Annotated in this window: 95 protein-coding genes, 1 rRNA gene and 1 other RNA gene (1 of these 97 running past the window's edge); 31 read left to right on the top strand and 66 right to left on the bottom strand. The window is 41.7% G+C overall.

The window, feature by feature from the left end; genetic code table 11:
• Window positions 1-13: 13 nt before the first annotated feature.
• Window positions 14-121: ribosomal RNA gene (gene rrf / locus GWK08_RS12190) — 5S ribosomal RNA — on the top strand.
• 57 nt (window positions 122-178) lie between these two features.
• On the opposite strand, the gene GWK08_RS12185 is transcribed toward rrf, so the two are convergent.
• The 3 genes from GWK08_RS12185 to GWK08_RS12175 are packed head-to-tail and all read right to left on the bottom strand — an operon-like array spanning window position 179 to window position 2568.
• Window positions 179-871, bottom strand: coding sequence for a LytR/AlgR family response regulator transcription factor (locus GWK08_RS12185; RefSeq protein WP_163607460.1), 693 nt, complete (start codon window positions 869-871; stop codon window positions 179-181).
• Between the two features lie 4 nt (window positions 872-875).
• Window positions 876-1922, bottom strand: coding sequence for a sensor histidine kinase (locus tag GWK08_RS12180; protein ID WP_163607459.1), 1047 nt, complete (start codon window positions 1920-1922; stop codon window positions 876-878).
• Window positions 1912-2568, bottom strand: coding sequence for a hypothetical protein (locus tag GWK08_RS12175; protein WP_163607458.1), 657 nt, complete (start codon window positions 2566-2568; stop codon window positions 1912-1914). The genes GWK08_RS12180 and GWK08_RS12175 overlap by 11 nt, the downstream gene beginning before the upstream one ends.
• Before the next feature lie 166 nt (window positions 2569-2734).
• Between GWK08_RS12175 and GWK08_RS12170 the strand changes: the two genes are divergently transcribed.
• The 3 genes from GWK08_RS12170 to trhA all read left to right on the top strand — a co-directional run bounded on the left by GWK08_RS12170 (window position 2735) and on the right by trhA (window position 6240).
• Window positions 2735-4048: a hypothetical protein gene (locus tag GWK08_RS12170; RefSeq protein WP_163607457.1), complete on the top strand. Its 1314-nt coding sequence runs from the start codon at window positions 2735-2737 to the stop codon at window positions 4046-4048.
• 116 nt (window positions 4049-4164) lie between these two features.
• Window positions 4165-5505, top strand: coding sequence for an amidohydrolase family protein (locus tag GWK08_RS12165; protein ID WP_163607456.1), 1341 nt, complete (start codon window positions 4165-4167; stop codon window positions 5503-5505).
• A 105-nt stretch (window positions 5506-5610) separates the two neighbouring features.
• The gene (gene trhA / locus GWK08_RS12160; protein ID WP_163607455.1) at window positions 5611-6240 is read left to right on the top strand and encodes a PAQR family membrane homeostasis protein TrhA; all 630 of its coding nucleotides are present in this window, start codon (window positions 5611-5613) and stop codon (window positions 6238-6240) included.
• On the opposite strand, the gene GWK08_RS12155 is transcribed toward trhA, so the two are convergent.
• Both GWK08_RS12155 and GWK08_RS12150 read right to left on the bottom strand, forming a co-directional pair.
• Window positions 6237-6662, bottom strand: coding sequence for a DUF4268 domain-containing protein (locus GWK08_RS12155; RefSeq protein ID WP_163607454.1), 426 nt, complete (start codon window positions 6660-6662; stop codon window positions 6237-6239). The genes trhA and GWK08_RS12155 overlap by 4 nt on opposite strands.
• 2 nt (window positions 6663-6664) lie before the next feature.
• A complete protein-coding gene (locus GWK08_RS12150; RefSeq protein WP_163607453.1) occupies window positions 6665-7339 on the bottom strand; it encodes a ZIP family metal transporter in 675 nt (224 codons plus the stop codon).
• A 181-nt stretch (window positions 7340-7520) separates the two neighbouring features.
• Between GWK08_RS12150 and GWK08_RS12145 the strand changes: the two genes are divergently transcribed.
• Both GWK08_RS12145 and GWK08_RS12140 read left to right on the top strand, forming a co-directional pair.
• Window positions 7521-8678, top strand: coding sequence for a THUMP domain-containing class I SAM-dependent RNA methyltransferase (locus tag GWK08_RS12145; protein ID WP_163607452.1), 1158 nt, complete (start codon window positions 7521-7523; stop codon window positions 8676-8678).
• Between the two features lie 14 nt (window positions 8679-8692).
• The gene (locus GWK08_RS12140) at window positions 8693-8926 is read left to right on the top strand and encodes a hypothetical protein (protein ID WP_163607451.1); all 234 of its coding nucleotides are present in this window, start codon (window positions 8693-8695) and stop codon (window positions 8924-8926) included.
• A 7-nt stretch (window positions 8927-8933) separates the two neighbouring features.
• Here the strand turns inward: GWK08_RS12140 and GWK08_RS12135 are convergent, their stop codons facing one another.
• From GWK08_RS12135 to rlmD, 3 genes are read right to left on the bottom strand one after another with little or no spacing between them, the layout of a single operon-like run.
• On the bottom strand, window positions 8934-9644 hold the full coding sequence (locus GWK08_RS12135) for a DUF6048 family protein (RefSeq protein ID WP_163607450.1): 711 nt from the start codon (window positions 9642-9644) through the stop codon (window positions 8934-8936).
• Entirely contained in the window at window positions 9625-10131 is a 507-nt protein-coding gene (locus tag GWK08_RS12130) for a DUF6452 family protein (RefSeq protein ID WP_317168152.1), read from the bottom strand. Before GWK08_RS12130 ends, GWK08_RS12135 begins: the two co-directional genes overlap by 20 nt.
• 21 nt (window positions 10132-10152) lie before the next feature.
• Complete coding sequence (gene rlmD / locus GWK08_RS12125) at window positions 10153-11562, bottom strand: 23S rRNA (uracil(1939)-C(5))-methyltransferase RlmD (RefSeq protein WP_163607449.1); 1410 nt, start codon at window positions 11560-11562, stop codon at window positions 10153-10155.
• A gap of 125 nt (window positions 11563-11687) precedes the next feature.
• On the opposite strand from rlmD, the gene GWK08_RS12120 reads away from it, so the two are divergent.
• The 3 genes from GWK08_RS12120 to rocD all read left to right on the top strand — a co-directional run bounded on the left by GWK08_RS12120 (window position 11688) and on the right by rocD (window position 13986).
• Window positions 11688-12239, top strand: a complete 552-nt coding sequence (locus GWK08_RS12120; RefSeq protein ID WP_163607448.1) for an RNA polymerase sigma factor — start codon at window positions 11688-11690, stop codon at window positions 12237-12239.
• Window positions 12236-12622 carry a DUF6768 family protein gene (locus GWK08_RS12115; protein WP_163607447.1) on the top strand — a complete coding sequence of 129 codons (387 nt, stop codon included), beginning with the start codon at window positions 12236-12238 and terminating at the stop codon, window positions 12620-12622. The genes GWK08_RS12120 and GWK08_RS12115 overlap by 4 nt, the downstream gene beginning before the upstream one ends.
• 116 nt (window positions 12623-12738) lie before the next feature.
• The gene (gene rocD / locus GWK08_RS12110) at window positions 12739-13986 is read left to right on the top strand and encodes an ornithine--oxo-acid transaminase (RefSeq protein WP_163607446.1); all 1248 of its coding nucleotides are present in this window, start codon (window positions 12739-12741) and stop codon (window positions 13984-13986) included.
• Window positions 13987-14170: 184 nt separating this feature from the next.
• Here the strand turns inward: rocD and GWK08_RS12105 are convergent, their stop codons facing one another.
• The 5 genes from GWK08_RS12105 to GWK08_RS12085 are packed head-to-tail and all read right to left on the bottom strand — an operon-like array spanning window position 14171 to window position 17503.
• A complete protein-coding gene (locus GWK08_RS12105) occupies window positions 14171-14527 on the bottom strand; it encodes a DUF2752 domain-containing protein (protein ID WP_163607445.1) in 357 nt (118 codons plus the stop codon).
• 40 nt (window positions 14528-14567) lie between these two features.
• Window positions 14568-14840 (bottom strand): CD225/dispanin family protein, encoded by a 273-nt coding sequence (locus GWK08_RS12100; protein WP_163607444.1) that lies wholly within the window; start codon window positions 14838-14840, stop codon window positions 14568-14570.
• A 33-nt stretch (window positions 14841-14873) separates the two neighbouring features.
• Complete coding sequence (locus GWK08_RS12095) at window positions 14874-15191, bottom strand: CCC motif membrane protein (RefSeq protein ID WP_163607443.1); 318 nt, start codon at window positions 15189-15191, stop codon at window positions 14874-14876.
• A 9-nt stretch (window positions 15192-15200) separates the two neighbouring features.
• Complete coding sequence (locus GWK08_RS12090) at window positions 15201-15473, bottom strand: DUF2752 domain-containing protein (RefSeq protein ID WP_163607497.1); 273 nt, start codon at window positions 15471-15473, stop codon at window positions 15201-15203.
• Window positions 15474-15502: 29 nt separating this feature from the next.
• Window positions 15503-17503: a T9SS type A sorting domain-containing protein gene (locus tag GWK08_RS12085; protein WP_163607442.1), complete on the bottom strand. Its 2001-nt coding sequence runs from the start codon at window positions 17501-17503 to the stop codon at window positions 15503-15505.
• A gap of 68 nt (window positions 17504-17571) precedes the next feature.
• Between GWK08_RS12085 and GWK08_RS12080 the strand changes: the two genes are divergently transcribed.
• Together GWK08_RS12080 and GWK08_RS12075 are read left to right on the top strand one after the other, a co-directional pair.
• Window positions 17572-17784: a hypothetical protein gene (locus GWK08_RS12080; protein WP_163607441.1), complete on the top strand. Its 213-nt coding sequence runs from the start codon at window positions 17572-17574 to the stop codon at window positions 17782-17784.
• Window positions 17785-17804: 20 nt separating this feature from the next.
• Window positions 17805-18347: a Smr/MutS family protein gene (locus tag GWK08_RS12075; protein ID WP_163607440.1), complete on the top strand. Its 543-nt coding sequence runs from the start codon at window positions 17805-17807 to the stop codon at window positions 18345-18347.
• Here GWK08_RS12075 and GWK08_RS12070 read toward each other — a convergent pair.
• The gene (locus tag GWK08_RS12070) at window positions 18344-18838 is read right to left on the bottom strand and encodes a hypothetical protein (protein ID WP_163607439.1); all 495 of its coding nucleotides are present in this window, start codon (window positions 18836-18838) and stop codon (window positions 18344-18346) included. The two genes, GWK08_RS12075 and GWK08_RS12070, sit on opposite strands and share 4 nt — an antisense overlap.
• Before the next feature lie 93 nt (window positions 18839-18931).
• Here GWK08_RS12070 and GWK08_RS12065 point away from each other — a divergent pair, with 93 nt between their 5' ends.
• A complete protein-coding gene (locus tag GWK08_RS12065; protein ID WP_163607438.1) occupies window positions 18932-20080 on the top strand; it encodes a cysteine desulfurase family protein in 1149 nt (382 codons plus the stop codon).
• Here the strand turns inward: GWK08_RS12065 and GWK08_RS12060 are convergent.
• Genes GWK08_RS12060 through GWK08_RS12050 form a run of 3 tightly spaced genes read right to left on the bottom strand, consistent with a single transcriptional unit; the run spans window position 20077 to window position 24907 of the window.
• Window positions 20077-20733: a hypothetical protein gene (locus GWK08_RS12060; protein ID WP_163607437.1), complete on the bottom strand. Its 657-nt coding sequence runs from the start codon at window positions 20731-20733 to the stop codon at window positions 20077-20079. The two genes, GWK08_RS12065 and GWK08_RS12060, sit on opposite strands and share 4 nt — an antisense overlap.
• Before the next feature lies 1 nt (window position 20734).
• Window positions 20735-23194, bottom strand: coding sequence for a carboxypeptidase-like regulatory domain-containing protein (locus tag GWK08_RS12055; RefSeq protein WP_163607496.1), 2460 nt, complete (start codon window positions 23192-23194; stop codon window positions 20735-20737).
• Between the two features lie 18 nt (window positions 23195-23212).
• The gene (locus GWK08_RS12050) at window positions 23213-24907 is read right to left on the bottom strand and encodes a M23 family metallopeptidase (RefSeq protein ID WP_163607436.1); all 1695 of its coding nucleotides are present in this window, start codon (window positions 24905-24907) and stop codon (window positions 23213-23215) included.
• A gap of 189 nt (window positions 24908-25096) precedes the next feature.
• On the opposite strand from GWK08_RS12050, the gene GWK08_RS12045 reads away from it, so the two are divergent.
• The 4 genes from GWK08_RS12045 (at window position 25097) to rny (ending at window position 27477) form a co-directional block, all read left to right on the top strand.
• Window positions 25097-25387, top strand: coding sequence for a hypothetical protein (locus GWK08_RS12045; protein WP_163607435.1), 291 nt, complete (start codon window positions 25097-25099; stop codon window positions 25385-25387).
• Window positions 25388-25402: 15 nt separating this feature from the next.
• The gene (locus tag GWK08_RS12040) at window positions 25403-25693 is read left to right on the top strand and encodes a cell division protein ZapA (protein ID WP_163607434.1); all 291 of its coding nucleotides are present in this window, start codon (window positions 25403-25405) and stop codon (window positions 25691-25693) included.
• A gap of 62 nt (window positions 25694-25755) precedes the next feature.
• Window positions 25756-25863: non-coding RNA, 6S RNA (gene ssrS, locus GWK08_RS12035), on the top strand.
• Between the two features lie 48 nt (window positions 25864-25911).
• Window positions 25912-27477 carry a ribonuclease Y gene (gene rny, locus GWK08_RS12030; protein ID WP_163607433.1) on the top strand — a complete coding sequence of 522 codons (1566 nt, stop codon included), beginning with the start codon at window positions 25912-25914 and terminating at the stop codon, window positions 27475-27477.
• A gap of 616 nt (window positions 27478-28093) precedes the next feature.
• Here rny and GWK08_RS12025 read toward each other — a convergent pair.
• Window positions 28094-29425 carry an alpha-L-fucosidase gene (locus tag GWK08_RS12025; RefSeq protein ID WP_163607432.1) on the bottom strand — a complete coding sequence of 444 codons (1332 nt, stop codon included), beginning with the start codon at window positions 29423-29425 and terminating at the stop codon, window positions 28094-28096.
• A gap of 119 nt (window positions 29426-29544) precedes the next feature.
• On the opposite strand from GWK08_RS12025, the gene GWK08_RS12020 reads away from it, so the two are divergent.
• Entirely contained in the window at window positions 29545-32040 is a 2496-nt protein-coding gene (locus GWK08_RS12020; RefSeq protein WP_163607431.1) for a beta-mannosidase, read from the top strand.
• A 44-nt stretch (window positions 32041-32084) separates the two neighbouring features.
• Here GWK08_RS12020 and GWK08_RS12015 read toward each other — a convergent pair whose 3' ends face one another.
• The 12 genes from GWK08_RS12015 to GWK08_RS11960 form a co-directional block, all read right to left on the bottom strand.
• A complete protein-coding gene (locus tag GWK08_RS12015) occupies window positions 32085-34256 on the bottom strand; it encodes a DUF349 domain-containing protein (protein WP_163607430.1) in 2172 nt (723 codons plus the stop codon).
• 113 nt (window positions 34257-34369) lie between these two features.
• Entirely contained in the window at window positions 34370-35125 is a 756-nt protein-coding gene (locus GWK08_RS12010; RefSeq protein WP_163607429.1) for a shikimate dehydrogenase family protein, read from the bottom strand.
• The gene (locus GWK08_RS12005; RefSeq protein ID WP_163607428.1) at window positions 35097-36116 is read right to left on the bottom strand and encodes a DUF368 domain-containing protein; all 1020 of its coding nucleotides are present in this window, start codon (window positions 36114-36116) and stop codon (window positions 35097-35099) included. Before GWK08_RS12005 ends, GWK08_RS12010 begins: the two co-directional genes overlap by 29 nt.
• A gap of 3 nt (window positions 36117-36119) precedes the next feature.
• Window positions 36120-37085, bottom strand: a complete 966-nt coding sequence (locus GWK08_RS12000) for a DUF368 domain-containing protein (protein ID WP_163607427.1) — start codon at window positions 37083-37085, stop codon at window positions 36120-36122.
• A gap of 34 nt (window positions 37086-37119) precedes the next feature.
• Entirely contained in the window at window positions 37120-38520 is a 1401-nt protein-coding gene (locus tag GWK08_RS11995; RefSeq protein WP_163607426.1) for a tetratricopeptide repeat protein, read from the bottom strand.
• An 86-nt stretch (window positions 38521-38606) separates the two neighbouring features.
• Window positions 38607-39800: an aspartate aminotransferase family protein gene (locus tag GWK08_RS11990; protein ID WP_163607495.1), complete on the bottom strand. Its 1194-nt coding sequence runs from the start codon at window positions 39798-39800 to the stop codon at window positions 38607-38609.
• A gap of 57 nt (window positions 39801-39857) precedes the next feature.
• Window positions 39858-41624, bottom strand: a complete 1767-nt coding sequence (locus GWK08_RS11985) for an OstA-like protein (protein ID WP_394352003.1) — start codon at window positions 41622-41624, stop codon at window positions 39858-39860.
• Between the two features lie 84 nt (window positions 41625-41708).
• Window positions 41709-42980: an adenylosuccinate synthase gene (locus tag GWK08_RS11980; RefSeq protein WP_163607424.1), complete on the bottom strand. Its 1272-nt coding sequence runs from the start codon at window positions 42978-42980 to the stop codon at window positions 41709-41711.
• A 31-nt stretch (window positions 42981-43011) separates the two neighbouring features.
• Window positions 43012-43452: a Fur family transcriptional regulator gene (locus GWK08_RS11975; protein ID WP_163607423.1), complete on the bottom strand. Its 441-nt coding sequence runs from the start codon at window positions 43450-43452 to the stop codon at window positions 43012-43014.
• A gap of 43 nt (window positions 43453-43495) precedes the next feature.
• Window positions 43496-45700 (bottom strand): RelA/SpoT family protein, encoded by a 2205-nt coding sequence (locus GWK08_RS11970; RefSeq protein WP_163607422.1) that lies wholly within the window; start codon window positions 45698-45700, stop codon window positions 43496-43498.
• Between the two features lie 41 nt (window positions 45701-45741).
• Entirely contained in the window at window positions 45742-46974 is a 1233-nt protein-coding gene (locus GWK08_RS11965) for a M48 family metallopeptidase (RefSeq protein ID WP_163607421.1), read from the bottom strand.
• A gap of 10 nt (window positions 46975-46984) precedes the next feature.
• Complete coding sequence (locus GWK08_RS11960) at window positions 46985-47788, bottom strand: TrmH family RNA methyltransferase (RefSeq protein WP_317168151.1); 804 nt, start codon at window positions 47786-47788, stop codon at window positions 46985-46987.
• Between the two features lie 93 nt (window positions 47789-47881).
• On the opposite strand from GWK08_RS11960, the gene GWK08_RS11955 reads away from it, so the two are divergent.
• Window positions 47882-48673 (top strand): DUF6503 family protein, encoded by a 792-nt coding sequence (locus GWK08_RS11955; RefSeq protein ID WP_163607419.1) that lies wholly within the window; start codon window positions 47882-47884, stop codon window positions 48671-48673.
• Between the two features lie 81 nt (window positions 48674-48754).
• Here GWK08_RS11955 and GWK08_RS11950 read toward each other — a convergent pair whose 3' ends face one another.
• The 13 genes from GWK08_RS11950 to GWK08_RS11890 form a co-directional block, all read right to left on the bottom strand.
• Window positions 48755-50101, bottom strand: a complete 1347-nt coding sequence (locus GWK08_RS11950) for a cytochrome-c peroxidase (protein WP_163607418.1) — start codon at window positions 50099-50101, stop codon at window positions 48755-48757.
• A gap of 185 nt (window positions 50102-50286) precedes the next feature.
• Entirely contained in the window at window positions 50287-50937 is a 651-nt protein-coding gene (locus tag GWK08_RS11945; RefSeq protein WP_163607417.1) for an SCO family protein, read from the bottom strand.
• Between the two features lie 4 nt (window positions 50938-50941).
• A complete protein-coding gene (locus tag GWK08_RS11940) occupies window positions 50942-51517 on the bottom strand; it encodes a toxin-antitoxin system YwqK family antitoxin (protein ID WP_239524902.1) in 576 nt (191 codons plus the stop codon).
• A complete protein-coding gene (locus GWK08_RS11935) occupies window positions 51518-52285 on the bottom strand; it encodes a YHYH protein (RefSeq protein ID WP_204336047.1) in 768 nt (255 codons plus the stop codon).
• A gap of 139 nt (window positions 52286-52424) precedes the next feature.
• Window positions 52425-52886 carry a Spy/CpxP family protein refolding chaperone gene (locus tag GWK08_RS11930; protein ID WP_163607416.1) on the bottom strand — a complete coding sequence of 154 codons (462 nt, stop codon included), beginning with the start codon at window positions 52884-52886 and terminating at the stop codon, window positions 52425-52427.
• Between the two features lie 11 nt (window positions 52887-52897).
• On the bottom strand, window positions 52898-53209 hold the full coding sequence (locus GWK08_RS11925) for a hypothetical protein (protein WP_163607415.1): 312 nt from the start codon (window positions 53207-53209) through the stop codon (window positions 52898-52900).
• A 54-nt stretch (window positions 53210-53263) separates the two neighbouring features.
• Complete coding sequence (locus tag GWK08_RS11920) at window positions 53264-53845, bottom strand: RNA polymerase sigma factor (protein ID WP_163607414.1); 582 nt, start codon at window positions 53843-53845, stop codon at window positions 53264-53266.
• Between the two features lie 109 nt (window positions 53846-53954).
• Window positions 53955-55259, bottom strand: a complete 1305-nt coding sequence (locus GWK08_RS11915) for an amidohydrolase family protein (RefSeq protein ID WP_163607413.1) — start codon at window positions 55257-55259, stop codon at window positions 53955-53957.
• Between the two features lie 18 nt (window positions 55260-55277).
• Window positions 55278-58268 (bottom strand): amidohydrolase family protein, encoded by a 2991-nt coding sequence (locus GWK08_RS11910; RefSeq protein ID WP_163607412.1) that lies wholly within the window; start codon window positions 58266-58268, stop codon window positions 55278-55280.
• Window positions 58269-58718: 450 nt separating this feature from the next.
• Window positions 58719-60146, bottom strand: a complete 1428-nt coding sequence (locus tag GWK08_RS11905) for a sodium:solute symporter family protein (protein ID WP_163607411.1) — start codon at window positions 60144-60146, stop codon at window positions 58719-58721.
• Between the two features lie 6 nt (window positions 60147-60152).
• On the bottom strand, window positions 60153-60353 hold the full coding sequence (locus tag GWK08_RS11900; RefSeq protein ID WP_163607410.1) for a hypothetical protein: 201 nt from the start codon (window positions 60351-60353) through the stop codon (window positions 60153-60155).
• A gap of 350 nt (window positions 60354-60703) precedes the next feature.
• Window positions 60704-72847: a BspA family leucine-rich repeat surface protein gene (locus GWK08_RS11895; protein ID WP_163607409.1), complete on the bottom strand. Its 12144-nt coding sequence runs from the start codon at window positions 72845-72847 to the stop codon at window positions 60704-60706.
• Between the two features lie 732 nt (window positions 72848-73579).
• Entirely contained in the window at window positions 73580-74647 is a 1068-nt protein-coding gene (locus GWK08_RS11890) for a DUF3810 domain-containing protein (protein ID WP_163607408.1), read from the bottom strand.
• A gap of 80 nt (window positions 74648-74727) precedes the next feature.
• Here GWK08_RS11890 and GWK08_RS11885 point away from each other — a divergent pair, with 80 nt between their 5' ends.
• Window positions 74728-76182 (top strand): aminoacyl-histidine dipeptidase, encoded by a 1455-nt coding sequence (locus GWK08_RS11885; protein ID WP_163607407.1) that lies wholly within the window; start codon window positions 74728-74730, stop codon window positions 76180-76182.
• A gap of 57 nt (window positions 76183-76239) precedes the next feature.
• Here the strand turns inward: GWK08_RS11885 and GWK08_RS11880 are convergent, their stop codons facing one another.
• Entirely contained in the window at window positions 76240-76674 is a 435-nt protein-coding gene (locus tag GWK08_RS11880; protein WP_163607406.1) for a GNAT family N-acetyltransferase, read from the bottom strand.
• 158 nt (window positions 76675-76832) lie between these two features.
• On the opposite strand from GWK08_RS11880, the gene GWK08_RS11875 reads away from it, so the two are divergent.
• Both GWK08_RS11875 and GWK08_RS11870 read left to right on the top strand, forming a co-directional pair.
• Window positions 76833-78986, top strand: coding sequence for a TonB-dependent receptor (locus tag GWK08_RS11875; RefSeq protein ID WP_163607405.1), 2154 nt, complete (start codon window positions 76833-76835; stop codon window positions 78984-78986).
• A gap of 328 nt (window positions 78987-79314) precedes the next feature.
• Window positions 79315-79647, top strand: a complete 333-nt coding sequence (locus GWK08_RS11870; RefSeq protein ID WP_163607404.1) for a hypothetical protein — start codon at window positions 79315-79317, stop codon at window positions 79645-79647.
• 39 nt (window positions 79648-79686) lie between these two features.
• On the opposite strand, the gene GWK08_RS11865 is transcribed toward GWK08_RS11870, so the two are convergent.
• The gene (locus GWK08_RS11865; RefSeq protein WP_163607403.1) at window positions 79687-80202 is read right to left on the bottom strand and encodes a GNAT family N-acetyltransferase; all 516 of its coding nucleotides are present in this window, start codon (window positions 80200-80202) and stop codon (window positions 79687-79689) included.
• A gap of 175 nt (window positions 80203-80377) precedes the next feature.
• On the opposite strand from GWK08_RS11865, the gene GWK08_RS11860 reads away from it, so the two are divergent.
• The 9 genes from GWK08_RS11860 (at window position 80378) to GWK08_RS11820 (ending at window position 85810) form a co-directional block, all read left to right on the top strand.
• Window positions 80378-80905 (top strand): RDD family protein, encoded by a 528-nt coding sequence (locus tag GWK08_RS11860; RefSeq protein ID WP_163607402.1) that lies wholly within the window; start codon window positions 80378-80380, stop codon window positions 80903-80905.
• 139 nt (window positions 80906-81044) lie between these two features.
• On the top strand, window positions 81045-81521 hold the full coding sequence (locus GWK08_RS11855) for a DUF2306 domain-containing protein (RefSeq protein ID WP_163607401.1): 477 nt from the start codon (window positions 81045-81047) through the stop codon (window positions 81519-81521).
• 4 nt (window positions 81522-81525) lie between these two features.
• Window positions 81526-82161 (top strand): tetratricopeptide repeat protein, encoded by a 636-nt coding sequence (locus tag GWK08_RS11850; RefSeq protein WP_163607400.1) that lies wholly within the window; start codon window positions 81526-81528, stop codon window positions 82159-82161.
• Window positions 82162-82175: 14 nt separating this feature from the next.
• Window positions 82176-83522, top strand: a complete 1347-nt coding sequence (locus GWK08_RS11845; RefSeq protein ID WP_163607399.1) for a 2TM domain-containing protein — start codon at window positions 82176-82178, stop codon at window positions 83520-83522.
• A 25-nt stretch (window positions 83523-83547) separates the two neighbouring features.
• Window positions 83548-83844 carry a 2TM domain-containing protein gene (locus GWK08_RS11840; protein ID WP_163607398.1) on the top strand — a complete coding sequence of 99 codons (297 nt, stop codon included), beginning with the start codon at window positions 83548-83550 and terminating at the stop codon, window positions 83842-83844.
• Window positions 83845-83867: 23 nt separating this feature from the next.
• Window positions 83868-84185 (top strand): 2TM domain-containing protein, encoded by a 318-nt coding sequence (locus GWK08_RS11835; RefSeq protein WP_163607397.1) that lies wholly within the window; start codon window positions 83868-83870, stop codon window positions 84183-84185.
• A gap of 12 nt (window positions 84186-84197) precedes the next feature.
• A complete protein-coding gene (locus GWK08_RS11830; protein WP_163607396.1) occupies window positions 84198-84515 on the top strand; it encodes a 2TM domain-containing protein in 318 nt (105 codons plus the stop codon).
• A 12-nt stretch (window positions 84516-84527) separates the two neighbouring features.
• Window positions 84528-84851: a 2TM domain-containing protein gene (locus GWK08_RS11825; RefSeq protein ID WP_163607395.1), complete on the top strand. Its 324-nt coding sequence runs from the start codon at window positions 84528-84530 to the stop codon at window positions 84849-84851.
• 203 nt (window positions 84852-85054) lie between these two features.
• Entirely contained in the window at window positions 85055-85810 is a 756-nt protein-coding gene (locus tag GWK08_RS11820; RefSeq protein ID WP_163607394.1) for a LytR/AlgR family response regulator transcription factor, read from the top strand.
• Here the strand turns inward: GWK08_RS11820 and GWK08_RS11815 are convergent.
• From GWK08_RS11815 to GWK08_RS11715, 21 genes are all read right to left on the bottom strand, one after another.
• Entirely contained in the window at window positions 85791-87176 is a 1386-nt protein-coding gene (locus GWK08_RS11815; RefSeq protein WP_163607393.1) for a glycoside hydrolase family 113, read from the bottom strand. The genes GWK08_RS11820 and GWK08_RS11815 overlap by 20 nt on opposite strands.
• A gap of 46 nt (window positions 87177-87222) precedes the next feature.
• Window positions 87223-88419, bottom strand: coding sequence for an LETM1-related biofilm-associated protein (locus GWK08_RS11810; protein WP_163607392.1), 1197 nt, complete (start codon window positions 88417-88419; stop codon window positions 87223-87225).
• Between the two features lie 401 nt (window positions 88420-88820).
• Complete coding sequence (locus GWK08_RS11805) at window positions 88821-89396, bottom strand: superoxide dismutase family protein (RefSeq protein WP_163607391.1); 576 nt, start codon at window positions 89394-89396, stop codon at window positions 88821-88823.
• A 72-nt stretch (window positions 89397-89468) separates the two neighbouring features.
• Window positions 89469-90041: a cysteine hydrolase family protein gene (locus GWK08_RS11800; protein ID WP_163607390.1), complete on the bottom strand. Its 573-nt coding sequence runs from the start codon at window positions 90039-90041 to the stop codon at window positions 89469-89471.
• 33 nt (window positions 90042-90074) lie between these two features.
• On the bottom strand, window positions 90075-90575 hold the full coding sequence (locus GWK08_RS19395) for a YdeI/OmpD-associated family protein (RefSeq protein ID WP_163607389.1): 501 nt from the start codon (window positions 90573-90575) through the stop codon (window positions 90075-90077).
• Between the two features lie 33 nt (window positions 90576-90608).
• The gene (locus GWK08_RS11790; protein WP_163607388.1) at window positions 90609-91823 is read right to left on the bottom strand and encodes a bifunctional alpha/beta hydrolase/OsmC family protein; all 1215 of its coding nucleotides are present in this window, start codon (window positions 91821-91823) and stop codon (window positions 90609-90611) included.
• A 2-nt stretch (window positions 91824-91825) separates the two neighbouring features.
• The gene (locus tag GWK08_RS11785; protein WP_163607387.1) at window positions 91826-92536 is read right to left on the bottom strand and encodes a DUF2490 domain-containing protein; all 711 of its coding nucleotides are present in this window, start codon (window positions 92534-92536) and stop codon (window positions 91826-91828) included.
• A 90-nt stretch (window positions 92537-92626) separates the two neighbouring features.
• A complete protein-coding gene (locus GWK08_RS11780) occupies window positions 92627-94570 on the bottom strand; it encodes a S9 family peptidase (protein ID WP_163607386.1) in 1944 nt (647 codons plus the stop codon).
• Between the two features lie 81 nt (window positions 94571-94651).
• Window positions 94652-97858 carry a VPS10 domain-containing protein gene (locus tag GWK08_RS11775; protein WP_163607385.1) on the bottom strand — a complete coding sequence of 1069 codons (3207 nt, stop codon included), beginning with the start codon at window positions 97856-97858 and terminating at the stop codon, window positions 94652-94654.
• A 19-nt stretch (window positions 97859-97877) separates the two neighbouring features.
• Window positions 97878-98657 (bottom strand): MBL fold metallo-hydrolase, encoded by a 780-nt coding sequence (locus tag GWK08_RS11770; RefSeq protein ID WP_163607384.1) that lies wholly within the window; start codon window positions 98655-98657, stop codon window positions 97878-97880.
• A 90-nt stretch (window positions 98658-98747) separates the two neighbouring features.
• Window positions 98748-99272, bottom strand: coding sequence for a DinB family protein (locus tag GWK08_RS11765; protein WP_163607383.1), 525 nt, complete (start codon window positions 99270-99272; stop codon window positions 98748-98750).
• Window positions 99272-99847 carry a YdeI/OmpD-associated family protein gene (locus tag GWK08_RS11760; RefSeq protein ID WP_163607382.1) on the bottom strand — a complete coding sequence of 192 codons (576 nt, stop codon included), beginning with the start codon at window positions 99845-99847 and terminating at the stop codon, window positions 99272-99274. The genes GWK08_RS11765 and GWK08_RS11760 overlap by 1 nt, the downstream gene beginning before the upstream one ends.
• Before the next feature lie 12 nt (window positions 99848-99859).
• On the bottom strand, window positions 99860-102217 hold the full coding sequence (locus tag GWK08_RS11755; RefSeq protein WP_163607381.1) for a hypothetical protein: 2358 nt from the start codon (window positions 102215-102217) through the stop codon (window positions 99860-99862).
• A 36-nt stretch (window positions 102218-102253) separates the two neighbouring features.
• Window positions 102254-104629, bottom strand: coding sequence for a hypothetical protein (locus GWK08_RS11750; protein WP_163607380.1), 2376 nt, complete (start codon window positions 104627-104629; stop codon window positions 102254-102256).
• A gap of 129 nt (window positions 104630-104758) precedes the next feature.
• Window positions 104759-107113, bottom strand: a complete 2355-nt coding sequence (locus GWK08_RS11745) for a hypothetical protein (protein ID WP_163607379.1) — start codon at window positions 107111-107113, stop codon at window positions 104759-104761.
• 76 nt (window positions 107114-107189) lie between these two features.
• Complete coding sequence (locus GWK08_RS11740) at window positions 107190-107990, bottom strand: arginase family protein (protein ID WP_163607378.1); 801 nt, start codon at window positions 107988-107990, stop codon at window positions 107190-107192.
• A gap of 62 nt (window positions 107991-108052) precedes the next feature.
• Window positions 108053-108835, bottom strand: coding sequence for a hypothetical protein (locus GWK08_RS11735; RefSeq protein WP_163607377.1), 783 nt, complete (start codon window positions 108833-108835; stop codon window positions 108053-108055).
• 10 nt (window positions 108836-108845) lie between these two features.
• Window positions 108846-110186, bottom strand: coding sequence for a M28 family peptidase (locus GWK08_RS11730; protein WP_163607376.1), 1341 nt, complete (start codon window positions 110184-110186; stop codon window positions 108846-108848).
• 15 nt (window positions 110187-110201) lie between these two features.
• Complete coding sequence (locus tag GWK08_RS11725) at window positions 110202-111167, bottom strand: carbon-nitrogen hydrolase family protein (protein ID WP_317168150.1); 966 nt, start codon at window positions 111165-111167, stop codon at window positions 110202-110204.
• A 59-nt stretch (window positions 111168-111226) separates the two neighbouring features.
• Complete coding sequence (locus GWK08_RS19225; protein WP_204336046.1) at window positions 111227-112528, bottom strand: VOC family protein; 1302 nt, start codon at window positions 112526-112528, stop codon at window positions 111227-111229.
• 83 nt (window positions 112529-112611) lie between these two features.
• Window positions 112612-113046, bottom strand: coding sequence for a hypothetical protein (locus tag GWK08_RS11715; RefSeq protein ID WP_163607375.1), 435 nt, complete (start codon window positions 113044-113046; stop codon window positions 112612-112614).
• A gap of 266 nt (window positions 113047-113312) precedes the next feature.
• Here GWK08_RS11715 and trxB point away from each other — a divergent pair, with 266 nt between their 5' ends.
• Window positions 113313-113388, top strand: the 5' end (the start) of a protein-coding gene (trxB, locus tag GWK08_RS11710) for a thioredoxin-disulfide reductase (RefSeq protein ID WP_163607374.1). It continues 899 nt past the right edge of the window; the window shows 76 of its 975 coding nt (coding positions 1-76); the start codon lies at window positions 113313-113315; its stop codon lies beyond the right edge, outside the window.

The raw sequence follows: 113388 nt of genomic DNA, 5'->3' as shown, positions 1-113388 counted from the left end.
GCAACAGACGATTTAAGGTGGTTATAGCGATGGGGCTCACCTCTTACCATTCCGAACAGAGTAGTTAAGCCCATCAGCGCAGATGGTACTGGGCAACCGGGAGAGTATGTCGCCGCCTTCTTTGAAACCCTGACAGTAATGTCGGGGTTTTTTTATGCTTAAAATTTAGCTTTCCGACCTATCCCGAAATGATCTTGATAAAATCGGCTTTGTATTTTTGACCTATAGGTACCGTATACGGGCCAATGATGGCCTGATTCCCCGATACGCTGTTAAGCTTGCCCGGATTTATCGCAAAAGATTTATGTGTCCTGATAAACTGAGCGTTCTTCAAAGCTTCCAGGATATTGGTAAAAGTACTGTTGGTAACAATATTAGAGTCCTTTAAATGTACTTTGACATAATCGCCAAGGGCTTCAACATAAAAAATATCACTTATCAAGACCTTATGGAGTACTTTGTTGGATTTGATCATTAAATATGGAGCCTCTCTATCCTTAGCCTGTTCTTCCTTTCTTTTATCGAGTACCTTGTTGACAGCTGTAAAAAAACGGTCAAATGAAAAGGGCTTTAATAAATAATCTACGGCATTTACCTCAAAACCTTCTACGGCATATTGCGGATAAGCAGTTGTAAAGATCACATCGGGCGGATTCTGCAGGGACCTGTAAAAACTCAAACCGGATATTTTGGGCATATTAATGTCTAAAAACAGCAACTCTACAGAAGTATCTGCCTTCAGATATTCTATAGCGTCAATAGCATTGTTACACACATGAGAGAGTTCCAGAAAGCTAAGGTCTTCTATAAAGTTCTTAAGAACGTTTTGAGAAGAGGGTTCGTCATCTATGATCAGGCATTTTATTTTCATATCCTTAGTGTAGTTTGAGATTAACGGTAAACTTATCTTCAGTGTCTTCAATATCAAATTGATGCTTTCCCGGATAGATAATTCTGAGGTTTTTCCGGATGTTTTCCAGGCCTACTCCCGAATATTCATTGTCAACATCATAGACCTGTTCTGTATTGTTATTCTCTATTTTAAAGCTGAAAGCTTCATTTTTCTGAGTGATCTCTATATTGATAAAGGTATCTTCCGGATCTCCCTTAACCCCGTGCTTATAACTGTTCTCTACTAATGGAAGCAGCAGCATCGGGTACAATTTATATTGATCGTCTTCAATATCCAGCTTCAGTTTTATGTTCTGAAAACCGTGCACCCTGAATTTCTGAAACTCTATATAATTCTTCAAAAGAAGGAGTTCGTCCTCTATGGTAACACGTTCCGCATCTGCATCATAGATCACATACCTCAGAATGTCTGAAAGTTGTACAATGGCGTCCTTGGTTTCATTTTTTCCATCTATGGCCAAAGAGTAGATCACATTAAGCGAATTAAACAGGAAATGAGGATTGATCTGCGAACGCAGGGAGGATAACTGAGCCTCTATATGCAGGTTTTTTTTCTTTAACTCCAGGTTTTCATTGCGGTTAAAGTGAAACCAGTCTTCAGATAGTTTGATCAGACTGGTAGTGACCAGAAAAATACTGAAAATCGTTATGAGCCTGGTATCTGAATGATAGGAGATAAAAAAGTAATCCGGAAAAAGCGTATCAATAAGCGGTTCGAAAAACAGGACCTGTAACTGCGAAAACACAATCAGATTTACTGCAAAAGCAAATATAAACCACCAGTATTTTTCTTTTTTGAGTAGCCTGGGGATCAGAATGTACAGATTAATAAGTACCGGTATCACCAGGGAAGAAAGAAAAGAAAGAGTGTAGATATAATCAATCTTTAAAGGTGTTCTTCCCTTAGAGAATATGAACAGAAGAATAACAAAAGAAACAGACCACAACACTCCGTTAAATAACAGAGCGTTGTGATTATTTAGCTTTTTCAGGTACGGGTTAAGGCTCAACACTAATTCTTTTAAAGGTTAGTTTTTCAGACGACTCCCATTTGTTTTTTATAGAAGAGGAACAGTATTTCTTCATAAAGCGGTAAAGCTCTTCCGAGGAAGCCGTTAAGATAAAATCTTTATCCAGGCCTACTACTTCATGTTTTATCTGAATAGCATCTTTTTTAAACAACTCTTCCAGCCTGTCTTCATCCAGCCAGGTAATTTTGATATCTCCGTTATCCTGCTTATCGAATTTAGCAACCGAGTGGGTTTTGACCAGGTGCTGCCCTACAAGATCGTTTCCTCCTTCGTCTTCATATTGATAGGGAATAAAATCGATAAGGACCTGATCGTCTACCTTAAAAGGTACTGCAATAAAATATGACTCATTTTCTTTTTTGAGATAAGAAATAAGATATCCGTCCTTATACTTTTCGTAGATCTCCTTATCCTCTTCAGATAATCTATCTTTTCCGGTTTCCCTTTCCATTTCGGCTTTAAAGGAAAGCACTTCCCATTTTCCGTCTTTATTGTCTTCCCACTTACCTAAAAATGCTTCCTGAAATTCTACAGCCTCCTCTATATAAAAGGGATTCAGGGATTTTACAATACAGGAATTAAGCAGTACAATGCAAAATACGAGAATAATACTTCTGGTTTTCATAAGTTTTGATTTTTAGTATTCAGGGTCAAAACAAGGATAAGCATTTAAACATAACAATAAATTTCGTTAAACACGATACAACTCATGCCAAACATTGATAAGCAGACTTTGGAAGGCTTGTTAAATTAGAATTTTCATTTATATTTATGAAGCATAAAACCAACCTATGAGCAACAATCCTCAGGATCAGAAGTTTAAAAAATGGCTTGATATTCTGCAGCAGGAAAGCTGGCAACTCGAATTAATTATTTCAGGTTTCGCGATTTACGGACTTTTTATGGTCTATGATCCTATTCAGCTGGCTAATTTTAATGCCGAAGAAAAGGATAATATCTATGGAGCTTTCATGATGAGGGGCTTGCTTATTTCCTGGTATATTATCACTGTTAACCTGATCATTCACGTTGTTTTAAGAGGGCTATGGATAGGAGCTATCGGCCTGAGATACGTATCCGGCGATATAGATTATGACGCTCTGAGATACAGCCCGAAATTTACCCGGCATCTAAAGAAAAGGGTAGGCTCTTTCGATAATTATGTGGCTACACTGGAAAAATATTGCAGTGTTATTTTTGCTATAACCTTTCTGCTTGTTTTTTACTTACTGGGACTGCTTTTCACGGTTTTTATATTGGTTGTTATCGGAACCTGGCTGGATCAGGATAATATAGACGATTGGCTTAAGATCTGGCTCGGAGTACCGCTGATTATATTTGTTTCCCTGGGACTGATCTTTACTTTTATCGATTTTATGACCCTGGGAGGCTTAAAACGAAAAAAATGGACCACCTTTTTCTACTATCCTTTCTATTGGGTATTTAAGTACACAACTTTATCATTTCTGTACAGGCCTATGGTCTACAATTTTCTGGATACCAAATTCGGACGACGCCTTAGTTTTGTTCTGGTGCCTTTGTATATCGGGGTTACTATTCTGGCAGGAACGGGCTTTAGTGTATCCAACTATATCAGTGAAAATCAAAGCTCATCATCAATTACTGCCAAGTCAACCAACTATGAAGATGCGATGGGAGATCAGATTCAGCTTATAGAAGATGCCTCTATACCCTCCAAAGTGATTACGGAGAATCATCTGGGCGTTTTTATTGTCTATGACGATGACCTGGAAGACGATGTTTTTCACATTAACGATAGCCTGAAACCAAAAGAGGATAAAAGAGGATTGCACTGGGTGTTTACCAGCGGGACCGTTGATTTCAGGACCAGAGGGAGGCTATTAAAAGAATACCTGACTACCATAGAGGATATGTATTCCCTTAAAATAGATACCACAGATTATAAAAAAGAATTTGTGATCACGACCAATCAGAAAGATCAAAAAGGTTTTGAAACTTACCTGGACCTTAAAGACCTGGACAGGGGGAAACACTTACTGGTCATAAACAGGAAAAGCCGGTGGAGAGATACCATCCGTTATGAGAGGGTTGCCCGTATTCCTTTCTGGTATTATCCCGATTAATAGATTAACTTCCTTTGTGCAGTAATTTACTCCTAAGATGCTGATTTTGTGTTAAAAGTTAAGATAGAAACGTAGTTTCTCATACTTTTTTTAACTTTAAACAAATACTAATCATCATGAAACTAAAATTATTTCTTTTATTCTGCACAGCCCTTATTACCATTCCCTTAATATCTCAGGAAAGCCATGTAAAAGCTCTGGTGGGAGGAACACTTATCGATGGGTTCGGGAGCGACCCGATAAAGAACAGCGTAATCATTATTGAAGGAGAGTTTATAAAAGAGGTGGGAGTAATGGGACAGGTAAAAATACCCGATAATGCCGAAGTTATCTCCACAGAAGGAAAAACAGTACTTCCCGGATTGTGGGATATGCACGTTCACACTATGATTAACGGGCATGCCGACTATTCTTATTGGGATAAAACCTATCCGCCTTTGCTGAAGGATGTTATAATGCCGGCATCGGCACACCAGTTATTAATGGCAGGCGTAACCAGTGCCAGGGATCTTGGAGCTCCGTTAAAGGAAAGTATTGAGGTAAGAGATGCTATTAACCGGGGAGATATTCCGGGAGCTACCTTATACGTCTCGGGCCCGTTTATTCAGCATAAACCCTATCCGGGTACCGAAGCGTTCAGATGGAGTGTGGATAGTCCGGAAGACGGAAAGAAAAAAATAAGAAAACTGGCCAATGCCGGTGTAGATTGTATTAAACTCATCGATCAGGACCAGATGACAATGGAGGAACTGAGAGCCGTTGTTGATGAGGCGCATAAATTCGGATTAAAAGTTGTGGCACACGGGCACAGACCGGAGGAAATACGAAGAGGCCTGCAGGTTGGAGTGGATTGCTTTGAGCACACTGGCCTGTCTTCAGCTCCTGAGTATCCTGCAGATGTAATGGAGATGATAAAAGAGCGTACTGCTCAGATGAATAAAGGACCATTGTTCTGGTGTCCTACGGTAGAAGGATTGTATAATTACGAATATACCAGGGATAATCCTGAGAAACTGGATAATGATTCCTGGCATCGCGGATTACCCGACAGCGTTGTTGCAGACATCAAGGGGAGCATTCAGCATCCGGACAGACTTCCTTATTTTCAGTTAACTCCGGTAAGAAAACCAACCCTCGAACGAAAAATAAAACAACTTATAGAAGCAGGGGTGGTTCTGATGATCGGTACCGATAGCGGTATTCCGATGAAGTTTCACAGTCAGTCTACCTGGAATGAGTTGGATGTATGGGTCAATGAATTTGGGCTGGATCCTATGTATGCGATCAGGGCTGCAACCTATTGGCCGGCACTATGGATGGGAGTAGCCGATAAGGTAGGAACGGTAACCGAAGGGAAATACGCAGATATTATTGCGGTAGATGGCGATGTGCTGAGATATATCAGCCTTCTTCAGGACGTAGATATGGTTATTAAACACGGAAAGAGATATAAATAAATTCCGGCAAACCTAAGAATATAGAGCCCTTTGTTTAAAGGGCTTTTTTAATAAAAAACCATAGGGGAGGGGTAAGCATTTTGTACCGGAAAAGACTAACCTTATATGAGTACTTTACAAAGCAGAACAGAAGAGATCTGGAATACGGCAAGCCATGGCGTTGGAGCACTGCTGAGTGTAGCTGCTTTGGTTATTCTGTTGGCTTTTGACTCCGGTAAAACTGCTTTTAGCACCATGAGCATCCTGTTTTATGGGATCTCCCTGATCGTACTTTATACATCTTCCAGTATTTATCACGCGGTTAAAAGTGTAAAAAGAAAAAATATATGGCGTAAACTCGATCATATAGGCATATATCTGCTTATTGCCGGAACATATACCCCGGTAACCCTTATCAGCCTGGAGAGTGGCTCCGGCTGGCTTATTTTCTCTGTTATCTGGGCATTAGCCCTTAGCGGGATCGTTCTAAAAGTATTCTTTACCGGTAAGTACGAGGTTCTTTCTTTATTGATGTATCTGTTTATGGGCTGGCTTATTGTTTTTGATATGAACGGCCTTATTGAAAACACCACTTCTTCGGGCCTTAAGCTGTTAATGCTGGGAGGCGCGTTCTATACCGTTGGAATTGTTTTTTATGCCCTTCGGAAGATCCCCTATAATCACGTTATCTGGCATTTTTTTGTTTTAGGGGGAAGTATTTCGCATTTCCTCTTTATCCTTACGGATGTTATCTAGGACTTTATTATATCCTGGTATTCCACAAAGAAATCTTCAAACTTGATCATCTGCTCATTCAGGAATTCCATGGCGTCTCTCCAGGTATTCTTATTGTGTATACACAGATTATCTTTCTGAACATAAACTCGGCTTATTTCCTTCCCATTGTCTAAAATGAAAATATCCTCAAAGATCAGATCGGGAAAGTATTCATTCTGCAAAATAGATCTAAGAGAGGTGATCTTTTCAAAATATTTGATACGATTTTCCAGGCTACCTTCTATATCCAGGGTTACAATGGCCTTCTTGGTATCGAAATAGAACTTAAAGGAAAAATCCTTGATCTTGGTATTGTACAGGATCCATTTCCTGGGGAAAGACTTCCCGAATGAGGTCCAGAATTCCTGACGTATTAATTTCGATTCTTCCCTGCTGAACATGTTTAAAGAAAATAAGCGGTTATAACTCCCAGCAATATAACGATCATTTTGGTGATGTTAAATTTATGTCCTTCCGAACTTTCAAACAGGATAGTTGTGGAAATATGAAGAAAGATACCGATCACCAAAGCCGATATCTCGGTATAATAGGTCTTTACCAGTTCTACATGATCGGAGATCACGCTTCCCAGGGGAGTCATTAAAGCGAACAATATCAGAAATACGGCAATTTTCCCTCTGGAAACAGAAGATTCCAGGAAAAATGAACTCAGAATAATGGCTATTGAGATCTTATGTATGACAATGGCATAGATAAGGGTGTCGTGCTGATTGATCGGAAAACCTTCCAGAACGGCATGAATGCTCAGACTGATAAACAACAACCAGGGGAAGGGATTTTGTTTTTCATGAATATGTACATGACCGTGCTCTGCGCCCTTAGAAAAGAACTCCAGAAATATCTGAAGCAATATTCCCAGCATTATAAATACACTGGTATTCTTTGTATTCCCTTCTACAAATACATCAGGTAAAAGTTCAAAAATAGTGAGTGAAAGCAAAAAAGCTCCGCTGTATGCCAGGAATAACTTTATATTGTTCTTATTCCTGAATTTTAATAGCAGAACCAGCAAAAAACCGATTAAAACGGCCAGTATGGGTAAAAAATAGTTGATCATTTATTTGGTAGCACTAATCTTTCGGTTTGTTATCGGGTTATTAATATCGCCGGTTATTCCCGGATAGAGCTGAAAATCAAAAAGAAAAACGGTTAAGCCCCTTATTTTTCCTTTCTTTTCCCCGGCTTTTTTATTAAAGGTGCTAAATTAACGTATTTTTGCCTCTCAATAAATGATATCAATGGGAAATAATTTCAGCATGCTTGCAAAGACCTTCTATGGCTTTGAAGATGTTTTAGCAGAAGAGTTGAACAAACTGGGGGCGATAGGAGTACAAAAAGGGATCCGTAGTGTATCGTTTGAAGGAGATACCGGATTTATGTATAAGGCGAACCTATGCCTGCGCACCGCCATTAAAATATTAAAGCCGATCAGGAGTTTTACCATAAGAAATGAGCATGACCTGTATGAGCAGGTGTATAAAATGCACTGGGATAAATATATGTCCACTCATCATACTTTTGCCATTGATGCCACCGTTTATTCAGAGAAATTCAGGCATTCCAAGTACATAGCTTTAAAGGTAAAAGATGCCATTGCAGATAAATTCAGGAATACGGAGGGAAGAAGACCTAATGTTGATGTAAAATTCCCTGACCTTAGGTTACATGTTCACATCCAGAAGGATCAGTGCACCTTATCTCTCGATAGTTCCGGGAGGTCATTGCACCAGCGCGGATACAGAACGGCAACGAATATAGCGCCTATTAATGAAGTATTGGCAGCAGGAATGTTGTTGATGAGCGGATGGGACGGACAAAGCGATTTTTTAGACCCCATGTGCGGAAGTGGGACGATCCCGATAGAAGCGGCTATGATAGCCTGTAATATTCCTGCTAACATCAATAGAAAAGAGTTTGGTTTTGAAAAATGGCCGGATTTTGATGAAGATCTCTTCGAAAAGATCATGGAAAGCAGTCTGAAAAAGACCAGGGAATTTCATCACAAGATCTACGGATACGACAAAGCACCTTCGGCTATCCGTAAGGCAAAAGACAATGTGAGAAACGCCAATTTAAGCGATTATATAAGTATAGAGGATCAGAATTTCTTTTCTACCGAAAAACCTTCCGAAGAAAAACTGCATATGGTTTTTAACCCTCCGTATGGAGAGCGCCTTAACCTGGATATGGAGAGTTTTTACAAGGAGATAGGGGATACCTTAAAACAGAAATACCCTAATACTGATGCCTGGTTCATCACTTCCAATATCGAAGCACTTAAATTCGTAGGCCTGCGCCCTTCACGAAAAATAAAGCTCTTTAACGGGCCGTTGGAGTCCAAACTGGTAAAATACGAGATGTATGCCGGGAGTAAAAAAGCAAAATTTAACCGATAATACAAGAATCAAAGATGAGTTTGAAAACAAAAGCCCTTCTCTATAATTTTCTGTGCTTTGCCGTCATTTTTTTGACTGCCCGCTTTACACTGGGATATGTAATTCCCCTGAGTAATATTGCCCTGGCAGTCATATCCGCTGTTTTGGCAACGGTACTGGCACCTAAATTTGGTGTTGTCCAGACAAATTCAGGCTATAAGCTTATGATGAAATGGATATTTCTTAAAAAAGTAAGAGAAATAAAATAGCTAAAGCTTACTTCTTGGTTTTGTATAAAGGGATCAGGTAGGTAATGCTGTAATTGTACCCGATACCAAATTTACTGTCCTGAGTGATTCTGTTAAAACCCGGAGACCACAGGTTAGGGAAAATATCTTCTTCCTTCCCTCCGAGTAAATAATTAAGGCGTATACTGGCCCCCAGATATAGATTGTTAAACAACTCTGCTTTAATGGCAAATACAGCTTCGATCCATTGCGAGCTTAAACCGTCAAACTCTCTGAGAATTTCATCTGTTGTTCCTGGTGTATTTCCCTCTCCGAAAAACTGATTTCGATTATTTATAGTAAAGCTATTGACCGTTTGGGAAAAACTGCTGAGTCCGTAGCGCAAACCTGCGGAGATAGAGTTTTGCATCCCGTACCAGTTTTCATAGGTGTTATAATCGAACCCGACTTTTATATAGCTACCCTTTGAAGTGAAATTAAAAAAGTCCTCATCTACTGTATTCTCTTCATTTCCGAGTTCTACAGCTGCAAAAAAACGCTTGCTTACACGATAATCACCTACCAATTCGAATCCGCTGTAATTCTCATCAAAACCGGTCCTGATTAATTTGCTGATATCTACACCTATTCTCAGTCCGTATTTCTCTTTATAAACCACGCTGTCTGTTGCCGTCTGATTCTGAGCAAACAAAAAGCAACAACTAAAGAAGAGGATTGAATTAATGAAATATTTGGACATGAGCTTGATTTTCATTTTCAACAACAGAATTTATTATGGTAATGGTATCTATCCAGTTATCGGCATCATCAGCCCTGGAACCTGTTAACTCTTCGTAATTAATTATAAAACCGCATCCCCTGGAAATAAATACCTCATTTGGTGTATAACTAAAAGTAACAATATCGGAGTTTCCGGTTTCCATGCCCTGATCATCATCCTGAGAATCGATGATCATCGTAAATGCAGTGGAAGTGGCGAAAGAACGTAGTGGAATAGCTATAGAATCTGTATTCTGCCTGTTTATAATAGGAGTTTCAATTCCATCGGTCAGGACGCGTAATGAAGTTACTTCCTTGAAGGCTGTAGGATCATCTGTATCGTAAAAGCGAATAATAAGCTGAGGAGTAGTAGGATCGACTTCCCCGCATATATCGTCGCGCTGGCAACTATAAAGTGCGCTTAGCAAGCCTAAAATACACAGGGGCCATTTAATGATTTTTCTCACTTCGTTTATTTGTCTTTTTATTTATCTCTTTTCCAAAAGTACAACATTTTCTACATGATGGGTCTGCGGGAACATATCTACGGCCTGCACCCGGCTCACCTTGTAAAAATCGTCCATTAAAGCCAGGTCTCTTGCCTGGGTTGCACTATTACAACTTACGTAAACCACTTTGGAAGGGAGAATATTTAAAATTTGTTGTACAACATCTTTATGCATACCATCTCTTGGAGGGTCGGTGATAATAAGATCGGGGGTTCCGTGAGTTTGTATGAAATCCTTATTAAACACATTTTTCATATCTCCCACATAAAACTCAACGTTATCTATCTGGTTTAATTGTGCATTTACCCTGGCATCTTCAATAGCTTCCGGAACGGCTTCCACTCCCACAACCTTTTTTGCTTTTGATGCAACAAACTGGGCAATCGTACCTGTTCCCGTATAAAGGTCGTACACCAGTTCTTCCCCGGTTAAACCGGCAAAATCCCTGGCAACTTTATAGAGCTCGTAAGCCTGATCTGAATTGGTCTGGTAAAAGGACTTCGCATTGATCTTAAATTTAAGACCTTCCATTTCTTCGAAGATATGGTCTCTACCAGCATAACAGATAACCTCCTGATCGTAAATAGTATCGTTTTGTTTCTGGTTGATCACAAACTGAAGAGATGTGATCTCCGGAAAACACTCTTTTAAATGCTCTAAAAGCGCTTCTCTTTTTTCCTTGTGATCTTCAAAGAATTGTATCACTACCATGATCTCTCCTGTAGAGCTGGTACGGATCATTACCGTTCTAAGAAGTCCGTTTTGATTTCTCGGATCAAAGAAGGAAAGATCGTTGTTAAGAGCAAAGGACCGGATCTCCAGCCTGATACTGTTAGAAGGATCTTCCTGAAGATGACACTTTTTAATATCGAGGATCTTGTCCCACATTCCGGGAATATGAAAACCCAGTGCATTCCTGTCGCCCAGATCCTCATCACTTGCAATTTCTTCAGGCGTGAGCCAGCGGCTGTTGGAAAATGAAAATTCCATTTTATTCCGGTAGAAATACTTTTTTTCCGAACCCAGGATCGGGGTCATTTCCGGAAGTTCCAATCCGCCTATCCTTAAAAGGTTATTTTGTACTTCATTCTGCTTATAAAACAATTGATGCTCATAGGCCATATGCTGCCATTTGCATCCGCCGCAAACACCAAAATGTTCACAAACCGGAGCAGTCCTTTTATCGGAATATTCGTGAAAGTGTACGGCCTTGGCCTCAAAATACGCTCTCCTTTTCTTGGTTGTCTGCACATCTACCACATCGCCGGGCACTGCATTGGAAATAAAAATGACTCTCCCGTCAGGGGCCTTCGCTATACTCTTTCCCTTAGCTCCCGCATCTGTTACGGTTACTTTTTCAAAAACCTGTCTTCTGTTTTTCCTTGGCATAGCGCAAAAATAGGAATCGCAATCATATAAATAATGGGAAATCAAATTATCTTTAGAAAAAGAGAAAAAATTAAGAATAAAATGAACCTTTTTATAACTATGGCGTCCTTAGAGTAGACAAACGAATGAATAAAGCAGAACATATATTTGACGCTTTACTGGTTTTGCAATACCAGGCAGGAAACAAAAATGCCATGAACTTACTTGTAAAGCGATGGCATCACCGCTTATGCAGGCAGGCCTTCTGGTATACCAAAGATATGGATACCGCTAAAGATATTGTTCAGGACAGTTGGGGAACAGCTATGAACAAACTGTATCTCCTTCGTGACCCTAACAGTTTTGGAAGCTGGATACGGACAGTAGTTAACCGGAAATCATTAGACTGGATCAAAAAGAATTCCAGAGAAAACACCCGTAAAAAGGAGCATATTTATTTACAGGAGGAAAATTCGTCGGATAAGGAGGATCCTGAAGAAGACGTCACTCTGTTAATCTTAAAGGCTATAAAAGAATTACCGGCCCATCAGCAGCTGATCCTCAATTTGTTTTATGTAGAATCGCATAGCATGAAGGAGATAAGCAAGATCCTGAATGTATCTGTCGGGACGGTAAAATCGCGTTTATTTCACGCGAGGGAAAAATTAAAACTAATACTTAAAAAACATAAGAGATGAAAAAAGACATGGAGAAAATCGATGAGATAATAAAGGAGGCATTAACCAGGGAAGAGGCTGAGTTTTATGAAGAACTGGAAGAACTGAACCTTTTTGAAAAATTGGGCGATGTCTTTAAAGGAAAAATGGGATGGCTGGTAATTATCATGAATATCGTTAGCCTTACCGCTGTTGGATTTGCTGTTTACTGTGCCATACAATTGTTTAATACAGAGAATACCAATGAGCTTATCAGATGGTCATTGGGAGTACTTTTCTCCGCACTGATGGTAAGTATGCTAAAGCTTTATGTTTGGATGCAAATGGATAAGAACGATATCCTGAGAGAGATTAAAAGAGTAGAGTTCCAGCTTTCGGTAATAGCTAAGAAGTCCGATCAATAAATATTAATTTCTATACTGTTAAATAGGCCAATATTTAGTAATTTGCGCTCTCTTCGATGGATGATTTCTCTCCGACAAGAAGGAATTGCTAATGTTTATTCTAAAAATAATTAAAAATGGCAGTTTTAGATCAATTAACATCACAGGATGCCATCGCATTGGAAAATCAGTATGGAGCTCATAACTATCATCCGCTACCGGTTGTATTAAGCAAAGGAGAAGGTGTATACGTATGGGATGTGGAAGGAAAAAAATATTACGATTTCCTTTCGGCCTATTCGGCAGTTAACCAGGGGCATTGCCACCCTAAGATCGTAGGAGCAATGGTAGAGCAGGCACAAAAGCTTACCCTAACCTCCAGAGCATTTTATAATGATATGTTGGGGAGATATGAGAAATACGCAAGTGAGTATTTCGGCTTCGATAAGTTATTACCTATGAATACAGGAGCTGAGGCGGTGGAAACAGCGATCAAGCTATGTAGAAAATGGGCGTATGAGAAGAAAGGGATCCATGAAAATGAAGCACAGATAGTTGTTTGTGAGAATAACTTCCACGGAAGAACAACTACTATTATTTCTTTTTCTAACGATCCGATAGCAAGAAAGAATTTCGGACCTTATACCGACGGATTTATCAAGATAGAATACGATAATCTGGAAGCTCTTGAAAACGCTCTGGAAAACAATAAAAATGTAGCCGGATTCCTGGTGGAACCTATTCAGGGAGAAGCAGGGGTTTATGTACCTTCTGAAGGATTTTTAACGAAAGCTAAAGCCCTTTGTGAAGCGCATGATGTCCTGTTTATTGCTGATGAAGTTCAGACCGGAATAGCGAGAACCGGAAAACTGCTGGCAGTAGACCACGAAGAAGTTACGCCTGATGTACTGATCCTTGGGAAAGCGATCTCAGGAGGAGTGTACCCGGTATCTGCAGTATTGGCAAACGACAATATTATGAATGTGATCAAGCCAGGAAATCACGGATCTACTTTTGGAGGGAATCCGGTAGCTGCTGCGGTAGCTATGGCAGCTCTGGATGTAATTAAAGATGAGCAACTAGCCGATAATGCCGAGCAACTGGGAATTCTTTTCAGAGAGGAACTCAACAAATATATTGAAGGAAGTGATATTGTACGACTGGTAAGAGGTAAAGGTTTGCTGAATGCTATAGTGATCAATGATACGGAAGAAAGTGAGACCGCATGGAATATCTGTGTGGCTTTAAAGGAAAATGGCTTACTGGCCAAACCAACTCACGGAAATATCATTCGCTTTGCACCACCACTGGTGATGAACAGAGAGCAATTGCTGGATTGCGTATCTATTATTGTTAAGACTTTAAAAGAGTTCGAACCTAAATAGAGAGGTTTATAAATAATAAGAAACAGAAAAACTAATCCGATCAGGGTTAGTTTTTTTATTTGGACAGGTTTTGATTCACGAAATATCCGGCACATAGATATGAGTATTACGTATTGAGATGAAACAATTATAACTCACATCTCTATACTCGTATCTCAATCCCGATAGCTATCGGGACTAAATCTTAATTAGGTGCCAGGAGATTGAAAGGGTAAATGTCAACATTCCTCAGGATCCAGAATCCGCCAATAACAGCGAGTACTACCCAAGGTGCCCTGGGGTGATAGAGGAGGTTTTTATAGGTATTTCCTGTCCTCTTTTCCATAAATACGATACTGTAGTGATACACAAAAACTAAAACTGCAGGAATAAAGAGCAGGTTTTGCTTTATAACATCCAGGAATCTGAGGTGAAGCAGGTCGTGTAAGGCTCTTTGACTACCACAACCGGCACAGTAATAGCCTGTAATATGATAAAAAGGACATTTGGGAAAGAATGACTCCTCCTGAGAGGGGTCGTGAGAATAATAAAGGGATAACAAATAAACAATTGCTATCCCTCCTATTATATATAAGATATTTTTAAGAGTTCGCAAGACCTCCTAAAATTGCAAAACCGAAAATTGCTACATAAATAATCCAACCCAGAGCAGCAGCAGCAATTGCAACTATTCCCCAGGTCTTTGCATTTTTGGAAGCAGTTACTGCTCCTTCGTAATTTCCGTTGTCATATTCGGTATTTACTTTAGTGGAGTAGACGATACTTACGATCCCCGGAATTAAACAACAAAGAATGGTACTGATTATAGCCAGTGCCAAATAGTTATTGGGTCTTGGTGGTTTATTAGTTTCCATATATAAAATAGTTTATTTGATTATTCAGATTAATTATTGATTTTGTTCTATAAATTCCTCCATCATTTCCCTGAACTCATCTGCTCCGATCACTACTCTTATATAAATAACCGTTGCTATATAAATAACAAAAAACACGATCCCTATTATGGCCAGTATCTTTCCGGTCTTTACATTTTTGTAATCGGAATACATATCCGGGTTTTCTTTGTAAAGCTTTGTGGCTTTGGCAGCCAGGATCAGGGCAATAGCAGATGCGAGCCCTCCAATTCCCCAACAACAACACAATATAATAGAGCTTATTCCGAGTACTAAAATGAGCGTTGAATTGGGTAACTTTTGTTGTTCCATATAGAGATATTAGTTAGTTATACGGTGTAGTTTAATAAAATAGCTTACCAAAATAATCAAAATATTTAATGATATCAGGCTTATCTTGATAATATTTTGATACCTGAATTTAATAAACAGGTTAAGAAATAGAAAGCCCGCTAAAAGAATAAGTGTATAAATAGCGGGGTATACATAAAAAGCGGCGGCAAAATCTCCTTTAAAGAGATATGCCACCGATCTTTGTAATCCGCAACCCGGGCACTCTACGCCGAACCACCTTTTATTAAGGCATGGAAGCATATAGTCCTCGAGTTTATACGATAATATCATTAATTGTTTATAGCTATTTTCTTGGTGATTATCGAGTTATCAGCAAATGTAACATTAACAATATAAACACCTGTAGTGTACTGAGAAGTACCATAAGTAATTAAACGATCAGTACTGTTCCTTGTATCGTTGAATAATATTTTTCCGGCAACATCATACAGGGTTACAGAATTAATTGTCAATCCAGGGTTTTCAAGAGTTAAAAGCTTGTTTACATTATCCTGGAAAGCATTAAACTCAACGGGTCCGTTATCTTCCAGATCCTCGCTTATTACATCGTCATCGGTAGGATCTCCATCTTCATCTCCTGTAGTGTCATCGTTACCTGCTGTATCGTCTTCACTTACCGGATCACCAGTAGTATCATTATCGTCGTCTGCAACAGGGTTCTTCAGGAACCTGATGGTAAAACGATTATCGTATTGCCCTGCTTCCAGTGTAATCTGATAAGAGTTATCAGTAATGTCATAAGCAGCTCCACTTTCCTTATCGTAAAAGTAAATGGAAACATTTTCATTAAAATTGTCTTTTTGACTAACAGCAATCTCAAAAGTAGATTGATTGCTTACATAGAAACCTATCGGGATCTGCTTGTCAGCAGCAAAAGTAGTTGCCTGGATAACATAGTTCTTACCTTCAATAGGCCAGTAGGCATTATTCCTTAAACCGGAAATATCTATACCGTCTGCACCTCGGTCCACACCATCTGTGGTTCCTTGTACAAAAGAAAGAGCCATTGGCTTTATAAGGTTATCTTCAGCAATTTTTACATTGAATCTCAATAATGAGTTATCCGCATGAGGATTAATACCGGTTTCATCTTCGGTAGTTCCGTAAGTCATCGGAGTATCTATAGATGAACCTTTTTTGGTATTGTTTGCTGTACTATTTGTATTGGAAGCAGTTCCTGAAATAAATTTACTGTCATCAATGATACGCTGAAACTCACTGTTCCCTGAACTTTCCTGTACAAATACTCTATGACTGTTCTTAAAGGTAACCTGCCCTGTAGAAGTAGCAAATACAAAGAACCCCTGAGATACAGGAATAATTTGCCTTGGAACATTGCTTCCTGTCCCTACACCAGGTCCGTCAGCCGTACCATCCTCATTTATATCTGTAAAGGTTGCAGGTGTAAATACACCTTCTCCTCCTGAACCTCCAATCGGTACATAAGTTCCGTACCCTCCCACATAATCTGTAATTTCATGAGAATTGGTAGTTCTGTCTTGTTGCCAGAAATAGGCTTCTCCGTTTATTTCACTATTGTCTGCATCCTGTAAAAAGGCCTGCAGATCCATAGCAGACGGATAAGGATTTCCTACCAGGGTATAATCGTTGGCTACAACAGCCACATTAATATCACCTGTATTAGGTCTTCCTCTGAAATCGTATTGCTGATTGGATCCGGATCCGTTGGTTCCCTTCATAGTAAAACCGGTTCCGGGTGCCAGTGTTATACCGGAAACATCAGAACTTCCCACAAAGGTAAAACCTGCAGTTGAGGTTCCCTGAGCGTATTGATATATCCATTTAGATGCGATCTGGAGAGGAGAGTTATTCCCGTTCTGAGCACCAGGAGCTAAAAGTGTGGCCACCGTAGGACTAAGATCGTTACCACTGTTAGGGTCATAAAACCCTATAGTAGTGTTGAAATTAGTGCCTTGCGGATCGTGCACCGGGCTACTCCAGTAATTGTAATCGTATTCATCGGCAGTTCCTTCCTGATGCAGGGATATTTTACCTGCTCCAATGTTGGCGGTGCTGTTTGCAGAGGTTGTCTGAAAAAGCATCCCTTCATTTCTTAGAAAGATAAAACCGTTATTGGCCTGGGTATAATCGCTGGCCGTTCCTTGAAGTTCAATATCTGCAGCGGCATTGCCGAAGTCACCAACGAAAATCTGTTGGTTGTTCACATACACATAAGAACCATTACTAACGTATAGTTGTCCATAACTATAACTAGTAACTAATAGGGCTATAAGTACTAATTTTTTCATGGTATTGAAGGTTAAGTTCAATTCATTTACATTTGTAAAAGTACAAACTTTAATCTAAAAACGGCTAAATGAATCGATTATCGAAAGAAAATACGGGTAAAATACTGTATTTTTTATGTATTGTTGTTGGAGCGGGACTACTTTTTACTGTAAAATGGGCGGAAGAAACCAGAGGGATTTATGTTAAAATTGTGGGTTTTGTACTCATTATGTACGGTTTGTACGGTGTTAGCTCGAAGCTTGTAAAAGGAAATCAGGAGCCCCCGGAAGATGAAGTTTAGAGAATTTAACAGCCAGGAAATTGTATAAAGCAGGAGATATAGTAGAAACGATAGATGATTCTTTAAGAGGAAAAATAGTTTCCTTAAAAGATAAGACGGCCATCATTCTGCTGGAGGATGGTTTTGAGATGGAGGTACTTCAGAACGAACTGATCAGAATAGATGATCCTTCCATTTTAAATATATCGAACTTCGAAGCTGCTCAGGCAGCTAATGAAAAAGAATCAACAAAGAAGAAAAAGCAACCCAAGGTAAAGCCTAAAGAAAGGAGTGCAGCTAAAATGGAGGTAGATCTTCATATCCATCAGCTAACGCCATCCAGCAAAAACATGTCCAATTTTGATATGCTGAACCTTCAACTGGAAACGGCTAAAAGACAATTGGATTTTGCCATCAGAAACCGTATCCAAAAAGTGGTTTTTATCCACGGAGTAGGAGAGGGAGTATTACGGACTGAGTTGGAATACCTGTTTAAAAAGTATGAGAGAATAGATTATTACGACGCCGATTTTAAAAAATACGGATTCGGAGCAACAGAGGTCTATATCTATCAGAAAGCCTAGTTGGTAGTAAGTGTCCCGAATTCGAAATTCGTATCCACCAATCGCTCACCATTGGTATTAAGTAAAACCAATCCTTCTATATTAATAGTGTGCTGATAGGTAGTAGTACCATTATCCATAACTTCTACTGTATTCACTCTTATGGTACCGGCACTGGCCTCCAGTTCACTGGTAACCGTAGGATCTGCAGGAGGTAATTCACTACAAAAATAAGTATTGCTTACATTGGCAGAGAAAGCCCGATAAAAGAATTGTGATTGCCCGGGAATGGTGCTTGTTCTTCCTTCGGCTTCCGTAACTGTATTTTGTATCAGGTCATCGGGCACCTGGAGAATAAGGCTTTCCGAACCGTTTATCTTAAATAAAAGCGTAGTACTTCCCGTGCAGGTCTGGATAGAAACATTGTCAAAATCCAGGGTTTCAACCTGCAGATTTCCATCATCACAGGCTATAAAAAAAAGTACACTTAAAGCTATCAGAATCTTTTTCATCATATGGTCTTTCATCGAAACAAATGTAAAGTAAAACTGGGTTTATAACGAATATTATGAATAATAATTTTATTTGATTTATTTTTGCGCACTATGAGGAAAGTATATTTTGACAGCGCGGCTACAACACAGCTAAGAGGAGAGGTCATTGAGCAAATGCAAGCCTCTCTGAGCGAGGCATATGGGAACCCTTCTTCCACTCATAGTTTTGGAAGATCTTCCAAAACTTTAATAGAAAAAGCAAGGAAAACCATTGCTAAATATCTGAATGCTCATCCTTCGGAGATCATTTTTACTTCGGGTGGAACGGAGGCAGATAATATGATCCTGAAATCGGCGGTGAGAGATTTGGGTGTCAAAACTATTATTACCTCAAAAATTGAACATCATGCGGTTCTTCATACGGTAGAGCATCTTCAAACCGAATACGGAATTGAAGTAAAGTATGTGGTGCTGGATCCTGACGGAACTCCTAATCTTGAGCATTTGGAGTGGTTACTGCAATCCGATCCTTCCAAAAAACTGGTAAGTCTGATGCATGTTAACAACGAGATTGGAAATATGATCGATATTCAGGCGGTAAGTGATGTATGCAAAGCAAATGATGCACTCCTGCATTCAGATGCCGTTCAGTCTATCGGGCACTGGGAATGGGATGTTCAGAAAACCAAGGTAGATTTCCTGGCTGCTGCGGCACATAAGTTTCACGGACCTAAAGGTATTGGGTTTGCCTATATCAGAAAAGATTCCGGCTTAAAATCGCTGATTTACGGAGGTGAGCAGGAGAGAGGTTACCGTGCGGGAACCGAATCTACTCATAATATTATAGGGCTGGAAACTTCCTTTACCCTGGCGTATGACAATCTTGATGAAGAGCGAGACTACGTAAGAGGTATTAAAAGATACTTTATCGATAAAATTAAAGAGGCTTTTCCTGATGCCGGTTTTAACGGGAGTTGTGAGGATTGCGAAAAAAGCACCTATACCCTTGTTAATGTAAGGCTACCGCTAAGCCCGGAAAAATCGCAGATATTGCTTTTCCATCTCGATATTAACGGAATTGCTTGTTCCAAGGGAAGTGCATGTCAGTCAGGGAGTAGTATGGGGTCTCATGTATTGAGCTCAATTCTCAATACCGAAGAGCTCGAAAAACCTTCTATTCGATTCTCCTTCTCCAAATTCAATGATAAAGAGGATGTAGATTATGTGGTAAAGGTGTTGGAAGATTTCGCTAAAAGCTAATCTTTTCTGCGTTTTTTCTCTTTTTCCCGGTCGTAAGGAAATTTCCTTGCGGCATTTTTCATCATCCCTTCAATGATGGCATTAGTATTCTTTCCGGATTTACGATTGATGACTTTTTCGTACTTCCATAGCAGTTTCCCTGTTTTTCCATCACTTATTTTGATAGCAATACGGCCGAAATCCGATTTTCCCATAATAATAGAGAGGAAATCCACTTTAGGGACACTCTTGGAGATCAATGCACTAAGGGTCAGGTTTCCACTGATGAGTCCGTCCACATTCAGGATCTTACATAACTCCTGAGTGGTATAGATATCGATATTATCGATAGAGATCCCATTCTGTGCAAGGATAGCATTGGTGTTCTTAATATCCTGGAACTCTACCGAAAACTTCTTTTTTTCCTTTCTCTTTAAAAAGTAGTTTTCCAGGGCATTTTGTACCGCTTCCCCTTCCTGATCTTCCAGCTCGTCAAGCTGTTCTTTAGAAAGTTCCTGTTCTTCGTCCAGTTCCAGGGTAGCCAGAAAAGGAACAATAGCCAGGATCTTATGATCTTTGCTAAACTCCTTAAAGTTATTGTGTTCGTATATCGTTTTTTGCCCGTAAGTGAATAATGAGATGGATAAAAAAAGAAAAACTAATTTTTGTTTCATTTTAAAAACGCATTCCTAATTTAATATTAAATACTCTGCCCGTTAAAAAGTTGGGGACGCTGAATTGACGTCTTGTATTGACATCGCGTACAAAGGTACTGGTTATTGCGTTTCTATTGTCAAAAAGATTATAAATTTCGAATCCGAGGTTCAATTCTTTGAATTTATTCAGCCAATGACCTTTCCCGAATTGCTTCTGACGATCGGCCAGAACATAGGAAATACCCAGATCTGCCCTCCTGAAATCCCTTAGCCTGTTCTGAAATTCTGCAGGATCTTCAAAACCGGGAGATCCGGTAGGAAGCCCGGTATTGTATACCAGGTTGAGGTACATTTTAAGATCGGGGATCTTGGGCACATAATCCTGGAACAGCACAGCAACTTTTAAACGCTGATCTGTAGGGCGGGCAATATATCCGGTATTATTTGAATTTTCTTCTGTTTTCAGGTAGCCAATACTCAACCAGGACTCCGTTCCCGGTACAAATTCTCCGTTCAGACGCAGGTCGAGCCCATATGCAAAAGCCCGGGCGTCATTATTGGCCCTGTATCGTATCCGGACATTTTCGAGCGTATAGATATTTACATCCGAAAGCGATTTGTAATAGGCCTCCGTAGTTAGCTTAAAAGGCCGGTCCCACAATCGGAAGCTATAGTCATTTCCGAGTACCACATGAATAGATTGCTGTGCTTTTACCCCTGGTTGCACTACGCCATCAGGATCCCGTAATTCCCGGTAAAAAGGAGGTTGATGGTAAAAACCACCTGCCAGCCTGAAAAGCATATCCTTATTCCAGTTGGGTTTAAGGGCAAATTGAACCCTCGGACTTACTACCGTTTGAGAGGTCCTGTCTATGTTTTCTCCGCTTACTGTCCAGTTTTGCGCTCTTACCCCGGCGTTCATCCATATTTCATTTTCTCCCCAGTAGGTACGCCGGCTCCACTGAAGATATGCAGAAACGCGATCTATTTTGGTGAAATTGGTGGCTCTTCTGCTCTGAAAAGCCTCCAGGGGTGCATCAAAAGGTTCGAAGGGTTGGTCATTGTCAAAATCCGGAAAGGGAGGCCTGATAGAAAAACCGGCAGAATCGATGACCTCGAATTCGCGAAGGCGATCCCTGATATCTTCATGTGTGTATTTTACTCCCCAGTCTATCTGATTCCCGTTCTTAACCAAATTGGCTTTGTGTTCCAGGTTAAAGATCAGAGCATCCAGATCGTTACGGGCATGGGTAAACTGACTTCCCACACCTTCTGAAAATTCTACTTCTCCCAGGTCCTGATCTCCGATATTCGAGTTTACTTCTCCCAGACGGTACTGAGCCAGAATATCAAAATGTTCCTCTTCCAGCGTGTGATAAGCAGAACCTATAAGTTTAAGGGTGAGATCCTCATTAACAAAATAATTGGCTTTAAAGGCCCCGAAGGTGGTAATATACTGGTCTTGTTCCTGTCCTTCATAAACCACCAATAAGGCAATAGGTTCATCTATGGTCCCGAAATTGGTTTGCCTGCTTATGGGCTGAAAATCGTAATCGTTTATGGAGAAATTACCCAGCAGGCTCAGGTGGAACTTACTGGAAAACTTGTATTTAATTAAACTCTGGATATCGCCAAAAGCGGGTGTAAAGTTGGTTTCTGTCTGCCTGCTGTTTACAAGTAAGCTGTTATCTCTGTAGCGTATTCCTGTAATGGTAGATAATTTCCCGTCGCCGGAAACCGTCTCTACGGATGCGCTTCCTCCCAGCAAACTCAGATTTAGACTTGCCCCGAAAGATACCGGGGTTTTATAGGTAATATCCAAAACCGACGATAGTTTGTCTCCGTATTTTGCCTGGAAACCCCCTGCAGAAAAATCGACGTTCTGTACCAGGTCACTGTTTACAAAACTAAAACCTTCCTGTTGCCCCGATCTGATCAGGAACGGACGGTAAACCTCAATTTCATTTACATATACCAGGTTCTCATCAAAGTTACCTCCGCGAACAGAATATTGCGTACTTAATTCGTTATTGGAATTTACTCCCGGGAGGGATTTAAGGATATTTTCAACTCCGGCGTTGGCACCCGGAATAAGCCGGATTTGCTCGGGAGAGATATTTACGATCCCTTCTACCGTTTTCCTTCCTTTGGAAGAAACCACTACTTCGTCTATCTGTTCTATATTTACTTTAAGTACCGGGTTAAACTCATAATCTTCGCCATCGGTCAGGGTAAGCCTTAAAACTACTTTCTTAAAGGAAATATGAGAGAAAGTAAGTACCACATTCTTATTGGCCAGAATAGAAAGCGAATAAAAACCATTCCTGTTGGATTGAGTTCCTTCTCCGTCGGCAACAATATTTACATTGGGAACAGGTTGATTGTTTTCATCCAGAATAACCCCTTTCACGGTCGCCCTTTGAGCAAAGATGGTCTGAGTTACAAGAGTAAGGAGAATAAGGACGAAAAAGCGGGACAGGTTCAAAATAAGGACGGTTTAATTTTTTAAATAAAATTTACTTGTAAAGGTAGTGCTGTTTCCAACATTATCTGTTACTATAACTTTTAAATTTTGTTCTTCAGATCCGGATTTCAGATCTCTCAGGTCATAACTCAGCATATCTTTTTTAGGCTCGTATTCCATTAATATCCATTTTCCGTTTATCGTTGCCCTATAATTAGCTATCCCTGTTTCCAGATCTTCAATCTTTACCTTCAGATACTGATAGTTGGTCAGCCACTGATCTCCTTTAAAATTAATAGGGGTGACCTTTGGGGAAATAGTATCCGTAGCAAGAGTATAAACGCCAAGGTTCCTTGTTTTAGTACTTAAAACATCTCCTCTTTTAGCGGTATCCTCATAAACCAGCTCGTTGTCTTCTTCGTCATATCTGGCAATGTACAGCTTTCTCCTTTCTTCCTCTGAATAGGATGAGGTATCAAAGCTTACCGTAAAATTCCTATGTACGGGGATCTTATCGTGATGAATATTTAAAGTACTATCTGTTTTTTGGATATCTATATAAAAGTTCTCGTAAAAGGAATTGGCCGGAAAAAAGACGGAGCAGCCTTCAAATTCGTAATTATTATCGATCGAGGCCCTGAGAAAATTATCGGTTACGAGGGTTTCGGTTTTTTCTATTACTTCCTGTTTTTTACCCTCTACCGGTATCCTGATGGTACTTTTATTCCCTTTAAAATCGCTTATTCTTATTTCTATCGTGTATTCCTGTCCCTCTTCGATTTCAAGAATACCATCATTAACCGTTGTTTCATATATACTGAGTGGGTTTTTTGGAGCGATAAACAATTTCTGTACCCTTTCTTTTTCCGTCCTGTACCTTTCGAAATCTATAAAAGCATTTATAAAACGGGTCTCGGCAAAGGAGAATTTTTCAAAATCATAACTAAAGTGCTGTTGCCCGTTCAGCATCATTTCTACCGCATAAACACCGTTCTTATTATAAGTGTGGTCCTGTTGATCATAGGTATTGACCCCAAAACCTATCTTTCCTTCGGCATAGACCTTTTCTGCCAGGAAATTACCATTGCCCTGCTGCGTGAGTTTAATCTCTATTGGAACATTGGATTGGTTTATCTGAGCATTGTCATCTATGGAATAACCGAAAAGGCCAAGGACCCGCGGTGCTTTGGAATCTGAAATGTTGATCCCGAAATGCATGGGGTTAATGGGTTTCTGAGCACTGTCTCTGTACTCGAAATGAAGATGAGGCCCGCCGCTGCTTCCCGTATTTCCGCTATAGGCTATCAGATCTCCCTTGCTAACCTTAAACTCATTTGGTTCCGGAAATATCTCTACTTCATAGGACTCACGTTCGTATTGTATCTTCTTGACATACGCTTCAATCTCGGGGGAAAACTTTTTAAGATGGGCGTATACAGAGGTGTAGTATCCGTTAGGGTGTACAATATAGAGTGCTTTTCCAAATCCCCAGGGAGAAACTTTTATCCGGGTTACGTAGCCATCACCTACAGAAAAAATTGAAAGCCCTTCCCGTTGCTGGGTCTTTATATCTATTCCGGAATGAAAATGATTGGAACGTAATTCCCCGAAAGTCCCCGAAAGTAAAAGCGGAATATCAAGGGGAGGCCTGAAGGCATCTTTTGGATATTCTTTCTGGGCAAACGTGGGAACCGTAAACAGAATAAAGAAAAAGGCTAAAAACCGCATAGCAATCATATTGTGAAGCTAAAAATAAATAAATGAGTTAAACTGATAAAATTCACAACCTAAAAAGAGCAAATATTATTGCACAATGATAGTAATTTAGTGCTTTTAAGGAAGAATTTTTGCCATAACTATTGCGAAGTATGCTTAGGTATGTTATTTTTGTAAATATATGTATTGAATTTGCAGGGCATGAGCGATGTTACCCATATTGTTGATTCGCTGGAAAACAGAATTAGCAAATTGCTTCATAAATACGAAGCATTAAAGCAAGCGAATCTTAAATTAACTCAGGAATTAGCAATTTCGGAACGGGCCAGAGCAGAACAGGAAAAGGTTGTTTTGGAATGGGAAGAAAAATACAATGCTCTAAAGCTGGCCAATTCAATGCTTGGCAGTAGTGAAACAAAAACAGAAGCTAAGCTTAAAATAAATACTTTAATACGAGAGATTGATTATTGCATTGCTCAACTTTCGGAATAGTGCTCTAAAAATAATATGGAGGAAAAGCTCAAGATTAAGATCTCTATCGCAGATAGGGTTTATCCGCTGACAATACGACCGAGCCAGGAAGAAGGATTGCGAAAAGCAGCAAAGGAAATAGAGGCACTGATAAAACAATTTGAGCAAAATTATGCCGTAAGGGATAAGCAGGACGTATTGGCTATGTGTGCGTTGCAATTTGCATCGCAGGTAGAGCAAAAAAGTATAGATAAAGAAAACGTAGATGTTGAAGTAAGAGAACGTTTAAAGACCTTAAACGAACTCTTGCGAGAAAAACTTAGTTGAATACAGAAGTTCTTTTAAATAACATAAAGTTACTGCCTACATTGGTTTATATTTTTTGACAAACTCAACGCTATAAAATTCAAAAGGGTGAGTTTAAGTTGTAAAAGCATGCCGTCTTTGTCACGGATCCTTGAGCAGCTTGTTAGCCCTAAACTTGTATTTAGGAGTTTGTACAAAGCTCGACCGATGTAGGCTTTTTTTATATAAATAAGATAAAGATGGATAATACAACATTATTAGTTATTGCAGTAGTTGTTGGTTTGGTTATAGGGTTTGCAATTGCAAAGTTCCTGGAGAAAGGAAAGGCGTCAAAGATGATTTCCTCAGCAAAGAAAGAAGCATCCTCCATAGTGAAGAACGCTAAAAGAGAAGCAGAAAACATAAAAAAAGATAAAATATTTCAGGCAAAGGAGAAGTTCCTGGAACTGAAAGCCGAGCATGAAAAAGTTATAATTTCCAAAGACAAGAAGATAGCAGAAGCCGAAAAAAGAACAAGGGATAAAGAATCCCAGGTTACGGGAGAGCTTAATAAGAACAAGAAATTAAACGATGCTCTTGAAGAGAAAATAAAGGATTACGATTACAGGATAGATTTCCTGGACAAGAAAAAATCCGAAGTAGATAAACTTCACAAAAGCCAGGTAGAACAGCTGGAAGTTATTTCCGGACTTTCTGCAGATGAGGCTAAAGATCAACTTATAGAATCCTTAAAGACCGATGCCAAGAGCGATGCAATGGCTTATATCCAGAACACTATGGAAGAAGCCAAATTAACCGCTCAGCAGGAGGCAAAAAAGGTGATCGTCAATACCATTCAGCGTATCGGTACCGAAGAAGCGGTAGAGAACTGTGTTTCTGTTTTTAACCTGGAATCAGACGATGTAAAGGGAAGGATTATCGGTAGGGAAGGAAGGAATATCAGGGCTCTGGAATCGGCTACGGGAGTAGAGATCATTGTAGATGATACTCCGGAAGCAATTATCCTGTCCTGCTTTGATTCTGTGAGAAGGGAAATTGCCCGTCTTTCACTTCATAAACTGGTAATGGACGGAAGGATCCACCCTGCACGTATTGAAGAGGTGGTTCAGAAAACAACCAAACAGATCGAAGAAGAGATTATAGAAGTAGGTAAGAGAACCGTTATCGACCTGGGTATCCACGGATTGCATCCGGAACTGATCAAGGCGATCGGAAGAATGAAATATCGTTCTTCATATGGACAGAACCTACTGCAACACTCCAGGGAAGTAGCAAAACTATGTGGAGTGATGGCTGCGGAACTCGGATTGAATCCGAAACTTGCCAAGAGAGCCGGACTTCTTCACGATATTGGAAAAGTGCCGGAAACTGAAACTGAGATGCCTCACGCTGTACTTGGAATGGAATGGGCAGAGAAATACGGAGAGAAGCCGGATGTATGTAATGCCATCGGAGCTCACCATGATGAGGTAGAGATGAAATCGCTGCTTGCACCTATCGTACAGGTTTGTGATGCCATCAGCGGAGCGAGACCCGGAGCCAGAAGACAGGTATTGGATTCATACATTCAGCGTTTAAAGGACCTTGAAAATATAGCCTTCGGATTTACGGGAGTGAAAAAAGCCTATGCTATTCAGGCCGGTAGAGAACTTAGGGTGATCGTGGAAAGTGAAAAAGTAAGCGATGAAAAAGCGGCAGAACTGTCGTTTGAGATCTCGCAGAAAATACAAACCGATATGACCTATCCCGGACAGGTAAAGATTACCGTTATCAGGGAAACCAGAGCGGTGAATGTTGCGAAATAAATATTAAGAATATAGATAATTGAAGGCCCTGGTATTTAATACCGGGGCTTTTTTTGTTATATAGAGATGAGTACTCCTCCTTTTCCTTCGACTGCGCTCAGGATGACAGGAGGAGAATTATACATTTCACAATACATAAAAATTCTGCCTATAATGTCATTCCTGCGAAGGCAGGAATCCATAAAGACCGACCTATCTATTGACAGACTGGGAAGAGGGTGTAAAGAACAGTAAAAATCCTATTTCGACAGTGTATTACGAGGAGTGAAACGACGAAGTAATCCTTCTTATGTAAAATGAGATCGCTTCTCTACACCCGTCTGTCGACGAGTCAAGCTCGCGATGACAGGAGGTGAGTTTTGTATTTCTCTTACGTTAAAAGCGGAAGGGTTAATTTCAAAACTTAGCTGCTTTCTCAAAAAGACTTAGCACGTAACTCAAGAAGACTTAGCTGGTAAGTCACGAAGACTTTGCAGCTTTCTTAAAAAAAGTATGCAGCTAACTCTTCAAGACTTTGCAGGTAACTTTTTTTGACTTAGCAGGCAGGTCTAAAAAAGGCCCTGAATACAGGACTTCCCAAACAGCAAAATTTATCCAAAAAGAGGAGAAATCTCCTTTAGTTACACTCAATTACCTGGCCGTCTTCTCTGTACAGGCTGATCTCTCCATCCAGTTGAAGCGCAATAACGCTTACATCTTTATCCAGCGAATTTTCGGGGACATCAATATAGAGAAGACCGGGAACATCACTCCAGTACTGTTTTCCAACGATCTTATGGGAAAGCTTTGTTCCGTTACCAACTACCCGTATCCTGTTTATCTTGTTCTTCAAACCTTTTATAACAATAGGTCCGTTTGGTCTGTGGTCCAGGAAAAGGTACAGGATCTTCCGGTCTGCCGAGAGTGTTGTAGGGCCGTAAAAATGTCCTGCAGGGACACCTGCCCGGGTATTGTAAATAGCTTCTTCATGCTTTTTGGTCCACTTCCCAAGACTTTTCAGGATCTTTTCCTGCTCTTCCGGTATGGTCCCGTCTGCCTTCGGACCGATACCCAGCAGAAGGTTTCCGCCCAGACCGATACAATCAACAAAGATCCTGATGATCTGATTAGCCGATTTGTAGTTGTGATCGTTATGCTGATATCCCCAGGAATCGTTAGTGGTCATGCATAATTCCCAGTACTTGTCTTTTGGCCGGCTTACGGGAAGCCCCTGCTCCGGAGTTGCGTAATCGCCATATCCGCGTATCCTGGAATTCAGAATAACATTCGGGTTCCATTGCCGGAGGGAATCACTTAATTCTTTAGCTTTCCACTGCTCGGCACTCTGCTCCCAATCGCCGTCAAACCAGTAGAGGTCGGGCCGGTAATTCACCGAAAGCTCTTTTAGCTGATCAAAATTAAACTTCACAAACCGCTGCCACTTTACCGGATCTGTTTCATATCTTTTTTCGTTTCTCAGGAAGTTAGGATAATCAGGATGAGACCAATCCAGCAGGGAAAAATACAGACCTACCTTTAATCCTTGCTGCCTCAGTGCTTCGGCAAAAGGCTTTACCAGATCTTTTCGGGCTTTTGTTTTTCTTACGTCAAGTTCACTCCATTTGCTATCCCAAAGTGCAAATCCGTCATGGTGTTTGGTAGTGAGAACAGCGTATCGGGCACCGCTTTCTTTAATGAGTCCTGCCCAGTATTCCGGATCGTATTTCCTGGCGGTAAAACCACTTAATTGCTTCATATAATCTTCATAGGAGATATAGCCGTTAAAGAAAGACCAGGACTCATCTATCCCATTTACAGAATAGATCCCCCAATGAATGAAGATCCCGAGCTTAGCTTCTTTAAACCATTTCATACGCTGGCTATCAGACTGGTCTTGAGCCTTAAGCGGAGCGGATAATAATATGACAATCAGAAAGAGGAAATTGTAGAATTGCAGTGGTTTTTTCATTTTTAATCGGGTATTAAAGGCATTTATATCCTTGATCATTCTGCATCATCCCAGGCGGTATCCGTATAAAAGTACAGAACTTTATGTGAAATTTACAAGCGATAATGTATTTTTAGAACATGATATACAGATTCGCATTCCTATTGTTTGCAGGCCTCTGTTTTTTAGGCTGTAAGAAGCAGGACAAAACCGTATCCATAACCGATATTCACGATTCATGGCAATTTAAAGAGACCGCAGCCAAAGATTGGAACACTGCCAGTATCCCGGCTACTGTACACAGTAACCTCCTGGAAAATCAGATGATAGACGATCCTTTTGTGGGAGATAATGAATTTAAACTCCAGTGGATCTCAGAAAAGGATTGGGAATACAAAACAACATTCGAGGCGGATGCTTCATTGCGGTCCAAAAAGCATATTGAATTACACTTTGACGGCCTGGATACCTATGCATCCGTTTACCTGAATGACAGCCTGATCCTGGAAGCTGATAATGCTTTCAGACGATGGAAAAAGGATGTCAAGAAGATACTTCGGGATAAGAATAGCCTGCGAATCGTTTTTAAAAACGCGACGGAGATAGAAGAGGTCGAGAAGGCAAAATTGTACTATGAACTGCCGGAAGGGAACAGGGTATTCAGCAGAAAGCCACAATTTCATTATGGCTGGGACTGGGGACCTAAATTTATTACTTCGGGGATCTCCGGTCCGGTACAGTTAAAGGCCTGGGATGACCTGAAAGTGGAAGATATTTTTATCCGCCAGGAAAAAATGGATAATGAAAGGGCGCTGCTCACTGCAGAAATAGAACTGACAGCCGATGAAAGTAAAACCGTGACCGTAGAGGTAAAGGTAAACGGTGATGCAGTTTCTTCGCATGAAATGCAGTTGCGTAAGGGAAGATCCGATTATCGGATCCCGTTTGAAATTGAGGACCCGCAGTGGTGGTGGACCCATAATCTCGGCGACCCCTACCTCTACGATATCCAGGTAAATATTTTTGATTCCAGGGCTCTCTATGCCAGTAAAACCATCCGGAAAGGCCTCCGGACCATAGAACTGGTTACTCAGGAAGAAGAGGGAAAGAAAGCCTTTTATTTTAAACTTAACGGGGTGCCTGTGTTTATGAAAGGAGCCAATTATATCCCGCAGAACAGTTTTCAGGACCGGGTAAAAAAAGAAGATTACGAAAGATTGCTCAGCGATGCGGTGAAATCAAATATGAATATGCTGAGAGTATGGGGAGGGGGGATCTATGAAAAGGATATTTTTTATGATCTCTGTGATGAAAAAGGGATCCTCCTGTGGCAGGATTTTATGTTCGCCTGTGCCATGTATCCGGGAGATGAGGCTTTTTTACAAAATGTAAAGGAAGAAGCGATCGATAATATTAAACGCCTGAGAAATCATTCCAGCATTGCGTTGTGGTGTGGGAATAATGAGAATTCGGAAGGCTGGGCCCGGTGGGGCTGGCAGGCCGGAAAAAGCGAAGAACAAAAAGAAAGGATCTGGGGGCATTACCAGGCCGTATTTAACGGGATACTCCCGGAACAGGTTAAGCGCCTGACCGATGATATTCCTTACTGGGAGAGTTCTCCCAAGTACGGGAGGGGAGATGAACGCTATATAAGCGAAGGAGACGCCCACGACTGGTGGGTCTGGCATGATGCCTATCCCTTTGAGCATTTTGAGGAAAATGTTCCCCGATTTATGAGTGAATTCGGTTTTCAGGGATTCCCTTCCTATAAGGCCATAAAGTATGTAACCCAATCAGATAGCATTGATATATCAGGTAAGAACTTTGTTTCCCATCAGAAGCACTCCAGAGGGTTTCAGCTGATCCGTGAATATATGGAGAGGGATTTTCCGGTTCCGGATACTGATGAAGATTATGTATATGTAAGTCAGCTGTTACAGGCCTATGGAATAGGGAAGGGGATAGAGGCCCAGCGCAGGGCCATGCCCTATTGTATGGGAAGCCTGTACTGGCAGCTTAACGATTGCTGGCCGGTAGTTTCCTGGTCGGGCATAGATGGTTTGGGAGAATGGAAAGCGCTTCAGTATACAGCAAAGCACGCATTTGAAGACTTGCTGCTATCATCCAGACTCCAACAGGATACTTTGGAAATAAACCTGGTAAATGATGCCTTATCCGGGCTAAAAGGCGATTTGAAGCTGTCTTTGATCGATTTTGAAGGCAAGGAGCTTTGGAAAACCGAAATGCCTGCGGAGGTAGGAGCTAATGAAAGCAAACTGGTATACAGATTTCCACTTTCGGTTATCGGCACCGATAGAAAGGAAGTGGCATTAAAGGTGGATTTTAACGGAAAAGAAAGGGTCTTTTATTTTGTAAAGCCCAAAGAGCTCGGATTAAAAAGAGGGAAGATAGAAAGGCAGATACAAAAAAAAGAAAGCGGTTATGAGATCGTCCTGACCTCAGACACTCTGCAAAAGGATGTGTTCCTGTATACGGATACGGAAGGGCATTTTGAAGATAATTTCTTCGACTTGCTTCCCGGTACGGAAAAGCGCATACAATTCTCCACTCAGGCCGATCTTAACGAAAAGGACCTGCATCTTAAAACGCTTAATAAAATAATAGACAGTCAATAAAAAAGCCGCTCTAAAGCGGCTTTTTTACATAATTACAATTTGGATTAGTCGTCCATTGTTCGGAGTTTCTTGAGTTTTGCTTTCCACAATTCAAGATCCGATTTATGCTTGTCAATATTCTTCACTACATCTTTAACCAGAGGGTTGTCTTCGGAAGCATTTGAGAAGAACTGAAGGTTGTTTTCCAGCTGGCGGATCGCCGATTTCAGTTCATCTATTTTTCTTCTGATGAAAATACGCTCGTTATCCAGAAGGTGACCGTCTTTGGCACCAGCCAGTTGCTGAAGCTTATTTCCGTATTTCAACAACTCTGCCTCCTGTTTGTCCATATCCAGTTTTCTGAACAGGGCATCCAGGATCTTATTAAATTTGGCTTCAATGCTTTTCTTGTTATAAGGTACCCGTCCTATGGATTTCCATTCGCTGATATACGCTTTAATGGCCTCGAGGTCCTTTTCTTTTTCTCCCGAAAGCTCAAACTCCTTCAATCTGTCGAGGAAAGCCTTTTTGGCTTCAAAAGCTTCGAGCTCCTCCTTATTATCTTCATTTCTCTGAGCGTGTAGCCTGTCGAAATAATGATTACAGGCAGTTTTAAAATCATTCCAGATCTTATCGGAGAACTTTCTGGGTACATGCCCTATCTTTTTCCAGTCTTCCTGTACCTTTTTGAGGATAGGAGTGGTCTGCGCCCAGTCATCACTGTCTTTTAAAGATTCTGCAAGCTTAACCAGTTCCAGTTTCTTCTCGTAGTTATCGTGCTGTTCCTTTTTAAGGTTCTTGTAAAAGGCGTTTTTATTCCTGTTAAAGGTCCTTACTGCTTCCTTGAAGGCCGCCCAGGTGGCTTCATTAACTTTATGCGGAACTTTTCCGGCTGCAAAGAAGGATTCTCTAAGAGCTTCGATCTCTCTGATCTGTTTTTGCCATTCGTTATGGTTGGAAGCTTTTTTTTCTGCAATTTGGTTGATACCTGCAATGATACCGTTCTTGATCTCCAGGTTTTTCTCATATACACTGTCGAGGTTCTTGAAATACTCCTGACGACGATCGTGAATAGCCTTTGTAGCTGCACTGAAACGATTCCACACATCTTCTCTGTGCTCGCGGTCAACCGGTCCGATCTCTTCTTTCCACACTTTATGCAGTACCTGAAGTTCCCTGAAGGCTTTGCTTATATCTTCTTCTTTACTCAGTTCTTCGGCCCTTGCAACCAATTTCTCTTTTTCTTCCAGGTTATGCCTGAAATCCAGATCTCTGAGATCTCTATTCAGATCGAGGAAGTCATAAAAGATCTCTACATGATGGTGATAGGTTCTCCAGACATCATTATAACTCATTCTGGGAACTGGCCCGGCCGATCTCCATCGGTCCTGTAATTCCTTAAAATGCTTATAAGTAGTATTTATATTTTCCTCAACATTGATAAGTCCCTTGAGTTCTTCGATAATCTCCAGGCGATTGCTCAGATTATCCTTAAGGGTCTGTTCGAGGTTTTTATAATATTGATTCCTGTGTTCCTTGTACTCTCCGTAAACTTTATTAAAACGTGTTTTTAGAGGGGATGAATATCTGAAATCGATCTCGTTACCACCTTCATTGACAAAATCCTCCTTTTTCTGCTCCAGGAACTCCTGGAATTTCAGATCGAATTCATGCTTAATACCATCTACATGGGTTTTGATAGCCTGGACCTTTTCATTCCTGACCAGTTTCTGAAGTTCTTCCACCAGATCGTCCATACTCATGGAATGGTAATCCAGTACAGGGATTATATGTCTTTTGTGATTGTGTTCGTCTTCTGCATCTTCTGCATTGGACTCATCTATTTCGTTGATAGCTTCTTCGTGCCCGTTATCGGTTTTTTCTTCACCTTCTTTATCGCTTTCCTTTTCCGGGGATTCTTTTTTGGCTTCTGCCTTTTCTGTAGGCTCTTCGACTACAGCTTCGGTATCGGCTTTTTCTTCAACTTCCGCAACAGCATCAGTCTCTCCCGCCACTTCTTCATTTGTTTCTGTAGCTTCCGGTTGTTCCGGAGTTGCGTCAACTGTAGTTTCTGTATCTGGTTTCTTATCGGCCTCTTCAACTTTTTCTACAGCATCGGTTTGCTCAACGGTTTCTTCGGCATTTTTCGTCGCTTCGGCAGAGGTTTTTTCTTTTTTTAAATCTTCATTTCCTTCTGCCTCCACACCCGGCAGGTTATCCTTTTTCTCGTCTAACATTCTGAATAATGTTTAAGGTTCATCATTACTTTGAACCTGAAAGATACTAACAACTGTTAAAATACCAAAGTATTTTACGTTTTCTAATTAAAAAAGTGAAGGAAATTCAATATTTAGCTATTCCATATTTCCCAGGCTTTTTCTGCTTGTAGTTCAAGCATCTGCAAGCCGTTTAGAGTTTGAGCCCCTCTTTCCCTTCCCAATTTAAGAAAGCTGGTTTCTTCGGGATTGTAAATAAGGTCGTATAGCAGATGTCCGGAAGTGATAAACTCATACGGAATGGAGGGTTTATTCTCAATATCGGGAAAAGTGCCCAGGGGAGTGCAATTCACAATAACCGGATAGGAGCTGATGAGATCCTGGTTGAGGTCGTTATAAGTAAACTGATTTCTGGCTTTTTTCCTGGAAACAAAGGCATAATCTATACCCAAACGATCAAAGACAAAAGCTATGGCCTTTGAAGCACCTCCGGTTCCGAGGATGAGCGCTTTTTTATGATGTTCTTTCAGAAAAGGATGGATAGATTCTCTGAACCCGTGATGATCGGTATTAAAGCCTTTCAGACCGTTTTCCTCAATTTTTATTGTATTTACTGCTCCAATCGCTGCAGCGTCACTATCGAGCTCGTTTAAGTAGGGAATGATTGCTTCTTTATAGGGAATGGTAACATTAAGCCCTTTTAAATTAAGGGTATTGGCAATAACCTCCTGAAAAGCTTCTATGGCAGGCAGGTCGAAGTTGGTGTACAGATACGACTGTAAGCCCGAATTTTCGAATTTCTTGTTGAAATAACCCTGTGAGAAGGAATAGGAAATATTTTTTCCTATCAATCCGAATAAGTTAAGAATGTTTTCGTGTTTTTTTTCCATACCAGTCCAGTGCCAATACAATTAGAATTCCCAAAATTACAAATCCGATCGTATACCAGGTCTCTGCAAGCAGAGGGTCGGGTAGAAAGCGCTCGTAATTATGAACGATCTTTTCTCCGTTACTGTCCATGATCAGAATGCCGGCTTCGTCGGTCTTATAGATCGTTTTTTTCCAGGGCCATACTACTCCCAAAGATCCGGAGATAAATCCTATGATCAGTGCGGTGGTAACATTTTTAAAATGCTTTAATACGTAAGAGAGCAGGTGTGAAAAAGTAACCAGGCCTGTAGCTGATCCCAGGGTAAATACGCCCAGGATGGTCAGGGTCTTGATCCTTACCTGATTTTTCATAAAACTGAAATCGCCTTTCAGCATTTCCGCAAGCGTATCGTATAACGCATTTACCGAATCTACCAGGAGGAGAACGTAATTTCCCAGTAAAATAAGGATAAAGGAGCCCGAAAGGCCGGGCAGGGTCATTCCCGATACACTGATGATCCCGCAAACGAAAATAAAAAGAAGGTTGGTGTTCTCTTTGGCGGGATTTAAAAAACTGATGGCAATACCTATAGATATTCCTATGAGGAAAAAGAAAACGGTTTTTCGGTTCCAGTGATGAAAATCCTTGCCGATATAATATATGGAGCCTATGATCATTCCGAAGAAAGCAGCCCAGACAAAGAGTTCCTTTTTCTCAATAAAATAATCCAGGAGTTTTGAAACGCTAAAATAACTGATCAGCATTCCGAGGATAAGAAGCCCCAGGAAACGCCCGTTAATATATTGTACAAAGCTTTTATAGCGCCTGTTTATAAGCAGCTTAAAGGCTTTGGCGTTAATTTTTTGAAGGGAATAGATAAATTCTTCGTAAAAACCAGCGACAAAAGCAACCACCCCACCGGAAACGCCTGGAACTTTATTGGCGGCTCCCATGGCAAGACCTTTTATTATTAAAAAAATCTTGTCTTTTAATGTTCTGGTGCTATTCATGAATTAGTTTCTGGCTTTAGTCGCTATTTTTTCCAATAAATAAATAGTCAGGAAGCCAAAGATCATAAAACCAACGGCCCAGACTATTTTAGGGTCGCCATCAAAGGCAGAAGGTAAGATACTCTCCTGAAGCAAAGGCTCCTTTTCACCATGGGAATTCTCAAACCAACTCAACGTATTTTTCCACGGCCAGATCTTGTTCAGGGAACCGATCATAAAGCCCGTCAGTACAGATAAAGTTAAGTTTTTATAATTAGAAAACATCCATTTAAGCATTTTGGAAAAGGTTTTTAAACCGAGGATAGCTCCTAATACCAGGGAAATGAACTTAAGGAAGGCATCCATGAATTTTTCCGAATTCAGCTCAAAGACACTTTCCAGAAAGGTATTTACCGTTTCAATAGCCGTGCTGTATGCTCCCAGTAAAACCAGGATAAAAGCTCCGGAAACCCCGGGTAATATCATGGCTATGATAGCAATGAACCCGCAGAGGAACAGATAGTAAAAACTGCCGGGAGAACTGGTGGGTTCTACAATGGTTATATAATAAGATATGAGTGTTCCCGCAATCAGGAAAATAATTGCGAGCGCATTCCATTTACTGATGCTTTTAATGATAAGAAAGATACTTGCCACAACCAGACCGAAGAAAAAAGACCACAGCACTATGGGTTCATTTTCCAGAAGCCATTCGATTCCCTTTGCCAATGAGAGAATACTTATAAATATCCCGGCAAATAAGGCCAGGAGAAAATTTCCGTTGATCTTTTTCCAGGTAGCTGCAAAACCTTCTTTGCGAATACCTTTTAAATTGGCGATACTAAGATTGTCGATACTGGTAATTAGTTCTTCGTAGATTCCCGAAATAAAGGCAATAGTTCCTCCGGATACTCCCGGAACCACATCTGCGGCACCCATGCATATTCCTTTTAGGGTGATCAGGGCATAATCTTTAGTCGATCTTGGCATACTTTTCTGTTAACTCAAGCAAAAGTATGGAATATTACATAGAAGTGTTTTTAAATTCTGTTATAAAATTCACAACCGAGTTCCTTTTACTGATGGCGGGGAATAATTCTTCAATTAAAATATGCTTGTCAAAATTATTTCTGAGGGCATTCTTCAGGTAGAACCGCCCTTTTACCGTCTGAGACGTAAGAAAGTAGAAGCCTGCCAGTCTGTATTCGATGGAAGCTTCTTCCGGGTAGAATTCTGAAGCCTGCAGCAGGGTCTGGATCCCGCTCTCATAATCTCCCAGTTTTAAAAGAATATCACTCCAGGAGATCCAGGTCTCCAATTCGTAATTACCCAATTCTATGGTCTTCTGATAGGAGATATCAGATTCCTCATAAAGAGAAAGCTTTTCGTTGATCTCTGCACTGCGTTTCCAGTAAAGTACGTTCTCACTGTCTATATTAAGCGCCTTATTGATGTAGTACAACGCTTTTTTGTAATTCTTCTGCTTAAAGTAAAAATCTGTAATGGCGATCCACCCTTTATCTAGAAGCGGATCTTCATGAACAGTCTTGTAATAGTATTGCTTTGCGATGTCCTTATTACCCAGTTTTTCCTGGCAGATACCTATTCTCAGGTAGGCAAATGAGGTGGGATCATCAATTTGAAGGGTTGTCTCGTAGTTCTCGATAGCTTCTTCATAACGCCCGAGTTTTTCCAGGACCTTGGCCTTTTCGAGATAGGCCCCTATAAAGATATCATCCGAATAGATGGCAAACTCAAAACTGGCAAGGGCTTCCTTGTACATTTCCTTGGCAAAGAACTGTTTTCCCAACTGATGCCAGGCAACTTCACTGTAGGGATTCCTGTCCAGGTATCCGTTCAGGAACTCTATAGCCCCGTCGAAGTCCTCCAGAAATTCATAGCAATAAATAATATTATAAAGTGAAGAGTAGTCTTCGAAATCTTCATCGATACATTTGATGAAATAATCTTTAGCGGCCTTATAATCGTCCATAAACAGGTACTCCATCCCGATCAGGGAAAAGATATCTGTAGTCTCTTCGGCATAGGCGAGGGCCACCTTCAGAAGCTCTATGGCTTTCTCATGATCGTCTTTTTTAGAATAGATATTGGCTTTCTGAATGTATATTTCCTCATTGGAATATTCGATGGCCATCAATTCATTCAGCATTTTTTCTGCTACTTCCAGTTTGTTTTCAAAGACGAGGACTTCAATATGGAGGAGTTTCAGGTTGATGGAAGATGTATGTTGTTCCAGCCCTATTTTGATTGCCTTTTTGGCCAGTGCTACTTTTCCGGAGTCGAGATAGTGATGTATAATTTCTTCAAAATCAGTGGAGTCGAAAAAGTAAACATTATTTGTTTTAAGCATTGATTCAAACCTCGAAATGGGGAAGTTTTCTTCTTCATTAGAACTAAACTGCATAGGCATGCTTTTTTAGATTTCCTTACTTCTAAAATTAAAATATGAAGGCTTCAATTTTTAAGAAAATCCGTTTTGTTATTAACAAATTAGTTAACATTTAAGCCCTGGTATTCGTCTAAAACCTCCAGAATAATCGCGCATCCGCTACGAATTTCCTCTTCCGAAATAGTTAGAGGAGGAGTAATTCTGGCAGCTTTTTTCTCGAATAATAACCAGAAAAGGATCAGCCCTTTATCGAGCGATCTCAGGATGAGGTGGTTGGTAATTTCTTCATTTTCAAATAATAACGCCAGCATAAGACCTTTGCCCCGTATCTCCTTTATCAGCGGATGAACGAGGAGCTCCCGAAAGAGTGTTTCTTTCCGCAGCGTATCGGGTATAAGGGTGGTTTGTGTCAGCTCTTTCAGAGTAGCCAGGCAGGCTGCTGCAATAACCGGATGGCCTCCGAAGGTGGTAATATGCCCTAATTTGGGGCCTTCCTTAAGATTATCCATCATAGCTCTGGAAGCAGTAAAGGCGCCCACGGGCATTCCTCCTCCCATACCTTTTCCCATGATAACTATATCGGGTACTATATCGTAATGTTCAAAGCCGAATAAGCGGCCCGTACGCCCGAAACCGGGCTGTATCTCATCCAGGATGAGAAGGGCGCCTGTTTCCTCACATCGGGCTTTTACCTTTTTTAGATAATCGTTTTCCGGAGCCACAAAACCAGCTCCTCCCTGTATGGTCTCCAGGATTACCGCTGCTGTGTTAGCAGTGATCTTTAAAAGGTCTTCTTCACTATTGAATCTGATATAGCGGGTTCCCGGAATTAAGGGCCGGAAAGCACTTTTCCGTTCTTCAAAGCCCATGACACTCATGGCTCCCTGCGTATTGCCGTGATAGGCCTTTTCGGCCGCAATGATCTCAGATCTTCCTGTTACCTTTTTTGCCAGTTTCAGGGCTCCTTCCGTAGCTTCCGTACCCGAATTTGTCAGGTAGGTAGTCTCCAGGGGAGCGGGAAGGTGGGTTGCAAGAAGCTTACTCAGTTCTACGGCAGGTTTAAGGATATATTCTCCGTAAACCATAACATGAGTATAGGCATCTAATTGCTCTTTAATGGCATTGGTAACCGTAGGATGACCATGCCCAAGGCTGTTGGCAGATACCCCCGCAACAAAATCCAGGAAAGCTTTTCCGGAATTGTCGTAGATATAGGAACCTTCGGCATGCGAAATTTCCATAGCCAATGGATGCGGACCTGTTTGTGCCTGATATTTAAAGAAATCTTCTTTGATACTTTCTGTGTTTGAGGTTTGATCAGGATGGTATTCGATATGAAATCCTGTCTGGTTTTATTGTTTGGAAGCCGATTTTGACTTTTCCTTTTCCTGTATTACGGCTTTGGCTTTTGGTACTGCCTTGTTCTTTTCAGGATCTTTTTCTCCCTCCTTCGATCTTTCGGACTCTTCGGCATCTATATCGATGGGATTATCGATCCCCCGTATCTTTACAAGCTCTATATTGTAGTCATCTTCGTCAAAAATATCATCCTTTTTCCGTATCATCTCATCTCCGCGCCAGAGCACGCCTCTGAGCCTCCGGGCATTTACCGGGAGATCTGCCTCCGGATAAATGGTCCCGTCGGGATTCGTGATAAAAGTAATATCCTCTATCTGACTTTCAAAAAAGGTCATATTAATGGCGCTGCACACCGATTTATTGATCCCTATCAATTCGTTTTTATCGTTGTACATATAGTAGATCACCTCGGTATTCTTGATGATATCGACCTCCTTTAATTCGCTTTCTATAAACTTCCCGAAGAGATCCTTACCCACTACCTGGTTAAAACCGTCCTTGCTCAGAGTATCTTTCTGCATGATCAAAGCGTTGTTCAGGATCTTAAGAGAGTCGAGTTTTTCGGTTTCCAGATTGGTGATCAGGTGAATACTATCGCCGGTCATCTGGTTTTCTCCCGACCATAATACCGGATTTAACTTTCTTCGTTCCGATAACCGGAGCGTAGAAGCATTAGGCCCCAACGGCTTTCCTATAAGCTGCGTGATACCTGTTTTCTGATCTACGTGGATAGAATCGCCTTTTCCGCTGAGGTCAAACTTGTAGATCTTTACATTCCTGAAGCCCCTGATAATGCGATGATCGGGTTTCCCTGTAACCATAAGGGTATCTCCGTGAATATAAATAGAATCTTTTTCCAGAAGGTTGATAGCTACCGCTCTTTTGGTAATAAAAACGGAGTCCTTCGCCTTAAAAACTTCTGCATAATGCCCTTTTACCACTCCTTTATTAATGGTATCTATAACCTTAATGTTATTGGTGGCCGAGGCAAATTCATTTAACTTATTAAAGTAAAGACTATCTCCGTTAATGATCCGGTTGTTGTAATCGATCCTCGAATTTTTGACGAAATAACCGTTTTCGTCATTGGTGTTGTAAAACCCTCTTTCGCAATACACCTTATAATCCTTTCCCACAATAGTAGAGGGACCGTACATATAAGCGTGCTGAGTGGTGGTGTAGTAGTCCAACTGGGCCGAATTCAATACATATTCCGGATGGGTGATCTCCACATCACTAAGAAACTGATATTTTTTCTTCTCAATAAAATAACGTCCCTTGTTACTGGTAAGAACATTGACCGAATCTCTTACGGTTCCGAAACTCTCGTAATAAGCTTCCTGTACATTCCTGTCGAAATGCAGGGAATCGGTGGTCAGGGTGGTTTTAACATTGGTAAGCCTTACATTTTCTTTGGCGACCGCCAGTTTGCTATTCCCGTCATACCTGAGGTAAGCACTGTTCATCTGAACGGTATCTCCCTGGTTCAATCGTACATTCCCGTAGGCTTCAATAAGGTTTTCCTTTGGATTGAGAACCGCCAGATCGCACCACAGATCCGCACCCTGATGCTGGAACTGCACCTGCCTGTTGTTTTTCTTGCTGAAGATAGATTTCCCGGGATGCTTGATCTCATCCCTGCTGAAGGTACCTCCATATATAATATCTATCTTCTTTTTTTCCTGCGATTGTACACCGGAAATAAAAAAGACCGCAAATAAAAACAATACAAAACGACTCAATGATTTCAAACCTAAAATTTGGTTCAAAAATAAGATTTTTTGAATTAGATAATTATTTATTGTGATGTTTTTAAGAAGGCTTCGACCTTCCCGTATCATCGCTTATCGGTAAATGGTCTGAGTCCTGTCGGGGCCTACAGATACGATCTTGATAGGCACTTCCAGTTCTTTTTCCAGGAATTCGATATAAGCATTCAGGTTTTCCGGAAGCTGATCTGCCGAAGTCAGCTTGGTCAGATCTTTATCCCATCCCTTAAGCTCCGTATATACCGGTGTTACGCTATCTTCCTCTATGTTGTAAGGTAAATGTGAGATAGTCTCTCCGTTGTGTTTATAGCCTGTACAAACCTTAAGACGGTCAAATCCGCTTAACACATCACCTTTCATCATCATCAACTGGGTAACCCCGTTTACCTGAACGGCATATTTCAGAGCTACAAGATCCAGCCATCCGCATCTTCTCCTTCTTCCTGTAGTAGCACCGAATTCATTTCCTACGCGTCCCATAGTCTCTCCAACCTCGTCAAAAAGCTCGGTAGGGAAGGGGCCGCTTCCAACTCTGGTAGCATAGGCCTTAAATATACCTAGTACTTCTCCTATCTTATTAGGAGCTACTCCAAGTCCGGTACAAGCTCCTGCAGCGGTGGTATTGGAGGAAGTAACATAGGGGTATGTTCCGAAATCTATATCGAGAAGAGAACCCTGCGCTCCTTCTGCAAGGATGGTCTTTCCTTGTTTCTGCGCCTGGTGGATATATTCTTCACTATCTATAAAGGTCAGTGTTTTTAATACTTCTACAGCATCACAGAACTCCTCTTCAAGTTCTTTAAGATCGTATTGTACATCAACATTGTAGAAATCGATCATCGCCTCATGCTTGTTGGCCAGGGCTCGGTATCTGTCTTTCCAGTTACTGAGTTCCAGGTCACCTACACGCATCCCGTTCCTTCCGGTCTTGTCCATATATGTCGGGCCGATACCTTTAAGGGTAGAACCGATCTTGGCTTTTCCTTTGGAAGCTTCCGAAGCAGCATCCAGTAAACGGTGAGTAGGGAGTATCAGGTGCGCCTTTCTGGAGATCAGCAGGCGGGATTTGATATCGATATTGAACTTTTTAAGATTGTCCAGTTCTTTTTTAAAGATCACAGGATCTATAACCACTCCATTCCCGACAATATTGATCGCATTCTGGTGAAAGATCCCCGAAGGAATGGTGTGAAGTACGTGTTTTATTCCGTCGAATTCCAAAGTGTGACCTGCATTGGGCCCTCCCTGAAAACGTGCAATAATATCATAGTCTTTGGTCAGAACGTCTACAATTTTGCCTTTTCCTTCATCGCCCCATTGTAGTCCCAGGAGTAAATCTACTGCCATTATAAATAATGCTTAAATATTAGATGATTAATTAGTTTTTTTCTTTTGTTCCGTAAAAATAAAGTGAGTGGTTGTGGATCTTAATGTTAAAGACCTCTTCTATGGTTTTTTTGATACTTTGGATACGAGGATCACAGAATTCCATAACTTCTCCGGTGTCGGTAAGGATCACGTGATCGTGTTGCTTGTCAAAATAGGATTTTTCATAATGGGCCTGGTTTTGCCCGAACTGATGCTTCCTGACAAGGTTGCAATCCAAAAGTAATTCTATAGTATTGTAGAGTGTAGCACGGCTTACACGATAATTCTTGTTTTTCATTTTGATATAAAGCGATTCTATATCGAAATGTTCATCGCTATTGTATATCTCCTGAAGAATAGCATAGCGCTCAGGAGTTTTCCTGTGTCCGTTTTCCTCCAGAAAAGTGGTGAACACATTTTTTACAATTTCTTGATTTTTATCGTCAGCCATGATACGGTTTTCAAATATTCTGATACAAATGTACAGCTAAAAATTAAATTCGGGTTACTTTATCTATCCCGCCTACTTTTTTAAGATTATCCATAAGTTTTTTAAGGATGGTATTGTTCTTTACAACTACCGTGATCTTACCTGAAAATATGCCACCTTCGGTATCGAAATTTATGTTCTTCATATTCACGTGCATATTGTTAGATATAACCTTGGTTACATCGCTCACCAGCCCCAGGTTGTCAATACCGTTAAGTCTTATAACAGCTGTAAAGCCTTGTTGTGAAGAATCTATCCACTTGGCAGGAATGATCCGGTACGCGTAATTGGATTGAAGCGAAATAGCATTCGGACAATCTTTTTTATGCACTTTTATTCCTTCGTTTACGGTTACAAAACCAAATACATCATCTCCCGGAATAGGGCTACAGCAATTGGAAAATTTGTAATCCAGTTTTTCCTCTTCCTTACCAAAGACCAAAAGGTCGTATTTGGCAGTGATCTCATCCTTGTTTACATCTTCAGGAACATTGTTCTTTCTGATCCTGTTCTTAAAGAAATTGATAAAGGTATTGGTCCTGGATGCTGCAAAATTCTTCAGCATCTGGTTGTCAATGGTCCCGATACCTACCCTGTAGAAGAGGTCAAGGCTTGTTTTGAGTTTAAAATACACAACCATATCGTTTACGGAACTGTCGTTCAGCGTAATCTTCAGTTGCTTCATTTTTCTTCTTAAAACCTCTTTTCCGTCTTCTGCAATATTCTTTTTCTCTTCTTTTAGCGAAGATTTTATTTTGGTTCTTGCCCGTGCCGTAGTGGCATAATCCAGCCAGTTGGCATTGGGCTTTGCTTTTTCCGAAGTAATAATATCTACCTGATCTCCGCTGCTCAGCTCATAACTCAGAGGCACCAGTTTTCCGTTTACCCTGGCACCACGGGTATGCATTCCTACTTCCGTATGGATATTGAAAGCAAAATCCAGGGGAGTAGCTCCCTTCGGAAGGGACTTCAGATCCCCTTTAGGCGTAAAGACAAAGATCTCCTTGGCGTAAAGATTCAGTTTAAAATCTTCCACGAAATCCACCGCACTGGTCTCTGAGCTCTCGAGGACTTCCTGCAGGCGGTTAAGCCATACATCCAGTCCTTGTTCCTGATGTTCTCCGTGCTTGTATTTAAAGTGTGCAGCATAACCTTTTTCGGCTATCTCATGCATACGTTCACTTCTTATCTGAACTTCCACCCATCTTCCCTTGGGTCCCATTACCGTTATATGCAGGGCCTCATAACCTGTAGATTTAGGCGAAGAGATCCAATCACGCAAGCGGGTAGGGTTAGGCCTGAAGTGATCTGTAACTATCGAATAGATCTTCCAGGCAAGGAATTTTTCATTTTTAGTATCCGATTTATAGATGATGCGGATGGCAAATTTGTCATAAACCTCGTCATAAGTCACATTCTGTGCCTGCATCTTCCTTCTGATAGAGAAAATGGACTTGGATCGTCCTTTTATTTGATAACTGAGTTTCTCCTTGCTGAGACTTGCTTCCAAAGTAGCGGAAAAAGCTTTGATATAAGCCTTCTGCTCGTCCTCACTCTCCTCGATCTTATTCAGGATATCGTTATAAACATTGGGCTCCGTATATTTCAATCCCAGATCCTCCAGTTCGGTCTTGATATTGTACAAACCTATCCTGTGTGCCAGAGGAGCGTAGATATACAGGGTTTCCGATGCTATTTTAACCTGCTTATGCTCCGGCATGGAAGCCATGGTCTGCATATTGTGAAGCCGGTCTGCGATCTTTATGATAATTACCCGTATATCGTCGTTTAATGTGAGTAGCATTTTACGGAAATTCTCCGCCTGCATAGAGATATCCTTATCCTTCTTCAGGTGAGAGATCTTGGTAAGTCCGTCTACGATCCTGGCAACGGTTTCCCCGAACATCTGTTCTATATCTTCCAGGGTGTATTCGGTATCTTCCACCACATCATGCAATAAAGCAGCGACAATAGAAGTAGCGTCCATTCCGATTTCCGAAGCCACGATCTTGGCTACTGCTATCGGATGGAAAATATATGCCTCCCCAGATTTGCGTCTCTGCTCCTTATGGGCATCGACAGCCGTATCAAATGCCAGCCTGATGAGTTTCTTTTCCTCATCTGTCAGCGTCTGATAGCTTATCTTGAGCAATTCTTTATATTGCTTGGCAATCGCCTTATTTTCCTGTTCTAAATCTACTACTGCCATAATTTAAAATTAGCACAAACTTATTTAGTATACAACAAATTTTATGCCCTAAGTTCCTTTATTCGCTGAAAAAGTGTTGGATGAGAATAATGCATAAATACGTATGCAGGATGGGGGGTTAAGTTACTCAAACTGTTTTTCGACAATTTTTTTAAAGAGGAGATCAGGGGCTCTGATGCATAGGTTTCTTTCGCATAAGCATCTGCCTGGTATTCGAATTTTCTTGAGAAGTAATTCATGATAAGCCCCGTTATTTCTGAGATTGGGCTATATAGAATACCAAAAGCGATCAGGCCGATATGAAAACTCGGGGTCTCCACACCAATAGCCTGTGATAATTGCGGGGTATTGATAAACAACGATAAAATGTATAAAGTCAGACCGGTAAGCAAAACCGAGCTTATAAGGTTAAAAATGATATGCTTTTTTTTATAATGACCTACTTCATGTGCCAGGACTGCCACAATTTCATCATTTTCCAGATCATTGATCAAAGTGTCATATAAAGTGATCCTTTTTTCCCTGCCAAAGCCCGAAAAGTACGCATTGGCCTTAGTGGATCTTTTGGAACCGTCTATGACAAAGATATTTTTTAACTGAAAGCCTACTTTTCCGGCATAATCTTCAATTTCCGATTTGAGCTCACCCTCTTCAAGCGGGGTCTGTTTATTAAAAATAGGAACGATCAGCCTGCTGTAGAAAAGATTGGCAAATACAGAGAATAAAGTCATTAAACCCCATGCATACAACCAGAAATTCCTGCCGCTTATCTGATAGAACCAGATAACAAGCGAAAGGATCCCTCCGCCCAGGACGATCATCATTAACCAACCCTTGATCTTATCTGTAATAAAGGTCTTTTTGGTGGTTTTATTAAAACCGAATTTTTCTTCTATAACAAAGGTGTGATACCAGGAAAAAGGCGTGCTTAAAAGATCGCTTCCTATCATAATGATCCCGAAAAACAAAAGTGCATTGAGAATGGGATGTTCGGTATAAGACCTGACAAAGGTATCTACATATTCAAAACCGTCGAGCAGGAGGAAAGAAATAATGAGAAATAGCGAAAAGACCGAAGTTATGATCCCGAAACGATAATTGGTCTTTTTATAGGCCTGGGATTTCTTGTATTCTTTTTCGTCATAGACATCCCTGATCCCTTCCGGGATCTCCCGGTCAAAATAGCTCGCGTTTAGATAATCCAGAACTTTGTCCAGAATAAAATCCACTAAAAGGATACCAATGATGATATAAAACAATACCGATGGATTCATACTTAAAGAATTAACTGAAATTTCGCTGTCTTTTGGCTTCAAAAATAAGGATTGCTGCCGAAACAGATACATTCATGGAATCTATTTCTCCCTGCATGGGAATGATGATATTCTGACTGGAACTACTCAGCCATTCTTCACCCAGGCCTGTGGCTTCGGTCCCTACCACAATAGCCGAGGGACCACGGAAATCTACCTGATGATAGTTCTTCGAAGCAGATAAAGCCGCACAATAAATCTGTATTTTGTTATTTTTTAAAAACTCAATGATATCGGGAGTAGATCCGCTTACCACTTTATTGGTAAAAACACACCCCACGCTGGAGCGTATGATATTGGGATTGTAAATATCTGTCTTCGGATTGGCAATAATAACCGCATCCAGGTTGGCAGCATCAGCGGTTCTGAGCAAAGCACCTATGTTTCCGGGCTTCTCGGGAGCTTCCGCTATCAGGATCAAAGGATTATCCTTTTTAAAATTCAGACTGTCAAGCTGATGTTCCTTAGATCTTCCCAGCCCGATGACACCTTCTGTGGTTTCCCTGTACGCCAGTTTCTGATATACTTCTTTGGAGATCGATATGAGCTTAGCCTCCGTGGAAAACTCACTTAAAAAAGAGTTTATGTTATCCGGAGACAGGATCCCTTCATAAAACAAAATATATTCAAAATCATAACCTCCTTTCAGGGCCAGGGATATCTCTCTCAGCCCCTCAACAACAAAAAGCTTTTGTTTTTTTCGCTCTCTGGATTTGTCTTTAAGCTGCAGTATTTGCTTTATTAGCGGATTTTGAACACTTGAAATCTCTTTCACCGGATAAAATTTTGAGTAAAAATAGAATTTAATTGTAATTAATCGGAGGTCTTTACGACAAAGCATGCAAAATTTAAAATCTAACTGATTCAAATGAAAAAAGCTAGCTTATTATTATTGATCGTTGTACTCTTTGCAGCATGTAAAGAAACCAAAACAACGGAAAAAGAAGTAGTTGAGGTTGAAAAAGAGATCCAACTACCGGATTACCCTCAGGAAATCGCTGCAGTTTTTGATAAACACGGCGGAATAAGAAACTGGAAATCCATGCGCAGTATGAGCTATGAGATTGTAAAGCCAGGAGGGAATGAAAAACAAACCATAGACCTTGTTTCCAGAAACGATCTTATCGAAACTGAAAAATACACTATGGGATTTGATGGGAAGGATTCGTGGATCAAGCAGGATTCTGCTTATTACAGAGGAAATCCTCGTTTTTACCACAATCTTATATTTTATTTCTATGCGATGCCATTCGTTCTTGGAGATGATGGGATCAAATATGAAAAAGCAGAAGACCTTGTTTATGAAGGTGTGAATTATCCCGGATTCAAGATCTCATATGAGTCTAATATCGGAGATTCTCCGGATGATAACTATTATATCTACTACAATGCAGAAGATAACACTATGGCATGGTTAGGATATACCGTAACTTACGGTAGAGGAGAAGCCAATGACAATGTTCACTACATAAGATATAACGACTGGAAAGAATTTGACGGACTAGTATTACCTAACTCTATTACCTGGTTTGTAAATGAGGGAAGTAAACTTGTACAACCAAGAAATACAGTAAATTTTGCTAATGTTACTGTTTCAAAAGAAAGACCTGATGCATCTATATTTGCAAAACCGGAAGGTGCTGTAGTTGCTGAGAAATAGGAATTTAAAGTGTTTAAGATAAAAAAGCCCCGGCTCAATGCCGGGGCTTTTTCGTTTACAACATAAAAACCAAATAAAAAACTATTCACAGTCAAGATCTATCTTAGACTGCGCGTCGTTATTGGGAATACAGTTATTAGAGAGCACACTGTCGGGTTCATAGCGTTGCAGATTAGGATCCCGTAGTGCATTGGTAATAAAAGCTGTCAGCTGGTCGATTTCCCGTTCTGTTAATCCCAGGCCACCGAATTCTCTTGCTAATTGAGAATCGGGAACCAGCGGATTCTCCTTCTGCCCCCTGTTTATATATTCGATAACCTGACGGATAGAAGTAAACGTGCCCCCGTGGCCGTAAAAAGGGTTATCCGCCAGGTTGTATAGGTTTGGTACTTTAAATTTATAATTGTCTTCGGCTCTGCCTGTAAATCCGCCTCTTCCTTTTACTACGTTCTCATCAAAGTTCTCCTGATCGAGAATTACAGCTCCGTTTCCTGTGAGATCTCCCATTCCAAGAGCGTGAAATTCATTCGATTTAAGTGACGGACCCGTATGGCAATTCACACACTTCCCCTTTTCAAAGAACAAAACAGCTCCTCTTTTTTCCTCTTCCGTCATTGCATCAAAATCGCCTTTTAACCAATCCTGCCAGGGCGCCTGGTTAGCCAGGACCGTTCTGTTAAATGCTGCTATAGCAAGGGCTCCCGTAAAGCGGGAATATCTTTCTTCTTCGGCGATATCGGGGAAAGCTGCATCGAACATGGATTTATAACCATAAGTTTCCGCAAATTCCTCATCTATCTTTAAACGGTGTACGTCCTGTCCTGCCATTCCCTGAACTTCCAGACCTTCAAGGCCCAGGAGGTTTTCGGGGATCTCATCCGCAGAAGCGGCTGCAAAAGGCGCATTCGTGCCTGTACCCCCCAGTGCCCCATTCCATAACATAATATCCTGATAGGCCACATTAAGGAGGGTAGGCACTTTTATAGGTAGAATATCAACAGAATCGAGAGGAGTAACCGTATTCAGGACCCGGGCTTCTCCGGCGAGGCCGAACCCCATTCCGCCTTCACTGATCCCCTGGCGTACACCGGCATAGAAACCGGAAGCTACCGGATGACAGCTGGCACAGGCGTATTCGAACTTATTGGCCTCGACCTTGGGAGCACCTCCGGTTGCTGTTTCATGTACCAGGAGTTTTCCGAGTGCCACTTTTTCAGGAGTTAACGGATTTAAAGGGTCCTGTGGAATACTCGCCAGATCTGTTTCATTGGGAAGGATAAAAAAACTCGTTCCCTGACCGTCAGAGGCAATATCTAGGGTAGCCAGTAATTCCTGGTCCAGAGTGGTCGGAATAAGAACGTATTCCCCATCATCATTTGCACATGAATACAATACCATTACTAATAATACAAAGCCAACTCTTTTCATATATCAGATTTTAAATGTTAATAGCTGACGGCAATCGTCATTTTATCTCAGAGGTAGTTGTATTTCATATCTGTATTTATTGGTTTTAAAGGTTTAGATGAGATTGTTCTAAAAAACTTGTGGTTTATTCCAAAAACAATAGAAAAATCTTGAAAACGTGGCTGAACTAGTATAGAGTAGGGGGCTCAGGATTCTTTTTTTAAGATCTCAATATGACGCATCAATCGCTGGACCTCTATTTCCAGAGTTCCATTGTAGACCCCTCTGATAAACCCTTCTCCATCCACCAGGATAAAATTCTCAGTATGGATAAACTTGTTTTCATCCTGTGTCCTGGTAAAATCTTCATCGGCAAAATACCCTTCTCTCGCTATCTCATAAAGCTGCTCTTTATTTCCGGTCACCAGGTTCCACTTGGCAGGGTCTACCCGGTTGTTTTTGGCATATTCCTTTAGGGTTTCCACGGTATCTACCCAGGGCATAACCGAATGAGATAAAAGCATTACCTGATCGTCTTTGCCATATGCTTCCTGTAACTGATACATATTTTTAGTGAGCTTGGGGCAAATACCGGGGCAGATCGTAAAAAAGAAATCGGCTATATAGATCTTTCCCTTATAAGTGTTATTGGTGATCTCTTTTCCATTCTGATTGATAAAAGAGAAATCGGGTATCCTGTGAATGCCTTTTTCCCATTGAGGGGTAAAATCTGCAGAATTAAAATACGGCAGGCGGGTTACCGGATCTTTGTCGGAAAAAGATCCCGCCAATTCCTTTTTAGGCGTATTACAGGACCATAGTGTTAGTGTAAATAATAGAAGAATAGTATGTTTCATTTTTTTATCTGATTTCCGTACTGTTAGATGTCACCGTATAGCATTTCTTCAATCCGATGAGGCCGAAGCGTTCTCCTTCAACCACCTGGTAATTGGCTTTTATACTTCCGTCATCTTTCCATAGCTGCTGTCTGCCGGTTTCCTTTCCGTTGGTATAATTAAAATATCGATACAACCGGCCGGACGGATACCACTCTTTTACACTTCCGTGATATTCCCCGCTATGGTTAAAATGATATGTGAATTTGGGAGATCCTTTTTCCCACCAGGCCCTGTGCACTCCTGTTTTCTTCCCTTTAGTGTAATGGCGATCCAGGGCCAGTTTTCCATTTGTAAACCACTGTTGTTCAAAACCGTGTTTTCTTCCGTCTTTATATTCGATCTTTGACCTCAGATCGCCCTTGGGAAAATAGGTAACCAAAAAACCTGTAAATACCCTTTTTTTAAAGTATAAAATTCCGTTTCTAAGAGTCAGCCGTTCATCCGATTCCTTTAATTTCAGGATCGGGCGGTTTTCTTCCTGGCATGTAGTTATCAGCAAGGGTAAGACACAGAGCATTAATGTTAATAGCCTTTTCATTTATTGCGAAATATTTCCGGGGGTTCCAAAATATCCGTTCCCGTTAATGTAGGGGTCTTCGGAAGTAATATGATAGTGATATATACCATCAGGGAATTCGGCGGTTGCGGAAAAGTGCCCGTGATAAGCATCGAGATCGTCATTGGTTATCGTACTGCCATTCTCTACCGGCCCGTATACCGGAAAACCATCGGCTAGTACCCCTAAAAAAGCATCTTCCCCGAATTCCTGGGTCAGGTAAGTGGGTTCTATATGATAGTGGTACTGCCCGGTCATCTGCGGATGACCCAGCCACTGATCGAAGGAATTGATCTCATTGGTCAAAGGCTGATCCGGCCCCGCATACTGATTAAAGAATACAACCCCGTTTCGCGAGATCCCGATAGGCCCGAGACCGGTAGCTTGTTTGTTAGAGGCTTCCGCAGGATTAAGAGGAATGCTCAATACAATATTCTGTGTAGAAATAGTATTGGGGTTGATCTGGAAACTGGGATTACTTCCGTTATAAGCTTCGTAAAGCGGATTGGTAACCGGCCAGTACGGGCTTGTGTGATCCGGTAAATTCTGTGTGGTAAATATTACGGTATTGCCATCTACTTCATAAGACAGGCCCGTTCCGGAAAACATAGACAATACAACGGTAATATCGTAATCGGTCTCTCCGACCGGATCTTCGTTAACAGGATCCTGGGTTTCCATCTCATCATCACTGGCAGAACAGTTTAATAAAATCATTGCAACCATACCTAAAAAAAGTGCCTTTTTCATTTTTATCGATTTTAATTATTTACTGGTGTTTTGTTATTGAGATGAGATCCGCGAGAAAAACTTGCGCCCTATGCTGAAAAAAAATAAAAAAACCCCCGGTTCCAGAAACCGGAGGCTTAAAAAATGCTGTTTGAATGTTTTACCTTCTTCCCGGAGGTGGGGGAGGTCTTTTATGAAGGGCTTCTAATATAATTTTATTAAAGCGCTCTTTTTGTTTTTCATCACAGATCTCAAGAATATCCCTGAAGTGATAAAAGACCTCGATGTCTTTGGCTTTTTCCCTTTCTCCGATAAGAGCACTGATAGAATCGATATGTGCTTCAGATACATTTTCATCGGATATACCGCTGAAGAGTTCATCCTTTAAAAACCGGATCTCATCAGAGATCTCCCTCATGGCCCTGTGATGCCTTCTGTTGAGTTCGTGAAAACGATCCATCTGATCCGGGCTGAAATTGAGCTCTTTGGCGATAAAACCACCCGGTCCGCCACGCCTTTCCCTTTTTTCTTCCCCGGGCCCGTTCATAAATTTGATAAGAAAAAAGGAGTTGACCCCGATAAGGAACAGGATAAGAATATATAAGAGTAAATTTTTCTTCATAATCATCAACTTTATTCGAATGTAAATTCGCTATCCCCGGAAGACAGATCATAGTTCCTTGCAAAACTATCAATATTTTGTTCCCGGTTGCTCTCGCTATATTGGTATAAAACATAGGAATTCAATATCAGGAGAGCAATAAGTACCACCAACTGATACTTCGGCGCGAACCAGATAGGAACGGGCTGAGGTTCTTCTCTTTCTGCATAAAGCTTGTTAATAACCTTATCCTTAAAGAAAGGGGACACCTTTGGCTCGGAGATCTCCGAGGCCATATAGATAGTCTTATCTATCTTTTCCTGTATGGGTGTTTTCTTGTTCACTTGTTGTTGAATTACTTAGTTATACTGTTAGATGCCATTTGTTTTAAAAACTTGCTATCCGTAATTACTTTTGTAATAACTGTGTAACAATTTCTGTAAATTCTTCTTTGCCCTGAACATTAAGGATTCCACTGAAGATAAGCTTTTTTCCGTTATCGTACCAATTTCCTTATAGCTCAAGCCTTCTATTTTATGAAGTGTAAAAACCACTTTCTGATCTTTGGGTAATTTATCTATCGCTTTAAATAAGATCTCACTTTGTTCCTTGTTCGCCAGCAGTACACCGGGATGGTTGAATTCTGTAAAATAAGAAGACTTATCTGCAGGCATACTTTTGCCGAAAACAGATTGCATAAAAGCAAAGCGTTTTTTGGTATTCTTCTTTCTAATAAATTCCAGGCATTTGTTTACGGCAATCCTGTAGATCCAGGTAGAGAGCTTGGAGTTTCCTTTGAATTTTTGAATGGAATTGAACACTTCAACAAAAACTTCCTGGGCTATATCTTCTGCATCCTCTTTATTCGGAACAAAGGACATACAGGTACTGAACACCTTTTGCTGATAGTCCTCGATCAGGCGGCTGTAGGCACTCTGTTTGGCTTGTTGCAGTTCCCGTATAAATTCTTCTTCCTTCAAGGATGGAGTTTAAAGCTTCAAATTAAGGAAAATTAATCGGTAATAAATATCCCGTTTCTACAAAGGAGTAAAAACGGGATATCTGTATTTATCTTAAATAAATTTTAGTTTACTTATCTCCAAACTTTTGGGAATAGCGTTTCCAGAGTTTGGTCTGATGAGTTTCCAGGCTTACTTCCCTCCCCTGAATAAAGGCATGAGATACGATATTGGTCCTCATATCCAATGCATCTCCTTCGGAAATAAACAAGGTTGCATCCTTTCCTTTTTCCAAAGTACCGGCAATATCATCAATTCCGAGGATCTTGGCTGCATTTCCGCTGATCATTTTTACCGCATCCTCTTTTCCGATCCCATAAGCAGCAAAACTTCCTGCAAAAAACGGAAGATTACGGCTTTCCTGACGGTTCATTCTTCCGTTCATTTCTATCCCGACAACCACTCCCTTATCCATTAAAAGTTTTGCCAGGTTAAACGGGTGTTTTACATTATCGTCCTCCTTGTTAGGAAGCCTGTGCGGCCTGCTTATCATAACAGATACATTGTTATTGGCCAGCAGATCGGCTACTTTATGAGCTTCATCCCCGCCAATGATCACGAGCTTCTGTATCCCGTTTTCCTTAGTGAAATTAACAGCATCTACGATCTCTTTTTCACCGTTTACATGAACATACAGTCTCTGGGTACCGTCAAATAATCCCTTTACAGCTTCATACGGTAAATTTCTCGGCGACTGACTTCCCTTTAAATACGCTCTGGCCTCTCTGATAAAAGAAACAACTTCTTCTACCTGCTCGCTGTAATTTTTACTGGGTACCAGGCGAGGGTCTTCTCCGAGCCACCATCTTCCTCTGGTAAAGCTGTTGGGCCAATTCATATGAATACCGTCATCAGCTTTTACAGCTGCATCCTCCCAGTTCCACGCATCAAATTGTACCACCGATGAGGTTCCGGATATCCTTCCGCCCTGAGGGGTGATCTGAGCCATTAAAACTCCGTTAGGACGCATACTTTCCACTACTTTGGATTCTGCATTATAAGCGATCAAACTGCGCACATGAGGGATTATCCCCCCGATTTCCGCATCGTCATCGGTAGCCCTGATAGCATCTACTTCTACCAGACCCAGAGTAGTATTTCCGGCAATAAATCCGGGGTAAACATGTTTACCCGAAGCATCGATAACTCTGGAAAAACTGTTCCTGTCTGCCTGTGCCAGCGTACCCACATAAGTAAGCTTGCCATTGTCGAAACCGATAGCACTGTTTTCTATAGTTTGTCCGTTCCCTAAATGGGCAGTAGCTCCCGTTATCAGGATGGATCCTTTTTGTTTCCCTGCAGGTGTTTGCTGAGCCATCATCGTTGTACTCATTAACACCAGGAGACTAAAAAATATGTTTTTTAAATTTTTCATTTTTTAAGTTTTTTGAGGTTATAATGAATTACAATGAAGTTCTTTATCTACTTTTTTCTTAGGCTGCTGTGTCTTCACACCTTTGTTCTTCTCCTTGATCATCATATTGATCAATTTGTTTTTCTCATTCCGGATATCCTCCTGTATTTGCTGCATTTGCTTATAGTCATAATAAACAGCTCCGTCGATCATCGTTTTCTCTGCTATCGCATAAATAGACAGTGGATGATCGCTCCACAATACAAGATCTGCATCTTTCCCCGCTTTTATACTACCCATCCTGTCATCCAGATGTAGTAGTTTTGCAGGGTTAAGGGTGATGAATTTCCAGGCATCCTCCTCAGAAACTCCTCCGTACTTCACAGATTTGGCCGCTTCCTGATTCAACCTTCGCGACATCTCGCGATCGTCAGAATTAATAGCTACAACCACCCCGGCATTGTGCATGATGGCTGCGTTATAAGGAATAGCGTCATTAACCTCATTCTTGTAGGACCACCAATCGGAAAAGGTAGATCCCCCAACTCCGTGAGCCGCCATTTTATCTGCTACCTTGTAGCCTTCCAGAATATGGGTGAAAGTGTTTACATTAAAATTAAATTTCTCAACCACTTTCATCAGCATATTAATTTCACTTTGCACATAGGAGTGACAGGAAATAAAACGCTCTTTATTTAAGATCTCTGCAATGGTATGCATTTCTATATCATACCTCGGTGCCTTGGTCCTTGCCCTGGCTTTTGCAGATAATTTATTGTAGTTTTTCCATTTCTCATCGTATTCTTTGGCTCTCTGGAAGTAATCAACAAATACCTGTTCTACTCCCATTCTCGATTGAGGAAAACGGTTAAAACTTTGCCAGTTGGATTGTTTTACATTCTCTCCAAGCGCAAACTTGATAAAGCCCGGAGAGTTGTCTATGATCATCTCATCTGCATTTTCTCCCCACTTTAATTTTATCAATGCCGAGCGTCCTCCGATAGGATTTGCCGATCCGTGCAGGATCTGCATAGAGGTAACTCCTCCCGAAAGGTTTCTGTAAAGATTGATATCCTCAGGATTTACAACATCTTCCATGGTTACTTCGGCAGAAGAGTTATGCCCAGCTTCATTTACAGAAGCTGCTGCAATATGTGAATGCTCGTCTATGATACCTGAAGTCAGGTGTTTTCCCGTTGCATCGATTACCGTTGCTCCGCTTTGCGATAAATTGCTACCTACCTTTACTATCTTTCCGTCCTTTACAAGTACATCGGCATTCTTAAGGATACCTTCTGCTTCGTTGGTCCATACCGTAGCATTTTTAAACAGGATGGTTTGCTGTTTTGGTAATTCTTTAACCCCGTATGCTTTATTAGGGAAGGTAACCGGAACCGTTTCATAGGTTTTAGCATTACCATTGTCTTTTTTACCGTTTGCATCTTCTTTTCCGGCTTGTTTTACAGCGGTCCAGCTAATCGCGTTCCCATTGGTAAGAGTCCCCTTTCCACTTAAATTGTCGGAAGCAGTTACGGCAGCAGTCAGCCGTACAAACTCTGTTTTTTCACTGGTCGGGTTGTAGAAAATATTTACCCAGCCGTTTTTATAGGTCATTTTAGATCCTATTTTAGCAGAGTTAAGCGTTAGCTCAGATGAAGGAGCAGAAAACTTCCCTTTGATCTTAAGGAGGTATTTTTTACCCGCAATAGTAAGGTCGTACTCTCCGCGGATATCCTTAATATTCATATCGTTTACGATATTCTTATGTCCCTGTACCCAGTTTTCATAGAGGGTAGTGTTTTTATCAAAAATGTCTCCGGAGGTGATCAGGAAATTGGCATAACTCCCGTTTTTAAGAGAACCCAGCTGATCGCTTTTTCCCAACAGGCTTGCCGGTGTTGTGGTGAGTGCTTCCAAAGCCTTGGTCTTATCTAATCCGTATTCCAGGGCTTTCATTAGATTCGTTTTGAAATCGGAAGCTTTTTTAAGGCCTGCAGTTGTAAGGGCAAAGCGTATACCGTTCTTTGCCATTAACCCCGGATTGGTAGGCGCCTGATTCCATAGCCTCATATCGGCCAGAGATACCTTGCTGGCATTATACGGATCGGTTACATCATAAGCGATCGGGAAGTCGAGAGGAACAATATAACTCGCATTGGTATTCTTTATATCATCGATGCGCTCAAATTCATTTCCACCACCTTTAATTATGTAGTTCAAACCAAATTCATTGGCAATTTTAGCTGCTCGGAACGCCTGCATTTTATCGCCTGCATCAAAGATCTGAGGAAGCGACTGATTTGCCAGCAAAGCCTCGATGGATAAATCCTTGGTAGAAGAGTTCCCATCCTTATACCATTTGGCATCGTGATAGAGTTGCCTTAAAAGGGCCATTGCCCCCATAATGGAAGTGGGGTAACTCTGATTGGAAGTAACACTTTTAGAGAAAGACAGATGCTGAGCCGCATCCTGATCTAAAATTCGTTCACTGTTATCACCATCTGCATTAAGAGCAACCAGGACACTGGTACCCCTGATGATCCCGTCTTCTATATGAGTGTTTACCACTCCAAAACCTGATTTGACAAGATCTTTGGCTTTCTGGTTACTGAATTTAAACTTACTCATTGCCTTATTCTCCGGCATAATATGATCGTTCCAATAAAAGCCTTCTCTGGAAGGATTGTATTGAGCAGATCTTCCGCCGCCGGGCCTTCTTTTGGGTTTTTCAACACCGAATGTAGAATAGATATCAATAAATGAAGGGTAGATATACTTTCCACCAAGGTCGATCACCACAGAGTTTTCCGGAATCTTTACCGAAGCTCCACTGGCCACCACCTTACCATTCTGAATAAGTAGTGTTCCATTATCAATAACTTGTGTGGGAGTTACAAATAGCCTGGCATTTGTAAAAGCCGTGAAATTATTGTTGGTCGTCTTTACACCATCGTTCTTCGGAAAATATTCCTGCGCAAAAACAGAAATACTACACCAGAACATGGCGAGTACCAATAGTATTTTTTTCATAATAGAAATTGATTAATTATTTAGCTGTCTAAAGTTAATATAAGTTTAAGAAAGCCGGATTCTTTATGAATATTTTAACGTTTGGAGAGGGTTGCTCCTTCGTCAAGACTTCGGAGCACGTTGGTAGTTGTTGGCGGTTGGTTGTTACACCTTCACTAAAGTTTCGGTGTACGTTGTTGGTTGTTGGTTGCTGGTTGTTAGTTTTTAGTTGTTGGGATTTGTCACCTCGAGCATCTCGATTACGCTCGATACAGGCTCGTCGAGAGGTGGGATTTGGAGCTTGGAATTTGGTTATTAGTTATTGACCATTGATAATTGCTCATTGTTTATTGCTTATTGGAATTTGTTGTTGGCTGTTGGGGTTTGGTTGATGGTTGTTAGTTTTTAGTTGTTGGCTGTTGTATCTGTCATCTCGAGCGCAGTCGAGAGATAGGATTTGATACTCGGAACTTAATTTTTAAACAAATACGAAAATACATAGCATCCCAGAACATTAAGAAAAAATGCGATCAGGCCTACCTGTATTCCGGCAATGGTCTTTAAACCCAGGAAGAAGGTGCCTACGGCAAATGCAAAACCGATGGAAAGTCCGATCAGCATACCTTTTGAGGTAACTTTTTTTGAGTGTACTCCAAGAAGGAACAGGGGAGCAGTCTGGATCAGGATCTGCATTTTCAGTTCAATAGTCCGGAACAGGGTTATTTTAGGATTGAGTGCAAAAAATACCATTACCCATATGATTATCCAGGACAGGATCTTACCTGTTTTGGTGAGTTGTTCTTCGGAAACATCTTTTAATATCGTCTTTCCCAGGATATCTTTTGAAATTATGGAGGAAAGGGAAAGTAATACGGAATCGGCAGTAGACATAATTGCTGCCAGCAAACCAATAATCACCATTAAAGTCAGGATTAACCCCAAAAGAGATTGACTACCCCAGTATTCCAGCATATAGGGAAGTACAGCATCGTGAGATATTTTTTCAATTGCTGTAAAATGCGGGATGCTGACGATGCCAATAAGAAACAGGATCAGGACCGTAAACAAAGGCATAAACACCATGGCACTCATCGATCGTTTAAGGGCCTTAAGTGATCTTGCAGCATAGATCCTCTGAATTGCCTGTGGATATACCGCTGCGCCTAAACCTATCATCAGTACGGTGCTTGCCCAATAGATCTGAAAGTTAGGATCCGGCAGGTTGATCTTTTGAGGCTCGTTTTTGATCAGCCACTTACTGATGTTTGTCAATCCCTCAAGATCAGGCAACAGAATAAAGAAGAGGCCACCCAGACCGATAAATAACATAATTCCCTGCGCCACATCTGTCCAGGCTACGGCACGCATTCCGCCCAATGTTTCATATACGATCATTACCAAAGCCAGGAATATAACTCCGGCCCGATACGGTATTTGCCCATCGGTAATTCCGTTAACAAGATGCCCCATAGCCATAAGCTGAGCGAGCAAAAAATTAAGAGAAGCAATGATCAGAACAAAGTTGGCAATAAGTGAGAGTGAAGGCAACCGGAACCGGTAATCAAACCAATCGCCGGGAGTAATAAAGTTTCTCTTTTTTGAGATACGAAATAACTGGGGAGCAAATGTAAGATAGGAGATAACGATAAAAGTGAGGTATCCCAGTATAAGGATCATACCCAATCCTTTGTCTGCAACTTCTGCCGGAGTTACCAGTAAGGTATTTGCACTGTATTGAGTGGCATATAAAGTTAGTAACAGAACAAATGCTCCCAGGCTACCACCGGCCAGATAGTGATCTTTCATAGAGTTAGATTGCCGTTTTTTATGAGCAATTAACCCTATTGAAATAAGTATAAGCAGGTATAAAGAGATACAGATAACTATAAGAGTACTCATGATATTCTATTTTTCCTTCCAGTATTTGTTAATTATCCAGACAGTAAATATTGCTGTTATGACCACTGAAAGAATAGAAGCGATTACCCAAAGAGGTAATCCGAGAATCAGCATCATTGCGGGTTTTTCGGGGATATACCATGGAATTGACAGCGAAAAGAGCAGGAGGTAAGTGATCCAGACCCATGAGGGGAAGGTTTTTTTCATAATATTCAGCATTTTGTTGATAGTTGTTAGCTTTTAGTTGTTGGCTGTTAGTCAGTATTAAGTACAAAGTATTGAGTTGCTAATTGTTTGGATTTGTCATCCTGAGCGCAGTCGAAGGAAGAGGCGAGTGGGGTGGTTCGTATACTACTTTTGTTTTTGGAACACCCCTCTTGTTTTCTCCCCTCAAGGGGAGAACAAAATCCTCAAGGGAACAATCCAGGTTAGCTGAAACACTCCATCAATCGTTAATCTAAAATCGTTAATCTAAAATCGTCGATCGTAAATATTGATTGATTTTATAATTTGAAGATTTCCTCATTCAAAACTTAACATTCAACATTTCCATGCATTTATCTTTTTATGATCTTCACTATGGTTGGGTTCTTATTCCTCAGATGTAAAAAGTACACTCCGGCGGGTAATTTCTTCATTCCAATCACTGTTTTACGATTGCTAACAGCATATGTTTTTGCGGACACTCTTACTCCAGATACATTGTAAATAGCTACGGTTATACTGCTCCGGTCCTGCGGAAGAACAAGCTCCACATCCGATCCGGTAGGGTTGGGATACACCAGGAGCTCTTCAGACCAGGGTGTTTCCAGCAGAAGTTTCCCTTCACAGGCCACACCAGAGGTGACTTCTATCTTATCTCCCTGCTGTACAGCAAGGGAAAAACGGTTTGTATGATAACGACCTGCAGGCCTGTCATTTATCTGTACACTATAGGGGGCTGTACCCGAACTGATCTCTACAAATAACTTATCTGCTACTCCGTTTGTTTCACTTATCGTAGTTCTTCCGCTTAGTTGTCGGGCCTCCGCCACCTCCACCTCGAAACACTGCTCGCACCCAGAACCCTTGCTGATGCATACATCATAGGTTCCCGGGGAAAGGTCCCCCACCTTCAGCTCCCCGGTAAACTCGTAGGACTTGTCCCCGACCCTGGCTGTATAATTCTCTTCCTGTTCAACGGTAATGGCAATGGCCCCGTTGTTTTTGCCCCTACAGGTCTCTCCTGAAGTTTGTAACTGGAAATTGTTTGCCGATAATTCATAGAGAGGACAGCCTGTTACTGTTACTGTAAACTTATGGCTTACCGTAGCCCCATGAGGGTCGCTGGCCGTCAGGGTAACTATCGTCTCCCCGGGGCCAAGACCCTCGAGTATCAGCTGGGGAACGCCCGTGTCCGTTGAAATGATATAGACTGCCACGATGCTGCTGTCATAGTCAGCGGAAAAAGAGAGTTCTTCCTGTTCATCGTCATCCGTAAAGATATCCGTTAACACTATCGGCTCGCTTTCAGAGCCTTGGGTGAGTTTCTGTGCAGGAATCTCTTTTTTTACTCTGGGAGTGGTATTTTCGTTAACCGTTAAGGTTGCAATAGCACTTCTTGCTGTTCCCGCTATATTGCTTACCAATACCTGGAACTGCGCTCCGTTATGCGCCGGCTCCGTGGGATCCAGGGTATATATTGCACCGGTCGCTCCATTGATTACTACCCAATCCGCTTCCGGCTCGGCTCGGCTCTCCCATTGATAACTCAGGGAGGTAGTACTTGTTGCCTCTACCATAAAACTGGCTGGGTTGGGCGCTATAACTGTTACATTTCTCGGATGAATGGTGATTTCCGGTGTGGTAGCACCACTGGATATGACCCGAACTGTCCTTGTTACCTGCTCTGCAGCATTTTCTGCAGCATCAGATACATTATAGGTAACCGAATAGCGACCTTCGGTATTGATATCGACCGATGAGGAATTGATCGTAATACTGGAAGAAATATCGCCGTCTATATTATCGATGGCCATAGCTCCGAACTCGTTATAGGCAGAACCAACCAGTATGATCTGGGGGTTGGCCCCAAGAAGAGTGATCACCGGTGCTGTGGTATCGGTTAATGCAACGACATTAACGGTCCGTATTACCTGTTCTGCCGAATTCCCTGAAGTATCAACTACATCGTAGGTTACGATGTAGGAACCCACGGTATTGGTATCTACCGATGAGAAATCGATCATAATACTGGAAGAAATATCACCATCCACATTGTCATGGGCGGTGGCCCCTGGCTCAATATATTCAGTACCGACTTCTATAGTCAGAGGATTGGCCCCGAGAAGTGTGATCACCGGTGGTGTGGTGTCTGTTATTGGGACGACATTAACGGTCCGTATTACCTGCTCAGCTGCATTTCCTGCTGTATCTAATACATCGTAGGTTACAGAATAGGAACCTACAGTGCCAGCATCTACCGATGAGGAATTAATAGTAATATTGGAGGAAATGTCATTATCTATATTGTCAGTAGCTGTAGCACCAAGTTCAGTATATTCAGTACCTACGACTATGCTCTGAGGGTTGTTTCCGATGAGTGTGATTGTTGGCGCTGTATTGTCAATAATATAGTATTGCGCTTCTGAGGGAAGCGCTAATGAAAGCGGGTTATTTTCGGAGTCAGTAATATTATTATCATCAGCTATGCCCAATTCCAGGGTTCCGTTACCGCTTATATCCCGAACAGTAATATAGTAAATGCTACCTCCTGTTTCCCCGGCAAAGGTATGATAGGTATTGTTCACGTTAGGGGTTGTTAGTATGGTAAAATCCGTATCATCCACATGGTTGACCCCCTCGCTAAACTCGACCCTGAAAGTAACCTCGTCGCTATTTGTTATTTCCTCCGTCGGATTATGACGCAAAATACGAGTGATCCTCAAAGCCCTATTGTCAACGGTATAGGCCTCGGAATTTTCCGGGTCTGGATTGGTTAGAGGATTACCTGCAAGATCATCGATCGTATAATTCCCATCCGTATCGGCCCTAATGCCAAGTTCCAGGGGCCCGTTGCCGCTTATAATCGGAACAGATATATCATAGATTTTATCTGTCTCCTTGCTAAAAGTATGCTCACCTACTGAAAGACTACCGCCTGCGGTAATCATAAAATCGGTTCCATCTACATTTTGTACCGCCTCGCTAAAGATGACCCTAAAGGTAACCTGGTCGCTATTTGTTGTTCTCACTTCCGGATCATAGCGTAAAATACTCCTTACCGTTGGATGTGTTTCATCCTGCATGTTATAGGCCTCGGAATTTTCCGGGACTGGATTGGTAAGAGGGTTAGCTGCAAGATCGTTGATCGTATAGTTACCATCCGTATCGGCGGCCATAAGGCGAAGCTCCAGAGACCCGTTACCGCTTATTCCCGATACGGTAACTTCGTAGGTAGCTTCTTCTTCCTCTTTCTCTTCAACATGGATTACCGTTCCCGATGCCCCTCCTGAAGTGGTAAAATCTTCGATACCTACATGTTCTACCGCTTCGCTAAACTCTACCCTAAAGGTAACTTCAGTTCGATTTGTTGCTTCTGTTTGGGGGTCCTGGCGCGAAATACTGCTCACCGTGGGGGCCGTATTGTCAATGATATACCTTAGTTCCGCGTCTCCGGGAAGCGTGGGAGAAAGCTCATTACCGTTCTCATCCGTGATATCATTAAGAGCCTCATTTAAGCCCAACGCCAAGGTTCCGTCACCGCTTATATCAGGAACAGTGACATCATAGGTGGTCCCATTACTGTCCACTGGGTTTACGGTATGTGCTCCTACTTCCAGCGTAATACCTTCCCTGGTAATCATAAAATCAGCTGCATTTACGTTTTGTACCGCCTCGCTAAAGATGACCCTGAAGGTAACCTGGTCGCTATTTGTTCTTTCATTGGGAGATACTCCGGGATTCTCCGGATCATAACGCAAAATACTGCTTATCTCCGGGGCTATCTCCTCAACAATAGTATAGGTCTCTGAATATCTGGAATCAGGGTTCGGGATAAGGGCATTACCGGCATGGTCAAAGATCGTATAATTCCCATCCGTATCGGCCATAAGGTCAAGCGCCAGGATCCCTGTTCCGCTTATTCCCGATACGGTAACTTCGTAGGTAGCTTCACCTTCCGCTTCAACATGGGTTACCGTTCCCGAAGCCTCTCCTGAAGTTGTAAAATCTTCGATACGCACATGCTCAACCGCTTCGCTAAACTCAACCTCAAAGACAACTTCTTGGTTCCTATTCCTACTTATTTCTTCTTCTGGGGGATACTCACGCGAAATCTTGCTTACGGTTGGGGCTGTATTGTCAATAATATACCTTAATTCCGCTCCATCCGGGAGATTAGTGGAAAGTGGGTTTCCCTCTTCATCGGTAATATCCTGATTAGCTGCAAAATCCAATGTAAGGGTTCCGTTACCGCTTATATCAGGAACAGTGACATCATAAGTGGTCCCATTACTGCCCACTGGGTTTACGGTATGTGTCCCTACTTCCAGCGTAATACCCTCCCTGGTAATCATAAAATCAGCTGCACCTACATTTTGTACCGCCTCGCTAAAGATGACCCTGAAGGTAACATTATTGTTATTTGTTCTTTCCGTTAGGGGATCCTGGCGTAAAATACGGCTTACAGCAGGGGCTGTCTGGTCAATGATATAGTGTTCCGCTCCATCCGGGAGATTAGTGGAAAGTGGGTTTTCCTCTCCATCGGTAATATCCTGATTGGCCGCAAAATCCAATGTAAGGGTTCCGTTATCTCTTATTTCCGATACGGTAATATGGTAGGCTGTATTTGAACTCTCTTCAGCCCGGACATTGGTTGCTATTCCTTTGGCTTTTCCCAACGTTATAAAATCGTCCGCAAGTATATTCTGCGGCTGCTCGCTAAACTCGACCCTAAAAATAACACTGCTGTTATTGGTTATTTCCGTTAGGGGATCATGGCGCAAAATACTGCTTACCCTTAGGCTTGTGATCGTATAGGTTTGCGAATCTGTAGGCTCAGGATCGGTAAGGGCATTACCGGCACGGTCAAAGATCGTATAATTCCCATCCGTATCGGCCCTAAGGCTAAGTTCAAGGGTGCCGCCACCCCTTATTCCTGATACAGTAACATTATAGGCTGTCCCATTACTATCCGATACCTCAGTTACCGTATGTGCTCCCACTAAAGGACCATTTGCGGTAATGGTAAAATCATTGATCTCTACATTTTGTACCGGCTCGCTAAACTCGACCCTAAAAGTAACCTCTTCGTTATTTGTTATTTCCGTTAGGGGATCCTGGCGCAAAATACGGCTTACGGTAGGGCGGGTATTATCGATAATATAGCGTTGCGCCCCGGAGGGAAGGACTCTGGAAAGTCGGTTATTTTCAAGGTCGAGAGTATTATTGGTAATATTATTATTAGCAGCAATGCCCAATTTCAGGGTTCCGTTACCGCTTATATCCCAAACGGTGACATCGTAGGTATTATCTGTACCTATATCATTATAAACCGTATGATTTACTATTGAAAGACCATTTGAGTTAAGGGTAAAATCGTGTTTATCCACCTGCTGGACTGCCTCGTTAAAGATGACCCTAAAGCTAACATTTTCGCTATTTGTTCTTTCGCTGGGAGGATCAGGATTATCCGGATCATAGCGTAAAATACTGCTTATCATCAGGGGCCTATTATCAATGGTATAGGTTTGTCCGGCACCTGTCGGTCTAGGGTCTCGAAGGGCATTACCATCATAACTAGCAAGATCATAGATCGTATAACCTTCACTCTCTGTACGGGAAAAGCGGAGTCGGAGTCCCAGGGTCCCGTTACCTTCTATATTCTTATCAGGATTTTTATGCCGAACAGTAATACGGTAGGCCGTATTTGGAGTCACGTCATGCACTCTAATTTTAATACTGTCTATTGGTGTCCTTATATCACCCGAGGTAACGATGGCAAAATCGTTTTCGACCACATTCCGTACCAGCTCGCTAAAGGTGACGCTGAAGGTAAGACTCTTGTTATTTGTTATTTCCGCCGTGGGATCCAGGCGTAAAATATTGCTAAGCCTGGGGAACGTAGTATCAGTAACGGAATAGGTCTCGGAAGTTGCCGGTACGGTGTTGGGAAGGGCATTACCTGCAAGATCTTCTATATCCTGGTTATTGACCAGACCCAGACCCAGGCCCAGGGTACCGCTACCACTTATTCCCGATACGGTAATATTATAGATCATATTTGAATCCTCTTCCGCATCCACATTAGTTACTGTTCCTCTAACTTCTTCTCCCAAAGCGGTAAAATCACCTGTATCCACATTTTGCACTGCCTCGTTAAACTCGACCCTAAAGCTAACTTCGGTCAGTTCCGTTGTTTGTGTTTGGGGATCCCGGCGCGAAATACTGCTTATCACCGGAGCTGTAATATCAACAATGGTGTAGGTCTCGGGATTTTCCGGATCAGAGCCAGGGTCGGTTAGGGGATTACCTGTAAGGTCGTTGATCGTATAATTCCCATCCGTATCGGCCCTAAGGCCAAGTTCCAGGGTCCCGCTACCTCTTATATTTCGAACAGTGACATTATAGGCTGCCCCATTACTATCAGATACTTCAGTTATCGTATGTACTCCCACTAAAGGACCATTTGCGGTAATGGTAAAATCATTGATATCTACATTTCGTACCGGTTCATTAAAGGTAACCCTAAAGGTAATACTGTCTTTACTGGTTCTTTCCGTTAAGGGATTTTCGCGCAAAATACTGCTTACCGTCGGGGCCTCATTATCTTCTTCTGCTTCATGGTCGGTAATGGTCCAGCCTTTCGCTTCCAGCTTCTCCCGGGCCGTTGCAGCCTCAGAACCTTTGGTATAGGCAGAATTCCCTGCATTAAAAATCACCTCCTCTCGTACCGCTTGTTTTGCCCAACCTATAAGCAGCTTATTGTAATTTTCTGTAGAAAGGCCTGCTCCCCCGTCGAACATATCATTCATACTCCCAACCTTACTTATATCCCAATTACCTATATTCTGGTCAAAGTCGGTAACTCCATAGAACATACTGCTCATAGTGGTAACTAAACCGGTATCCCAGTTCCCGATGTCCTGATCGAATTTGGCGGCATCATAGAACATACCGCTCATATTAGTAACCTTACTTACATTCCAATTGCCAATGTTCCGGTTAAAGCTGATAGCCCCATTGAACATATTATGCATAGAGGTAACTTCACCGGTTTCCCAGTTTCCGATTTCCTGATCGAATTTGATGGCATTGTGGAACACATCATTCATGTCCGTAACCTTACTTACATTCCAATTGCCAATGTTCCCGTTAAAGTCGGTAGCTCCATGGAACATACCATGTATTGAGGTAACTTTAGCGGTATTCCAGTTCCCGATATCCTGATCGAATTTGGCGGCATCGTAGAACATACCCCTCATATCCGTAACCTTACTTACATTCCAATTGCCAATGTTCCCGTTAAAGTCGGTAGCTCCATGAAACATACCCTCCATAGAGGTAACTTTAGCGGTATTCCAGTTCCCGATGTCCTGATCGAATTTGGCGGCCCCAAAAAACATATGCTTCATATCGGTAACATTGCCTACGTCCCAACTTCCGATATCCTGGTTAAAACTGGAATTATTAGCAAACATATCGGTCATATCGGTAACCATGCTTACATCCCAATTACCGATGTTCTGATTAAAATTGGTATCGGAGAACATTTTCCGCATATTGGTTGCATGACTGGTATCCCAATTCTCTATTCCGGGAATGGCGGTAGCGGTCTCACGGAAAGTATCCTTAAAACTAATGACCTCCGAAGTGTTTAAAGGATCGGGAGCGGTGATCCGTAAGTTTGTGCATTTGTAAAACTGGCCTCCGTTCTTGCCCAGCCTTAAAGGGCCCCAGGAGGAGATCTCTGTTATCTTTTCCCTATCGTCGTTATCTTTAAAACTCCAGCCATCAATTTCCCCGCTAATGGTTATGGTATAGCTTCCCGGCCGGGCATAGATATGCGTAACCGCACCCTGGTTCCAGGAGGTGATCCTATTGGTAACCCCATCTCCCCAGTCTACCGTAAAATTATAGGAACCCGTTTCCACCAATGGCAAACGGATCTTTTCATAAGCCGAAGTGGTTTCCCAGGTGGAGGTAAATTTTTCGGAAAAGCTTCCTCTTCCGTTATTTTTATACCAGGCAATGGTATGATCGCCGGAGGAGACAGAGAGTACGTCCTGGTACCCATCGCCATCCAGGTCTTCCGTATGTACCCATCTGGCACCTTTGGTATTCTTGCTGATAAGCTTTTTATTGGATGAGGGGTCTCCAAATTTCCCATCGCCCAGATTCTCATACCAGGCTACGGTATGATCCTTTTGAGAAGTTGCCACGACATCCATATCGCCATCTCCGTCCATATCCACTGCGCGTACCGAATTGACCCCCAATGCTTTTACAGAGATCCTGTGTTCCCTCCAGGCCTGTTCCCTCACCAGTATTTCTCCGACAGATCCGGACATTCTCCATGTATTTTCATGCCAGGTAATGGTGTTATCTCCGTAAGAAGCGGAGAGCACATCTATATCGCCATCATTATCAATGTCGGCTGCATAGACGGACCGGGCATCTACAGCCGTGGTGGAGATCGTATGTTTTTCCCATTTTCTTTCCCTCACTAAGCGACCCTGGCCATCGGCATGTCTGATATCAAAACTGTTTTCATGCCATAGAATTTCATTCCCTTCGGCCGTGATCACATCCATGTCCTGATCTCCATCCATATCCAACGGGTAGATCGAACTGATCCTGTTATTGGATCTGGAAATAATATTATACTCCCGGTCCGGATTATGATTACTCGCTCTTCCCCTGAATGTTCTTGTTCCGTCCCTGCTTACATAATTCTCATACCAGAGAAGGTCGCTGTCAAAATTCCCATGCCGGTCTGCTCCCGTACTTGTGGCCAGAAAAACATCGTTATCCCGATCGTTATCGATATCGGCAGCATATATGGCCGTTGGAACCCCGTAATGGTCATTAACGATCGCTTGTTGTTCCTCAAAAGTTCCATCTCCATTATTCCTGAACCAGACCGTTTTGTTGAAGGAGGAGAGAAGTATGTCCGTACTTTCATTATTATCGAGTCTGGCCGTATGAACCAAAATAGGGCTGTTTATATCGGTAGCGATCTCCTTCTGGTTAGTATAAGGGTTCCCGGCCCTGAAATCAAAATTCCCTTTGCGATCCTTGTTCTCAAACCAGACGATCTTGTTATCGCCGTAATGAGCGGAGACCACATCCATATCTCCGTCGCCGTCCAGATCTCCCGTATCTACCGATCGGACACTGCCCGCCACATTACTGATCACTTTTTTGTCGGGGCCTGTAACTCCCGGATTTTTCCTGTCTATGGGATTATAGTACCAGGCGATCTTACCATCCAGATAGGAGGCCGATAGAACTTCCAGATCACCATCGTTGTTCAGATCTGCCGTATAGACCGATGTGGCGCCATCTGCATATTTATTGATGATCCGTTGATTGCTTTGTGCATCACCAAAATTCCCGCCACCCAGATTCTCATACCAGGCAATCTTGTCGTCTATAAAAGAAGCGGAGAGTATATCCATATCGCCGTCCTCGTCCAGGTCGGCCGCATGAACCGATACGGCACCGTCTGCCCTGGTGGAGATAATATGCTCTTTCCATTGTTTTATGACCGTTAGCCGGGGAAATAAGGGTGGCCCCAGAACCTTGTTTATATTCTCAAACCATATGATCTTATCGCTTGTTTCGGAGGCCGCGATCACATCTATATCGCCATCACCATCCAGATCGGTAGCATGGACCGAAAAGGCACCCTCTACATCCTGACTGATAGTATAATGCCTGGAGAAATTTCCTGCTCCGTTGTTTTGATACCAGATAATCTTGTTATCCTTCCAGGAAGCCGAAAGCACATCCATATCGCCATCACCGTCCAGATCTGCCGAATAAACCGAAGAAGCGCCCCTTGCATTCCGGCTTATAAAATGATGCTTGGGAAACTTTCCTTTTCCATCGTTCTGGTACCAGGCAATCTTATCCGAATCATAGGAAGCAGAAAGGACATCCAGATCCCCATCACCATCCAGGTCGGCGGTATAAACCGAAGAGGCACCCTCAGCGTGCCGGCTTATAAAATGGTGTTTGGTAAATCTTCCCGCTCCGTTGTTTTGATACCAGGCAATCTTGTCATCCTGGTAAGAAGCCGAGAGTACATCCATATCTCCGTCACCGTCCAGGTCGGCCGCATGTACCGACCGGGCACCTTCTGCATGTCTGCTGATAAAATGATTGCGAAATTTTCCCTTCCCCAGATTTTCCGACCAGGCGATCTTATTGTCCACTTCCGAGGCCGAGAGTATGTCCATATCACCATCACCGTCCAGGTCGGCAGCATGTACCGACCGGGCACCTTCGGTATGCCTGTTGATCGCATTGGGGTCTTTTTCCAGCATAAAATTGATGATATCATTGGCGTTTTCGGAAATATTCAGGTTGTTGGTCAGGTCCCAATAGTTGTTCCGTTCTATAACCAGGGTCTGGGTAGTAACGATCCAACTCTGGATCCAGCCGGCAAGCGTACACCAGGGGCCCCAACCGGAATCGGCATTAGATGCCCAGTAATCCCACCTGTCATATTCAAAAACCCGAAACCAACCTCCGTCCAGATCGCTATGCTTTTCACTTTTTATCTGGATACGGGCCAGGAACTCGGAGAGCCTGGCAACTGCCTCGTGATATCTGCTGTTCCCGGTAGCATGGGCCGCTTCGTTAAGTGCAAAAAATGCAAAATTACTGGTGTAGAGCATATCGGCCACGGGATCGCCGTTTTCATGGATCAACGGAGCTTCGGTAGTACCGTAACCTGCATTGGAACGTGTCTGACCAAAATCGCCGCCTTCATCTCCCAATTCTTCCCGAATAGCCCCTGAAGGTTGCTGGTTTTCTAATAATTTATTGACCACCGTATCCAGCCACTGACGGTGTTCTTCGGTATCATCTACCCGAACCAGCCAGGCCAGGGGCAGGATCATTTTGGCTCGTTCCTGCTGTATTCCGTTGGTCCAGCTCCAGTTGTCAGGATACCTGTCCATGATATGCCCTATGGTCTTTTTTGTGGTTTCCAGCAGAGGTTCATAACCTGTCTTATCATATAACCAGAGGTAACAGGCCAATATCCAGGCCTGATAATGAGGGTGCGGAAGTATCAGCTCTTCATTGGCATAATGCCTCCAGCCTTTTTCATTTATATTTTTTTGTTTCAGACTACTCCGCTGAAATCCTTTTTTACCGGTCAATCTGAAATTGGATAGAATGGTCCTCAGGATCTCCCGGTTCCATCTGTTGGTTTCAAGATAGGCGGAAGTACCGATGATCCCGAGAATAGCCCGGGCATTATCATCCGAATAATGAGCATCCTGATTGTTAAGGGACCAGCTTATCAGGCCATAATTGTCTTTTGTAGAATTCGATTTCCCCAGGTCGGAATTAAACATAAAATCTGCTAAATTTTTTGCCAGTTCCGAATAGGAATTATTTCCAAGGAGTTTTCCCCCGGCAGCCAGAGCATAGGCCGATTCTCCCTGTACATCCCCCCGTATGGTATATCGATATTGTTGGCGACCGGTTTGGAATATGTTGGAAAAGTGCCCTTCCAAAATCCCTAGAGACCCGTTACCATTTGGACGACTTTTATCCAGGGGAGGGCCGACCAGGTGTCCTTTTCCTTTATGATATTTTTCCCAGTCGTTTTTCCATTGCGGATGGAGGAGGAGTTTACTGTCGAAATACCACTGTACTCCCTTGGCTACCGAAGTCCGGAGCGCATCATCGGGCATAGGTTCATTCCGTTCATACATGGGAGCTACATCCCTGGCAGACGACCAGGTGTTTAATGATATTTGCTCTCCCGTTAACCATCGGAGAATGGTTTCCCAGACCACTTTCCAGGAGGCATGGGGGCCGTAACGAGCGGTCCGGAAATTGGTAAGTTTGGTCATGGCCAGGAGCATCTCCCAGCTCGAATCACCGCCATAATACACATTGTTCAATACATCGTAGGTGGTTACACCTTCCAAACCATATACAGCGGTATCAAAGCCGGCCACTTTACCGAGTTTGATCATGGCATAGGCACTTGGCTGGCTATTGGGGGTCAGGTTTGAAGTTAAAATACGGGCATCATTGATCCCCAGTAAACTCAGAGCAGGCAGATTACTATGGGTACGAAAGGAATCGTCCATCATGATCCCTCTTTGCAGTCGGGTAGCACGATGTGGTCTCCCATTGATGGTCACATCGGGAACCGTATTGCCGGGATATTCTACATAGAGTCTTATATTTCTTCTCCGGGCATCCTCATAGACCGAAGAAGGAACCTGGTTTTTCTGACTCGGATATCGATCGGCGGCAATGATGAGTGCACCTCCGTTGGAGGTACCTCTCACAGCTTCTCCCGGAGCATCATAACGGGTTACCTCAAGATCTTCCTCGGCTACCAAAACGCGGTAGAGATCATTATCGGGATCCCCGCAAAAAACTATTTTAGGTTTCTGGCTTTGGGCATACCCTTGTACGATAGAAGCTAAAAGCAAAAAATAAATAAAATAGCGTAATGTTTTTTTCATGATGATAGTTTTAGTTCAGAAAGCCCATGTAACAGGCTGATTTTTATGGCATCTATATCAAAGCTAGTGACTTGGATAATTCGCTCTGTCTGTTTTTCATCTATGAAAAAAATATTTCATGAAGTTATGTTTAAATTTCTGATTATCAGTTTATTAATAATAAAACTGGTTATGAGGATTTCATAAAAGGGAGGGTTTAGTTGTTGGTTGTTGGTTGTTGGTTGATGGTTGTTGGTTGATGGTTGATGGTGGTTAGTTGATGGTTGTTGGATCTGTCACCTCGAGCATCTCGACTACGCTCGATACAGGCTCGTCGAGAGGTGGGATTTGGTTGTTACACCTTCACTGAAGTTTCGGTGTACGTTGGTGGTTGTTTGCTAGTATTAAGTACAAAGTATTGAGTATTGAGATTTGGTTGTTGGTGTTTGGAATTTGGAGCTTGGGATTTGGTTATTCGATTTGTTGATTTGGAAATGGGTTGATTGAAGATAAACATTCAACATTTCTCTTCCAATTAGTCATCGCGAGGAAAGAAATGACGAAGCGATCCCTCGGTCTAAATTAAATTGATTTTGAACTCTTATGTTTCACATCTATCTTGTTTTGGAACACCCCTAAAGTCCCCTCAAGGGGACAATTTAGATCTGCTGAAACACTCCAACAATCGTCAATCTAAAATCGTATGTCGTAAATGGTTGATCGTATTATTGGCTATAGGCCAGGCGCTAATGGCTAAAGTTCCTTGTTCTTATAATAATTAACCAGCAAGGCTACTACATAGCTATAGCTCTTGATCCCGTCTTTTTGGTTATTGGCTTTAAGGAAAGTGTTGAAGGAGGTTTTAAAAGCGGGTTCCGCCTTGTTCTCATATCTTTTCCAGAAGTTGGAAACATTAATGTAATTCTTAATGATACCCGGGTTCATTTTTTTATTGACTTCCCTGAATTTCTCCGGATCCCTGCTTCTTATTTCACCGAGGCAGTAGCGCAGACTGTAGATATAGGCAGAATACTTAAAATAGATATCTTCATTATTCACAGCAGCGAGATAACCGATAAAATTAGCTTCATTCTCTGCAGAATACCCCAATTGATGCGCCTGTTCATGGCAACTTACCGTAGGGTATTTGTAACTGAAAGCCACACTGTTTACCTGCGCTTCATTGGTAAAGGGATTCAGATAGCCTCCGTATCCCATATAGGTGAGCACCGTACTGTAAATAGAAGATTTAATACTGGTAGGTGCATACGTAAGGTTGGGCATTTCGGCCGATAGTTTATTAAAGCCGTTTACCGTCATCTTATAGATCTTACGCTTTGAATAGGGAATACTCACCATTACCGTATCGTTTTTGGTAATGCTGTAATGAACTTCATTGGCCTTTGCGATCAGGCGATCCGTAAATTCAAAAAGTTCCTCTGTGGTATAATCGTTATCAATATTGAGGGACTGGTAGATAGGAAGCCTGTAATAATTCAATCCCCAGAAAAGATGAAACACAAAATAGAGTACGGAGATCACGACAAAAACTTCCCGGAAAAAATTCCGTGTCTGATAAAAGAACATTCGCCCTTTTAAGATCAGGAACCTGATGATAAGGATGGTTGCAATGGTGTAGAAAATATCTCCGACGGAAAAAGGGATCCATCCAAAAACCAATCGGAAACCTTTTGAAAGATAAGGGTAAAAACCATTACTATAGTATTTCTCAATAAGCTCTGGATGCTTTGCAAGTATTTTAACTAGAATGACTTGCGGAATAATAGAAAACGCTATGATGGTTTTCATTCTTTTCGTCATGCGTCAAAAATAATTAAATAAATGGTATTCTGCATTGCAATGGTTACATTTGTTAGCGTTAAATATTTTTATTGTAAAACATGGATATTCGATTACTAGAACCTAAGGAAGTCTGGAATAAATTTGCAGATATCAATGCGGTGCCACGACCGTCAAAAAAAGAGGAAAGGATCATTGCTTTTATGATGGATTTCGGAAAAGATCTGGGCCTGGAAACTTTTAAGGATGAGGTTGGAAATGTCATCATCAGAAAAGAGGCCACCCCGGGAATGGAAAACAGAAAGACCGTCGTAATGCAATCGCATCTGGATATGGTGCATCAGAAGAATGGAGACACCATTTTTGACTTTGATAATCAGGGGATTGAGATGTATGTTGAAGACGGATGGGTAAAAGCCAAAGGAACGACACTTGGGGCTGATAACGGACTCGGAGTGGCTGCAATTATGGCTGTTCTGGCAAGTAAAAATATAGAGCATCCTGCTATTGAAGCCCTCTTTACGATAGATGAAGAAACGGGAATGACAGGGGCTAAGGGATTAAAAGGAAATGTGCTGAAAGGAGATATACTTCTTAACCTGGATACGGAGGAAGACGATGAAATAGATATAGGATGTGCGGGAGGAATAGATGTTACCGCAGAACGCAGCTATCAGACCGAAGAGGTTCCGGAAGCTACCGTAGCCTACAGAATAACCGTAAAGGGGCTACAGGGAGGCCATAGCGGAATGGATATCCACAGAGGCCTGGGTAATGCCAACAAGCTGATGAATCGCCTGCTTTTTGACGGTTTTGAGAATTTCGGCCTGCGTATTGCAGAGATTGACGGAGGCGGGCTCAGAAATGCCATTCCCAGAGAAAGTATTGCAACAATAGTGATCGATAAGGTGCATCACGATGCTTTTGCTTTTGAATTCAATCAGCTGGCAACGGCTATCAAAAGAGAATTAAAGACTACAGAACCCGGCCTTACCATTAGTGCGGAGGTGACCGAAAGACCGGAAAATGTTATGGAACTCGGGGTACAGGAAGGGATCATCAAAGCCATTTACGCCGCCCATAACGGAGTATATGCCATGAGTGCCGATATGGAAGATCTGGTAGAAACCTCTAATAATATTGCCAGAGTGCAGATAGGAGAAGGGAAAGTGCTGATAGGGAACCTGACAAGATCATCGGTGGAAACTGCAAAAACAGACCTGGCCAACTCCTTGAGAGCTACTTACGAACTGGCGGGCTGTGAAGTGAATTACAGCGGTAACTATCCGGGCTGGACGCCGAATGTAAATTCGCCTATCCTGGAGGTATTGAAATCTAAATACGAAGAACTTTTTAAGGCTAAACCCGAAGTGGTTGCCTGTCATGCCGGCCTTGAATGCGGGATCCTGGGGCAGAATTATCCGGAAATGGATATGATAAGCTACGGGCCTACCATTAAAGGGGCACACTCTCCTGACGAGCGTGCAAATATTGCATCGGTAGAAAAGTTCTGGAAATTTACACTGGAGATCCTAAAGAGTATTCCTGAAAAATAGAAATCTTCAGATAAGATATCAGGCCGTGGAGAATCAATTGGTTTTTCACGGCTTTTTTTAGTTCCGATAAATATCCGGATCGTGTTTTTCCATCCACCTTTCGGGGGATTTAAGATCGGTCCATTGAAACTTTTTATACAATTCATGTGCATCTCCTGTTAAGAGGATCCATCGCCTTAAACCCTGAAGAGAAGGGTATTCCATAAGCTCTTTCATCAACATTTTTGATAAACCTTTTCCTCTGTAGGCCGGAAGTATAAAAACATCGCCGAGATATGCCACGGTAGCATAATCGGTAATGACCCTGGCAAAACCAAGCTGTTCATCTCCTTTATAAACTCCAAAATTCAGGGAGTTCTCAATAGAAGTCTTAACTGTTTTATAATCGATACCCTTACACCAATAGGCGTGATTACAAAGGTAATCGTGTATCATTTCAAGATTCAGCTTTTCCTTGTCGGTGGATATATAGAATTCGTTTTCACTTTTCATTTTACAGAAACCGGTTTTTCGTATTGACAGAACGAAAATAATTAATCCCGGGAACAACCCATCAGATCATTTTAACAATTCAGTCAACTTTTTTGGGAATACAAAGCAGGGCAAAGGACTTTTGAAAGGTGAAATTAAACAACCTAACACATCAATCAATGAAACGAATAGTATTTATAGTCCTGGGAATAACTGCCTTTCTGAACAGTCAGGCTCAAACCGTGGTCTCGGGAAAAGTAACAGATTCAAGGAATAACCCGATCATGGGAGCCAATGTATTTCTGGAAGGAACCTACGATGGCGGTTCTACAAACGAAAAGGGATATTTTAGTTTTGAATCTTCGGAAAAAGGGCAGCAGGAATTGGTTATTTCTTATTTGTCTTTTGAAACTTTCAGGTTAAAAGGGGAGATCGGAACTTTAAAGGACCTTCATGTTAAACTCAGGGAAGAAGTAAATACCTTGTCGGGGGTTACCCTGACCGCCGGAACCTTTGAAGCCGGAGACAATGCCAAGGTATCCGTTTTAAAACCCCTGGATGTGGTAACTACCGCAAGTGCCCTGGGCGATTTTGTCGGAGCCCTGCAAACCCTTCCCGGAACCAGTACAGTGGCAGAGGACGGCCGTTTGTTCGTAAGGGGAGGAGAAGCCGAAGAGACCCAGATATTTATTGACGGGATCAGGGTATTTACCCCCTATAACCCCACGACAAACAATGTACCGACCCGGGGAAGATATTCTCCTTTCCTGTTTGACGGGATCACCTTTTCTACCGGGGGATATTCTGCGGAATACGGACAGGCTTTATCCAGTGTACTATTGCTGAATACTATTAGTGAACCCGACCAGGAAAAGACAGATATTGCCGTGATGACCGTAGGTGGAGGCGTTGGAAATACCCAGAAATGGGAGAAAAACTCACTGAGTATCAATACATCTTATATTAACCTGGCACCTTATCTGGAACTTTTTCCCGATAGAAATGACTGGGAAAAGCCTTTTGAGATTGTCTCGGGGGAAGCAGTTTACAGACATCAGTTTGAGAACGGCCTCTTAAAATTATACACGGCATTTGACAATACCAATCTGAATGTTTTTCAGGAGGACATTAATTTTGACGATCTGATACAATTCAGGCTGAGAAACAACAACCTTTACTTTAACGGTTCTTATACCGGAGCCTTAAAGAACAACTGGGTAATCCAGACAGGAGGAAGCTTTACCTATGGAAATACGAAGGTCCGTATTATTGACAGCGATGTAGAGGACAACGAAAAGTCCATTCATGCCAAGCTGAAGCTTAAAAAAGGGATCAGCAGCAGGTTTAAGCTTAATATGGGAGCAGAATACTTCAGCACCGATTTTGAAGAGCAGTTTGAAGGGAATGATGTTGATTTTGAAAGCGGATTCAATAATAATCTCTCTGCAGTGTTTGCCGAAAGCGATATCTTCTTCTCCAAAAAACTGGCTACTAAGATAGGACTGAGAGCGGAATATTCGGAGTTACTCAAGGAATCTTACTTTTCTCCCCGTTTATCGCTTGCCTATAAAACCAGTGAGCACGGGCAATTATCTCTGGCCTATGGTGATTTCTATCAGAATCCGAGAGAAGATGTCCTTAAGTTCAATACCGATCTGACCGCAGAGAAGACCACGCACTATATCCTGAACTATCAATACAGTCATGACGGAAGGATATTCAGGGCTGAAGCTTTTTACAAGGATTACGACCAGCTGATAAAATACGATACCGAATTTGCTCAGTTCGACAGTAACTTTAATAACGATGGTTTTGGATATGCCGCGGGACTGGATATTTTCTGGAGAGATAATAGAAGTTTTAAGTCCCTGGATTATTGGGTGAGTTATTCCTATCTGGATACGGAGCGGGAATATAGAAATTTCCCGGAAAGGGCCACTCCTAGCATTGCGTCTACCCATAACTTTTCTCTTGTGGGGAAATATTGGATAGAAAAGTGGAAAAGCCAGGTTGGTTTTGCTTACACTTTTGCTTCGGGAAGATCGTTTACAGATCCTAACACCAATGATTTCCTGGGAGAGAAGACCAAACCTTTTAACAGCCTGAGTATTAACTGGGCGTATTTGATAAGCCCGCAGAAGATCCTTTATTTTTCGGTATCCAATGTACTTGGATTCAGAAATATTAATGGCTATCAGTATGCAAATACCCCAAATACGGAGGGGATCTTTGACAGAAGGGCACTAAGACCGGCAGCCGATCAGTTTTTCTTTGTTGGTTTCTTCTGGACGATAAGCGAGGATAAAAAGAGTAATCAGCTTGATAATTTATAGGCTTTTTTAGGTGCAAATCATCCGAATGAGAAGATGGTAAATGCCCGATCTGAAACCTTAATTTTACATTGAATTTTCTTCGGATTGTAAAGTTTGCACAGATCGGGAAGGAACTTTAAAGAATGTATAGTTTTTAGAAACTGAAATTGAGATCACCTTACTTTTTGCGGCTTTAAATTTGAGAATCATCTAATGTTAAGTTGTCGTTACATATTGCGATCACAGCTTTTATTATAACCTACCGGCAAAGTTTTGATAAATTGAAAAACAGCAAAAAAAGACAGTACTGATCTACTTTTGATATGTAAACAAACAAAACCAAATTCTCATGAAAAAGTTAATCTTAGTTGTTTTAATCGCTGTTTTAGGAACTGCAAACACCTTTGCCTCAGTTCCTGTAGAAACACCTGCTCAGAAATTGAGAAGCGAGATCATTAAGCTTCTCGATGCGCCAAGGATCAATCTTGAAAAAGAAGAGACGATCGCTAACATAGAATTTACCTTAAATTCTAAGAACGAAATTGTTGTTTTATCTGTAGAATCTGATAATTCTCAGGTAGAGCGCTATGTAAAAAACGAATTGAACTATCAAAAAGTAAACGGAGGAATCGAAAGCAGAAAGAAATTATTTAAGCTGCAATTAAAAATTATGAAGCCGTAAGGCATTGTTACAAGGGTTACATCACAAAAGGCCGCTCGTTTAATCAACAGGCGGTCTTTCGTTTTTTAAACAGTATTTCCGATCCCAGCAATTATCTTCTTCATTCCAGAACTCATCTGTGAAATTAAACAGGGAATCAAGGATCCTTACCGACCCTTTATTCTCACGATCGACATAGGCTACCAGTATATCTATATTCAATTTGTGGAAAGCGTAATTTATCAATCCACGGGTAATCTCTATGCCGTAGGCATTTCCCCAGTATCTCTTGATAAAGCGATATCCTATTTCGTATTCTTCGTACTTGTTCTTAATAAGGGCGCAGGTTCCAACAAAAGCCCCGTCATTCGTAAATACACCCCATACCCGGAATTCATTACCCTCCCGGGTGTAACAATTTATCACATGCCGGAGATCCTTTTTGTTTTCGTCCAGGCTCATAGGTTTTCCACCCACATAACGCATCACCTCGGGATCTGACTGTAATTCGTGAAAGGATCCGATATCGGTTTCCTTCAGCAAACGCACACTTAATCTTTCCGTTTCAAAAATCATTTCAGCTTTTGATTTTTTCTGAGAGGAAAAATAAGAATAAAAGAGAAAGAACGGTATTCCTTTTTACAATTCATCCGCAGAAAGCAACAATTCGGTTATCCTTTTTTAAAGAAAAGGCCATAAGATCTGAATTTAGCAACTCAATCAGAAAACAGCTAACCTAAAACTATACATTATGAATCCGACAAAAAGAACAGCAAAAAGGATGCTGGCATTTACGATCGACTATCCGATCATTATTCTATATGCTTCAGCACTATACGGGCTTAGCCTTCTTTTTCAGAGTCAGTTTCAAGCAGATCTTTCTCAATGGAACCCCTTAAAAGGGCAGCTTGTCGGGTTCTTCACCCTGAGTTTACCTGTTTTCCTGTATTTCTATCTGAGTGAAAGGGGAAAATACGGAGGAACCGTGGGGAAGCGATTAATGAAACTTAGTGTGGTTCCAGTTAAGGAGCATGGCTCTGCAAACCCTGTGCTGATAAGAAATATGTTGAAGTTTTTACCCTGGGAAATAGCTCATGGTGGCGTTCACTGGCTTTTCTATTATGAGCAAAGACAGTTAGAACTTCCTTACTGGAACCTTCTTCTTTTAATACTCCCGCAATTAATGATCCTGATATACCTGATAAGTATCTGGCGGTATAAAGGAGAAGGCAGTTTATACGATAAAATTGCCGGAACAAAAGTAATAGCGAAACCCTGACGATACTGTCGGGGTTTTTTATTGGAATGTATGATGGAAAGACCGGGATTACAATTCATCCGTAAGAAATGACAATTCGGTATTCCTTTTTTTAAAAATTACCTGCCCGAGAAGATATTTGCTGTATAAATTAATGGAAATGCAATTAACATTCAGTACAACCGGGTTTATTCATTTAATCAGTGCAGTGATAGCGCTGATATCGGGAACTATAGTTTTTGTTCTTAGAAAGGGAGGCAGTACCCACAAAAGGCTCGGTTATGTATATGTGATTTCCATGATCGTAATGCTGGTCACTTCTTTTATGATCTACAGGCTGTTTAACGGCTTCGGATTGTTTCATTTCTTTTCTGTAGTGAGTACTCTAACCCTGATAGGAGGGATGCTTCCCGCACTGAGGAGGAAACCAGAGAAGAAATGGCTGGGAATGCACTTCAGCTTTATGTATTGGTCGGTTATAGGTCTTTATGCCGCCTTTGTTGCTGAAGTCCTTACCAGGGTACCAAGCACTCCTTTTTTTGGGATGCTGGGGATAGCAATAGCAGTGGTAATGATCATAGCCAGCATAGCCTGGAGAAGAAAGAAAAAAGAATGGAACAACCTTTTTAAACTATAATAAAATGATACGATTTATTTTTTATCTGATAGTAAGCATGGCATCTATTGCTATCTCTTTTGCCCAGGGCAATAAGTATGAGCAGGGAATGCAAAAAGCCTTCGAATTGTGGGGGCAGGACAAAGAAGCAGAAGCATCCAATCTTTTCGAGCGTATTGCGAGTGCTGAGAAAGAAAACTGGTTACCCTATTATTATGTGGCCCAGATAAACACGATTGTCAGTTTTGGAGAACAGGATGAAGAAAAGCTAAGTCTTCAGCTGGAGAAAGCTAAGAAATACCTGGACCAGGCTAAAGAGCTATCTCCTGAAAATCCGGAACTGATCGTTATGGAGGCCCTGATCAATACGGCCTGGATCTCTTTTGATGGCGCCAAGTATGGAATGACCCTTTCCGGTAAAAATACGGAGTTGTATAAAGAGGCCCTGGAGCTGGCGCCCAAGAATCCCAGAGTGATTCTGTCTAAGGCAGAGTGGGATATGGGAAGCGCCCGTTTTTTCGGCCAGGATACCACTCCTTACTGTAAGGATGTGGAGAAAGCTTTGGAACTTTTCCGTACCTTTAAAAAGGAAATAAAGTTCTACCCTGGCTGGGGAGAAAGGAGAGCTGAACAGATTTTGGAAAGTTGCGGAAAGCAATAAATAAATAGGGAAAGATGAGAAATTTTGCAAAAGTAATTTTAATAGGTATACTTATCGGGATCGGGCTATTTACCATAGACCTGGTTTTCGGAGCCCTTAGGGGGAGGGAGATCGTTTTTAATAAACTACTCCTTACCAATGCGGCTTATCACCAACTGTATGCCATTACTCTTACTCTTGTAAACAGTTATTTCTTTGACTACCTGAATGAAAGGGTCTCCTGGAAAAAATACAGGAAATCCAGGTTCTGGATAGGTGCTCTCGGAGGGATAACCCTGACCATGCTGGTTATTTTTCAGCTGAGAATGGTTACCGAACTGGGTTTTAAAGGTAAAGAATGGGAAGTATTTATAAAAGAGGAACAGAGCAATGTTAGTTTCTATGCCCTCTGCCTGCTGATAACCATTATCATCTCTATCTTCTTCCATGCGGTTTATTTTTATAAGGAACTTCAGAAGAATAAGATTACCGAACAGAAAATAATCGCGGGATCGGCATCGGCACAATTCGATGCTTTGAAAAACCAGCTGGATCCGCATTTTCTCTTCAACAGCCTGAATGTGCTTACCAGTCTGATAGATGAGAATCCGGGAGCGGCCCAAAAGTTCACAACCTCCCTTTCTAAAGTGTACAGATATGTGCTGGAACAGAAAAATAAGGAACTGATATCTGTAGATGAAGAACTGAAGTTTGCCCGTACCTACGTAAGCCTTTTAAAGATGAGGTTTGAAGACAGTATACTTTTTGAAGTGCCGGAGAGTGTTTCCAATCCGGAAGCCAAAGTGGTACCGCTTTCGTTACAGTTGTTGCTTGAAAATGCAGTTAAGCACAATATGGTAACTCCTTCAAAACCTTTGCATATAAAGATCTTTGAAAAAGGGAACGCCCTGGTGATAGAGAATAATATTCAGCCCAAGCAAGTGGTAAAAAAGAGCAGTGGTGTTGGCCTGAGAAATATTCAGCAACGCTATAGCCTCCTGACCAACCGCCAGGTAGACATAGAGAAATCGGGGAAGAGTTTTACGGTAAGTATCCCAATGCTGACCAGGCAGGTCTCTACCGCGGCTGTAAGTCAAAAATCGTACATAAAAGACAAGCGGTATCAAAGGGCAAGAGAGCGGGTAGATGCCCTGAAAAGTTTCTATGGCAACGTGATCTCTTATTTAATTGTGATCCCGCTCCTGGCAATATTCAATTACAGGACCTCAGATTTTCCCTGGGTCATATTTCCGGCACTGGGCTGGGGATTCGGAGTCATTGCCCACGGAATGGAAGCTTATGGATATAACCCTCTGTTAGGGAAAAGATGGGAGGAGCGTAAGATCAGGGAACTGATGGAAAAAGAAGAAAAAAAATATTAAACCGATCAACTAAAAAAATACAACAATGGAAAATCTAACCAAAATTAAAGAAGACAGATATAAGCGCGCCAAAGAACGTGTAGAAGAAATAAAAGGATTTTACTGGAACCTGGGGGCTTTTATAGTGGTCATTCCGCTAATGGCAACGTTTAACTACTGGCAAAACGGATGGGATAACCCCTGGATCCTGTGGGTCGTAATGGGATGGGGATTAGGCCTTATTTTTCACGCGATGGAAACCTTCGAGTGGAACCTTTTCCTGGGTAAGGATTGGGAACAAAGGAAAATAAAAGAATTTATGGACGAGGACTACCGCAGATAAAAAAATAAACAACTAAGAGTATCATGGAAGATCATAGCAAAGAAGACAGTTACGTACGGGCCAAAAAGCGGGTAGAAGAGATCAAAGGCTTTTACTGGAATATAGGGTCCTATATAGTGATCATGGGTTTTCTGGCCACAATGAATTACTGGATCGACAGATGGGAGCACCCCTGGTTTTTGTGGGCTGCCTTCGGATGGGGGATAGGAGTCGTAATCCATGCAGCGATAACTTTTCAGTGGAACCCGCTCCTGAATAAGGACTGGGAAGAAAAAAAGATAAAAGAGTTTATGAAGGAAGATGAAGACGATTATAACAGAACTAGTCAACGTTGGGAATAAAAAGAATCAATTATGGAAAAATTTAATAAAGAAAGTAAATATATCCGCGCTAAGGAGCGTGTAGAAGAGATAAAGAAATTTTACGGAAACCTCACTTCCTATATTATTGTAATTACTTTCCTGGCCATCCTTAATTACTGGACCAATGAATGGGATTATATGTGGTTTTTATGGGCCGCTTTCGGATGGGGAATAGGGATCGTATTTCATGCGGCAAAGGCCTTTCAGTGGAACCCGATGTTCAATAAGGACTGGGAAGAGCGAAAGATCCGGGAATTTATGGATAAGGACCAGGATGACTTCAAGAGCAATCAGCAGCGCTGGGAATAAAACATGAATGCCATGAAAGAAGAATATAACGACGACAGTTACAAAAGAGCTAAAAAGAGAGTAGAAAGCATTAAAGGCTTTTACTGGCACTTTGCAATATACTTGCTGGTAAATACATTTATCCTGATCAAGAAATATTTTCAGGATTCCACTACCGATGAGTTCTGGCGATGGGAATCCTTTATAGTGTTGATCCTTTGGGGAGTTGGAGTAGTGGTACATGCCTTCTGTATTTTTGGCTTCGAATATATCTTCGGAAAGGAATGGGAGCAGAAAAAGATCAGGCAGTTTATGGATGAGGATGCAGAAGATTACAGGAACAAAGATTATATATAGACCCATGAAGAGGATAAAAAACATATGGATAACTGTTCTTTTTCTTGTTTTCCGATAACTCGTTTAAACTGGTAAAAAGAGGGGATATCGAATCCTGATAAACGATAATCCTTTAAAAGATATTCAGGATATTAGCAAAGTAGAAAAAATATGGAAAAACGGGAGCGAAACAGGGCGTTCCTAACAGAATAACAAATCAAAGAATGAACACGATTATAATAGAAGATGAAAAACCTGCTGCAAGAAGATTGCAGCGTATGCTGGAAGGCATAAATGTAGAAGTGAGCAGTATGCTTTACTCTGTGGAAGAAGCGGTAGATTGGTTTCAGAAGAATGAGCACCCCGATCTTATCTTCCTCGACATTCAGCTTTCCGACGGACTTTCCTTTGAGATATTTGATGTAATAGAGGTTAAAAGTGCCATCATCTTCACAACAGCCTACGACGAATATGCTTTACAGGCCTTTAAGCTCAACAGTATAGATTACCTGCTGAAACCGATAGATGATGAGGATCTGAGTACTGCCGTGAATAAGTTTATGGAAAGGCAGCCGGATAAAAAAGCGCTTAGCCTGGATTTTGAAGATATAAAACGCCTGTTGGTCAATCCGCTGGAGCGGGAATACAAAAAAAGATTTACTGTAAAGGTGGGGCAGTACCTTAAAATGATAGGAGTAGATGAAATAGAATGTATTTACAGTGAGAACAAAGGTACCTATGCCTATACTTCCGAAGGCAGGAATTACCTGTTAGATACCACCCTGGACAAACTGGAGGACGAACTGTCGCCGGAGAATTTTTTCAGGGTAAGCAGAAAGTTTTTTGTCAATATCAACTACATCAAGGATATGGTGTCTTACACCAATTCCCGTTTGCAGATCAAGATGAAGAAGTTTAACGATCAGGAGATCATTGTAAGCCGTGAAAGGGTACGGGATTTTAAGGACTGGATAAGTTAACGGCCTTTTCGGAAAGCCTGGCAAACCATTTGGCCATCGTGTTTTCGGCCGCTTTAAAGCGGGGAGAGAAATCAAGATTATAGGTGGCATTCTCTGCCCTGGTACGGGTATCCCATTGCCAGAAATATGCTCCGGCAAACCAATCTTCATTCCAGAAACTTTCGAACATAGCTTCATAAGCGAGGTGCTGGGTCTTGTCTGATTTTTTTCCGGTGAAGGAATTCAGGAAAGAATTCCATTCCCAGGGCCTTATGGTGGCCGTAGCTTCACTTTTGTATCCTATTTCCGTAAAGAGTACAGGTTTGTTATAGGTAGTGTGCAGTTTTTTCATAAGGGCAGTATGGCGTTGCCATCCTTTGGTAATATCACTCAGTTGAGGATGCCTCTTCTTTGTGAGTGGAAAATAAGCCTGTAAACCGATATAGTCGAGCTGATCCCAGAATTTAATATCGTCAAACTCCCCATCCCAGTTGGCAGCATAGGTAAGTTTGCCGCTGTAAACAGCTCTGATCTTTTTGATCAGCTCCCTCCATTTTTCCGGTTGGGTTTTAACCGAAGTGCGCAATTCCGTTCCTATACACAGGAGTTCAGCTCCGGTCTGCTCTGCCATAGTTGCATAGTGAAGCATGATCTTTTCGTAAGATGCAAACCAGTTGTCCCAGTCTTTGCTGTTGGCCATACGTAAATTGGACCGCCAGCCTTTCCCCAGCCATAAATGAGGTTTCAGGTGAACATATATTCCTTTCTGATGCAGCTGGTCAATAGCATTGATAAAAGTAGAATCCCGCCGTGACCAGCTTCCGATATTTTCCGGAAGACGGATCTGACTGCTATTCTCATTTTCCTGATAGAAATAAGGGACCACGGCTACCCATTCTATATTATTCCTGTTCAGGGATGCAATAGCATCTTTATTTTCTTTCTTCCACCCGAAAACCGTCATTCCCCGGTGTTTCCCATCCTGTGCAAAGAGATCCCTGGAAAAACCGGTGGTATTCTCAATGGCCGTATTCCATTTATAATCGAACGCTTCCCTGCTGTTCTGATAGATAATGAATCGGAGGGAACCGAATACCAGAGCAAGCGGAAGGATGAATTTCAGAAAAAAACCTTTTAAAGCAACAGCAACACCTCTTTTTCTGTATAGCCTGTAAAAGTACCTGAGGACCAGGAATAAAAGATAAAAGATCAGAAAGAGAAAGTGGAAGGTCAGCTGAAAATTGCCAAAACCTAAAATACGGAAGAAGACCTCAAAAGCCTGGGAGATATCGCTGCCGGAGCGAAGCAGTTGCCAGATGATAAAAACGGTCATCAGGAACCACGCAAACAGGTATACTTTAACTAAGGTAATTAGCTTCTTCTTCATATACGGCGTTTATGTATTAGAAGAACAAATACCCGAAATGTTACAACTATTTATCGGGGATACGATTATCATCAAAAGCCGACGGTAAAAGCTTGGGTATAAACTGTATGAGCAAGGGCAGGAGTACACTTCCTCCCGGGAGGACAAAAATAGCAAGTGAAGGGACCGTTTTACAGATATCGATCAGTTGTTCCCTCATCTTTTGCTTTTCGGCTTCACTCAGGTCCTTTACCGTAGATTTGGTCAGCAGTTTTGCCAGTTCTTTGCTTTCCGACAATTCTTTTAAAAGCCTTTTCCTGTTGCGGAGGATGAGCTTGCTTACCGTTTTTGCAGACTGATCGTAAAAATGTTTGACCGGATTCGAATAATTAAAAAATGAGATTTCCTTTTTGTGCAGGTTGATAAAACCGTGGATATAACTTAAGGAATAAGCAATTTCTTTATCGTCTATACGCAATTGCCGCCCTAGGTCCCATAAAAAATGTTCTTCCCTTTTGTTAAGAACAGCGTCGTTCCAGACTGCCATACTGGCGAGATCGAGGATATAAAAACGTTCCAGTACAGAAGTATAAGCCGATAATAATGCGATCCTGTCGTTGAGCACCTTATCCGGCTCCACCTCATGATAACGAAGAGAAGATTCTACCAGACGGATCAGTAATTCGTCATAATCTGATTTTTTTTCTTTGGAGTTCAATGCCCTGAGGATAATATTGGTAATGGCAATCTCTATATTCTGGGCATACACCACAACATCCTCTTCTCCTTTTAGAAAACGGTCGTAAGCAAGAATATCTATAAACAGTAATGCATTGGTAATGATATTACTGAAATTCTTGGTAAAGATATTTACATTGGTCCGTACCCTGGATTGGATAACTTTTTCCAGCTGAGCCGAACAATGATTACCCGTCAGAATCCTCTCCAGGAAAGTAAACTTCTTAGCCTGTAGCGCAGCATAGAAATCCAGAATACTGTCTATAGCTTCTATATCAGTGCCTTTACTGCGGTTGTCGTGATAAATATGTAAAAGACTCAGCAGAAGGTTGATCTTGGTTATTTCGGTTTCGGTGAGTTTATTATCCGATTTAGTATCGAAAATAGTCTGGAGATTGGTTCCGTAAATAAACCCGGAAGAACGCAAACTGTGATACTTTTTTTCAAGAGCAGAGGATTGAAAGAAAGAATCCTCTTCCAGGAGTGCCAGCATTTTATCTATCCAGCCATTGGCAGATGGGTTCATCGGGGAATTTTTTGTCCTAAATGTTATATGGTGTTAAAACTAGAATTTTTTTGTCTAAAAATAAAACCGCCCTTATTAAAACTTCGTAAATGTGATCAGAAAGCTATTAATCAATTTAACTCGGGGTTTATGTCAAAGTGATAATGGTCTTTCTAACTCTATAGGTTAATCTGTTGTCGGATGGGTTATAGATAGCATACTTGATTTTTGTAAAAAATACGGCTTCAGGTTAACCTTTTTAAATAATGGATGTCTAGGTTACTAATTGTTAGTTAGAACGTTTAGTTAACACGTTGTTTTTTTTATTTTATTTGTTTGACCCTCCGATTTCCTTCGGAGGGTTTTTTACATAAAAAAACTGCCCGAAAAAGGCAGTTCTCATTTAATATTTTCAGGTAAGTTTACTCGATGATCCCACCGCAACTTACTCTGGCTCCCGCAGCACCACTTGGCTGAGAAACAAAATCGTCTGTACCCTGATGTACTATAATGGCTTTTCCAAGGATGTCTTTTGTCTCATCCCCGCAACCAATACACCATTCGTCCGTACTCATCGAAATGCTTCCGTTTCCTTCGGCATCGGCAATAAAATTACCGATATCTCCTTTGTGATAACCTTCTTCGGCTCCCCATTTACCATGTGGGGTATGTGTAGGGTTCCAGTGCCCTCCTGTAGATTTACCATCGGCAGAAGAACAGTCGGCTTTTTCATGAATATGAATAGCGTGCTCACCTTCGGTAAGTCCGCTAAGATTAGCCGTCATAGATACCACGCCGTTCTCTTCAGAAAAGGTAACTTCACCTACAGCCGTACTCTCACTCTTGGATGAAAGGTTAAAAGAAATGGTTTTTACCTCTTCTGTTTCGGTAACTTCTATTTCTTCTTCTACGGTTTCTTCGGTCTTTTTATCGGCCTTCTTACAGCTGAAAGTCGTTGCTATAAGGGCCATTGATATGAATAATGATATTTTTTTCATAATAATTTTTGTTGATTCTTTATCGTTGTCGAACGAAGTTACGGATAGTGAAAAAGAATACCAAATTAATTCTTAATTAAGCATTTCCTTCAATTCATCGGTCGTAACTACTGTTGCGAATTCGTCTTTTAAACTGGCAATAGCCGTATCGTGAATAAGCTTTGCACTGTATACGGTTCCATCGGTTCCGGTCTTATTAAAGGTGGCCACGGCATCCTCTACCAGATAGGTGTTAAATCCGAAGTTACCTGCCATCCGGGTTGTGGTAGAAACACAGTGATCTGTTGTTAAACCTACTACCACAAGTGTATTTATTTGACGGGCCTTTAACTGATCGTACAGATCGGTATCGATAAAAGCGCTGTTTACATTTTTTTCAATAACCGGTTCATTCTCCCTCGGATCGATAAAATCCAGAAGATCATTACCCGTCGTACCCTTGGCCAACGGAGACCCGGGGGTAAGAGAACAGTGCTTGATAAGGAAAACCGGAAGATCTTCAGATCTCCACAACTCCAGTATTCTTTCCATATTGGCCTCTGCATCCGGATTATTCCTTTCTCCTCCCCAATAAGGAACATCGTCAAACCCTTTTTGAACATCTATTAAGAGTAAGGCCGGTTTCTCAGATTTTGATATACTCATTTTCTAATTATATATTTAAATTAAAGTGATCTGCTAAAAGTTTTTAAGTAAGTCCTTTTTATCGGAAATCCCCCTTTTCAGGTTTTCACAGAGAAGGAGAGATTTATCTATCCTGGTCTGCGAGTTCCTGTAGCGGCTGATCATATAAATAATGCTTCTTTGCTTCCCGGCAGTAAAACCCTCAAAGATCCCGAAGGCACCTTCATCGCTTTGGAGTACAGCTTCCAGTTCTTCGGGCATATCCACTCCGTATCTGGAACCGTCCTCAAAAAACTGCATCCTGAATTCATCATTCGGAAATAGCCCGAGTTCTTTTTGCTTGGCTTTACTGAAGGTGATGCGAACCTGATCATTGTGTTTTCTCAGGGCGGCGTGAAATTCAATGCTTTTCCCTTCAAAATCAGCCCTGACCTTTACCCGATCATGACCTGCTTCGAGCACCGGATCTACGATCTTATCCGGAATCAGGACCGCATGCATTCCGTGGACGAATACGGTAAATTCCGGACTTAATAATTTTTCAGTTTTAGCCACCTGTCGGGATTATTTTAAAATACCGGGATATGCTCAGTTTATCAATTTGGTCTCTACCTTTACTTCGTTATGAAGGGTCTTATGAACCGGGCATTTGTTAGCAATGTTGATAATACGGCTTCTCTGGTCTTCATTCAGATCACCTACGACTTTGATCTCCCTCGTAAAGGTATCGATTTTAGCAGCATTGGATTCGCAATTTTCACAATCCTCTGCATGTTTTTTATCATAACTTGTATGCACTTCTACATGCTGAAGGTCCCATTTCTTAAAGGAAGTATACATCTTAATAGTCATAGCAGTACATGCTGCCAGGCCTGCAGATACAAGCTCGTAAGGAGTAGGACCGTAGTTCTTACCGCCCACGCTTTCCGGTTCGTCTGCCACTAAATAATGATCTCCTACCTTCATTTTTGTAGTAAAACCGTCTTCCGCATCAAGGCTTGCCACCACCTGATGCCTGGATCGAAGTTGCTCTTCCTTCGGAAAGGAGATATAACGCTTTGCCCAGGAGGCAATAACATCACCTGCATAAACAGAATCTTCTTTTTTCATTAACAGATGATCAGCTCCGTCCAGAGAAACAAAACTCTTCGGATGGTGAGCAGCAATATAGATCTCCTCTGCATTCTTAATACCTACCGTATCGTCCTGGGGAGAGTGCATCACTAAAAGAGGCTTTCTCATAGCCTTGACCGTTTCCGGAAGGGATTTACTTTCCAAATCATCTATGAATTGCTTTTTAATAGTGAAATCTCTACCGCTCAGTACCACTTTTGCTATTCCGGATTGTTCTATCTCTTCCAGGCTGCTGTGAAGCAAATGCTTAACATGCCTTGGGTTGGACGGAGCACCTATGGTAGCTACAGCTTGTATGCTGTCTATCTCTGCAGCAGCAAAGATAGATGCTGCTCCACCTAAGGAATGTCCAACGATAAGAGACGGACTCTTGTGATTTTCAGAAAGAAAGTCAGAGGCTGCGATCAGGTCTTCTACATTCCCGGAAAAATTAGTATCCGAGAAATCACCTTCACTTTCTCCCAGTCCGGTAAAATCGAACCGCAAAACACCAAATCCGCTTCCTGTCAATGCCCGGCTGATGTTACGAACAGCACCGAGATTCTTATTACAGGTAAAACAATGTGCAAAAATGGCAAAGTTATGCGGACTCTGATTGGCGGGAAGTTCCAGCCGTCCGGAAAGGGTATGCCCCTGTTTATTTTTAAATGATACGGTAGTTAGACTCATGACTAGTTGTTTTCGGTTTTCTTCTTCCTTAAGTCGGTGTTAATAAACAATGCTAACTGTAATCTGTCAAAATTACTTCCCGTAAAGTGATTTTTCAAATAGCCGAACTGCACGCTTATTTCCTTGCTGAAATTGTATCCAACCGCACCGTAAAGCCTGTTCTGACCGAAAATAGGCTCCTGCAAATTAATAAAAAGCTCATCATATGCATTCAGGAACCAGCGGTCATTAATAGGGTAGGTTAACTGTAACCTGTACCTCGCACGATGGTCTGTAAAATTATCCAGACTAGTACTGATAAATCGTTGCTCCAATCTGTATCGATGCTCGAATTTGAACTTTCCAACAGTATTCTTCAGAATAAATTGCTGGAAGATCCTGTGCTCATCTATATTATTCTCAAGAAACGGAGCACCCAGAAGCTGATCATCCGTAAAAGTAGGATCGGTATCTATAAAACCATATCCCAGGGTAACGATGGCATTATCACTCAGGTGGTAATTTAATCCGGTACGCAACAGCAACTGATTAAAATTAGAAGCTATTTCATAAAAACGAAACTGGGCTTCGGTATGTATACTTAATTTATCGGCTACCTTAAAGGTACCGAAATACATATACCACGCACCAAATTCATCTTCTCCGGTTTCCTGAGCATTCGAAACAAATACTGATAATAACAATAAAAACAGGGATACAATTTTCTTTTTCATTTACTAAAAATTTTACGGAACACGGATGTAGCCGTGTTCATTTCATTCTTTAATTGATTTACGACTATAAATATATATTAAAAAAGTCTCCTATTCGGAGACTTTCTTGGGTTCGTTTTCGTTTGTCTCGAGATCTCCTGTTTTCTTAAGATAAGTATCCAGGAATTTCAAAACTTTACTATAGGCTTCTATCTGATTTTCTTTTTTGACAAATCCGTGACCTTCATCTTCAAAAAGCACATATTCTACCGGAACTCCGTTCTTTTTAACCCCGGCTACGATCTCATCAGATTCTATCTTCAGTACCCTCGGGTCTTTAGCTCCCTGCAGTACAATAAGCGGTTTGGTTACCCTTTGCGTATGAAAGAGAGGTGAGATCTCTCTCAGGCGAACAGAATCTGCAGAATAAGGATCTCCGAGTTCTTTGTAAAGTGCATCCTTAAATGATTCCCACCATGGCGGAATGCTTCTAAGGGTTCTGATCCAGTTGGTCACTCCAAAAAGGTTTACACCAACATCAAATTCTTCCGGAGCATAAGTCAGGGCGGCCATAGTCATATAACCTCCGTAAGACCCACCTATGATCCCGATTTTTTCACCGTCTATTTCGGCTTGTTCCGCCAGCCAGTTTTTACCTTCCACACAGTCTTTAAGATCCTTATCTCCGTGGTTCAGGTCGTCCATTCTGTAAAAGCTCTTTCCGTAACCACTGCTTCCCCTGTTGTTTACCGCAAGGACCGCGTAACCGTGGTTAACCATATACTGAATAAAAGAACTGAAGTTTTGTCTTGATTGCCCGCCGGGTCCTCCATGCACCCAAACCATAGCAGGTACCGGATTATCTGCACTGGCCTGATGAGGCAGGTAGTAAATAGCCGGAATTTCCAGGCCGTCAAAAGATTTAAATCTGATGACCCTGGCCTTTACCATATCTTCTGCATTGATCTCCTTATTCAGAACATCCGACATTTTTTTAGAAGCCCCGTTCTCAATGTCATAAGTGTACAGATTTGATGGTGTATGTGAGCCTCCCAGGTAATAGGTCATCATTTTCTCATCGCGTGAGAAACCTACATTGGTAATATTACCATCTTCGAGATTGCTCAGATCCATCGGATTTCCGGTAGCTACTTCTGTAACTTCGATGGCATTTTGAGCATCTTCATTAACAAAGGTAACCTGGTATTTTCCGCCATGGGTAAAATAACTTCCGGTAATATCCCAGGACTTTTCCATTACTTTTTCCCTGGATTTGTCTTCCAGGTTGTATTTTACCAGATAGGCGAATTCTGCTCCGTCATCGGTAGTGAAATAGAGGGATTTATTATCCGGGGAGAAATCCTGCGGCGAATTGCCACTTAGGTTCTCATTGATCTTGGTAAGGGATTTATCTGCAAAATTGTAGATAAACAGGTCGGAATCGTTGGTATTGATCGATTTGCTTAGTGCCATATGATTCTGGTCGTTGGAAATTCCTCCAAAACCGTATCCTTCATCATTCTGATAAATAAGCTTGGCTTCGAGATCGCCAAGTCCCATTTTATAAACATCCATATATCTGGCATCCCTTTTATTGGAGCCATAGAAAAAACTCTTTCCGTCATGGGCCCATCCGTAGAAAACAGATCTGGCACCTTCGCCCGGGGTGAGTTCCTTACTTGTTCCGTCTGTGTCCTGCATATAAATATGGAAGACCTCGTCGCCGTTATTGTCCATTCGGAAGAGAATGCGTTCATCTTCCGGAAAATAGGAGATAGCAAATACCGAAGAACTGTCGGAAGCAGTTATCGGTCTGTAATCCCCGCTGTTAGTATCTACGGTATACATGTTGAAGATCCCTGACCTGTTGCTGGTGACCAGCACTTTGGATTTATCAGGGGAAAAGCTCCCGCCAAAAACCGATTCGTTGTCCATCATCTGTTCGATGGAATAGGATTTCAGGTTTTCGGCAATGCTTTTTTTATCGCTGTTTTCCGAATCTTTTTTACAGGCGATAAAACTTAAAGCTGCAAATAAAAAAATGATTTTTTTCATGATCCTGTATATGTGGTTTGTTGTTTAAGTTAACGAAATCAATTTAAAAAGCACCCGCGGAGGGGTGCTTTTTAAGAATGATCAGTCTATATTAAAATTCTTCACCTCTTTAAAAGGCGAGATGTCTATTTTTTGCATAGCATCTTTATAGGTATTCCAGTCAGAATTAAAGAACTCATTGGTCTTTTTCAATGCATCCTCCAGGGATGTTTTTGCATGCCCCATCAGGGTTTCCTCTGTTTTGGTGAGTCCGCTTTGTCTGGTTCCTACATAGAAGCTGGCATTTCCGATCCTTTGCATTACATTAGGTTCGGGGTTTCTGGTGATCCCTTGTCTTCTATCTACTTTTCCAAGATAAAGAGCAATAACGCTATCTATCTTCTTAATGATGTCTTTAGAAGATTTGATCTCTTCTTTGTATTTCTTCTTGTCTTCTTTAGTGAGTTTTGTCTGGTAATCCTTGGCAACATTTTTACTCTTTACCAGTTGCTTCACTGCATCTGCCGCTGTTTGCGTATATTTCTCCAGGGTTTTACCCGCATTGTAAGCCTGATTGGTATTGGCCTGGGAAACATTCAACCTCGGATCGTCTTCTACCTTGATCCTGCTTTCCGATGTCTGATCTCCAAAAGAAAGTACCAGTCTGTAGGTACCCGGCTTAACAGAAATTCCTCCTCTTTCACGATTTACCCTTGGGATCGTTCTGGATGGCCTGTTTGGCCCTTTTTCGTCCATACCCCAATAGATACGGTGGAAACCATTCTTTTTAGGCGCTTTTCTCTTTAAAGTTCTGATGAGTCTCGTACCATCGTAAATATCAAGCTTAAGGGAATCCCATTTTACTTTTTTCTCAGCAGCTTCATCTTCTTTCTCCTCTTTTTTCTTTTCCTTATCTCCTTCTTTTTTCTCTGCTTTAGGTTTGTTGAGGTAATAAGTGATCATAGCACCGCCTCTTCTGTTCTCACCGTTATAAATAGCATCAGCTCCAAAACGACTTCCGGTAGGTTGCTGATAAGCCGCCTGATAAGCAGTTGGAGGCGTAAAGAGTTCAATCTTATTGCTCAAAACAGATTTGTTCTTCGCCAAAGCTCTTAGCGGACGAATATCATCCAGTACCCATGCCGCTCTTCCGAAGGTACCGATTATCAGATCGTGTTCTCTTGGATGGATTACCAGGTCTTTGGTAGAAACCGTTGGGAAACCTTCTGTCCATTTGGTCCACTTATTACCTGCATCCAAAGAAACATACAGACCATCATCCGTACCCAGGAACATTAAATTAGGCTCTTCAAGGTCTTCAACGATGCTAAGAGTATAACTTTTTACATCATTCTGATCTACGATGCGCTCCCAGGTCTTACCATAGTTACGGGTTCTGTACGCATAAGGTGTATAATTGTATCTTCTGTAGTCGTTGGCAATTAAAAGAGCTTCTCCCTTGTTCTTGTTGGAAGCTTTTATCTGTGCTATCCAGCTTCCTGCCGGAAGCCCTTTGATGTTCTTGGAAACATCAGTCCAGCTTTGTCCTCCGTTCTGAGTAAAATGAACTCTTCCGTCATCTGTTCCTACCCATAGCATATCTTTTTCTACCGGTGAAGGCTCAATAACCAGGATGGTACAGTGGTTTTCCGCACCAGTTGCATCCAGTGTAAGCCCACCACTCTCGTGCTGCTTTTGCTTTTCAGGATCGTTGGTAGTCAGATCGGGAGAAATTACTTCCCAGGTAAGCCCTTTATCCGTACTCTTGTGTACAAACTGACTTCCGAAATACACGGTTGAGTTATCATAAGGATCCTGTCCGATCCCCGAATTCCAGTTAAAACGCAATCTTACATTTGCATCGGGATGTGTCGGACGAACGATATAGTTATTTCCTGTTTTCCAGTCGTACCTGGAAACAAATCCCTGCTGACTCATTGCATATCCGTATCTGGAATCATCGCGGTCCGGTACTACATCAAATCCGTCCCCGAAAGCGATTTCCTGCCAGTAAGAGTTGCGAATACCCTGAGCTCTCCATACATAAGCCGGGCCTCTCCAGGAACCATTGTCCTGCATACCTCCGTAAACGTTATACGGAAATTCATTGTCTACACTTATATGATAGAACTGCGCCACAGGAATGTTCCCGATAAAACGCCAGGTTTTTCCACCGTCTTTGGTGATGTTAAGACCTCCGTCATTCCCGTCGATCATGAACTGGCCGTTTTCAGGATGTATCCACCATGCATGGTGATCGGGGTGAACCCCGTTATCCACACCATAAGCCGGCATTAACTGACTGAAGTTTTTACCACCGTCTTCAGATACATTTACATAAGTGAAAATAGAGAACACGCGGTTTTCGTTTTCCGGATCAACATAGATCTCCGAATAGTAAAACGGACGGTTTCCGATATCGTTTTTGTCATTCACCTTTGCCCATTTAAAGCCGCCGTCTACAGATTTGTACAGGGCATTCTTTTTAGCTTCTACCAGGGCGTAGATCACATTGGGTTTGTTTTTAGCAATAGCAACTCCAATACGACCCAGATCCCCCTTCGGGAAACCTTCTTTTTCGGTCATCCTTTTCCAGTTCTTCCCTCCGTCATGTGTAATATAAAGTCCGCTGCCTTTACCACCCGATTTAAAGAACCAGGGGTCGCGCTTATGCTCCCACATGGCAGCGATCAGCTTATTTGGGTTGGTAGGATCCATGATCAGATCTGCCACTCCCGTTTTATTATTTACAAAGAGGATCTTTTCCCATGTTTTTCCTCCGTCTGTAGTTTTGAATACTCCTCTCTGAGGGTGCTCTCCCCATGGAGAACCTATAGCTCCTACATATACAGTATTAGGATCTGTCGGATCTATAATGATCCTGTGAATATGCCTGGTTTCTTCCAATCCCATGGATTCCCAGTTTTTTCCACCGTCCAGCGATCGGTAAACCCCGTATCCGCCGTTAAGACTGTTTCTCGGGTTTCCTTCTCCGGTTCCTACCCAGATCACTGATGGATTGGATTGCTGGATAGCCACAGCCCCGATGGAAGCCGTTACTTCCTTGTTAAATATTGGAGTCCATTTAATTCCTCCGGAAGTTGATTTCCAGAGTCCTCCGGAAGCAGTTCCCACATACATTACATCCGGGTTGGAGTGTACTGCATCTATAGCAGTAACCCGTCCGCTCATTCCCCCCGGTCCGATATTTCGGGGTTTCATATCCTGAACGAGCTCCATATTAAATTCCTGAGAAAATAATGGTGATGTCGATACCAGAAGTATCAAAATAAGTAATAAACGTTTCATATTCGAATTATTGAGTTGATCAAAGTTTTAGTTTTTCTTCTAGTTGTGTCAGAAATACGGTTTTAGGGTATCTCTTTTTAATCTCATTGAGATCTTTTTTATCGATTCTCGGCGAAATGTGGGTAGCAATAAGTTTTACGCCATCCAGGTACTTTTCCAATAGCTCCTCAGCATTCTCTCCCAGTAACATCCAATAAGGAATAACCAGGTAATCTATATCTTCTTCATTTAACCCAAGCTGATCGAACATCTTAATATCTTCGTGCCAGCTGGTATCTCCGATATGTAAAATATTAAGACCTCCCAGGCTAATGATAAATGCCGTGTTCTCCACAGTTTTGTGCCTGGCTCCTCCATGATTCATTTTAAAGGCCTTCACTAAAATATCCCGGTGAGCAAAAAGTTGTTTTGCATAACTGTCGGTAGCTACTTTAATGGCTCTTTCCTGCTTTTGTAACTGTGAGGTAACCTGACCAGGCCCTATCAACATGCTGCTGGGATGTTCCTTTAAAAAGTTATCGGCAAGCCTTGCACTGTAATGATCTCCGTGTCTGTGTGTAAAGAGCAGGAGGGAAGGGGCGGGGTTTCCGTTAAAGCCCGAGCCTATTTTCTGAACCAGCGCCTGCGGCGGAAATAGATAATCCGCTCCGTATTTTTCATGCAAACCATCTATTAAAACGGAGACTTTACCATCGGATATCAAGACACCCATATTACCCGTGTAGGTAAGGGAGATCTTATCCTGTGAATACGTAGAAATAGACAGAAGAAGTACTATTAAGAACCCGAAGTTCTTCATTATGGTTTAGTTAGCTATAGTTGAGCATAAAATTAAACAAAACTTCTTAAGGAATTCTTAAAGAGGTGTTAATGTGGAGTGTTAAAATCATCACTTATTCAGGATACTGAGATAGCGTGTCCAGGGCCCTACTTCTTCCTTGTACTGCTTGGCCATTACTCTGGATATTTGAGCAATATGCCCCAGATCGTGGGCTACCCAGGTGGAAAGATGCTGTCTGAGGGTGACCTCTCCGAACTCTATATGAATACCTGTTTTATCCAGATTTTCTTTGTTAAGATCCAGGCTTCTGAAGATCTCCATATTCTTTTTACGCAGATCTTCAAATTCATCCAGTAACTCTTCGATGGTCTTTCCTTTACAATAATCTAGGTGAGCCGTCATATTAAAGGCCTTAAAGTTTTTATCCGGTTGATCGCTAAGGATCAGCAGGGTTCGCGGGATCCAATCGGTTTTTTCTCCCAGGATCAGATGGGAAATGATCTCGATCGGAGCCCAGGTGTTTTCTCCTTCCCTTGCATATTGCCAGTCCAGGGAAATGCCTTCCAGCATTAATCTCAGGACTTTTGGTGTTCTTTCTAAAACTTCGGTGGCTCTTTCTTTATTGAATTTCATTAGTATGTGCCTCTTGTTTTTATGTTCTTTTCACAATAGGAGATGATCTCCTTTATTCGTTTGATGCGGGTCTCCTCCCGCTTGGCCTGATTTAACCAGTACAAATAACTTTTGCGGTAACTCCGGCTGAAAGCTTCGTAGTTTTGGTAAGCCTCCCGGTTTTTATCGAAGGCGAGTTGAAGGTCCTGCGGAACAATAAGGTTTTCCACATCATCCAACGCCTTCCAGGAACCGTCTTTTTTGGCCTGCTCAATCTTAGCCAGGCCGCTTTCATGCATCAGTCCGTCTGTAATTAATTGTTCGATATAGGTTTTATTTAGTTTGCTCCATACGCTCTTAGCCTTTCTGGGGGTAAAAAGCTGCCTGCGTCTTTCTTCATCCAGTCTTTTTACAGTAGAATCTATCCACCCGTAACAAAGGGCTTCCTGAACGGCTTCTTCCCATCTTAAATTGTGGTTGGGGCTGTTTACCCTGTAGATGATAAGGTAGATCCCGGTAGAATCCTGATGGTTTTCACTCAGCCATTTACGCCATTCATCTCTGCTCTTTACATATAATTCCTGTCTTTCTCTCATCTTACGGAAATATTATAGATTGGAATCTAACTTCTGTACGGAGGATATAATACTCCCGTCACTTGCCATTCCTTCAATATAAAAAGAGATATTGTCCAGTTTGGTATTGACGATCTTAATAACAGCCTCTCCGTTCTCATCTGTAGTCACATCCGGAGCCCAATGGATCACTCCATAGTCCCGAAAATTATTATCCAGGTAGGTCTGATATTTTGGAGTGTAGAACTTTTTATTTTCAGCAAAACCACTTTCAATGGGTAATTCGAAGAAAGGTAACGCACCGTTTCCGGTATTTTTTCTCAATGGGGTAGATCTCAGCCATATCTTAATTACTCCATTTGCCCCTCTGATCCCGGCCCCGTAACCATTTTGATCTACAATAATTTTTTCGATAGCACTCGATGGCAACCTGAAAAGAAAATCATAATCAAAACTGGGGACTCCGTTAATGAATAAAGCGGGTTCTCTGGAATTAAAGGTACGGGGAACTCTTAATCTTATATTTACCGTTCCCCGGCTAATGTCTTCGCTTACGGCATATCCTCTGGATTCAATATATTGATTGATATAAAAATACTGCTGAGCAAATTTTTCATCAACCCGCTGTACTATCTGAGGTCCAAAAGCATCCGGATCTCGTACTTCTTTTCTTTTTTCTCTTAGCACTACTTCATCCAGGGGAGTTACTTTATTACTGAGGAATCCCTCCGGAACAGAAGGGGCATTAAGCCTGTAGAAGGGTGATTCAAATAAACGGGTGATCCTGTCTGTACCGGTCTCCCTTATTAAATTTGCCGATAGTTTGGGTTTTACCAGATCATTTTTCTTATTGATGAGGGCAATCCTCAGGGTATCTTTATCCTTTGGGAAAAGGTTTTTGAGCTCAAATTGAGGCCCTGATAATTCCACTCTTTTTGAAGTTTGATTAGCAGAAGGAAGAATAAAGAACTCTTCATACTCCTCTAACTTTTTCTCGTTAAAACGCCCTTTCAGAGTAAGTCCGTTCCTGAACTTAAAGAGCTGTTTAGGTCTATGGTTAAAGATCTGATCCCAGTCGTATCGACTCCATCCCTGGGTAAGCAATAAAAGATCCAGATCGTAACTTTTCTTATTGTTGATATCCTTAAAATAGTATGACGGATCCTCCACAAAACCTTTGAGATATGGTTTTAAAAAGAAAGCGGAAATAATATTTTCTCTGTGTTCATAGGATCTGGTATCTTCCGGTAAAACAGAAACACTGAAGCTCAGAAGGTCCTTTCCTTTCCCGTTGAACCTGAATTTAATACTGAGGGAATCCTCATCAGCAGCGGTGTTCGTTACCGAAACAGTGGGATATTCTATCTCGTGGTTGTTAAAGAACATACGTTCCAGCACCGGATTTCCGTTTTCGTCAAAGAGGGTAATGATATTAATACCCTTGAACAAATTTTCCCTTTTAAAGGAGATCAGAGTGTTCTTTCTTCCCATCTTAAAGGGGATGATGGTTCTGGAATATTTTCCGTTTTTATGGATCAGCAACTGGAACTGTCTGGAATCTATATCCTCCAGGGTAAGATCGTTGGTCCTTAAAGCGATGATCACGTTTTCTTTAGCCTGGTTATTTACTGATACCCCGATCCCTTTGTCTTTTACCTCCGGGAAGGGAGTTTCTATCTTTTCCCCGTTAAAAAGAGTAGTTACTACTTTGTAAGATTGTCCTTTTTGAGGGGTTACCGCAAATTTTCCCATTCCAAAGGAGTTGGCTTTAAACTCCAGGAGGGTATTCCCGTCAGCATCCATGAGGGCGCCTTTCTCGATCTCCACTCCAAAACCATTCTGATCTGTCAGTTTAAAACCGAGAGTATTCTCGACACCTTCTATCAGATGCCCACCTTCGGGTAATAGCTGCAGGTCGTATTTTACTACTCCCAGATCCGGTTGGGGTGCTTTTTTGTTGACAATGCGTATTTTTTGAACAAAGGAATCGTCTTCGGTAAAGTTCCGCATCCAGTTGGTGGAAGCTTTAATATAGTATTCCCCGCTGGCAAAAGTAGAATCGATGGCGATATTCCCCCGGGTGTATCCGTTAAAGCCCAGAAAGAGTTTTTTATCGATCTGATTACCCTTATCGTCATAAACCCCGATATGGATATTGGATGTTCTGGTGGCAGGAGTATTCTTTTGCCGATCGTAGATATAACCTTTAAACCATATTTCCTCTCCGACCAGATAGGTACTTTTGTTGAGGTGTAAAAAGATGGTTTCTCTGGGGAGTTCGAAATACTGCTGATAAGAATCGATCACAGTGTTGGAATCATTTTTATCCTGTGCCAGAGATACTGCAGCACATGAGAAAAAAAACAGGAAGAATAATAAAATCTTTTTCATGCTTAAATTTATTAAAAAGTCTTTAGCCTGTAAAGCTTATTTTATTTGTAGCTTTTTTGAGGAGGATATAATACTCCCGTCGCTTGCCATTCCTTCTATAAAGAAGCTAATATTATTCAGTTTGGTATTGAAGATCTTAATAACAGCTTCTCCGTTCTCATCGGTAATTACATCCGGCGACCAATGGATCACACCATAGTCCTGAAAACTACGGTCGGTGTATGCCTGGTATTTTGGAGTATAAAACTTTTTGTGTTCTTCAAAACCATCTTGAACAGGTATCTCAACATAAGGGAATACTGATTTCCCGGAGCTCCTTACAAGAGGGGTGTTTCTCAGCCATATTTTAATTACTCCGTTCCCACCTCTCAGTCCGGCCCCGTATCCGCTCTGATCTACAATTATTTTTTCGATTGCACTGGAAGGTAACCTGAAAAGAAGGTCGTAATCAAAACTAACAATCCCATTAACATAAAGTGCCGGCTGAGTAGAAGCATTTACAGTGCGACTGGCCTTTAAATTTATGCTCACCAAACCTTCGTCAGGATCCAAACGAACATGGTTTGTACGCACGGCATAGCCCTTGGATTCTATATATTGATTAATATAAAAATACCTCTCAATAAACTCTTCATCCACCACTTCTGCCTGCTGTGGCCCCAAGGCATCCGGGTCTTTTATCTCTTTTCTTTTTTCTTTGAGTACCACTTCGTCCAGGGCAGTTACTTTATCGCTGAGGAATCCCTCCGGAACAGAAGGGTTATTAAGCCTGTAAAAAGGTGATTTGAATAAATGTCCGATCTTATCTGTATAGGTTTCCGGAACCGGATTTGCCGATAGTTTGGGCTTTACCAGGTCATTTTTTTTATTGATCAGGGAGAGTCTTAAGGTGTCTTTGACTTTTAAAAAGAGATTGTTGATCTCAAACTGTGGACCGGAAAGCTCTATACTTTTTGAGCCCTGGCCTCCGGCAGAAAAGATATAAAGCTCATTGTATTTCTCCAGATCCTTTTCGTTAAGACTCCCTTTGAGGGTAATTCCGTTTTTGAATTTGAAAAGCTGTTTGGGGCTGTGGTTAAAGATCTGACCCCAGTCATATCGACTCCATCCCTGGGTAAGCAGCAGAATATCCAGATCGTAGCTTTTCTTACTGTCGATATCCTTAAAATAATATGCCGGGTTCTCCACAAAACCTTTGAGATATGGTTTTAAAAAGAAAGCCGAAAGAATATTTTCTCTGTGTTCATAGGATCTGGTATCTTCCGGTAAAACAGAAACACTAAAATTCTGAAGGTTTTTTGCTTTCCCGTTAAATTTGAATTTAATATTGATAGAATCCCCTTCGATAGCGGTATTTGTTACCGAAACAGTGGGATACTCTATGTTGTGATCATTAAAAAAGATCCGCTCCAGTAAGGGCTTTCCGTTTTCATCAAAGAGGGTAATGATATTAATACCTTTGAACAGATTTTCCCTTTTAAAGGAGATCAGGGTGTTCTTTCTTCCCATCTTAAAGGGGATGGTAGTCCTGGAATACTTTCCGTTTTTGTGGATCAGCAACTGGAATTTTTTGGAATCTATATCTTCCAGGGTAAGATCGTTGGTCCTTAAGGCAATGATCACATTTTCCTTTGCCTGGTTATTTACTGATACTCCGATCCCTTTGTCTTTTACCTCAGGAAAGGGAACTTCTATCTTTTCCCCGTTAAAAAGGGTAGTTACTACTTTATAGGATTGTTCTTTTTGAGGAGTTACCGCAAATTTTCCCATACCAAAGGAGTTGGCTTTAAACTCCAGAAGGGTATTCCCGTCAGCATCCATAAGGGCGCCTTTCTCGATCTCCACTCCAAATCCGTTCTGATCTGTAAGTTTAAAACCGAGAGTATTCTCGATACCTTCTATCAGATGTCCGCCTTCGGGTAACAGCTGCAGATCGTATTTCACTACTCCCAGATCAGGTTGGGGTGCTTTTTTATTGACGATACGTATTTTTTGAACAAAGGAATCATCTTCGGTAAAGTTCCGCATCCAGTTTGTGGAGGCTTTGATATAGTATTCCCCGCTGGCAAAGGTAGAATCGACAGCGATATTCCCCCGGGTATATCCGTTAAAACCCAGAAAGAGTTTTTTGTCGACCTGATTTCCCTTATCGTCATAAATCCCGATATGGATATTGGATGTTTTAGTGGCCGGGGTATTCTTTTGCCTGTCGTAGATATAGCCCTTGAACCATATTTCTTCTCCGACCAGGTAAGTACTTTTGTTGAGGTGCAAAAAGATAGTTTCCCTTGGAAGCTCGAAATACTGCTGATATGAATTGATAATAGTGTAGGAGGGATCTTTTTTGTCTTGTGCCTGTGAAATTACAACAGATGACAAAAAAATGACAGTTAACATTAAAAGATTTCTCATGCTTAAATTTATTAAATATTTTTTCAATTCTATCGGCAGCGATTTAAAGTTTATATATTCATCCTGAGTACTTAAACAAAAAAAGCTGCCCGATAAAGGGCAGCTATAGCCAGATGTTTTGACAAGAAATTATTCTATGGATAATGTCTTTACGGAAGAAAAGATACTTCCATCTTTTCCCATTCCCTCTATAAAGAAGCTAATATTGTTCAGTTTGGTATTGACGATCTTAATAACGGCTTCTCCGTTTTCATCGGGAATCACGTCTGATGCCCAATGGATCACTCCGTAATCCCTGAAATTACTGTCTAAATAAGTTTGATATTTTGGAGTATAGAACTTTTTATGCTCACTAAAACCGTGTTCTATAGGCATTTCAAAGAAAGGTAGTTTCGCTTTTTCGTTACCAGTTATCAGGGGAGTTGTTCTTAACCAGATCTTGATCACTCCGTTTGCGCCTCTAAGCCCTCCTCCATAACCGTTCTGATCTACAATAATTTTTTCTATGGAGCTTGATGGAAGCTTGTAGAGAATGTCAAAATCAAAGCTGAGTATCCCGTTCAGGAAAAAAGCGGGTTGAGTGGTACCATTTATTGTTCGCGGAGACCTTACATTAATAAACACGCGACCATTGGTAGGGTTTTCCCGGACTGCGTAACCCCTCGATTCGATATATTGGGTAACGTAATAAAACCTCCTGACAAAGTCCTGATCTACATAATCCACTCTTTGATTACCTCTGGCATCCGGATCTTTTTTCTCTTTTTTCTTTTCACTAAGCACCACTTCATCGAGCTCTGTTATGCTAGCCTGAAGAAAACCGTCCGGAACAGAAGGTGCATTAAGCCTGTAAAAAGGAGATTCATATAAATGACTTATCCTGTCTGTGCCGGGTTCTCCCACCAGATTGACAGATAGCTTGGGCTTTATCAGATCTCTTTTTTTATTGATCAGGGCAATCCTTAGAGTGTCTTTATCCTGAGGAAAAAGGTTGACAACCTCAAACTGAGGCCCCGATAATTCTACTTTTTTCGAGCCCGTACTCCCGGATGGAAAAATAAAGAACTCTTCATATTCATCTATTTTCTTTTCATTAAAACGCCCCTTAAGGGTAATTCCATTCCTGAATTCGAACAATGGCTTGGGGCTGTGACTAAAGATCTGATCCCAGTTATAACGACTCCATCCCTGAGTAAGCAGCAGAATATCCAGATCGTATTCCTTTTTGCGGTCCATATCCCTGAAGTAATAGGCGGCATTTTCTACGTGCCCTCTTAAATATGGTTTTAGAAGAAAAGCCGAGAGTATATTGTCCTGATGGTCATAAGACCCGGTACCTTCCGGTAAAACGGAAACACTAAAATTCTGAAGGCTCTTTCCCTTGCTGTCGATCCTGAATTTAATGCTCAGGGAATCTTCATCCACAGCAGCTCTCGTAACTGAAACATCGGGATGTTCTATCTCGTGGTTGTTAAAGAACATACGTTCCAGAATGGGATCTCCTTTTTCGTTAAAAAGGGTGACCGTGTTGATGCCTTTAAACAAATTTTCCCTTTTAAGAGAGATGAGCGTGTTTTTCCGATCGGTTTTGAATTGTACGGGAATATTAGAGTATTCTCCGTTTTTATGGATAAGCAGTTGAAATTGTTGATCAGCAACTTCCTGTAATGTAAGATCGTTGGTGTTTAGGGAGATGATCACATTCTCTTTTGCAAGATTGTTTACCGAAATACCAATTCCCCTGCTTCTGATCCCCGAAAGGGAGGCTTCAACTGTTTCTCCATTCAAAAGAGTGGCTACCACCTTGTATTCCTGATCATTGAGGGTAGGGGTGATAAATTTCCCCATTCCAAAAGAGTTACTTTTAAATTCCAGAAGGGTATTTTCATCTTTATCGAGAAGGACCCCTTTTTCTATGGCTACTCCAAAGCCCTTCTGATCTATGAGTTTAAAACCTACCGTATTCCGGATGCCTTTTATCAGGTGTCCGCCTTCGGGTAATAATTGAAGATCATATTGACCTATTTCCACCTTTGGTTTAGGGGTTTCCAGGTTGATGATACGTATCTTTTGTACGAAGGAATCGTCTTCGGTAAAGTTCCGCATCCAGTTGGTGGAAGCCTTGATATAATATTCTCCGCTGGCGAAGGTCGAGTCGACTTCTATATTACCCCGGGTATAACCGTTAAAGCCGAGAAAGAGCTTTTTGTTGATCTGATTTCCCTTATCATCATAGATACCTATGTGGATATTGGAGGTTTTGGTGGCAGGCGTATCGCTTTGCCTGTCGTAGATATAGCCTTTAAACCAAATTTCCTCACCCAGAAGATAAGTGCTTTTATTGAGATGCAAGAAGATGGTTTCTCTGGGAAGTTCAAAATACTTTTGATAAGCGTCGGTAATGGTGGTGGAGTTTTTTTCCTGTGCCGGTGAGATCACCACACAAAACAAAAAACTGATGGATAGCAGTAAAATTTTTCTCATACTTGATGGTGTTGAATATTCTTTTTGTTCTATCCGAATTATCTATCAAAAAGTATACCGATTTCCGAAAAACGGATCACGCCTTCATCAAAATATCAACTATGGGTTTAATCGGACTCAGTTCATCCCGCTTGGTAGTTACCGATTCGAGTACACTGGCGCCAACAACATTAAAATTAGCAGTTAAAGCCTGAATACACGTGAGAGCATCCTTTATTTTAACCCCTTCTTTTACCTGATAATAGGTTTTATCGTAATCTGTAGGTTCCAGCACATCAAAATCGAAATGCAGGTATAAATTCTTAAGTTTTTTGGATCTCAGGGTTTCCACCAGAACACCCGTATCTGCATTTTTAGAGTAATAAATATTGTCCGTATCTATTCTTTTCTGTTCCGAGTCATCAATATCCCTGAGGCCTACATAGTGTATCTGAGACGGTTTTATTCTGGAGAAGAGCAAATCATGCATTCCTTCATCGGTTTCTCCTAACATGGTCCTTAGCGGCATTCCGTGAAAATTACAACTATGAGATTCGTGTGGAGCATTGATATCGGCATGGGCATCAAACCAGATAACACCCAGATCTCCCTCGTAGCGTTTATTCAGATAGGACACGGGAACAATTTCCAGGCCACAATCTCCGCCTACGATCTTCAGATTATCAGGCTGGTTTTCCGAGATCTCTTTTTTTAATCTGCTCAGCTGATCGATAATAGCTTCATAGGCATTAATGCTGTTTTTCTTTTCCAGGAGCTTTTCCGACAGGGGAACTTTAATAAAATCGGGGTCATCCAGGTATTCCAGTACGGTATGCGCTCCGTCTTCTATATTCTTACCGGTTCCCGATCCCTGCCATTGCGGAAAATATATTTTCATTTCAGTGTTTTTAAATAAAAAACCTGCCCGTTAGGCGGGCAGGCAGATATATTGTTAAAGAATTATTGTATCGCATCTAAAAAGGGCTTCATTTCCAGGAGCGTAATATCATCTCTTTTGCGAAGCTCTCTCAGGAACCACCCTTTATGCCCGGCCCCGTAAGTGATCAGGACCCTTTTACCCTCATAGCGGTGTTTTTCCAGGGCTTTTTCAATATTCCAGTAATGGGCTATATTGATATTCTCCCAGCCACCAAGGCCCAATTCCACATTAAAAAGCCTGTTGTATACCTGTAGTGCTACATCCTGAATACTGTCGTAAGTATCCGTATGTATAAAATAAGGATCATTAACCTTGCCCGTAGCCCGGTAAAGGGAATCCGAAAGGCGATTAGCTTCCCTATAGACATTCCAGTCTTCCGTTCTGGAAGTGTCCTGGCTTATCTCCCTTAGTTTTTGCTGACGTGCCCTGGCCATAGGAAGGGTCCATCCTGCCGTGGGGATGATCTCAAAATCCATCTCCTTGGACAAAGGAAAAACTACATCCGTATACTCCGGAAAACGCATTACCCTGGGTTCTGAAATACTGTCGTCTCTTTTAAAACCGCTTACGGCTTCTTCAAAGCGGTCCGGCGGGATCTCGGTCAGGATAATATCGGGATTGATCTCCTTGATGAGTTTGGTTAGATAAGCAGTGTTATAAGTAATACTGTCTATCAAATGACCACTGTGAATGGCCCCCAGAACCAATACTTCGTTCTTAGGCTTTGCTTCCTCAGCGGCAGGTGTGTTTTTACATGCTGCCATCAAGGCGAGGATACATATTATTTTAAAGATATTTTTCATATGCTAAAGACTATCTGAATGTTTGAGAAGGGAATACAACCATACTTTCATGACCATCTTTGTTAACAGCAGCTACACCGAAAAAGAAGTTGTCAATTACAATACCTTCGAGGGTATATTCGCTAACGTTCCCAACAAAACGACTGTTATCCCAGGTAGGGGAGGTAGTATCCCTCCAGTAGATCTTGTATCCGATAACATCGGGATCATTTAATTTTTCCCATCTGAATTTAGCCGAAGGCTGAACAATTCCACCGATAGCTACATTCTTTGGTGCAGGAGGCGCCCATGCAAGACTGGCCAGATTGATGGCATTTACGGCAGTAAGCTTTTTGGCGTATTCGAAGTTAACGCCTTCAATAACATCTCCGTACTTTATACCGTTTTCCACTCTGATATTCTGATGCTGTCTGTTGTAGTTTTCATGCGCCTCCATGATCCTTACTCCTGCATATCCAAGGTCATTGAACGGACGGTGGTGACCTCCTCGTCCGAAACGGTCCAGACGATAGATCATCATAGGGTTCATTTCGGGCATATAGGTCTTCACCTGTTTGTGGATATAACGGGCCAGCTGTCGGGAGATCCCGTCAACCTCTCCTCCGAAGAATCTTCTGCTTCGTCTTTGACGCTCGGTTTCCGTTGGAGGGACCGGCTCAGAGAATATTCTGAATGTCCTGTTATCGATCACTCCGTCTACACCTTCAATATTCCCTATCATATCGTTGTTAAGGACCCCAATAATGTCCCATCCTTTTTCCTTGGCGTATTTGGCTAATCCTGCACCCCCGAAAAGACCTTGTTCCTCTCCGGAAAGCCCGACGTAAATAATACTGCTTTCAAATTTATACTTCGACAGAACCCTTGCGGCTTCTATGGTTCCCGCCATACCGGAGGCATTGTCATTAGCTCCCGGAGCATCTATCTCATAGTTCAGTGCATCCGAAGCTCTGGAATCTATATCACCGCTCATAATGATATAACGGTTCGGATATTTGGTTCCTTTCTGAACTGCCAGTACATTTACGATCCAGGCATCCTTAACGATACGTGCTCCTTCACCTTTTTTTACAAAATCTTTCTGGTAAAAGACATCGAGACATCCCTGGCAATTCTGAGAGATCTTATCGAATTCGCCTTTTATCCACCTTCTGGCTGCTCCGATCCCCCTGGTGTTGGATACGGTATCACTAAAGGTGTTCCTGGTACCGAAATTGGCAAGTGTTCTGATATCGGCTTCCAGGCGTTCCGAAGAAACCGCATCAATAATGTCGTATAAACGCTTGTCCGTCTGTGCGGTCGTAAGCGTTATAAAAAATAGAAATACTATGGTTAAAGAGTATCTTAACATAACGATTGATTGTTGTTAATTAGTTTTATTTTCTTTTACAGCGTTTTCGTTTATAGGATCGGGCTGGTCCTTTACTTCCAGCTTAAAAATATCCGATCTGTTGTAATGTCCTATCACATCAAAATCCAGTTTGCTCTTTATCAGATCTTCCAGGTTGAGGGTAGCGGTGAGAACTCCTTCTTCATCGTATAGAGGCCCGGCAATAACCTCTCCCATAGGAGAAACGATAAGGCTTCCGCCTCTGCACATATCATTTGCTTCATTGGAAACGTATTTCCTGTATTTTTCAGGATAATCCTCTTTTCTGAAGTACTGGTTTGCTGCCAGAACAAAACAACGGCCTTCACAGGCAATATGCTGCATTGTAGAGGTCCATGTAGGCCTGGCATCAGCCGTAGGCGCCAGATATAATTGTACTCCCTGCCGGTACATAGAAGCTCTGGCCATCGGCATATAATTTTCCCAGCATATTAGCCCTCCAAGTCTTCCTATCTTGCTGTCTACGGTGATCAGGGATTCTCCCGATGCTTCCGCCCAGATAAGGCGTTCTACTCCCGTAGGTTTTATTTTCCTGTGATTTCCCAAATAACCTTTTTCCGGCGAGAAGTACAGCATAGAACAATAGAGGGATCCGTTTCCGGCTTCTTTTTCGGTAGCGCCCATCACTACATAAGCTCCGCTTTCCTTTATTGTTTTTTCCAGCTTCAGGAAAGCTTCGCTTCCTACCTCCAGGCTGTGTTTCCAGTATTCGAGATAAAGATCGCGTCCTTCATCATCTCTTTTACCAACCACCGCTTCAAAACTAAAGCCCCGGGGGTATCCGGGAATGAAAGATTCCGGAAAGAGAATAAGGTTGCAACCTTTGGAAGCCTGTTCTTTGATGATATTTTCTGCCTTCAGCAGGGTTGCTTCCAGATCAAAGAAAACAGGAGTAGCCTGTACAACAGCTACTTTAATATGATTCAAATTTGTTTTTTCCACACTATGGGTTATTCACCGAGGGTAATTTGTGCTACTAAATTAGTCAAAATACCCAGTTTTTAATCATTACCGATCAGCTCTACAAAAATGCCGTCGGGGTCGCGTATAAGCAGGAAATTTCGGTTATCACCTAGTTTTATTGGTGTTTCTCCCAATAACTCTATATTGTTTTCCCTGATGCGGTTAAGAAAAGGTGTTACAGAATTCACAAAAATTGTGATATACTGTACTCCTGTATCATCCTGTATATGTTCGGGAATTGAAGCACGTTTCTTTCCAAAGCTAACCAGTTTGAACTGGTTGGCCTGAGGACTGTCTTCCAATTTGAGGATCTTTACCTGAAACGGAAGTCCGTTTGACAAGCCGGATCGCTTTCCGAAATCTGAATTTATATCAAAACCACCGGTTTCTTTCATCCCCAGGATATTCTTATAAAAATCCAGGGATCTTTCCATATCGGAAACAACCACTCCCATTTGAATGGTATTCGATTGGAACTCGCTTGGTTTTTCGGTAACCACCACGGCAATTTTATCGCCCTGCGGACTTACAGATACCCGTGTAATCCCGTCAAGACCGAAGGAAGAAAGAGAAATAAGTTTTGTCCACTCAGAATCGGTCTTCGGATCGTATTTATACAAAGTATCACCTTTTCCCATGATAATGGTCCCGTCTGGTGTCCAGCACATATCTTCTGCATTTTCCAGCGTCGGGACAATTAATTTGGAATTTCCGGTAAGCGGATCCAGAGAACGGATCTCCCACTGATCATTTTCCTTGCTGATATAACTGATGAGCTTAGAACCGGGGATCTTATGCAGGGAACGCCCGATCTTTTTCTGATAGGTCTTATTGCTACCATTTTTCAGGTCGGAGACCACCAGGGAGGATTCTTCTCCGAGAACGAAGGAAACAATATGATCCTTGTCAAACCAAACGTGATAACCGATCACCAGGTCATTAACGAGTACCTCCGGTTTCCCGTCTTTAAAATTATAAGCGTAAAGCAATTGCTTTCCGTCCTTGTCGAGACGGATAGAGGATGCTGCTTCCCTTCCGGGGATCTTAAGCGGAGAGTATTCACTTCCGTCCGTTGCCGTAATCCATACATCTTCTCCGTTATCCAGCCCTACTTTCCTGATATCTGTCTGCCCGTTCCTGGTAGAGGAAAAAAGCAAGGTATTATTGTTCAGAAAGGAAGGTTGATTATCGTAAAAGCCCGGATTTCCGGAAGTATTTTGAGGAGTGCTTAACTCCAGATTTTTGCTCAGTTTAAAAAGATAGACTTCCGTACCCGGCTGTGCCCATGAGACAGCAATATTTAGCAGGAGGGAGAAGGAAAAAAGGTATATTTTTTTCATAGGTCAATAGTTTTGATAAATGTACTAAAAAAAATGCCCTGAATTTCTTCAAGGCATCTTTCATTATATAATAAAAATGGTATTTAGTGGAGTCTTCTGTAATTTTCGGAAAAGATCTTATGCCCTTCCTCATCTACAGTGATCTGCTGAAAAAATTCTTTTTCCAGGTGCAGTTCAAATTTAAAAACGCGCATAGAATCTATGATCTTCATCATAGAAGCAGAACCGTATTCGAGGGTTTCCGTAAGGGTGCTATCCGTATTGGAATAGGAACCATATCCGAACCAGTCTACAGAGTCCTTGGGAACAAAGCGGGTCCACATGACCCTTCCACTGTTGTACATTTTTATTTGTCTGTACCCGTCATTGTTCGGGATGGTATCGGTAACATGCGTACCGTCATAGGTGTACTGATCTATTAACTCCCATGTTCCATCTAATGTATACTTCTGGCGATCTCTTTCCGAGAAAGATCCCAGAACTAAAATTAAAGCAAAAAGATAAAGTGCGGTTTTCATATAGCGGATTTATTAGTTGAAAATCAAAATGTTAGTTCATAAAAGATACAAAATAAAATTGACATAGCCCAATAATTATTCACGAGTACTGTGCTATTTCGGGGCTTTTGGGGGTATGGGAGGAGTGTATTTGGTTACGGGCGTTCCATTATTGCAATCTCCAATCGATCTTATTTATTTTTTCATTGCAACTTTTGATTGGAAAAATGTAAGATTCTAAACAAAAAACCTACTTTTGTTATGTAATTATTTTGAGTACAATTATTATGTCTGATACAATTGAAAGAATTAAATGTTTGATCATCGGTTCAGGGCCAGCAGGTTACACGGCGGCCATCTATG

This window comes from Leptobacterium flavescens, from assembly GCF_010671605.1.
GTDB lineage: Bacteria > Bacteroidota > Bacteroidia > Flavobacteriales > Flavobacteriaceae > Leptobacterium > Leptobacterium flavescens.
The sequence above is the reverse complement of the archived record's forward strand: the minus strand, read 5'-3'. Positions and strand labels throughout refer to the sequence as shown.

Bases quoted from the DNA above. Each gene is read 5' to 3' on its own strand.
- GWK08_RS12185 (WP_163607460.1), bottom strand. From the start codon at position 871: ATGAAAATAAAATGCCTGATCATAGATGACGAACCCTCTTCTCAAAAC.
- GWK08_RS12175 (WP_163607458.1), bottom strand. From the start codon at position 2,568: ATGAAAACCAGAAGTATTATTCTCGTATTTTGCATTGTACTGCTTAAT.
- GWK08_RS12170 (WP_163607457.1), top strand. From the start codon at position 2,735: ATGAGCAACAATCCTCAGGATCAGAAGTTTAAAAAATGGCTTGATATT.
- GWK08_RS12165 (WP_163607456.1), top strand. From the start codon at position 4,165: ATGAAACTAAAATTATTTCTTTTATTCTGCACAGCCCTTATTACCATT.
- trhA (WP_163607455.1), top strand. From the start codon at position 5,611: ATGAGTACTTTACAAAGCAGAACAGAAGAGATCTGGAATACGGCAAGC.
- GWK08_RS12155 (WP_163607454.1), bottom strand. From the start codon at position 6,662: ATGTTCAGCAGGGAAGAATCGAAATTAATACGTCAGGAATTCTGGACC.
- GWK08_RS12150 (WP_163607453.1), bottom strand. From the start codon at position 7,339: ATGATCAACTATTTTTTACCCATACTGGCCGTTTTAATCGGTTTTTTG.
- GWK08_RS12145 (WP_163607452.1), top strand. From the start codon at position 7,521: ATGGGAAATAATTTCAGCATGCTTGCAAAGACCTTCTATGGCTTTGAA.
- GWK08_RS12140 (WP_163607451.1), top strand. From the start codon at position 8,693: ATGAGTTTGAAAACAAAAGCCCTTCTCTATAATTTTCTGTGCTTTGCC.
- GWK08_RS12135 (WP_163607450.1), bottom strand. From the start codon at position 9,644: ATGTCCAAATATTTCATTAATTCAATCCTCTTCTTTAGTTGTTGCTTT.
- rlmD (WP_163607449.1), bottom strand. From the start codon at position 11,562: ATGCCAAGGAAAAACAGAAGACAGGTTTTTGAAAAAGTAACCGTAACA.
- GWK08_RS12120 (WP_163607448.1), top strand. From the start codon at position 11,688: ATGAATAAAGCAGAACATATATTTGACGCTTTACTGGTTTTGCAATAC.
- GWK08_RS12115 (WP_163607447.1), top strand. From the start codon at position 12,236: ATGAAAAAAGACATGGAGAAAATCGATGAGATAATAAAGGAGGCATTA.
- rocD (WP_163607446.1), top strand. From the start codon at position 12,739: ATGGCAGTTTTAGATCAATTAACATCACAGGATGCCATCGCATTGGAA.
- GWK08_RS12100 (WP_163607444.1), bottom strand. From the start codon at position 14,840: ATGGAAACTAATAAACCACCAAGACCCAATAACTATTTGGCACTGGCT.
- GWK08_RS12095 (WP_163607443.1), bottom strand. From the start codon at position 15,191: ATGGAACAACAAAAGTTACCCAATTCAACGCTCATTTTAGTACTCGGA.
- GWK08_RS12090 (WP_163607497.1), bottom strand. From the start codon at position 15,473: ATGCTTCCATGCCTTAATAAAAGGTGGTTCGGCGTAGAGTGCCCGGGT.
- GWK08_RS12085 (WP_163607442.1), bottom strand. From the start codon at position 17,503: ATGAAAAAATTAGTACTTATAGCCCTATTAGTTACTAGTTATAGTTAT.
- GWK08_RS12080 (WP_163607441.1), top strand. From the start codon at position 17,572: ATGAATCGATTATCGAAAGAAAATACGGGTAAAATACTGTATTTTTTA.
- GWK08_RS12070 (WP_163607439.1), bottom strand. From the start codon at position 18,838: ATGAAAAAGATTCTGATAGCTTTAAGTGTACTTTTTTTTATAGCCTGT.
- GWK08_RS12065 (WP_163607438.1), top strand. From the start codon at position 18,932: ATGAGGAAAGTATATTTTGACAGCGCGGCTACAACACAGCTAAGAGGA.
- GWK08_RS12060 (WP_163607437.1), bottom strand. From the start codon at position 20,733: ATGAAACAAAAATTAGTTTTTCTTTTTTTATCCATCTCATTATTCACT.
- GWK08_RS12050 (WP_163607436.1), bottom strand. From the start codon at position 24,907: ATGCGGTTTTTAGCCTTTTTCTTTATTCTGTTTACGGTTCCCACGTTT.
- GWK08_RS12045 (WP_163607435.1), top strand. From the start codon at position 25,097: ATGAGCGATGTTACCCATATTGTTGATTCGCTGGAAAACAGAATTAGC.
- GWK08_RS12040 (WP_163607434.1), top strand. From the start codon at position 25,403: ATGGAGGAAAAGCTCAAGATTAAGATCTCTATCGCAGATAGGGTTTAT.
- rny (WP_163607433.1), top strand. From the start codon at position 25,912: ATGGATAATACAACATTATTAGTTATTGCAGTAGTTGTTGGTTTGGTT.
- GWK08_RS12025 (WP_163607432.1), bottom strand. From the start codon at position 29,425: ATGAAAAAACCACTGCAATTCTACAATTTCCTCTTTCTGATTGTCATA.
- GWK08_RS12020 (WP_163607431.1), top strand. From the start codon at position 29,545: ATGATATACAGATTCGCATTCCTATTGTTTGCAGGCCTCTGTTTTTTA.
- GWK08_RS12015 (WP_163607430.1), bottom strand. From the start codon at position 34,256: ATGTTAGACGAGAAAAAGGATAACCTGCCGGGTGTGGAGGCAGAAGGA.
- GWK08_RS12010 (WP_163607429.1), bottom strand. From the start codon at position 35,125: ATGGAAAAAAAACACGAAAACATTCTTAACTTATTCGGATTGATAGGA.
- GWK08_RS12005 (WP_163607428.1), bottom strand. From the start codon at position 36,116: ATGAATAGCACCAGAACATTAAAAGACAAGATTTTTTTAATAATAAAA.
- GWK08_RS12000 (WP_163607427.1), bottom strand. From the start codon at position 37,085: ATGCCAAGATCGACTAAAGATTATGCCCTGATCACCCTAAAAGGAATA.
- GWK08_RS11995 (WP_163607426.1), bottom strand. From the start codon at position 38,520: ATGCAGTTTAGTTCTAATGAAGAAGAAAACTTCCCCATTTCGAGGTTT.
- GWK08_RS11980 (WP_163607424.1), bottom strand. From the start codon at position 42,980: ATGGCAGTAGATTTACTCCTGGGACTACAATGGGGCGATGAAGGAAAA.
- GWK08_RS11975 (WP_163607423.1), bottom strand. From the start codon at position 43,452: ATGGCTGACGATAAAAATCAAGAAATTGTAAAAAATGTGTTCACCACT.
- GWK08_RS11970 (WP_163607422.1), bottom strand. From the start codon at position 45,700: ATGGCAGTAGTAGATTTAGAACAGGAAAATAAGGCGATTGCCAAGCAA.
- GWK08_RS11965 (WP_163607421.1), bottom strand. From the start codon at position 46,974: ATGAATCCATCGGTATTGTTTTATATCATCATTGGTATCCTTTTAGTG.
- GWK08_RS11955 (WP_163607419.1), top strand. From the start codon at position 47,882: ATGAAAAAAGCTAGCTTATTATTATTGATCGTTGTACTCTTTGCAGCA.
- GWK08_RS11950 (WP_163607418.1), bottom strand. From the start codon at position 50,101: ATGAAAAGAGTTGGCTTTGTATTATTAGTAATGGTATTGTATTCATGT.
- GWK08_RS11945 (WP_163607417.1), bottom strand. From the start codon at position 50,937: ATGAAACATACTATTCTTCTATTATTTACACTAACACTATGGTCCTGT.
- GWK08_RS11940 (WP_239524902.1), bottom strand. From the start codon at position 51,517: ATGAAAAGGCTATTAACATTAATGCTCTGTGTCTTACCCTTGCTGATA.
- GWK08_RS11935 (WP_204336047.1), bottom strand. From the start codon at position 52,285: ATGAAAAAGGCACTTTTTTTAGGTATGGTTGCAATGATTTTATTAAAC.
- GWK08_RS11930 (WP_163607416.1), bottom strand. From the start codon at position 52,886: ATGAAGAAAAATTTACTCTTATATATTCTTATCCTGTTCCTTATCGGG.
- GWK08_RS11915 (WP_163607413.1), bottom strand. From the start codon at position 55,259: ATGAAAAATTTAAAAAACATATTTTTTAGTCTCCTGGTGTTAATGAGT.
- GWK08_RS11910 (WP_163607412.1), bottom strand. From the start codon at position 58,268: ATGAAAAAAATACTATTGGTACTCGCCATGTTCTGGTGTAGTATTTCT.
- GWK08_RS11905 (WP_163607411.1), bottom strand. From the start codon at position 60,146: ATGAGTACTCTTATAGTTATCTGTATCTCTTTATACCTGCTTATACTT.
- GWK08_RS11900 (WP_163607410.1), bottom strand. From the start codon at position 60,353: ATGAAAAAAACCTTCCCCTCATGGGTCTGGATCACTTACCTCCTGCTC.
- GWK08_RS11895 (WP_163607409.1), bottom strand. From the start codon at position 72,847: ATGAAAAAAACATTACGCTATTTTATTTATTTTTTGCTTTTAGCTTCT.
- GWK08_RS11890 (WP_163607408.1), bottom strand. From the start codon at position 74,647: ATGACGAAAAGAATGAAAACCATCATAGCGTTTTCTATTATTCCGCAA.
- GWK08_RS11885 (WP_163607407.1), top strand. From the start codon at position 74,728: ATGGATATTCGATTACTAGAACCTAAGGAAGTCTGGAATAAATTTGCA.
- GWK08_RS11880 (WP_163607406.1), bottom strand. From the start codon at position 76,674: ATGAAAAGTGAAAACGAATTCTATATATCCACCGACAAGGAAAAGCTG.
- GWK08_RS11875 (WP_163607405.1), top strand. From the start codon at position 76,833: ATGAAACGAATAGTATTTATAGTCCTGGGAATAACTGCCTTTCTGAAC.
- GWK08_RS11870 (WP_163607404.1), top strand. From the start codon at position 79,315: ATGAAAAAGTTAATCTTAGTTGTTTTAATCGCTGTTTTAGGAACTGCA.
- GWK08_RS11865 (WP_163607403.1), bottom strand. From the start codon at position 80,202: ATGATTTTTGAAACGGAAAGATTAAGTGTGCGTTTGCTGAAGGAAACC.
- GWK08_RS11860 (WP_163607402.1), top strand. From the start codon at position 80,378: ATGAATCCGACAAAAAGAACAGCAAAAAGGATGCTGGCATTTACGATC.
- GWK08_RS11855 (WP_163607401.1), top strand. From the start codon at position 81,045: ATGCAATTAACATTCAGTACAACCGGGTTTATTCATTTAATCAGTGCA.
- GWK08_RS11850 (WP_163607400.1), top strand. From the start codon at position 81,526: ATGATACGATTTATTTTTTATCTGATAGTAAGCATGGCATCTATTGCT.
- GWK08_RS11845 (WP_163607399.1), top strand. From the start codon at position 82,176: ATGAGAAATTTTGCAAAAGTAATTTTAATAGGTATACTTATCGGGATC.
- GWK08_RS11840 (WP_163607398.1), top strand. From the start codon at position 83,548: ATGGAAAATCTAACCAAAATTAAAGAAGACAGATATAAGCGCGCCAAA.
- GWK08_RS11835 (WP_163607397.1), top strand. From the start codon at position 83,868: ATGGAAGATCATAGCAAAGAAGACAGTTACGTACGGGCCAAAAAGCGG.
- GWK08_RS11830 (WP_163607396.1), top strand. From the start codon at position 84,198: ATGGAAAAATTTAATAAAGAAAGTAAATATATCCGCGCTAAGGAGCGT.
- GWK08_RS11825 (WP_163607395.1), top strand. From the start codon at position 84,528: ATGAAAGAAGAATATAACGACGACAGTTACAAAAGAGCTAAAAAGAGA.
- GWK08_RS11820 (WP_163607394.1), top strand. From the start codon at position 85,055: ATGAACACGATTATAATAGAAGATGAAAAACCTGCTGCAAGAAGATTG.
- GWK08_RS11815 (WP_163607393.1), bottom strand. From the start codon at position 87,176: ATGAAGAAGAAGCTAATTACCTTAGTTAAAGTATACCTGTTTGCGTGG.
- GWK08_RS11810 (WP_163607392.1), bottom strand. From the start codon at position 88,419: ATGAACCCATCTGCCAATGGCTGGATAGATAAAATGCTGGCACTCCTG.
- GWK08_RS11805 (WP_163607391.1), bottom strand. From the start codon at position 89,396: ATGAAAAAAATATCATTATTCATATCAATGGCCCTTATAGCAACGACT.
- GWK08_RS11800 (WP_163607390.1), bottom strand. From the start codon at position 90,041: ATGAGTATATCAAAATCTGAGAAACCGGCCTTACTCTTAATAGATGTT.
- GWK08_RS11790 (WP_163607388.1), bottom strand. From the start codon at position 91,823: ATGAGTCTAACTACCGTATCATTTAAAAATAAACAGGGGCATACCCTT.
- GWK08_RS11785 (WP_163607387.1), bottom strand. From the start codon at position 92,536: ATGAAAAAGAAAATTGTATCCCTGTTTTTATTGTTATTATCAGTATTT.
- GWK08_RS11780 (WP_163607386.1), bottom strand. From the start codon at position 94,570: ATGAAAAAAATCATTTTTTTATTTGCAGCTTTAAGTTTTATCGCCTGT.
- GWK08_RS11775 (WP_163607385.1), bottom strand. From the start codon at position 97,858: ATGAAACGTTTATTACTTATTTTGATACTTCTGGTATCGACATCACCA.
- GWK08_RS11770 (WP_163607384.1), bottom strand. From the start codon at position 98,657: ATGAAGAACTTCGGGTTCTTAATAGTACTTCTTCTGTCTATTTCTACG.
- GWK08_RS11765 (WP_163607383.1), bottom strand. From the start codon at position 99,272: ATGAAATTCAATAAAGAAAGAGCCACCGAAGTTTTAGAAAGAACACCA.
- GWK08_RS11760 (WP_163607382.1), bottom strand. From the start codon at position 99,847: ATGAGAGAAAGACAGGAATTATATGTAAAGAGCAGAGATGAATGGCGT.
- GWK08_RS11755 (WP_163607381.1), bottom strand. From the start codon at position 102,217: ATGAAAAAGATTTTATTATTCTTCCTGTTTTTTTTCTCATGTGCTGCA.
- GWK08_RS11750 (WP_163607380.1), bottom strand. From the start codon at position 104,629: ATGAGAAATCTTTTAATGTTAACTGTCATTTTTTTGTCATCTGTTGTA.
- GWK08_RS11745 (WP_163607379.1), bottom strand. From the start codon at position 107,113: ATGAGAAAAATTTTACTGCTATCCATCAGTTTTTTGTTTTGTGTGGTG.
- GWK08_RS11740 (WP_163607378.1), bottom strand. From the start codon at position 107,990: ATGAAAATATATTTTCCGCAATGGCAGGGATCGGGAACCGGTAAGAAT.
- GWK08_RS11735 (WP_163607377.1), bottom strand. From the start codon at position 108,835: ATGAAAAATATCTTTAAAATAATATGTATCCTCGCCTTGATGGCAGCA.
- GWK08_RS11730 (WP_163607376.1), bottom strand. From the start codon at position 110,186: ATGTTAAGATACTCTTTAACCATAGTATTTCTATTTTTTATAACGCTT.
- GWK08_RS19225 (WP_204336046.1), bottom strand. From the start codon at position 112,528: ATGAAAAAAATATACCTTTTTTCCTTCTCCCTCCTGCTAAATATTGCT.
- GWK08_RS11715 (WP_163607375.1), bottom strand. From the start codon at position 113,046: ATGAAAACCGCACTTTATCTTTTTGCTTTAATTTTAGTTCTGGGATCT.